This is a genomic window from Serpentinimonas raichei, assembly GCF_000828895.1.
Taxonomy (GTDB): domain Bacteria; phylum Pseudomonadota; class Gammaproteobacteria; order Burkholderiales; family Burkholderiaceae_C; genus Serpentinimonas; species Serpentinimonas raichei.
Map to the genome: position 1 here is coordinate 2,352,669 of NZ_AP014568.1, position 115,343 is coordinate 2,468,011.

92 protein-coding genes (2 of these 92 cut by a window edge) are annotated in these 115,343 nt (G+C 67.5%); 35 read left to right on the top strand and 57 right to left on the bottom strand.

From position 1 onward, the window contains the following. The 6 genes from SRAA_RS10980 to SRAA_RS11005 form a co-directional block, all read right to left on the bottom strand. A protein-coding gene (locus SRAA_RS10980) for an aldehyde dehydrogenase (protein WP_045532725.1) crosses the window boundary here: on the bottom strand, positions 1-177 show its 5' portion. 1,308 nt of this gene lie to the left of the window's left edge; only the first 177 of its 1,485 coding nucleotides appear in the window; the start codon lies at positions 175-177; its stop codon lies beyond the left edge, outside the window. 18 nt (positions 178-195) lie between these two features. Next, entirely contained in the window at positions 196-1,035 is an 840-nt protein-coding gene (locus SRAA_RS10985) for an ABC transporter permease (protein ID WP_045532727.1), read from the bottom strand. A 21-nt stretch (positions 1,036-1,056) separates the two neighbouring features. Further along, on the bottom strand, positions 1,057-1,953 hold the full coding sequence (locus tag SRAA_RS10990) for an ABC transporter permease (protein ID WP_045533805.1): 897 nt from the start codon (positions 1,951-1,953) through the stop codon (positions 1,057-1,059). Positions 1,954-2,001: 48 nt separating this feature from the next. Continuing rightward, the gene (locus SRAA_RS10995; protein ID WP_045532729.1) at positions 2,002-3,105 is read right to left on the bottom strand and encodes an ABC transporter ATP-binding protein; all 1,104 of its coding nucleotides are present in this window, start codon (positions 3,103-3,105) and stop codon (positions 2,002-2,004) included. A 154-nt stretch (positions 3,106-3,259) separates the two neighbouring features. Then, on the bottom strand, positions 3,260-4,390 hold the full coding sequence (locus SRAA_RS11000; protein ID WP_045532731.1) for an extracellular solute-binding protein: 1,131 nt from the start codon (positions 4,388-4,390) through the stop codon (positions 3,260-3,262). 129 nt (positions 4,391-4,519) lie between these two features. Then, positions 4,520-5,923 carry an aspartate aminotransferase family protein gene (locus tag SRAA_RS11005; protein ID WP_045532732.1) on the bottom strand — a complete coding sequence of 468 codons (1,404 nt, stop codon included), beginning with the start codon at positions 5,921-5,923 and terminating at the stop codon, positions 4,520-4,522. Between the two features lie 345 nt (positions 5,924-6,268). Between SRAA_RS11005 and SRAA_RS11010 the strand changes: the two genes are divergently transcribed. Further along, positions 6,269-7,501: an IS110 family RNA-guided transposase gene (locus SRAA_RS11010; protein ID WP_045530664.1), complete on the top strand. Its 1,233-nt coding sequence runs from the start codon at positions 6,269-6,271 to the stop codon at positions 7,499-7,501. 99 nt (positions 7,502-7,600) lie between these two features. Here the strand turns inward: SRAA_RS11010 and SRAA_RS11015 are convergent, their stop codons facing one another. The 8 genes from SRAA_RS11015 to SRAA_RS11050 form a co-directional block, all read right to left on the bottom strand. After that, a complete protein-coding gene (locus SRAA_RS11015) occupies positions 7,601-8,968 on the bottom strand; it encodes a glutamine synthetase family protein (protein WP_045532734.1) in 1,368 nt (455 codons plus the stop codon). After that, positions 8,965-9,747: a gamma-glutamyl-gamma-aminobutyrate hydrolase family protein gene (locus SRAA_RS11020; RefSeq protein WP_052467567.1), complete on the bottom strand. Its 783-nt coding sequence runs from the start codon at positions 9,745-9,747 to the stop codon at positions 8,965-8,967. Before SRAA_RS11020 ends, SRAA_RS11015 begins: the two co-directional genes overlap by 4 nt. A 116-nt stretch (positions 9,748-9,863) precedes the next feature. After that, positions 9,864-10,265, bottom strand: coding sequence for a type II toxin-antitoxin system MqsA family antitoxin (locus SRAA_RS11025; protein ID WP_045532736.1), 402 nt, complete (start codon positions 10,263-10,265; stop codon positions 9,864-9,866). Between the two features lie 2 nt (positions 10,266-10,267). Continuing rightward, entirely contained in the window at positions 10,268-10,564 is a 297-nt protein-coding gene (locus tag SRAA_RS11030) for a type II toxin-antitoxin system MqsR family toxin (protein WP_045532738.1), read from the bottom strand. Positions 10,565-10,624: 60 nt separating this feature from the next. Next, positions 10,625-11,944 (bottom strand): NAD(P)/FAD-dependent oxidoreductase, encoded by a 1,320-nt coding sequence (locus tag SRAA_RS11035; protein ID WP_197538510.1) that lies wholly within the window; start codon positions 11,942-11,944, stop codon positions 10,625-10,627. Between the two features lie 7 nt (positions 11,945-11,951). After that, on the bottom strand, positions 11,952-12,908 hold the full coding sequence (gene speB, locus SRAA_RS11040; RefSeq protein ID WP_045532739.1) for an agmatinase: 957 nt from the start codon (positions 12,906-12,908) through the stop codon (positions 11,952-11,954). Positions 12,909-12,984: 76 nt separating this feature from the next. Beyond that, a complete protein-coding gene (locus tag SRAA_RS11045) occupies positions 12,985-14,235 on the bottom strand; it encodes a YbfB/YjiJ family MFS transporter (RefSeq protein WP_045532741.1) in 1,251 nt (416 codons plus the stop codon). 9 nt (positions 14,236-14,244) lie between these two features. Next, complete coding sequence (locus SRAA_RS11050) at positions 14,245-16,674, bottom strand: heavy metal translocating P-type ATPase (protein ID WP_045532743.1); 2,430 nt, start codon at positions 16,672-16,674, stop codon at positions 14,245-14,247. Between the two features lie 55 nt (positions 16,675-16,729). On the opposite strand from SRAA_RS11050, the gene SRAA_RS11055 reads away from it, so the two are divergent. The 10 genes from SRAA_RS11055 to SRAA_RS11100 all read left to right on the top strand — a co-directional run bounded on the left by SRAA_RS11055 (position 16,730) and on the right by SRAA_RS11100 (position 26,800). Beyond that, entirely contained in the window at positions 16,730-16,957 is a 228-nt protein-coding gene (locus SRAA_RS11055; protein WP_045532745.1) for a heavy-metal-associated domain-containing protein, read from the top strand. A 337-nt stretch (positions 16,958-17,294) separates the two neighbouring features. After that, positions 17,295-18,047 (top strand): septum site-determining protein MinC, encoded by a 753-nt coding sequence (minC, locus tag SRAA_RS11060; protein WP_045532747.1) that lies wholly within the window; start codon positions 17,295-17,297, stop codon positions 18,045-18,047. Positions 18,048-18,079: 32 nt separating this feature from the next. Next, complete coding sequence (minD, locus tag SRAA_RS11065) at positions 18,080-18,892, top strand: septum site-determining protein MinD (RefSeq protein WP_045532748.1); 813 nt, start codon at positions 18,080-18,082, stop codon at positions 18,890-18,892. Positions 18,893-18,897: 5 nt separating this feature from the next. Then, complete coding sequence (gene minE / locus SRAA_RS11070) at positions 18,898-19,161, top strand: cell division topological specificity factor MinE (RefSeq protein WP_045532750.1); 264 nt, start codon at positions 18,898-18,900, stop codon at positions 19,159-19,161. Between the two features lie 83 nt (positions 19,162-19,244). Continuing rightward, positions 19,245-20,471 carry an acetate/propionate family kinase gene (locus tag SRAA_RS11075; RefSeq protein ID WP_045532751.1) on the top strand — a complete coding sequence of 409 codons (1,227 nt, stop codon included), beginning with the start codon at positions 19,245-19,247 and terminating at the stop codon, positions 20,469-20,471. Positions 20,472-20,569: 98 nt separating this feature from the next. Continuing rightward, positions 20,570-21,328, top strand: a complete 759-nt coding sequence (gene fabI / locus SRAA_RS11080; RefSeq protein WP_045533811.1) for an enoyl-ACP reductase FabI — start codon at positions 20,570-20,572, stop codon at positions 21,326-21,328. Between the two features lie 86 nt (positions 21,329-21,414). Then, entirely contained in the window at positions 21,415-23,370 is a 1,956-nt protein-coding gene (locus tag SRAA_RS11085) for a DUF47 domain-containing protein (RefSeq protein WP_045532753.1), read from the top strand. Beyond that, positions 23,367-25,004, top strand: coding sequence for a PEP/pyruvate-binding domain-containing protein (locus SRAA_RS11090; protein WP_045532755.1), 1,638 nt, complete (start codon positions 23,367-23,369; stop codon positions 25,002-25,004). Before SRAA_RS11085 ends, SRAA_RS11090 begins: the two co-directional genes overlap by 4 nt. A 21-nt stretch (positions 25,005-25,025) precedes the next feature. Next, a complete protein-coding gene (locus tag SRAA_RS11095; RefSeq protein WP_082040042.1) occupies positions 25,026-26,516 on the top strand; it encodes a bifunctional enoyl-CoA hydratase/phosphate acetyltransferase in 1,491 nt (496 codons plus the stop codon). A 2-nt stretch (positions 26,517-26,518) separates the two neighbouring features. Continuing rightward, positions 26,519-26,800 carry a SemiSWEET transporter gene (locus SRAA_RS11100; RefSeq protein WP_420834934.1) on the top strand — a complete coding sequence of 94 codons (282 nt, stop codon included), beginning with the start codon at positions 26,519-26,521 and terminating at the stop codon, positions 26,798-26,800. A 13-nt stretch (positions 26,801-26,813) separates the two neighbouring features. Here the strand turns inward: SRAA_RS11100 and SRAA_RS11105 are convergent, their stop codons facing one another. Continuing rightward, complete coding sequence (locus SRAA_RS11105; protein ID WP_144318757.1) at positions 26,814-29,258, bottom strand: putative bifunctional diguanylate cyclase/phosphodiesterase; 2,445 nt, start codon at positions 29,256-29,258, stop codon at positions 26,814-26,816. Positions 29,259-29,307: 49 nt separating this feature from the next. Further along, positions 29,308-29,853: a hypothetical protein gene (locus SRAA_RS11110; protein WP_045532761.1), complete on the bottom strand. Its 546-nt coding sequence runs from the start codon at positions 29,851-29,853 to the stop codon at positions 29,308-29,310. Between the two features lie 169 nt (positions 29,854-30,022). Here SRAA_RS11110 and SRAA_RS12105 point away from each other — a divergent pair, with 169 nt between their 5' ends. The 3 genes from SRAA_RS12105 to SRAA_RS11125 all read left to right on the top strand — a co-directional run bounded on the left by SRAA_RS12105 (position 30,023) and on the right by SRAA_RS11125 (position 33,750). Continuing rightward, the gene (locus SRAA_RS12105) at positions 30,023-30,919 is read left to right on the top strand and encodes a hypothetical protein (protein ID WP_052467569.1); all 897 of its coding nucleotides are present in this window, start codon (positions 30,023-30,025) and stop codon (positions 30,917-30,919) included. A gap of 66 nt (positions 30,920-30,985) precedes the next feature. Then, positions 30,986-32,071: a P-loop NTPase family protein gene (locus tag SRAA_RS11120; protein WP_045532763.1), complete on the top strand. Its 1,086-nt coding sequence runs from the start codon at positions 30,986-30,988 to the stop codon at positions 32,069-32,071. Positions 32,072-32,082: 11 nt separating this feature from the next. Further along, the gene (locus SRAA_RS11125) at positions 32,083-33,750 is read left to right on the top strand and encodes an ATP-binding cassette domain-containing protein (protein WP_045532765.1); all 1,668 of its coding nucleotides are present in this window, start codon (positions 32,083-32,085) and stop codon (positions 33,748-33,750) included. Between the two features lie 23 nt (positions 33,751-33,773). Here the strand turns inward: SRAA_RS11125 and SRAA_RS12110 are convergent, their stop codons facing one another. Continuing rightward, positions 33,774-35,156: a S8 family serine peptidase gene (locus SRAA_RS12110; protein WP_171820244.1), complete on the bottom strand. Its 1,383-nt coding sequence runs from the start codon at positions 35,154-35,156 to the stop codon at positions 33,774-33,776. A 106-nt stretch (positions 35,157-35,262) separates the two neighbouring features. Between SRAA_RS12110 and SRAA_RS11135 the strand changes: the two genes are divergently transcribed. The 4 genes from SRAA_RS11135 to SRAA_RS12885 all read left to right on the top strand — a co-directional run bounded on the left by SRAA_RS11135 (position 35,263) and on the right by SRAA_RS12885 (position 37,248). Then, the gene (locus SRAA_RS11135) at positions 35,263-35,775 is read left to right on the top strand and encodes an RNA polymerase sigma factor (RefSeq protein ID WP_045532767.1); all 513 of its coding nucleotides are present in this window, start codon (positions 35,263-35,265) and stop codon (positions 35,773-35,775) included. Further along, positions 35,775-36,725, top strand: coding sequence for an anti-sigma factor family protein (locus tag SRAA_RS12640; RefSeq protein WP_045532769.1), 951 nt, complete (start codon positions 35,775-35,777; stop codon positions 36,723-36,725). Before SRAA_RS11135 ends, SRAA_RS12640 begins: the two co-directional genes overlap by 1 nt. Before the next feature lie 89 nt (positions 36,726-36,814). Then, positions 36,815-37,024, top strand: coding sequence for a type II toxin-antitoxin system HicB family antitoxin (locus tag SRAA_RS11145; protein WP_045533817.1), 210 nt, complete (start codon positions 36,815-36,817; stop codon positions 37,022-37,024). Further along, on the top strand, positions 37,024-37,248 hold the full coding sequence (locus SRAA_RS12885) for a type II toxin-antitoxin system HicA family toxin (RefSeq protein WP_045532771.1): 225 nt from the start codon (positions 37,024-37,026) through the stop codon (positions 37,246-37,248). Before SRAA_RS11145 ends, SRAA_RS12885 begins: the two co-directional genes overlap by 1 nt. Positions 37,249-37,302: 54 nt before the next feature. Here the strand turns inward: SRAA_RS12885 and SRAA_RS11155 are convergent, their stop codons facing one another. From SRAA_RS11155 to purE, 3 genes are all read right to left on the bottom strand, one after another. After that, positions 37,303-38,331 (bottom strand): L-threonylcarbamoyladenylate synthase, encoded by a 1,029-nt coding sequence (locus tag SRAA_RS11155; protein WP_045533819.1) that lies wholly within the window; start codon positions 38,329-38,331, stop codon positions 37,303-37,305. A 74-nt stretch (positions 38,332-38,405) separates the two neighbouring features. After that, positions 38,406-39,644 carry a 5-(carboxyamino)imidazole ribonucleotide synthase gene (locus SRAA_RS11160; protein WP_045532773.1) on the bottom strand — a complete coding sequence of 413 codons (1,239 nt, stop codon included), beginning with the start codon at positions 39,642-39,644 and terminating at the stop codon, positions 38,406-38,408. Further along, positions 39,641-40,144 (bottom strand): 5-(carboxyamino)imidazole ribonucleotide mutase, encoded by a 504-nt coding sequence (purE, locus tag SRAA_RS11165; protein ID WP_045532774.1) that lies wholly within the window; start codon positions 40,142-40,144, stop codon positions 39,641-39,643. Before purE ends, SRAA_RS11160 begins: the two co-directional genes overlap by 4 nt. Positions 40,145-40,304: 160 nt before the next feature. Between purE and trxA the strand changes: the two genes are divergently transcribed. Next, on the top strand, positions 40,305-41,249 hold the full coding sequence (gene trxA, locus SRAA_RS11170; RefSeq protein WP_045532776.1) for a thioredoxin: 945 nt from the start codon (positions 40,305-40,307) through the stop codon (positions 41,247-41,249). 3 nt (positions 41,250-41,252) lie between these two features. Here trxA and SRAA_RS11175 read toward each other — a convergent pair whose 3' ends face one another. Genes SRAA_RS11175 through SRAA_RS11185 form a run of 3 tightly spaced genes read right to left on the bottom strand, consistent with a single transcriptional unit; the run spans position 41,253 to position 44,328 of the window. Further along, entirely contained in the window at positions 41,253-41,819 is a 567-nt protein-coding gene (locus SRAA_RS11175; RefSeq protein ID WP_082040046.1) for a copper chaperone PCu(A)C, read from the bottom strand. A gap of 10 nt (positions 41,820-41,829) precedes the next feature. Further along, positions 41,830-42,732 carry a phosphoribosylaminoimidazolesuccinocarboxamide synthase gene (locus tag SRAA_RS11180; RefSeq protein ID WP_045532778.1) on the bottom strand — a complete coding sequence of 301 codons (903 nt, stop codon included), beginning with the start codon at positions 42,730-42,732 and terminating at the stop codon, positions 41,830-41,832. Positions 42,733-42,771: 39 nt separating this feature from the next. Continuing rightward, positions 42,772-44,328 (bottom strand): methyl-accepting chemotaxis protein, encoded by a 1,557-nt coding sequence (locus SRAA_RS11185; RefSeq protein WP_045532779.1) that lies wholly within the window; start codon positions 44,326-44,328, stop codon positions 42,772-42,774. Positions 44,329-44,516: 188 nt separating this feature from the next. Here SRAA_RS11185 and SRAA_RS11190 point away from each other — a divergent pair, with 188 nt between their 5' ends. Beyond that, complete coding sequence (locus tag SRAA_RS11190; RefSeq protein ID WP_045532781.1) at positions 44,517-56,750, top strand: retention module-containing protein; 12,234 nt, start codon at positions 44,517-44,519, stop codon at positions 56,748-56,750. Positions 56,751-57,023: 273 nt separating this feature from the next. On the opposite strand, the gene SRAA_RS12360 is transcribed toward SRAA_RS11190, so the two are convergent. From SRAA_RS12360 to SRAA_RS11220, 6 genes are all read right to left on the bottom strand, one after another. After that, complete coding sequence (locus SRAA_RS12360) at positions 57,024-57,338, bottom strand: helix-turn-helix domain-containing protein (RefSeq protein ID WP_045532783.1); 315 nt, start codon at positions 57,336-57,338, stop codon at positions 57,024-57,026. 3 nt (positions 57,339-57,341) lie between these two features. Next, positions 57,342-57,692 carry a hypothetical protein gene (locus tag SRAA_RS11200; protein WP_045532785.1) on the bottom strand — a complete coding sequence of 117 codons (351 nt, stop codon included), beginning with the start codon at positions 57,690-57,692 and terminating at the stop codon, positions 57,342-57,344. A gap of 171 nt (positions 57,693-57,863) precedes the next feature. Further along, on the bottom strand, positions 57,864-59,702 hold the full coding sequence (locus tag SRAA_RS11205) for a patatin-like phospholipase family protein (RefSeq protein ID WP_045532787.1): 1,839 nt from the start codon (positions 59,700-59,702) through the stop codon (positions 57,864-57,866). Between the two features lie 36 nt (positions 59,703-59,738). Then, positions 59,739-60,926, bottom strand: coding sequence for a tRNA 2-thiouridine(34) synthase MnmA (mnmA, locus tag SRAA_RS11210; RefSeq protein ID WP_045532789.1), 1,188 nt, complete (start codon positions 60,924-60,926; stop codon positions 59,739-59,741). A gap of 28 nt (positions 60,927-60,954) precedes the next feature. Beyond that, positions 60,955-62,244, bottom strand: coding sequence for a J domain-containing protein (locus tag SRAA_RS11215; RefSeq protein WP_045532791.1), 1,290 nt, complete (start codon positions 62,242-62,244; stop codon positions 60,955-60,957). Positions 62,245-62,246: 2 nt separating this feature from the next. Continuing rightward, positions 62,247-63,542: a glutamate-5-semialdehyde dehydrogenase gene (locus tag SRAA_RS11220; RefSeq protein ID WP_029462749.1), complete on the bottom strand. Its 1,296-nt coding sequence runs from the start codon at positions 63,540-63,542 to the stop codon at positions 62,247-62,249. Between the two features lie 161 nt (positions 63,543-63,703). Here SRAA_RS11220 and SRAA_RS12815 point away from each other — a divergent pair, with 161 nt between their 5' ends. From SRAA_RS12815 to SRAA_RS11240, 4 genes are all read left to right on the top strand, one after another. After that, complete coding sequence (locus SRAA_RS12815) at positions 63,704-65,551, top strand: methyl-accepting chemotaxis protein (protein WP_029462748.1); 1,848 nt, start codon at positions 63,704-63,706, stop codon at positions 65,549-65,551. 226 nt (positions 65,552-65,777) lie between these two features. Further along, positions 65,778-66,050 (top strand): CopG family ribbon-helix-helix protein, encoded by a 273-nt coding sequence (locus SRAA_RS11230; RefSeq protein ID WP_029462747.1) that lies wholly within the window; start codon positions 65,778-65,780, stop codon positions 66,048-66,050. Continuing rightward, positions 66,038-66,349 (top strand): type II toxin-antitoxin system RelE/ParE family toxin, encoded by a 312-nt coding sequence (locus SRAA_RS11235; RefSeq protein ID WP_029462746.1) that lies wholly within the window; start codon positions 66,038-66,040, stop codon positions 66,347-66,349. Before SRAA_RS11230 ends, SRAA_RS11235 begins: the two co-directional genes overlap by 13 nt. After that, entirely contained in the window at positions 66,346-67,047 is a 702-nt protein-coding gene (locus SRAA_RS11240) for a fumarylacetoacetate hydrolase family protein (RefSeq protein WP_045532792.1), read from the top strand. The genes SRAA_RS11235 and SRAA_RS11240 overlap by 4 nt, the downstream gene beginning before the upstream one ends. Before the next feature lies 1 nt (position 67,048). Here SRAA_RS11240 and dacB read toward each other — a convergent pair whose 3' ends face one another. Continuing rightward, positions 67,049-68,635: a D-alanyl-D-alanine carboxypeptidase/D-alanyl-D-alanine endopeptidase gene (dacB, locus tag SRAA_RS11245; RefSeq protein ID WP_144318758.1), complete on the bottom strand. Its 1,587-nt coding sequence runs from the start codon at positions 68,633-68,635 to the stop codon at positions 67,049-67,051. Between the two features lie 134 nt (positions 68,636-68,769). Further along, positions 68,770-69,027 carry a type II toxin-antitoxin system Phd/YefM family antitoxin gene (locus SRAA_RS11250; protein WP_029462743.1) on the bottom strand — a complete coding sequence of 86 codons (258 nt, stop codon included), beginning with the start codon at positions 69,025-69,027 and terminating at the stop codon, positions 68,770-68,772. Between the two features lie 134 nt (positions 69,028-69,161). Between SRAA_RS11250 and tsaB the strand changes: the two genes are divergently transcribed. The 3 genes from tsaB to SRAA_RS11265 are packed head-to-tail and all read left to right on the top strand — an operon-like array spanning position 69,162 to position 71,499. Then, the gene (tsaB, locus tag SRAA_RS11255) at positions 69,162-70,037 is read left to right on the top strand and encodes a tRNA (adenosine(37)-N6)-threonylcarbamoyltransferase complex dimerization subunit type 1 TsaB (protein ID WP_045476666.1); all 876 of its coding nucleotides are present in this window, start codon (positions 69,162-69,164) and stop codon (positions 70,035-70,037) included. Continuing rightward, a complete protein-coding gene (locus tag SRAA_RS11260; protein WP_029462741.1) occupies positions 70,034-70,594 on the top strand; it encodes a GNAT family N-acetyltransferase in 561 nt (186 codons plus the stop codon). The genes tsaB and SRAA_RS11260 overlap by 4 nt, the downstream gene beginning before the upstream one ends. Beyond that, positions 70,591-71,499 (top strand): uracil-DNA glycosylase, encoded by a 909-nt coding sequence (locus SRAA_RS11265; RefSeq protein WP_082040047.1) that lies wholly within the window; start codon positions 70,591-70,593, stop codon positions 71,497-71,499. The genes SRAA_RS11260 and SRAA_RS11265 overlap by 4 nt, the downstream gene beginning before the upstream one ends. Positions 71,500-71,524: 25 nt before the next feature. Here SRAA_RS11265 and SRAA_RS11270 read toward each other — a convergent pair whose 3' ends face one another. The 11 genes from SRAA_RS11270 to SRAA_RS11320 all read right to left on the bottom strand — a co-directional run bounded on the left by SRAA_RS11270 (position 71,525) and on the right by SRAA_RS11320 (position 87,473). Beyond that, entirely contained in the window at positions 71,525-72,577 is a 1,053-nt protein-coding gene (locus SRAA_RS11270; protein WP_082040048.1) for an ABC transporter ATP-binding protein, read from the bottom strand. After that, positions 72,574-73,578, bottom strand: a complete 1,005-nt coding sequence (locus tag SRAA_RS11275; RefSeq protein WP_029462738.1) for an ABC transporter ATP-binding protein — start codon at positions 73,576-73,578, stop codon at positions 72,574-72,576. Before SRAA_RS11275 ends, SRAA_RS11270 begins: the two co-directional genes overlap by 4 nt. A gap of 13 nt (positions 73,579-73,591) precedes the next feature. Beyond that, complete coding sequence (locus tag SRAA_RS11280) at positions 73,592-74,503, bottom strand: ABC transporter permease (protein WP_029462737.1); 912 nt, start codon at positions 74,501-74,503, stop codon at positions 73,592-73,594. Positions 74,504-74,522: 19 nt separating this feature from the next. Then, positions 74,523-75,503: an ABC transporter permease gene (locus tag SRAA_RS11285; RefSeq protein WP_029462736.1), complete on the bottom strand. Its 981-nt coding sequence runs from the start codon at positions 75,501-75,503 to the stop codon at positions 74,523-74,525. 127 nt (positions 75,504-75,630) lie between these two features. Beyond that, positions 75,631-77,211, bottom strand: coding sequence for an ABC transporter substrate-binding protein (locus SRAA_RS11290; protein WP_045532801.1), 1,581 nt, complete (start codon positions 77,209-77,211; stop codon positions 75,631-75,633). A 98-nt stretch (positions 77,212-77,309) separates the two neighbouring features. After that, positions 77,310-78,425: a 6-phosphofructokinase gene (locus tag SRAA_RS11295; protein WP_082040113.1), complete on the bottom strand. Its 1,116-nt coding sequence runs from the start codon at positions 78,423-78,425 to the stop codon at positions 77,310-77,312. Continuing rightward, positions 78,422-79,750 carry a murein transglycosylase A gene (gene mltA, locus SRAA_RS11300; RefSeq protein ID WP_420834919.1) on the bottom strand — a complete coding sequence of 443 codons (1,329 nt, stop codon included), beginning with the start codon at positions 79,748-79,750 and terminating at the stop codon, positions 78,422-78,424. Before mltA ends, SRAA_RS11295 begins: the two co-directional genes overlap by 4 nt. A gap of 28 nt (positions 79,751-79,778) precedes the next feature. Then, positions 79,779-80,411 carry a response regulator transcription factor gene (locus tag SRAA_RS11305; RefSeq protein WP_045532803.1) on the bottom strand — a complete coding sequence of 211 codons (633 nt, stop codon included), beginning with the start codon at positions 80,409-80,411 and terminating at the stop codon, positions 79,779-79,781. A 40-nt stretch (positions 80,412-80,451) separates the two neighbouring features. Next, positions 80,452-82,473 carry a two-component system sensor histidine kinase NtrB gene (locus SRAA_RS11310; protein WP_231849287.1) on the bottom strand — a complete coding sequence of 674 codons (2,022 nt, stop codon included), beginning with the start codon at positions 82,471-82,473 and terminating at the stop codon, positions 80,452-80,454. Beyond that, on the bottom strand, positions 82,461-83,288 hold the full coding sequence (locus SRAA_RS11315; protein WP_045532804.1) for a carbon-nitrogen hydrolase family protein: 828 nt from the start codon (positions 83,286-83,288) through the stop codon (positions 82,461-82,463). The genes SRAA_RS11310 and SRAA_RS11315 overlap by 13 nt, the downstream gene beginning before the upstream one ends. 3 nt (positions 83,289-83,291) lie before the next feature. Then, positions 83,292-87,473 (bottom strand): YhdP family protein, encoded by a 4,182-nt coding sequence (locus SRAA_RS11320; RefSeq protein WP_082040049.1) that lies wholly within the window; start codon positions 87,471-87,473, stop codon positions 83,292-83,294. Between the two features lie 8 nt (positions 87,474-87,481). On the opposite strand from SRAA_RS11320, the gene glnE reads away from it, so the two are divergent. The 6 genes from glnE (at position 87,482) to SRAA_RS11350 (ending at position 95,119) form a co-directional block, all read left to right on the top strand. Next, a complete protein-coding gene (glnE, locus tag SRAA_RS11325) occupies positions 87,482-90,283 on the top strand; it encodes a bifunctional [glutamate--ammonia ligase]-adenylyl-L-tyrosine phosphorylase/[glutamate--ammonia-ligase] adenylyltransferase (RefSeq protein WP_082040050.1) in 2,802 nt (933 codons plus the stop codon). Between the two features lie 105 nt (positions 90,284-90,388). Then, positions 90,389-91,483 carry a 4-hydroxyphenylpyruvate dioxygenase gene (gene hppD, locus SRAA_RS11330; protein ID WP_045532805.1) on the top strand — a complete coding sequence of 365 codons (1,095 nt, stop codon included), beginning with the start codon at positions 90,389-90,391 and terminating at the stop codon, positions 91,481-91,483. Positions 91,484-91,518: 35 nt separating this feature from the next. Continuing rightward, positions 91,519-91,818 (top strand): 4a-hydroxytetrahydrobiopterin dehydratase, encoded by a 300-nt coding sequence (locus tag SRAA_RS11335; RefSeq protein ID WP_052467571.1) that lies wholly within the window; start codon positions 91,519-91,521, stop codon positions 91,816-91,818. Positions 91,819-91,886: 68 nt separating this feature from the next. Beyond that, positions 91,887-92,381, top strand: coding sequence for a MarR family winged helix-turn-helix transcriptional regulator (locus SRAA_RS11340; protein ID WP_171820245.1), 495 nt, complete (start codon positions 91,887-91,889; stop codon positions 92,379-92,381). Positions 92,382-92,685: 304 nt separating this feature from the next. After that, positions 92,686-93,918: an IS110 family RNA-guided transposase gene (locus SRAA_RS11345; RefSeq protein WP_045530664.1), complete on the top strand. Its 1,233-nt coding sequence runs from the start codon at positions 92,686-92,688 to the stop codon at positions 93,916-93,918. Positions 93,919-94,078: 160 nt separating this feature from the next. Then, the gene (locus tag SRAA_RS11350; protein WP_045532808.1) at positions 94,079-95,119 is read left to right on the top strand and encodes an aromatic ring-hydroxylating dioxygenase subunit alpha; all 1,041 of its coding nucleotides are present in this window, start codon (positions 94,079-94,081) and stop codon (positions 95,117-95,119) included. Between the two features lie 15 nt (positions 95,120-95,134). On the opposite strand, the gene SRAA_RS11355 is transcribed toward SRAA_RS11350, so the two are convergent. The 7 genes from SRAA_RS11355 to SRAA_RS11385 all read right to left on the bottom strand — a co-directional run bounded on the left by SRAA_RS11355 (position 95,135) and on the right by SRAA_RS11385 (position 102,634). Further along, entirely contained in the window at positions 95,135-96,124 is a 990-nt protein-coding gene (locus SRAA_RS11355) for a Bug family tripartite tricarboxylate transporter substrate binding protein (RefSeq protein ID WP_082040051.1), read from the bottom strand. A gap of 220 nt (positions 96,125-96,344) precedes the next feature. Next, positions 96,345-97,799, bottom strand: coding sequence for an aldehyde dehydrogenase (locus tag SRAA_RS11360; protein ID WP_045532810.1), 1,455 nt, complete (start codon positions 97,797-97,799; stop codon positions 96,345-96,347). Positions 97,800-97,868: 69 nt separating this feature from the next. Then, complete coding sequence (locus SRAA_RS11365) at positions 97,869-98,663, bottom strand: ABC transporter ATP-binding protein (RefSeq protein WP_045532811.1); 795 nt, start codon at positions 98,661-98,663, stop codon at positions 97,869-97,871. After that, on the bottom strand, positions 98,660-99,457 hold the full coding sequence (locus SRAA_RS11370; protein WP_045532812.1) for an ABC transporter ATP-binding protein: 798 nt from the start codon (positions 99,455-99,457) through the stop codon (positions 98,660-98,662). The genes SRAA_RS11365 and SRAA_RS11370 overlap by 4 nt, the downstream gene beginning before the upstream one ends. Beyond that, positions 99,450-100,478 (bottom strand): branched-chain amino acid ABC transporter permease, encoded by a 1,029-nt coding sequence (locus tag SRAA_RS11375; RefSeq protein ID WP_045532813.1) that lies wholly within the window; start codon positions 100,476-100,478, stop codon positions 99,450-99,452. Before SRAA_RS11375 ends, SRAA_RS11370 begins: the two co-directional genes overlap by 8 nt. Beyond that, positions 100,475-101,365 carry a branched-chain amino acid ABC transporter permease gene (locus SRAA_RS11380; RefSeq protein ID WP_034111081.1) on the bottom strand — a complete coding sequence of 297 codons (891 nt, stop codon included), beginning with the start codon at positions 101,363-101,365 and terminating at the stop codon, positions 100,475-100,477. Before SRAA_RS11380 ends, SRAA_RS11375 begins: the two co-directional genes overlap by 4 nt. Positions 101,366-101,440: 75 nt before the next feature. After that, positions 101,441-102,634, bottom strand: coding sequence for an amino acid ABC transporter substrate-binding protein (locus SRAA_RS11385; RefSeq protein ID WP_045532814.1), 1,194 nt, complete (start codon positions 102,632-102,634; stop codon positions 101,441-101,443). A 187-nt stretch (positions 102,635-102,821) separates the two neighbouring features. Between SRAA_RS11385 and SRAA_RS11390 the strand changes: the two genes are divergently transcribed. Continuing rightward, complete coding sequence (locus SRAA_RS11390) at positions 102,822-103,793, top strand: AraC-like ligand-binding domain-containing protein (protein WP_045532815.1); 972 nt, start codon at positions 102,822-102,824, stop codon at positions 103,791-103,793. Positions 103,794-103,812: 19 nt separating this feature from the next. On the opposite strand, the gene holA is transcribed toward SRAA_RS11390, so the two are convergent. Both holA and SRAA_RS11400 read right to left on the bottom strand, forming a co-directional pair. Continuing rightward, on the bottom strand, positions 103,813-104,859 hold the full coding sequence (holA, locus tag SRAA_RS11395) for a DNA polymerase III subunit delta (RefSeq protein ID WP_045532816.1): 1,047 nt from the start codon (positions 104,857-104,859) through the stop codon (positions 103,813-103,815). 132 nt (positions 104,860-104,991) lie between these two features. Beyond that, on the bottom strand, positions 104,992-107,139 hold the full coding sequence (locus SRAA_RS11400; protein ID WP_045533832.1) for a CHASE2 domain-containing protein: 2,148 nt from the start codon (positions 107,137-107,139) through the stop codon (positions 104,992-104,994). Between the two features lie 176 nt (positions 107,140-107,315). Between SRAA_RS11400 and SRAA_RS11405 the strand changes: the two genes are divergently transcribed. Continuing rightward, positions 107,316-109,292: a TolC family outer membrane protein gene (locus SRAA_RS11405; RefSeq protein WP_052467572.1), complete on the top strand. Its 1,977-nt coding sequence runs from the start codon at positions 107,316-107,318 to the stop codon at positions 109,290-109,292. Here SRAA_RS11405 and SRAA_RS11410 read toward each other — a convergent pair. The 6 genes from SRAA_RS11410 to SRAA_RS11435 form a co-directional block, all read right to left on the bottom strand. Further along, the gene (locus SRAA_RS11410) at positions 109,279-109,740 is read right to left on the bottom strand and encodes a FecR family protein (RefSeq protein ID WP_045532817.1); all 462 of its coding nucleotides are present in this window, start codon (positions 109,738-109,740) and stop codon (positions 109,279-109,281) included. The genes SRAA_RS11405 and SRAA_RS11410 overlap by 14 nt on opposite strands. Before the next feature lie 73 nt (positions 109,741-109,813). Continuing rightward, positions 109,814-110,593 (bottom strand): MBL fold metallo-hydrolase, encoded by a 780-nt coding sequence (locus tag SRAA_RS11415; RefSeq protein WP_045532818.1) that lies wholly within the window; start codon positions 110,591-110,593, stop codon positions 109,814-109,816. A gap of 8 nt (positions 110,594-110,601) precedes the next feature. Beyond that, positions 110,602-111,150, bottom strand: coding sequence for an LPS-assembly lipoprotein LptE (locus SRAA_RS11420; protein WP_082040053.1), 549 nt, complete (start codon positions 111,148-111,150; stop codon positions 110,602-110,604). A gap of 7 nt (positions 111,151-111,157) precedes the next feature. Next, positions 111,158-113,983 carry a leucine--tRNA ligase gene (locus SRAA_RS11425; RefSeq protein ID WP_045532819.1) on the bottom strand — a complete coding sequence of 942 codons (2,826 nt, stop codon included), beginning with the start codon at positions 113,981-113,983 and terminating at the stop codon, positions 111,158-111,160. Positions 113,984-114,010: 27 nt separating this feature from the next. Continuing rightward, positions 114,011-114,823: a 4-hydroxy-tetrahydrodipicolinate reductase gene (gene dapB / locus SRAA_RS11430; RefSeq protein ID WP_045532820.1), complete on the bottom strand. Its 813-nt coding sequence runs from the start codon at positions 114,821-114,823 to the stop codon at positions 114,011-114,013. Between the two features lie 23 nt (positions 114,824-114,846). Next, positions 114,847-115,343, bottom strand: partial view of an outer membrane protein assembly factor BamE gene (locus SRAA_RS11435; protein WP_034111124.1) — the 3' portion only. Its footprint extends 64 nt past the window's final position; the window shows 497 of its 561 coding nt (coding positions 65-561); its start codon lies beyond the right edge, outside the window — the gene reads right to left on this strand; it ends in the stop codon at positions 114,847-114,849.

The following is a 115,343-nucleotide window of genomic DNA, read 5'->3' on the forward strand; positions in this document are numbered from 1 at the left end:
CCGGGCGGCCGCCACTGCGGCGTCGATGTCGGCCGCCGCACCGCGCGCCACCTCGGGCAGCACGCGGCCGTCGATGGGCGAGGTCTTGCTGAAGGTGGCCCCGTCCAGCGCCGCCACGCGCTGGCCCGCGATGAAGGCGCGCCCGTCCAGGCGCAAGGTGTCGGCAGTCGGGTTCATGGCGGTTCTCCGGGGTCATCAAACACCGCGCAGCGCTTGCGCCATCTCGCGCTGGCGTTTGCGCGTCGAGCGCGCCACCCACAGCGCGTAGCTCACCACGAACAGCGTCACGGTGAGGATGAGCAGCGTGGCGGCGGCGTAGATGGTCGGGTTGATGCCGCGCACGGCGAAGTTGAAAATCACCTGCGGCAGCGTGCTCACCCCAGGACCGGAGAGGAACAGGGTGATCACCACGTCGTCGAACGAGAGCGTGAAGGCCAGCAAAAAAGCCGCCAAAATGGCGGGCGCGATATTGGGCAGCGTGACCAAGAAAAACACCTGGTGCGGGCGCGCCCCGAGGTCCATCGCCGCTTCCTCGATGCTGCGGTCCACCTCTTGCAGGCGCGACTGCACCACCACCATGGCAAAAGCCATGCCCAGCAAAGTGTGGCCGATGATGATGGTGATCAGGCCGCGCTCGGGGCCGCCGAACACGTTTTGCGCCCCCACCATCAGCAGCAGCAGCGACAAGCCGATGATCACCTCGGGCATCACCATGGGGGCCGTGGCCATGCCGGAAAACACGGTGCGGCCCCAAAAACGCTGGTAGCGCACCAGCACGAAAGCGCAAAAGGTGCCCAGCACCGCCGCCAGCAAGCCGGTCACGAAGGCCACCTGCAAGGACACGATGAAGCCCTCGACGATGCGCGTATCGGCCAGCAGCGCCTCGTACCAGCGCAGCGAAAAACCGGTGAACACCGCGTGCTGGCGCGTGCTGTTGAAAGAAAACAGGATCATGAACGCCAGCGGGGCGTACAAAAACAGGAACACCAGCGCCAGCCAGACTTTGCCCAGGTGTTTGTTGAGCCAATTCGTCATGATGGATAGGGCTCCTGGGTGTCAGCGCCCGTCGGCGCTGTCGCGCACGCCGTAGCGGAAGTAGAGCATCATGGGCACGAGGATGAGCACCAGCATCAGCACCGCCAGTGCCGCCGCGCGCGGCCAGTTGTTGGCGATGAACATCTCGTCCCAGACCACGCGCCCGATCATGAGGTTGTCGGCCCCGCCCAGCAGCGAAGGCACCACGAACTCGCCCATCGAGGGAATGAAGACCAGCATCATGCCGGCGATGATGCCGGGCTTGGACAGCGGCACCGTGATCAGCCAAAAGGCCTTGAAGGGCGAGGCCCCGAGGTCGTAGGCCGCTTCCAGCAGTCGGAAATCCATCTTCACCAGATTGGCGTAGAGCGGCAACACCATGAAGGGCAGATAGACATAGACCATGCCGATCAGCATGGAAAAATCGGTGTAGAGCAGGCGCAGCGGCTCCTCGGTCACGCCGACCCAAATCAAAAACTGATTCAGCACGCCAAAATCGCTCAAAATGCCCTTCCAGGCAAAGACGCGCAGCATGAACGAGGTCCAGAACGGCAGCATCAGCATCATCAGCAGAATCAGCCGAATTTCGGGCTTGCTGCGGGCGATGAAGTAAGCGAAGGGGTAACCGATCACCAGGCACAGCAGCGCCGTGATGAGGGCATAGACGATCGAACGCAGGTAGGATTCGACGTACAGGGTCTGGAACAGCGCGCCGTCGGGGCCGGTGCGGAAAATGCTCCAGTAGTTCTCGAACTTGAGCAGCAGCACACCTTGCTCGGCGTCCCAGAGCGGCTGAAACGGGTGAACCTCGTTGCCCATATCGACAAAACTGATGTACAGCAATATCAAAAAAGGCAAAAAGAAAAAGATCAGCAGCCAGGCATAGGGCACGCCGATGACGAAGCGCCGGCCGGGCATGGACAGTTGAAAGGGCTTGGCCACGATGGTTCGCTTCTGAAACGGCGCTCAGTCGCGCAGCACCACGCCGGCGCGGTTGCTCCACCAGAAAAAGACTTCGTCTTCCCAGGTGATGTCGGACAGGTCGTGGCGGGTGGTGTTGGGCTCGGTGATCTTGATTTTCTGGCCGTTGCTGGCTTGCACCAGAAAGCTGTTGTAGGAGCCGAAGTAGGCGATTTCCTTGACCCGGCCGCTAAACAGGTTGCCATCCACGCCGCTCGGGCGGGTTTTGGAGATTTCAATTTTCTCGGGCCGCACCGCCACCGCCACCGGCATGTTCAGCGCACCGCTGACGCCGTGCCCGATCTGGACCTCGCCGATCGCGGTTTGCACCGCGCAGTGGTCGATCTCATCGACGCTCAGGTGGCCGTCGAACAGGTTCACGTTGCCAATGAAGTCGGCCACGAAGCGGTTCACGGGAAACTCGTAAATGTCCTGCGGGGCACCGACTTGCAGCACCCGGCCCTTGCTCATGACGGCAATGCGGCGGGCCATGATCATGGCCTCTTCCTGGTCGTGCGTGACCATGACGCAGGTCACGCCCACTTTTTCGATGATGTTGACGAGCTCGAACTGGGTCTGCTCGCGCAGCTTTTTGTCCAGCGCCCCCAGCGGTTCGTCGAGCAGCAGCAGCTTGGGCCGTTTGGCCAGGCTGCGCGCCAGCGCCACGCGCTGCTGTTGCCCGCCCGAGAGCTGGTGCGGCTTGCGCCGGGCGTAGTCGCCCAACTGCACCAGATCCAGCATTTCGCCGACACGGCGCTTGAGTTCGTCCTTGGGGCAGCCCTCGCGCTTCAAGCCAAAGGCCACGTTTTCCCAGATGTCCAGGTGCGGAAACAGCGCGTAGCTCTGGAACATCATGTTGATCGGGCGCTCGTAGGGCGGCATCTGGGCCACGTCCTGGCCGCCGAGCAAAATGCGCCCCGAAGTGGGCTTCTCGAACCCGGCCAACATGCGCAGCAGGGTCGATTTGCCGCAGCCCGAGCTGCCCAGCAGGGCAAAAATCTCGCCTTGCTCAATCGAGAGCGACACCTCATCGACGGCCAGCGCCTCGTCAAAGCGCTTGACCACTTTTTCGGTGACCAAAAATCCTTCTTTGCCTGCGTCTGGGAGCATGTGCGCGCCTCGGTCTGCCCTGTACAAGATGGAAGGCCGCCGCACCCCAAACGGGGCGCCAGCGGCCTGTGAATGGTGAACGGTGAACCGGGCTCTACCCAGCCAACCCTTGCAGGGGTTGCGTGGGGCTGGATGGGCGCCGGTCAGTCCCCGCTCAGCGGCCTTGCTTGAAGCTATTGTAGGCGGTGGCCATGGCTTCGCGCGCCTCGTTGGTGAGGCTGCCGGGCTGGATCATGCGCGCCATGTGCTCGGGCGGCACCATGATGGTGGGGTTGTTGGCGATCTCGGGCTTTATCTGGGGCACCGCGGCCAGGTTGCCGGTGGGGAAGTTCATCTCGTTGGCCATGCGCGCGGCGTTTTCTGGGCGCAGGAAGAAGTTGATGAAGGCATGCGCGTTGTTGGGGTGGCGCGCGTCGCGGGTGATGGCCATGGTGTCGATGAAGATCAGCCCGCCGGTGCTGGGCAGCAGCGCTTCGAGCACATCGGTATTGCCCATTTCACGGGCCCGGTTGGCGGCGATGTTGATGTCGCCCGACCAACCCAGCACCACGCAGGCCTGGCCGCCGGCGAAGGTGTCGATCATGGTGGAGGTGAAGATGCGGATGTGCGGGCGCACCGTGAGCAGCATCTCCAGCGCGGCCTGGTAGTCGGCGGGGTTGTTGGAGTAGGCGTCGCGGCCGATGAAGTGCAGCGCCGGCGGGATGATCTCGGACGGCGCATCGAGGAAGGCGATGCCGCAGCGCTGCGCCAGCGCGGTGTATTTGGGGTTGAACACCAGCTCCCAGGCGTTGGCGGGCATGGGCGTGTTGCCCAGTGCGCGCTCGAGGCGGGTGCGGTTGATGCCCACGGTGGTAAAGCCCCAGGCCCACGGCACCAGATGGCGGTTTTCCGGATCGGCCTTGGTCAGGGTGGCCATCAGGGCCGGGTCCATATTGGCCAGATTCGGGATTTTGCTTTTGTCCAGCGGCTGGAAGAAATTGGCGGCGATCTGCTGCGCCGCAAACACGCTGCCCGGCACCACGATGTCGTAGCCGGTGTTGCCCGCCACCAGGCGCGCGTGCAGCACCTCGTTGGAGGCGAAGGTGTCGTAGGTGACGTCGATCCCGGTTTCGGCTTCGAAGGCTTCGATCAGGCCGGGGGGGACGTAGTCGGGCCAGTTGTAGATGTTGAGCACCTTGGGCTCGGCTGCTGGTGCCGCCGGGGCCACCGCAGCGGGCTGCTCGCGCGGCCCACAAGCCACCAGAAAAGTGGCCGCAAGGGCGGCCGCCAACAAGGTCTTCAACATGGTTTCACTCCAGCAAGGAAAGAGCAAAAAAGGATGGGGAGGGCGCCGCGCACGGGTGCTTGGCCTTACAGACCAAGCAAACCGCGTACCACTTTGAATTTTAGCCCGAAGCACAGGGTTCGACCCTGCTCAGAACCCGCCTTTGGCACGAAGTTCCGCCAGCGTGGCATCGAGCGCGCGCACGATCAGGCCCATCAGCTCGTCGATCTGCGCCCGCGTGATGACCAGCGGCGGGGCGATGATCATGCGGTCGCCCACGGCGCGCATCACCAGCCCGCCCCCAAAACAGTGCGCGCGGCACACCATGCCCACCGCCTGCTCCTCGGGGAAGGGCAGGCCTTGCGCCTTGTCGCGCAGCAAGGTGAGGGCGGCGACCAGGCCGCAGCTCTCGGCGCGGCCCACCAGCGGGTGCGCCTCCAGTTCGGCCAGGCGCTGGGCCAGATACGGGCCGGTGTCGAGCCGCACCCGGCCCGGCAGGTCTTCGCGCTGCAACAGATCGAGGTTGGCCAGCGCCACCGCGCACGCCACCGGGTGCCCGCTGTAGGTGTAGCCGTGGTTGAACTCGCCGCCGCGCTCGATCAACACCCGCGCCACGCGCTCGCCCACCAAGGTGCCGCCCAGGGGCACGTAGCCGCTGGTCACGCCCTTGGCAAAGGTCACCAGATCGGGGCGCATGCCGAACTTTTCGTAAGCAAACCAGTGCCCGAGGCGGCCAAAGGCGCAGATCACTTCGTCGGAAATCAGCAAGATGCCGTATAGCTCGACGATGCGCTGCACCTCGGGCCAGTAGCTCGCCGGCGGGATGATAACGCCGCCCGCGCCCTGCACCGGCTCGCCGATGAAGGCCGCCACCCGCTCGGGCCCGAGTTCGAGGATTTTGTCCTCCAGCCAACGCGCCGCGCGCAGGCCAAAGTCGTGCGCGGACTCGCCCGGCTGGCCGTGCTGGGCGAAATGTGGCTGGTCTATGTGCACGATGCCGGGTATGGGCAAGTCGCCCTGGGCGTGCATGGCGCCCATGCCACTGAGCGAGGCCGCCGCCACCGTGGAGCCGTGGTAGGCGTTGTGGCGGCTGATCACGGTTTTGCGCTGCGGCTGGCCGAGCAGGTCCCAGTAGCGGCGCACCAGCCGCAGGTTGGTGTCGTTGGCCTCGGAGCCGGAGTTGGCGTAGAACACGTGCTCGAAGCGCCGCCCCTCGACCGGCGGGGCCAGCTCGGCCAAGCGCGCCGCCAGCCGCACCGCCGTCTCGTGCGTGGTCTGGAAAAAGCTGTTGTAGTAGGGCAGCTTGAGCATTTGGGCGTGCGCCGCGTCGGCCAGTTCGCGCCGCCCGTAGCCCGCGTTGACGCACCACAGCCCGCTCATGGCGTCGAGCAGGCGCTGGCCTTCGCTGTCCCAGATGTAAATGCCTTCGGCGTGCGTGATCACGCGCGCGCCCTTGGCCGCCAGCGCCTGGTGGTCGGTGAAGGGGTGCAGGTAGTGCGCGGCGTCGAGTGCTTGCAGCTCGGCGGTGAGGGGCTGGATCGGGGCGGTGCTCATAAAAATTCCTGGGCTCGGACAAAGCGGGGCTCAAGGCCTAACTCTCATGAATCCTGCGCGACACCCCGGACGATGGAAGACACTGAGGGGGTGTGCGGGCGAGCTTGGGTAGAGGTCGGTCAAACCTTTGATGGCACATTGACCGCGATTCCTAACTTGACCCGCCGCCGACCACTCGTACCCTGGATTGCCTGCGGGCGCTGCCCTGACCCAGTCGGATCAGTGCATGCCTGACAGCCCACATTAAATGGAGCCGCCGGGCTTGCCCGGCAGGCCGTTGGTCTGCGGCACCCATGCTTGCCCTGCACGCTTGTGATTATCGTTCAAGCTGCTAGGAGAGATGCAATGGATTTGACCCCGATGCACAAGCGCGTGCTCGCGCTCGATGTTCACCAAGCCAAGATCACCGCGTGTGCCGTCGTCGAGCACGATGACGGCCGCGTGCAGGTGACCAAGCGCGACTTTGGTGCCTTCAAGCGTGATCGGCGCGCCTTGGCGCAGTGGGCGCTGCAAATCGCACCCGAGGTAGTGGTCATGGAGAGCACGGGCGTGTACTGGAAGAGCCCGTTTGCGGCACTGGAGGCGGTGGGCATCATCGCTTGGGTGGTCAACGCAAGGCACGTCAAGGCCGTGCCCGGTCGCAAGACCGACATGGCCGATGCGCAGTGGCTGGCCACGCTGGCGCGTGCGGGGCTGCTGCGCGCCTCGTTCATCCCTCCCCAGCTCATGCGCCAACTGCGCTTGGTTGCACGCCAGCGGCAAAAGCTGGTGGGCATGTGCAGCGCCGAGAAGAACCGGCTGCACAAGGTGCTGGTGGATGCGGGCATTCGCCTCAACGTGCTGGTCTCCGACATCCACGGCAGCAGTGCGCGTGCGATGATCAAGGCGCTGATTGTCGGCCAGCCCATGCACGAGGTGCTCGATCACAAGGGGCGGCTGCGTGCCAGCCGAGACGAGTTGTTCGAGGCCCTATGCACCGAGCAGTTCAGCGCCGCGCACCGCTTCGTAGCCGATGAGATCATGCAGCACATCGAGTCTCTGGAGCGGCGCATAGCGGGCTTTGATCGGTACTTGCTCGAAGGTCTGCGGCCCTGGCGGGCGCAACTGACGCTGCTGCAAACCATTCCCGGCATCGACGAGCAGGGCGCGGCCATGCTGCTGGTAGAGATTGGCGCAGACATGAGCGTCTTTGGCAGCGCTGAGCGCCTGGCTAGCTGGGTCGGCATTTGCCCGGGCAACAACGAGAGCGCGGGCAAGCGCAAGTGCGGGCGCATCCGCAAGGGCAACGCTTGGGTGCGAAGGCTGTTGTGCGAGTTTTCCCAAGCTGCGGCTCGAACGCGCTGTGCGCTCAAGGCCAAGTTCGATGCGCTGACTATCCGCAAGGGGCGCAAGAAGTCCATCATCGCGCTGGCGCACAAGATGCTGCGCACCATCTACGCCATGCTCACCCATGGCACCCACTACCGGGACAAGGAGGTTGATTATGAGGCGCTCAACGTCGAGCGCAACGCCCCACGCTGGATGAAGATGCTGCTCAAACACGGCTTCATCACCAATCCCGCAGCCGCAGCCGCCTGAGGCTGACCTACCCGCTGATCTCGCGGCCCCGGCCAGCCTGAGGTCAGGATGAGTCTCGGCTGCTGGTGGGGTGTCTTCCACATTAACGGGCAAGCTGGCTCAAACGTGCAGCAACAGGTGCTCGCGCTCCCAGGGCGAGATCACTTTCATGAACTCCTCGTACTCGAGCTCCTTGATCTCGGTGTAGATGGTGATGAACTCGCGCCCCAGCACCTCGTGCAGATCGGTTTCGCGGCGCAGCCAGTCCAGCGCCTCGCCCAGCGTGCGCGGCAGCGCATAAGCCGAGAGGTAGGCGTCGGACTTCATTTCGGGCTTGGGGGCGATCTTGTTTTTTAGCCCCAGGTAGCCGCAAGCCAGCGTCATGGCCAGCGCCACGTAGGGGTTGGCGTCGGCGCCGATGACGCGGTTTTCCAGCCGCCGCGACTGCGGCACCGAAATCGGCGAGCGGATGCCGACGGTGCGGTTGTCGTGCCCCCACTCGATGTTGATGGGTGCTGCGGTGTGGCGCGACAGGCGGCGGTAGCTGTTGACGTAGGGCGCCACCAGCGCCATCGCTGGCGGGATGTAGCGCTGCAAGCCACCGATGTAGTGGTAGAAGGCCTCGCTGGGCGTGCCGTCGATCTGGCTAAACAGGTTGCGCCCGCTTTCTTGCTCGACGATGCTCTGGTGCACGTGCATGGCGCTGCCGGGCTCGCCGGCAATGGGTTTGGCCATGAAGGTGGCGTACATATCGTGCCGCAGCGCCGCCTCGCGCACCGTGCGCTTGAAGAAAAACACCTCGTCGGCCAAGTCGAGCGGGGCGCCGTGGAAGAAGTTGATCTCCATCTGCCCGGCCCCGACTTCGTGGATCAGGGTATCGACGTTGAGCTCCATCTGGTCGCAGTAGTCGTAGATTTCCTCGAACAGGGGGTCGAACTCGTTCACGGCGTCGATGCTGTAGGCCTGGCGCGAGGTTTCGGCGCGGCCGCTGCGGCCGATCGGCGGCTTGAGCAGGGTGTTGGGGTCGGTGTTGCGTGCCGTCAGATAGAACTCGAGCTCGGGTGCCACCACGGGTGAGAGGCCCATTTCCTCGTACAGGCTGCACACATGGCGCAACACGCTGCGCGGGGCAAAGGGCACGCGCTTGCCGGCGTGGTCGAAGCAGTCGTGGATGACTTGGGCGGTCGGGTCGGTGGCCCAGGGCACGATGCGCACCGTGGCCGGGTCGGGGCGCAACTGCATGTCGCGATCGGTCGGGTCGATCACGTCGTAGTAGGGGCCGCTTTCGGGGAACTCGCCCGTCACGCCCATGGCCACCACCGCCTGCGGCAAGCGCATGCCACGGTCTTCGGTGAATTTGCCGCGTGGCAAGATTTTGCCGCGCGCCACCCCGGTGAGGTCGGGCACCAGGCATTCGATTTCGGTCACGCGGCGCAGGTTCAGCCACTGTTCCAGTTCGTTGAAGCTCTGCGGTGGGTTGCTTTTCATGTCGTTCTCCGGTGCGGCTGGCGGCGTTGCTGGCGCCGCCGCAGCGCCTCGCCAAAGGCCGCAAAGGTGGCGGCGTAAAAGGGGTTATCCGTGCAGCGCCACTCGGGGTGCCACTGCACCGCGTAAGCAAACTCGGCCGCGCCTTGCACCTCGAAGGCCTCGACCAGCCCGTCTTCGGCCCAGGCCAGCGGCTGCAAAGTGGGTGCCAGGCGGCCGATGCCCTGCCCGTGCAGCGAGTTGACTAGGGCCTGCTCGGCACCCGCCCACTGCGCCAGCACCGAGCCTGCGGCCAGCCGCACCGGGTGGCTGGGGCCGTACTGCTGCTCAACGGGCAAACCATCGGCCTCGCGGTGATCCATCAGCCCCGGCACCGCGTGCACGGTCTGGTGCAAGCTGCCGCCCAAGGCCACGTTGATTTCTTGAAAACCGCGGCAAATGCCCAGCAGCGGCACCGCTTGCGCCAGGCAGGCACGCACCAGCGCCAGCGTGAGCGCGTCGCGCGCCGGGTCCAGCGGCAGCGCGGGGTCGTGCACTTCTTCGTCGAAATGCGCCGGGTGTACGTTGGAGGGCGAGCCGGTGAGCAGCACGCCATCGACTTGCGCCAGCAAGCTCTCGATCTGCGCGGGTTCGGCCAGCGGGAACAGCACCGGCTGCGCCTGCGCGCCCACCTTGACGGCACGCGCGTACTTGTCGCCCAACAGCAAATAGGGCATGTCGTAGCGGCCCAGCAGGCGGTGGTCGGCTGGTAGCCAGACCAAGGGTAAGGGGGAGGTTTGCATCGTATGAGCTGAACCGGCGGGTTGCAAGGCGCGCCCGACTTGAACCGCAGTGTAAGCGCTGCGCCACTGGCTCCGTTTTGCGCAATCGCCTTGGCTGGGGCAACAAGAATTGCGCTTCAGGCGGTTTTCACTTCGTTCAGCAGATCGGGGTGACGATCCAACAGCTTGAACAGCTTGACCAGTGCCAGTGGTGGCTTGGTCTTGCCGGTCTCGTAGCGCGAGAAGGCATTGATGCCACCGCCAAAAATTTCGGCGGCTTCGCGCTGCCCGAGGTCGAGCTTCTTGCGCACGTTGAGGATGAAACCGGGGTCAACAATGGCCGCGTTCACCTGCTTGTTGAACGCCTGCATCTCCCGCATGACACGCTCGGTTTCTGGCATGTCGGTAATGGACTCATCACAGGCAGGGCAAAAATCGGCCGTCACCGCCGGGATGGTGGTGGCTTCACCCTTGTAGGTATAGGGCAGGTCGCGGGTGTCATGGATCAGTTCCGCCGCGCCGCAAACCGGGCATTTCATGGTCATAGCTCCTTAAAGGACACGATCAGCACGTCATCAATGACCGTCAGTTTCAGGTACACATCGCCCGTCTGCGTGCTTGGGCGGTACACGTCCTGCCATACCGTGTGGTCGGCATGGGTAGTCATGCTCTTGTAAAAATCTGCAGGGGTGAGCTCCATCACCACGGCCAACACGGCGGAGAGATCCAACCCCAATGCAGCGGCCCCAAGCCTGGCTGAATGGGTCGCACGCACCTTGCCAGCCTCTACCAAGGCTTTGACGACTGACAGCTTGCTGTGTGGGCTTCGTTTCTCCACTGGCAGATTTTAACCTGGTTGGTTTATTTTGGCAAGATTGGCTCAATCCTTGACCCGCGCTCAACCCAACGCCTCGCGCAGCCGCTGCCACGCCATGCCCAGCGCCAGCAGCGGGGTGCGCAGGCGCGGGCCGCCGGGAAAGGGGTGGTGGCGCAGCCGCGTGTACACATCGAAGCGCCCGGCTTGGCCGCTGATGGCCTCGGCCACCAGCCGCCCGGCCAAGCCGGCCAGCACCACGCCGTGCCCGCTAAAGCCTTGCAAATAATAGACCTGCGGCGACAGGCGGCCAAAATCCGGGGCCCGGTTCATGCTGATATCGACAAAGCCGCCCCAGAGGTATTCCACCGGCACCTGCGCCAGATCGGGGAACACGGCCAGCATGCGCTGGCGCATGAGCGCTTGCAGGTGCTGCGGGGTGCGGGTGCTGTAGCTAACACGGCCGCCAAACAGCAAGCGCTGCTCGGCGCTGAAGCGAAAGTAGTCCAGCACCAGGTTGTTGTCGCTCACGGCGGCGGCGCTGGGGATCAGGCGCCGGCTCAAGGCCGCAGCCACCGGGGCGGTGGCGATCAGATAGGTGCCGACCGGCATGATGCGCCGCCCCAAGGCCGGGGCCAGCGCCGGGGCGTATTCGGGCAGCAGGCAATTGCCGGCCAGCAGCGCGTGCTGCGCCGTCACTTGACCGCTGGCCGTGTGCGCCGTCACGCCGGCGGCGTGGTGGCTCAGGCGCAGCACGGCGCTGTGCTCGTGCAGGGCCACACCGGCCTGCTGCGCCGCCTGCGCCAGCCCCAGGGTGTATTTGAGCGGGTGCAGGTGCCCGCTTAGCTTTTCAAAGGCGGCGGCGTGGTAGAGCGGGCTGTCGATGTAGCGGCGCACCTCGGCCCCGGTGGCCAGCTCGCACGCCAGGCCGTAGTCGCGCTGCTGCTGCGCCGTATCGGCCAGCAGGCGCTGGGCTTGGCGCGGCGTATCGGCCACATACAAGTAGCCGCGCTGCCAGTCGCAGTCGATGCGGTGCTGGGCGATGCGCTGCCCAATCAGCTCGATGCCCTCCAGCGTCCAGTCCCACAACCGGCGCGCATCGGCGCGGCCCAGTTGCTGCTCCAGCGGCTCCTGGCCGCAGGCGTAGCCGACCAAGGCCTGGCCGCCGTTGCGCCCGCTGGCCCCCCAGCCGATGCGCTGCGCCTCCAGCAGGCAAACCTGCAGACCGCGCTCGGCCAACTCCAGCGCCGCGCTCAAACCGGCCAAGCCAGCGCCGACGATCAGCACATCGGCGCGCTGCTCGCCTTGCAGCGGTGGATGCGGCGGCGCGCGCTGCACCGAGGCCTCGTAGTAGCTGCGCTGGTTCAGCAGGGTGTCGCTGTGCAGCAAATCGGGCTTGAACACGGTGGCCTCACTTGAGCGCGGTGGGTGGGTGCGCCCGAGTGCGTCCCAATGCGACTTGGCCCGCCAGCCAGGTCCAGACCAGGGTGGCGGCGGCGCTGCTGCTGAGTTCGGCGTGGTCGTAGGCCGGGGCCACTTCCACGCAGTCCATCCCGACCCAGTTCAGGTCGGCCAGCTCCTCGACGAAGGTCAGCAGCTGCGAGCTGCTCAGGCCGCCGGGCTCGGGGGTGCCGGTGCCGGGGGCAAAGGCGGGGTCGAGGCAGTCGATGTCGATCGTCAGGTAGCAGGGACGCGCGCCGATGCGCTGGCGGATTTCGCGCAGCAGCGGTTGCAGCGCCGCGCCGTCGAGGCCGCGCAAGGCGCGTGCGGTGACAATGAGCCCGCCTTGATCGCGCACGTACTCGCGCGCGGCGCGCGCCCCGCTGGAGCGCAGCCCCACCTGCACCGTATGCGCCGGGCTGGCCAGCCCCTGCTGCAGCGCCTCGTAGGTCCAAGTGCCGTGGCCGGAAGGCTCGCCGCAGTGGTCGGTCCAGGTGTCGCAGTGGGCGTCGAAGTGCAGCAGCGCCAGCGGCTCGCCCTGGCCATAGACGCGCTGGGCGGCGCGCAGCAGCGGCAGGGTGATGGAGTGGTCGCCGCCCAAAAAGGCGCAGCGGTGCCGCCGCATCAGAGCCTGCGCCTGCTGCTCGATGCAGGCCTGCAGATCCAGCAGCGGCGCGGTGTTGGGCAGGCGCATATCCAGCGCGTCGCCCAAATAGGCCGTGGGGCTGAGGTTGAAGTGCGGGTGCTCGCCGTCGCACAGCATCAGGCTGGCGGCGCGGATGGCTTGCGGGCCAAAGCGCGCCCCAGGCCGGTTGCTGACCGCCCCATCGAAAGGCACGCCGACCAGCGCAAAGGGCTGCTCGGCCAGCGGCGCGCAGCCCAGAAAGCGGTTGCTGTTGTTGGCGTAGGCAAAGTCTCCAATGGCCATGGGGGGCTCCTGCGATGGGCTGAGTTTAGTGCTTTGAGAGCGGCTTGGGCGCGGGTTGAGCGCGGGTTGGGGCGCATCAGCGCGCCAGCGCACGCTGCCTCCAAGCCAGCGCGCTGCCCAGCCAGAGCGCCAGCGCCGAGTAGAACAGGCCGCGCTCCAGCCCGCCGGGGCCGTCGGCAATCCAGCCCACCGCCGTCGGCCCGACGATCTGCCCGGCCGCAAACACGATGGTGAAGGCGCTGATGCCGCTGGCCCACTGCGCCGCCGGCAAATTGTGGCGCACCAAGGCCGTGGTAGAGGCCACCACCGACAAAAAGACCGCCCCAAACAACAGCCCCGAGGCCAGCAAGGCCGGCCAGGCCGCCGTGAGTGCAGGCACCAGCGTGGCCAGGCCGAGCAGGGCGTTCAGGCGCGCCAGCGCCTGGCCCCCGCGAAAACGGTCCAGCCAGCCCGCCCACAGCCGCGCCGAGGCCACCACCCCCAGCCCCAACAAGGTGTAAAAGAGCGTGATCGCCCCGCTGGCGTGCCCCTGCTCGTGCAGCAGCGCAATCACAAACGTCATGTAGCCGATGTAGCCCAGGCCAAACAGGGTGTAGGCGGCCAGCGCCCAACCAAATTTTTGCACCATCGCGCCCCAACCCAGGGTATGGCCGTGCACCGCGCCTGCACCGCTGCCAGGCGCAGCGGCATCGACTTCCAAGCCGAGCCCACGCAGCGCCCGCAGCAGCCCCCAGAGCGAGGCCGTGGTGAGCAGGCAGACCAGCGCCAGCAGCCACCAAGCCCAAGCCCAGCCGTGCGCCACGTTGGCGGCCCATGCGAGCGCAGGCGGCACCGCCAGCGCCGACAACACGATGCCCCAGCCCACCCCGCCGTAGTACAGGCCGAGCAACCAGCCGCTGTGTGCCGGCCAGACCGTGCCTAGGCGCGCGGCCAGCAGGCCCCCCGCCACAAAGACCCAGGCGCTGAACACGCCCGCCGCCAGCCGCTGCGCCAGCAACGGCGCGCTGGCGCTAAAAAAACCGCTGCTGGCCATGAACACGCTGGCCAGCAGCGCCCCAGCCAGCAGCAGCGGCCCGGCCCCATAGCGCCGCAGCAGCCAGGGGGCGCTCAGGGCACCGATGAGGTAGCCGATGGCGTTGAAGGTGTTCATGGCGCCGGCCAGCGCAAAGGTCCAACCGAGGTCGGCGCGCATGGGCGGCAGCAGCAGCCCGTAGGCAAAGCGCGTGATGCCCAGCGCCACCGCCGCCGCCAGCGAGAGCCACAGCGCCAGCAGCACGCCGTGCCACCAAGGCGGCAGGGTCGAGCGGGGGCCGCTGGATTCAACCATGGGGGCCTATCAACGCCGCCCTGGTGGCCGCCAGCGTTTGAGCAGCAAGGCGTTGCCCACCACGCTCACCGAACTCAGCGCCATCGCCGCCCCGGCCAGCACCGGGCTGAGCAGGCCCAGCGCCGCCAGCGGAATGCCGACGGTGTTGTAAATAAAGGCCCAAAACAGGTTTTGCCGGATTTTGCGCACCGTGCGGCGCGAAATGTCGAGCGCTGCCGCCACCAGCAGCGGCTCGCCGCGCATCAGGGTGATGCCGGCGGCGTGCAGCGCCACGTCGGAGCCACCTTGGGCGTGGCTCATCGCCAGCCCCACATCGGCAGCGGCCAGCGCCGGGGCGTCGTTGACGCCGTCGCCCACCATCGCCACCACCCGGCCTTGCGCTTTGAGTTCGCCCACCAGCCGCGCCTTGTCGCCCGGCAGCACCTGGGCGCGCACCTCGCCCGCTGCGGGATCAAGGCCTAGGCGGCGCGCCATGGCTTCGGCGGCGCGCTGGTTGTCGCCCGAAATCATCAGCACCTGCAAACCCAGGGCGCGCAACTCGGTGATGGCCTGGGCGGAACCGGGCTTGGGTTGATCGGCAAAAGCCAGCAGGGCCAGCGGCTGCCATGTGCCCTGCCTTGGCCCCGGCTCCGGCCCTTCCAGCCCCGGCTCCTCTGGTGCACTGGGATCTAGCGCATCCAAAGCCTCATCCGCAGCACCTATCCCCACGCGCAAGGCCAGCACCGAGACGCTGCAACCTTGGCCCGCCCAATCTTCGGCCTGCGTCTGCCAGCGCTGCAAGTCCACCCCGAGCCCATGCAGCCAATCCCAACTGCCTAGGTACAGTTGCGCGCCCTGCACCACCCCGTGGCAGCCGCGCCCCGGCACCGCCTGCACCGCGCTGGCTTGCAAGGTAGCCGATGCCGCGGCTTGGACCAGCCGCTCGCCCTGCGTTTTTTCCGCCTGCAGCACCGCGCGCGCCAGCGGGTGCTCGCTGTGGCGCTGCAAGGCCGCCGCCGCCTGCAAGGCCGCCGCCGCATCCACTCCATCGGCTGGCAACAGGTGCGCCAACACCGGCTGGCCCAGGGTGAGGGTGCCGGTCTTGTCGAAGGCCACCGTGTCCACGCGGCGCGCGCCCTCCAGCGCCTCCGGGTCCTTGATCAAAATTCCGTGCTGCGCCGCCACCCCGGTGCCGGCCATGATCGCTGTCGGCGTGGCCAAGCCGAGCGCGCACGGGCAGGCGATCACCAGCACCGCCACCGCCGCCAGCAGCGCCTGCTCAAACGGCGCTTGCTGCCAGCCCCACCAAAGCGCAAAAGTGGCCAGCGCGATCAGCAGCACCACCGGCACGAACACCGCCGCCACCCGGTCCACCTGGCGCTGCACCGGCGGCTTAACCGCCTGCGCGTCTTGCACCAGCGCAATGATGCGCTGCAGCACCGACTGCGTGCCCACCGCCGTCACGCGCAGCTCGATGGCGCCGTCGCCGTTCAGGCTGCCGCCGGTGACCGTATCGCCCACTAGGCGCAGCACCGGCAGCGGCTCGCCGGTGAGCATGGCTTCGTCGATCTGCGTCTGCCCTTGCACGATCACGCCGTCGGCGGGCAGGCGCTCGCCCGGGCGCACCAGCAGCCGATCGCCGGGCAAGAGCTCGGAGACCGGCACATCTTGCATCTGCTCGCGCAGCACCCCGTCGGGCAGCAGGTGCGCGACTTCGGGGCGCAGCGCCTGCAAGGCGCGGATGGCGCTCGTGGTTTGGCGCTTGGCACGCGCCTCCAGCCACTTGCCCAGCAGCACCAGGGTGATGATCACTGCCGCCGCCTCGTAGTACAGCGGCACCAAGGTGCCCGGCTCGGCGCGCCACCACAGCCAGGTGCTCATGCCCCAGGCCGCCGTGGTGCCGATGGCCACCAACAACTCCATATTGCCGCTGCCGGCGCGCAGCGCGTACCAGCCGGCGCGGTAAAAACGCGCCCCCAGAACGAATTGCACCGGTGTGGCGAGCAAAAACTGCCACAGCGGCCCCAGCATCCAGTGCTCGCCCCAGAGCTTGCCCACCATCGGCAGCGCCAGCGGCAGCGTGAGCAAAATGGCCAGCAACACCGGCCAGAAATCGCGCCGCACGCCCCAGAGCCGATCCAGTGCCGGGTCTGCATCTGGCGTCTGGGCCAGCGGCACGGGTTCATAACCGGCGTCGCGCACCGCACGGTGCAGCCGCGCTTGCCAGAGCGCGGCCTCATCCGCTCCGCTTGCCACTGCCGCTGCCAATCCGGCTTGGGTCGGCTCGCTTTGGTCGGGCGCGGCCGCACGCACGCGCACCGTTTCGGTGGCCAGATTCACGCTCACTTGCTGCACCCCGGGCACCTTGGCCAAGGCGCGTTCGACCCGCGCCACGCAAGAGGCGCAAGTCATGCCCTGGATTTTGAAGTCGCTCTCGAGTGGCGTTGCAGCAGGGTTCACTCAAGGTTCCAGCAAAGGTTTCATACTACCGACTTTAACCAAAAAGGAATTTTAGATGGACACACAACACTTCACCGTGCAGGGCATGACTTGCGGCCACTGCGAAGGGGCCGTGCGCCAGGCCATCCGACGCCTCGATGCGCAGGCCGAGGTGCAGATCGAGCGCAGCAGCGGCCGCGTGAGCGTGCGCAGCGCCAGCAGCCGCCCCGCATTGGCCGCCGCGCTGACCGAAGCGGGCTACCCCGAACTTGTTTCCAACGCAAGCGATGCCGATGCGGCTTAAATCCATGGCACAAGGGTGTGGATAGTTCGGGCACAAGTTGAGGGTTGTCCACAGGCCCCGCCGCACATGGGCACTTGTTCCGCGCCGCAAGGTTTACACCAGCCCCACTGTGCACAGCCAAAAAACCCCACAAGGCATTGAAAATAAAGAAAACAATGGGTTGTTCAGCGAAATTCCAGACACCTACTACTACGACTATGTTTTAAAAATACATTTAGACAGATAGGGGAGAACGCAGGCCGAGCCCTGGGCCATAAGCGACGCCACCCGCGCCATCGCCCTGCTTTGGGCGGCGGCTGGGCTGTTAAGATTTGCCTTTGACCACCTCCCACCGTCCATGCCAGCGGCTTCTGACCCCTCCACGAGTTTCGAACTCAAAAGCACCCAATGGCCCTTGCTGGCTTTGGCGCTGCGCAGTGCCGACACGCAACAACTGGCGCACGACTGGCAACAGCGCTACGGCGACGCAGAGGGGTTTTTTGAACAAGACGCGCTGCTGCTCGACTTCAGCGCCATCGAAACCGTTGATCAGGCATGCGATTTGCCGGCGCTGCTCAAACTCTTGCGCAACGCCAATTTGCAACCCTTGGCGTATCGGGGCGGATCGAATGCGCTGCGCCTACAAGCTGCCGCTGCCGGATTGGCACGCGCCGACGACGCCATTGACACCGTGCAAAATCGGGTGCCCAGCAAGGCACAGCCGCCAGCGGCCAGCCCAGTGTCTGCTCCAGCAGACTTATCCCATGCTGGTGCACTGCTGATCGACCGGCCTTTGCGCTCGGGCCAGCAGGTCTATGCGCGCGGGCGCGACCTGATCCTCATGGCCATGGTCAACCCCGGTGCCGAGGTGGTGGCCGATGGCCACATCCACGTCTATGCGCCGCTGCGTGGCAAAGCGATTGCGGGAGCGCGCGGCGATGAAAACGCCCGTATTTTTACCAGTTGCCTCGAAGCCGAGTTGCTGTCCATTGCCGGCACCTACCGCACCAGCGAAGTGCCGCTGCCGCAATCCGTGCAGGGCAAGCCCGCCATGGTGCGGCTGCAACGCAACGGGCAAGGTGAGCGGCTGCTGATCGAACCCATTGCCTAAAAATAGAATACGGCCAAGAAAGATACACAAACATGAGCAAAATCGTCGTGGTGACTTCAGGCAAGGGCGGGGTGGGCAAGACCACCACCAGCGCCAGCTTTGCCGCCGGGCTGGCCCTCAAAGGGCTCAAAACCGTGGTGATCGACTTTGACGTGGGCTTGCGCAACCTCGACCTGATCATGGGTTGCGAGCGGCGCGTGGTGTACGATTTCATCAACGTCATCCACCAAGAGGCCAACCTGAACCAGGCCCTGATCAAAGACAAGCAGTGCGACAACCTGTACGTGCTGGCGGCCAGCCAGACGCGCGACAAAGACGCCCTGTCGCAAGAGGGGGTGGCGCGCGTGCTCAACGATCTGGCGGGCATGGGTTTCGATTACATCGTCTGCGACTCGCCAGCCGGCATCGAGACTGGCGCCCTAATGGCGATGCACTACGCCGACGAGGCGCTGGTGGTGACCAACCCCGAAGTCTCGAGCGTGCGCGACTCGGACCGCATCTTGGGCATGCTCAGCAGCAAAACCCAGCGCGCCATCGACGGCCGCGAGCCGATCAAAGAGCATTTGCTGATCACGCGCTACAACCCGAATCGGGTGCAAGAGGGGCAGATGCTTTCCTTGCAAGACATTCAAGACATTTTGCGCATTCCGCTGATCGGTGTCATTCCCGAGAGCGAAACCGTGCTGCAAGCCTCCAACCAGGGCCTGCCGGCGGTGCACATGCAAGGCAGCGAGGTTTCGGAAGCCTACAAAGACGTGATCGAGCGCTTTTTGGGCCATGAGCGGCCGCTGCGTTTCGTCGACGCGCAAAAGCCCAGCCTGCTCAAACGCCTGTTCGGGAGGTGAGCACGATGTCGTTCCTGTCCTTTTTGTTGGGCGAGAAAAAGAAGACTGCTTCGATCGCCAAAGACCGGCTGCAGATCATCCTGGCGCACGAGCGCAGCGGCCGCAACGTCAGCGAGCCCAACTACCTGCCGCAGTTGCAGCGCGAGCTGATCGCCGTCATCAGCAAGTACGTGCACGTGAATCCGGGCGACATCCGCGTCCACTTGGAGCGCCAAGACAACCTCGACGTGCTGGAAGTCAAGATCGAGTTGCCCGACACGCAGCGCTGAGGGGGTGCACCGCATGACGGTGCCGCCGCGTTGTCAAAATCCCTGCCTATACTGGGCCGGTTCCATTGTTACCGCTGCCCACCATGCCTTTGCTGCTCACACTCAACGCCGGATCGTCGTCGATCAAGTTTTCGCTCACCCCACTGCCCGGGGCCAAGGGCACGCCCTTGCCTGCGCCGCTGGCGCACGGGCAGGTGTCGGGCATAGGCGGTGCGGCGGCGCGCTTGAGCCTGCGCTCCAGCCTGCACGGCAAACAAGAGCAGGCCCTGCCGACTGTGGCCAGCGGGCGCAGCGGCCACGAGCAGGCGCTGGACGCCGTGCTGCACTGGCTGGAACAGCACCTGCCCGAGGAAAAAGTGGCGCTGGTGAGCCACCGCGTGGTGCACGGCGGGGTGCATTTTGCCCAGCCCATGCGGCTCGATGCGCAGGTGCTGGCGCAGCTTGATGCGCTGGCCCCCCTGGCCCCGCTGCACCAGCCGCACAACCTGGCCGGCATCCGCTCGGCCATGGCGGCCTTTGGGCAGGCGCTGCAAGTGGCGTGTTTTGACACCGCCTTTCACCGCCAGCACCCCTTCGTGGCCGACACCTTTGCCCTGCCACGGCGTTTTTACGACGAAGGCGTGCGCCGTTACGGCTTTCATGGCTTGTCCTACGAATACATCGCACGCACCCTGCAGGCGCACTGGCCGGCGCTGCACCAGGGGCGCGTGATCGTGGCGCACCTGGGCAACGGGGCCTCGATGTGCGCGCTGCGCCAAGGGGTGTCGATCGATTCCAGCATGGGCTTTACCGCCCTCGACGGCTTGCCCATGGGCACCCGTTGCGGCCAGATCGATCCCGGCGTGCTGCTCTACCTGCTGACCGAAAAAGGCTACAGCCCGGAGCAGTTGACCGAGCTGCTGTACCAGCAATCGGGCCTCAAGGGCCTGTCGGGCCTGAGCAACGATGTGCGCGAGCTGCTGCAATCTGAGCAGCCGCAGGCCGGGCAGGCGCTGGATTATTTTGTGGCGCGCTGCCAGCGCGAGATCGGCGCCCTGAGCGCCAGCCTAGGCGGGCTAGATGCGCTGGTGTTCACCGGCGGCATCGGCGAAAACGCCGTGCCCATCCGCCAGCGCATTTTGCAAGACCTGGGCTGGATCGGGATCGATTTTGACCCAGCCGCCAATGCCACCCACGGATCCTCCCATGCCGGTGCGCAGCCCCAAGGCCAGATCAGCCAGCCCGGCTCGCGCGTGAGCGTGCTGGTGCTGCCCACCGACGAAGAGCGCATGCTGGCCGAACACGCGCTGGCGCTGTGGCAAGCGGTTTGAAATTTTTTCAGCAACTTTGGAGCAGAGCCATGTTCATCGACCCCCACTCGCGCGACCCGCTGCCCAAGGTCTGGGACGAAAACACCCGCATCGGCGACATGCTGCAAGGCAAACGCGGCCTGGTGGTGGGTGTGGCCAACGCCGACAGCATCGCTTTCGGTTGCGCCGCCAAGCTGCGCGCCTTCGGCGCCGAGATCGCCCTCACCTACCACAACGAGAAAACCAAAAAATACGTCGAACCGCTGGCCGAGCAGATCGAGGCCGCGCTGCTGCTGCCGCTCGATGTGAGCCAGCCGGGGCAGATGGCGCAGGTGTTCGAGCAGATCAAGCAACACTGGGGCAGCCTGGACTTCGTTATCCACTCGATCGCCTACGCGCCACGCGACGACCTGCACGGGCGCATCGTCGATTGCTCGCAAGCCGGGTTTTTGCAGGCGATGCAGGTGTCCTGCCACTCCTTCATCGAAATGGCGCACCACGCCGAACCGCTGCTGCGCCCCGGCGGCGCGCTGGTGACGATGAGCTACTACGGCGCCGACAAGGTGGTCAACAACTACAACCTGATGGGCCCGGTGAAGGCGGCGCTGGAGTCATCGGTGCGCTACCTCGCCAAAGAGCTGGGCGAGCAGGACATCCGCGTCTATGCCGTTTCGCCCGGCCCGCTGAAAACGCGCGCCTCCTCAGGCATCGCGCATTTCGACGAGCTCATCGACATGGCGGTGACGCGCTCGCCCGGCCGGCGGCTGGTGGACATCGCCGAAGTCGGGCGCGCGGTGGCGTTTTTGGTTGGCGGGGCGGCCTCGGGCATCACGGGCGACGTGATCTACGTCGATGCCGGCCTGCACCACATGGCTTGAGCGGCTGCCGTGCATGAGGGCGCCGGCCTGAAATACGCCTGACACGCTAACAAGGCAAGCTCGGCTTTTGGAGTTGGAGCCACACCATGGAAAAACACAAAGCCGTTGCCTCGATGGGCCAGAATTCGCTGTTGCTGCCGGCCTGGATCACCGCCGCCTTGCTGGCCAACGACCGCCTCAAGCTGTATCTGTCGGTGCTGCAGTCGGCGGCGGCGCACGCGGCCGATGCGCAAGCCCCGCTGCCCGACTGGTCGGCCGAGTTGCGCCAGCACGGCCAAGCCGATCTGCTCTGGCTGGGGGAACTGGCCGCCAACGCCTACATGCAAGACTCGCTGCTGGTGCTGCCGCAGATCGAGACCCTGACCCAAGCCATGGCCGATGACCTCGAAACCATGGCCAAACCGGTGTGCGAGTTTGCGGATCAGCCCGAGTCGGATTTTTGCAGCCGGCGCGGGCACTGGATCGCGGTGCTCGAGCGGCTGCAGGAGCAAAGCGGCTTGCGCCCGGGCGACTTGGGCAGCCTGACCCACGGCGAGCCCTCGCGCGGCGACAGCCTGCACCTGCTGGTGATGGACCTGCACAAGCGGCTCAATGCCTTGGCGGCCCAGATTGCCACCGAAAACATCGACGGCGCCCATGTGTGGCAGATCGAGCCCGACGACCGGCCCCTGATCGAGGCCTTCATGCGCGGTTTGCAGCGCACCGCACCGCTCAAGTTTGGCCACCCCGGGCTGGCCACGGCGGTTACGCGCCACGGCAAGAAGCTGCTGATCCAAAACGACATCGGCACCAACGACGCGCACGTGCTGGTGCTCGAGGTGCAAGGCAAAACGGTGCGCCTGACCTACTCCGACTTGCACCAGGTGCGCTTCGATTTCTTTCGCCTGCAACTGGAGGCGCTGGGTTTTACCTGGGAGTTGCTGGCCCCGCAAACCGTAGACGGACTCAACCAAGGCAAGCCCTACGTGCTCGGCCATGCCACGCTGCAGGTGCGCCAGCCGGCGGCGCTGTTGCAGGGGCTGGAGGCGGCGGCTTCGCGCATCGTATTCCTGATCGACTGGAACCGGGCCCGCAAGCGGCTGCAGCTGTTCGTCTCCAAACCGCTGGCGCTCGAGGTGCTGACCCACTGCGCCCAAACCGACGTCGGCCACATGGGCTGGTTGCTGGCCGGTGGCGAGCAACTGGTCTATGGGGCCATGCAGGCGGTCGACAGCCACGCCTTTAGGGTCGGTGAACGGCTGGATCAGGTGCTCGGCGAAACCGCGGCGCGCCAGTTTTTGCAAGCCCTGCTGACGGAGGCCAGCCTGAAACTGCGCCAGCAACTGCCCACCGCCATGGTGCAAGACGAAGCGCGCCTGCTGCTGGCGCGCGCCATGCGCCAGCGCAGCTTTGAGTTTGATTTGCTGGCCGAGCACGCGGCGCTGCAGCATGCCATCGCCACCGAAGTCTGCCGCGCCTTGGCCGGGGACACCGGGGCCGACCCGGCGCAGTGGCTGCAAACGCTCAGCCGCGCCAAAGCCTGGGAGCACCAAGCCGACCAGATTTTGTCCACCGCACGCGAGCGCACGCGGCGCCACGAACGCTGGCTGCCGCTGCTGGAGTTGCTTGGCGCCATGGACGACGTGGCCGACACGCTAGAAGAGTCGGTGTACCTGCTGCATTTGCTGCACACCGAACCCTTGCGCGGCTTGCCGCCGGCCATCGTGCAAGTGTTGCAGCGGCTGGCCGACACCACGCTGGCGGCCATTCAAGACCAGATCAAGGCGATCGAGATTGCGCGCCACCTGAGCCAACAGGCCAACCGGACCGACGAAGAGGCTTTTTTGCAAGCGCTCTGGCGCACCCTGCGCGGCGAGCGCCTGTGCGATGACCTGTACCGCGAAGCGCGGGTGCAGGTGGTGCGCGAGCTGGCCACGCAGCCGGTTTTGTTCGGGCTGGCCAACGAGGTGGCGGCCGCGCTCGAAGACGCCACCGACCACTTGTTGCGCGCGGGTTACGTGCTGCGCCGCATCGTGCTCAACCCGGGTGGGGTGGTGGCATGAAAAAACCCGCCAACCACGCCTCGGCTTGGCCGCGCCACCTGTTTTTGATCGGCACCTCGGAGCCCATGCCCAAGGCCGGCAAGGCCAGCAAGGACAGCCTCGAGGCCATGGGGTCCAAGGCATGGCATTTGCTGCGCATGGCGCGGCTCGGTTTGCCGGTGCCGCCGGCGCTGGTGCTGGGCACGCACTACACCCGCGAACCGGCCGAGAGCCTGTTGCCCTTGTTTGGGGGTGGCCTGACGGCGTTCGAGGCGGTGTGCGGACAACAGCTGGGCGACGCCCACGCGCCCCTGATCGTCTCGGTGCGCTCCGGGGCTCCGGTGTCGATGCCCGGCATGATGGAGACCTTGCTCAACGTCGGCCTGTGCGACGCCACCCTGCCGGGGCTGTTGCGCCAAAGTGGCAACCCCCGCATGGTCTGGGACGCCTACCGGCGCCTGATCGCCAGCTACGCCGTGGTGGTGGGCGGGCTGGCGGCACAACCCTTCGAGGCCGAGCGCTTGCTGGCCTGCGCCGGAGCCGACGAGCGCACGCTCGACTACGCGCAACTGCGCACCCTGTGCCGGCGCTACCTGGAGCTGTATCAAAGCCTGGCGGGGCAACCCTTTCCCCAAGACCCGCGGGAGCAGTTGGCGGCGGCGGTGCAGGCGGTGTATGGCTCGTGGTTTAGCCCCAAGGCCGACAGCTACCGCAAGCTGCACGGCATCGACGAAGGGCTGGGCACGGCGGTGATCGTGCAGCGCATGGTGTTTGGCAACACCGGACACCGCAGCGGCGCCGGGGTGGGCTTCACGCGCGACCCCAGCAGCGGCGAGCCGACGCTGTGGGTGGATTTTTTGGCCAACGCCCAAGGGGAAGACGTGGTCAGCGGGCAGCGCAACGCGCACGGCCACGCCACCCTGGCGCAGACCTTGCCGCAGGCTTGGGAGGCGCTGCAACAGGTGGCGCGCACGCTCGAGCACGAGCTGGGCGATATGCAAGACTTCGAGTTCACGGTGCAAGACGGCCACCTGTATCTGCTGCAAACCCGCAGCGGCAAGCGCACCCCGCGCGCGGCGGCGCGCATCGCGCTGGACCTGTACGAGGCCGGCCAGATCGAGCGCCAGACGGCGCGCGAGCGCACCGCCCACCTCAAGGCCAAAGACCTGGTGCGGCAACAACTGGCCCCCAGCGCCGGGGACAGCGCTGCCGACGCGGCCGCACCGCTGGAGCTGGCGCGCGCCAGCAGCGCCTGCAGCGGCATTGCCAGCGGCGAGATCGCGCTCGACCCGGAGCGCGCCATCGAGCGCACCCGCGCCGGGGTGCCGGTGATTTTGGTGCGCCAGGACGCGCAAACCGAGGACATCGAGGCGTTGCAGCGGGTGCAGGGGCTGCTGACCCAGCGCGGCGCGCGCACCGCGCACGCGGCGGTGGTGGCGCGCCAATTGGGCAAGGTGTGCCTGGTCGGCTGCGAAGGGTTGCGCATCGACGCGCAACGCCAAACGGTGGCTTTTGGCCCGCACGAGTTTGCGGTGGGGCAGACCCTCACCTTGGACGGCAACCAAGGCATCGTTTATGCTGGCGCCTTGGCCGTCGTTGACGTGCCCGACACCCCCTTGCAGCGCCGCCTGCAGGCCTTGCGCTCCAATGCCTGACCTTTCATTACCGGAAACCCCATGATCCAGCCCACAAATTCCAGCGAATGGAGTGAAAACCTCACCTTCGACGAGCTGTCGATCGGCCAGAGCGCGCGCCTGCTGCGCACCCTGACGCTGCAAGACATCCAGGCCTTCGCCGCCGTCTCGGGCGACACCAACCCAGCGCACCTGAATCCGGCCTACGCCAACGACACCCTGTTTCATGGCGTGATCGGACACGGCATGTGGAGCGGCGCGCTGATCTCGGCGCTGCTCGGCACCCAGTTCCCGGGGCCGGGCACCATCTATTTGGAGCAGGCGCTGCGCTTCGTGCGCCCGGTGCGCATCGGCGACACGCTCACCGTCACCGCCACCGTGCTGAGCAAAGACGAGGTCAAGAAAGCGGTCGAGCTCGACTGCCTGGTAGTCAACCAAAAAAACGAGAAGGTGCTGCAAGGCATGGCCAAGGTGCTGGCGCCCACCGTAAAGGTGCGCCTGCCCAAGATCAACGCCCCCACCATTCAACTGTTCGATCCGCAAGCGCGTTTCCGCGAGCTGCTCTCGCTGGCCGACGGCATGGCGCCGATGCGCTGCGCCGTGGTGCACCCGTGCGACGTCGGCTCGCTGTCGGGCGCGCTCGACGCCGCCCGGCATGGGCTGATGATCCCGCTGCTGATTGGTCCCAAGGAAAAAATCTTGGCGGTGGCGCGCGAGGCCGGGCTGGATTTGGGTGAAAGCGAAATCCTGCACGTGCCGTACAGCCACGCCGCCGCCGAACGGGCGGCCGAGCTGGCCGCCACCGGCCAGGTCGATGCCTTGATGAAAGGCAGCCTGCACACCGACGAGCTGATCGCCGCCGTGTTGCAGCGCAAAGAGCTGCGCACCGGGCGGCGCATGTCGCACGTGTTTCGCTTCGACGTGCCGCTCTACAGCAAGCCGCTGCTCATCACCGACGCCGCGCTCAACATCCGCCCCAGCCTGGGCGAGAAGGTCGATATCGTGCAAAACGCGATCGACTTTGCGCGCATCATGGGTGTGGAGCAGCCGCGGGTAGCGATTTTGTCGGCGGTCGAGACCGTCAACCCCAACATCCCCTCCACCATCGACGCCGCCGCCTTGTGCAAAATGGCCGACCGGGGCCAGATCAAGGGTGGCGTGCTCGACGGCCCGCTGGCCTTCGACAACGCCATTTCGGCCCAGGCCGCGGCCATCAAGCACATCGAATCGCCGGTCTCGGGGCAGGCCGATATTTTGCTGGTGCCCGACTTGGAGAGCGGCAACATGCTGGCCAAGCAGCTCGAATACCTGGCCGGGGCCAGCGGTTCCGGCATCGTGCTCGGGGCGCGCATTCCGATTGCGCTGACCAGCCGCGCCGACGGGCCGCAGGCGCGCGTGGCTTCGGCGCTGCTGGCGCTGCTGATCGTGCAGCACAACCGCACCCTGCACGCAGCCGCCCCAAGGTCGATTCCCGCCGCCTCTCCCGCTGGCACGGCGCCAGTCCCAACCGACACCACTCGGCAACGGGCATGAGCATGCCCGCTTGGGGCGAGCTGATCGGCAGCATGGCCGCCTTGCTCACCACCATCAGCTTCATTCCGCAGGCGTGGCACACCTGGCGCACGCGCGATGTGAGCGGCATTTCGTTGCTGATGTACAGCGCCTTCACGCTCGGCGTGGCGCTGTGGCTGGTGTATGGCTGGCTGCTGGGTGCGTGGCCCATCATCATTGCCAACGCGGTCACGCTCAGCCTGGCGCTGGGCATTTTGGGCATGAAGCTGCGCTTCGGGCGCGCACCCGGCAGCGCGCGCGGCTGAACGGTCAGCGCGGTCAGCTCGGCTGGTGCTGCCACGCCCACCAAGGCGCGAACTGCTCCCACGGCATCGGTTTGGCGATGTGGTAGCCCTGCGCCCAGTCGCAGCCCCAAGCGCGCAGCCGCTGCAGCGTGGCGGCGTCTTCCACCCCCTCGGCCACCACCCGCAGCCCCAGTTGGTGCGCCAGGTCGAGCGAGGATTGCACGATCGCGGCGTCGCGGCTGTCGCTGGCCATCTGGCCAATAAAGGTTTGGTCGATCTTGAGCGTTTGCACCGGCAGTTGCTTGAGGTAGGTCAGGGACGAATAGCCGGTGCCGTAGTCGTCGATCGCCAGGTCGAGCCCGAGGGCGGCGAGCTGGTGCAGGGTGGCCAAGGCGCGCTCGGGGTCCTCCATCAGGGCGCTTTCGGTGATCTCGAGGCTGATCTGGCTGGCATCGACCCGGTGCCGCGCCAGGCAGGCCGCCACCCGGTCGGCAAAAGTGGGATCGAGCAGGTCGCGCGTCGAGACATTGACCGCAACCGGGCACACAAATCCCTGCTGCGCCCATTGCGCGCTGGCCTGGGCGGCGGCGTCGATGACCCAAGTCGTGAGTTCCGAGATAAATCCAGTCTGCTCGGCAAAGGGGATGAAGCGCGCCGGTGCAATCAGCCCCTCGGTCGGGTGCTGCCAGCGCAGCAGCGCTTCGGCGGCCACCGCCCGCGTGGGCAGCAGCGGCAGCTTGGGTTGCAGATAAAGCCGCAGTTCGCCGCGCGCAATGCCGTCGCGCATGGCGCCCAGCAGCGACAAATCGGCCACCTGGCTGCGGTCGTGCTCGGGCACGAAACACAGCACGCCGGCGGTGCGGCGTTTGGCCTGGCGCATGGCCATTTCGGCGCGGTTGACGAGGCCGCCCGCCTCGTTGGCGTCGCGCGGACCTTCGGCCAAGCCGGCGCTGGCGCGCACGTCCACCCGCTGCCCGCTGATCACCACCCCGGCCCCCAGTTGCGCCAAAATCAGGCGCGCCTGCTCCAGCGCCTGCGGGGCCGACAAGCCGCTGAGCAAGACGCCGAACTCATCGCCCCCAAGCCGCGCCAGCAGGTGCGTCGGGCCGACCGCCTCCAGCAGCCGTTGCGAGACGGCGCGCAACAACTCGTCGCCAAAGGCGTAGCCCATGACCTCGTTGACGTGCTTGAAGCGGTCGAGGTTGAGTGTGAGCACCGACAGCGGGGGCTGGCCCGGTGTTTGTTGACCCAGCGCCAGTTCCACCGCCTCCACAAAGCGCTGCCGGTTGGGCAGGCCGGTGAGGCGGTCGCGGTAGGCCAGGCGGCGAATCTCGGTTTGTTGTTCGGCCAGGCTCTGGCGCATGGCCTCAAAGCCGCGGCTGAGCTGCGACACCTCGTCGTGGCCGCTGCTGGGTGGCAAGGGGGCGTCAAAGCGGCCTTGCTCGAGCGAGCGGGCGGCGCGCTGCAACACCGCCAGCGGGCCGGTGATGCGGCGCATGCTGCGTGAGCTGGCCCAGCCAAACAAGATCAGACCGCCCAGGCTGAGCAGCGCCCACCCCACTTGCAACTGCACGAACGGCGCCATGGCTTGGGTGTGCGAGCGCAGCAACACGGTGTGCAACTCGCCGCCCCAGGCCGGCAAGGCCACGGGGTGGCGGGCGTAGCGGTCGCCGTCAATCCAGACGTAGCCATTCAAGACTTCCAGCCCGGGCGGGGGCTGGTCCAAGGTGCTAAAGACCAGGCTGGTGGGTTGCTGGCTGGGCGCGGCCAGCAGCGCCACGTGCACTTCCAGGTCGGTGTGCAATTGGGTGGCCAGCGCGGGAGCCAGTGCAAAACCCATCAACACCCAGCCCTGAACCCGATTCAGGTTTTGGTCCACGATGGGGGCCGCGACGAACTGGTACGGCGCGCCACCCAGCAGCGCCAGCACCGAGCGCTGGCGGTCGCGCGTGGTGTGCTCGGCCAGCGCCTGCAGCAAGCGGGCCAGCGAGTCGGCGTCTTGCAGCCAAGCGGGCGGCTGGTTGCCGACCGCCGGGCCGGATGAGCGGGCCATCTGTGGGTAGGCGTTGTGCTTGAGCCAGAGCAGGAACAGCGAGTCGAGCGGGTTGGTGACTTGCAGCCGCAGGTCGGGGTCGAGCACGGCCGTGATCTGGGCCCCGATGCGCTTGCCCTCGAGCGCCAGCGCCGCCTCCATCTGAGCCATGTCTTTGCGCCCGAGGGCGCGCCGCAGTTCGTGGTTGGAGGCCAGCAAGCTGGCGCCATCGAGCAAGCGGTTCGATTCTTGCTGCAGCAGGCTGCGCCAGACCCGCTCGGCGGCTTGCAGCTCGTGCGTCAACTGCTGCTTGGCTTGCTGCGTGATGAGTGCCTGCACAAAGCCAAACAGCAGCAGCAGCATGAGCATCACCAAGGCCACCGAGGCCCACATCAAGCGGGTGGCTAGGCGCTGGCGTTGCCACCACGACAAAAGGGCTGAGCTCACTGGGTGGGGCAAGAATAAGCGTCAAGGAGCGCTAGGGGTAAGTATGAACTCAGGCTGGGAGCCAGCGGCGCGCTGAAGCACCGTTGCGCTGCAGCAGCGAGTGGCCAGCAGTGCGGGGCAAGGATTGCATGTGGGCATCATAGCGCTGCGTGAAACAGCGTGCCAGCGCCCGGGTTTTGTCGCTGCTCAAGAGGGTCGGAGGGGCCGACCCCACCAGCCCGTCGTCGCGCAGGCGTTGCAACAGCAATTGCAGCGCCACCTCGGGCGGAAGGCCTGCTTGCTGCAGTTGTTCAGCCTGCCAAAGCGGCAGCACCACCGGGTGCCCCGGATGGGCGGCAGCCAGTTGGCGCGCCAGCTCGCGCGGTGATTCGCTGTCATCGGGGTCGGTCAGCACCAGCACGGCGCTGGCTGCAGGCGAGCAGGTGGTGCGCTGCGGGCCCGTCTCAGCCACCCAAGCCGCCAAACCCAGCTCGGTATGGATCAGGCGCCAACTGATGCGCACGTCGGCGCTGGCTGCGGCTTGAGCGGGTTCTGCAACCGCTGCGTGCAGCAGGCGCGCAAAGTGGCGCTTCAGGGTGGTCAGGTGGGCGTACATGATGGGGCGGCTCGCAAAAACAATCGGGTGTTGCAGCGACAACGCGGCTGCATCCGATTTATTCCGCCCCAGCGGTTCAACGCCTGGCGGCGGTAAAAATTTGTAAGTGCGGAATTAAGCGGCGCCCTTGTGCGTTGTGCATTCAGAGTCCACAAACTGGAGTGCATACATGCAGATTTATCCCTTTCCCGCCCATGCCGATGCATCGGCAAGCCCAGGCCCTGAGCGCGACCCTGGGCAAATCGTGGCCCTGCCAGCGGCCTTGCACCATGGGCTGGGGGCGTGGGTGGGGGTGCCGGCGCGCCTCGACCCAACCTTGCCGGTGCTGGTGGCGGTGCATGGCATTGGGCGCGCGGCGCGCAGCCAGGTGCAGGCTTTCATAGGGCGCGCCAACCAGCAGGGCCGCTTGGTGGTGGCCCCGCGTTTTGATTCCACCCATTGGCCGGGCTACCAGAGGCTGGGGCCACGAGGGCGGCGCGCCGATGCGGCGTTGCTGATGCTGCTCGAATCGATTGGCTTTCGGTGGCGCGTCAACACCCGGCGCATTGCGCTGTTTGGCTATTCCGGTGGGGCCCAGTTTGCGCACCGTTTTGCACTCTTGCACCCGCATCGGATTGAAAATTTGTGTGTCTGCGCCAGCGGTTGGTACACCTGGCCGGACGAACAGGCCTTCCCGCACGGCTTGGGGCTGCCGCTGCACAAGTCCGTGGGGAATGGCCAAGCCGCTGGGGGCGGGGTTCTGAGCGCGCAGCGCCTGGCGCGGTTTTTGCAGATTCCCATTGAGGTGGCCGTTGGCAGCGAGGATTGCCATGTGGACGAAAACACCCGTTCGTCGCCACCACTCGATGCCCTGCAAGGCCGTGACCGGCTAACCAGGGCCCGGCGCTGGGTCGCGCAGTTGCGCCATATCGGGCAGATGCGCGGTTTGAGCAGCCAGGTGCGGCTGACGGTGCTGCCCCAAGCCGGCCACGATTTCAAGCAGTGCATGGCCAGCGGTCAGTTGGCTGAACTCGCCTTGCCAGAGCCCAAGCCACACGGCAATTTGCGCAACTTGGTTTTTGCCTGAGCCATGAGGCCGAGGCTACCGAGGAATTTCTCTCCCCTTTGTCATCCCTCTATCTAGGAATCCATCATGCAAGACTCGACCCTCAACCGTTGGTTGCAGCACACGCTGCAGAGCGCCAAATGGGCCTTTTCCACCCGCCGCGTGCCGGCTGAGCAGGCGCAGGGCCTGCAGGAAGCGGTGGCGCAAGCCCGCTCGGGCGACTTGGTGCTGGCGCGGGTGCTGCAAGTGGCAGCCCACCCGCGCTTGCAGCTTGCCGATGGTCGCCACAGCGACCTCTACGAGGGCGATCTGATCGTGGCCGCTTGCGGTGCGCGCTATGCCAGCGACCAGTTTGAGGGGGTGGCGCAGCTCGACCCCGAAGGGGCCGATTTGCTGGCTGGCGGGGGCTGCATCGGCACCATGCGCCAGCGCCACGCACGCATGAAAACGCCCACCCGTCTGCAGCCGCTCGGGTTGCTGTGCGATGGGGCTGGGGCGGTGATCAACCTGCAACGCTACGCCCTTGCTCCGGCAACACCGAGCGGGGGGCTGTGCGTGATCGGTGTGGTGGGGGCGAGCATGAACGCCGGCAAAACCTCGGCCGTGGCGGCGCTGGTGCACGGCCTGGAGCGGGCCGGCTACCGCACGGCGGCCATCAAGGCCACCGGCACCGGGGCCTTTGGCGACTGGTGGCAGTACCACGACGCCGGTGCCAGCTTTGTGAGCGATTTCACCGACGCGGGCATGGTCTCGACCTATCAGCAACCCCATGCGCGGCTGGCGCAGGCGCTCGACACCTTGCTGGCCAGCGCCGAGGCTGCGGCCTGCGAAGTGGCGGTGGTGGAGTTTGCCGATGGCGTGCTGCAACAGGAAACGCGTGCGCTGCTGGGCGATCCGCAGGTGTGTGAGCGCTTCAACGCCTGGCTGTTTGCCGCCGCCGACTCGCTTTCGGCGGTAGGCGGACTGGCGAGCATGCGGGCGCTGGGTCAAGCGCCGGCCGCCATCACCGGGCTGATCACCGCCGCACCGCTGAGCGCGCAAGAGGCCGCTGCCGCCACCGGGCTCGAAGTGCTCTCGCGCGAGGCTTTGCGCGACCCCGCGGTGGCGGCCGCTTTGCTGCAGCGCTTTGCTGCCGCAGCAGGCCGCCCCGAGCTGGCGCAGGCCGTGCATTGAGCGGCGCAGCGATGGCGCCCAATCAGCCCAGTCTGGCCCTGCCGCCCTTGTGGTGCAGCGGGCGCAAAGCGGCCGTGCTCAAGGTGTTGGTGCTGGCGCTGGCGCAGGCAGCCTGTGCTGCGCTGGTGGCGCTGGGGGTGCGGTTGGCTTTTGTGGAACTGGGTGCGCGCCAGCCCTTGCCGTGGGAGGCCTTGCTGTGGGTGGCCGTGGGTGGAGTGGGTTTGGCGCTGGCGCGCTGGCACGAGCGCCAGCAGTCTGAGCGGCTCGGTCAGCGCTACGCCAACGAGCTGCGTCTGGCCCTGTTCAAAGCCATGGCGCGCAGCCGACCGCTCTGGGGGGGCGGACTCAACCCGGGTGTGCTGCACCAGCGTTTGGTGGGCGACATGGGGGCGGTGCGCCAGTGGATAGGGCAAGGGTTGCTGCGCTTGCTGGCGACCGGAATCAGCCTGTCGGCCTTGCTGGTTTTTTTGGCCCTCTGGATGCCGCCGGTGCTGGCTTTGGGCGTTGCGGTGGCCATCGGCGTGGGGATGGCTGCCCAGTTTTATTTGGCTGCTGGCCTGCAGCCGGTGCATGGGCGTTTGCGCCGAGCCCGTTCGCGCTTGAATCTGTTTGTCTCTGAGCGGCTGGCGCATGCCCAGTCGTTGCGGCTGGCGGGGCGCTTGCAGCAAGAGTGCGACGACATGGAGAGCCGCTTTGAGCGCGTTGAAGTGGCCGCGGTGGCGCGCCAAGGCCAGCATGGGCTGATGCGTGCGGCGGCCGATTTGGTGCGCGCCGCGGCCATAGTCTGGGTGTTGGCAGCGGCTTTTTTGCTGGGTTTGGCGGCGGCCGACGCCGCCGCCACCTTGGCTGCGGTGGGCTTGATGGTGCAGGGTTTGCGCGATCTGGCCGGTGTGGGCGACCGGCGAGCTGCGTGGCTGGCCGCCAAGCCACGCCTGTTGCAGGGTCTGGCGGGGGGCAACGGGCCGCTGCCCGTCAATACAGGCTCGGCCCGGGCGCCGACAGAGCGGGCGGAGTCCGACGCATGGGCTGAGGCCGCGCTGATCAAACTGGTGGACGTGCGGGCCGGGCCGCTGCACCACAGCGGCGCATTCCAACTGCACGCCGGCGACAGGGTTTGGCTGGCCGGTCCAGCCGGGTCTGGCAAGAGCACGCTGCTGCGCTTGCTGGCAGGCCTGGTGCGGCCCGAGGCCGGGCAGGTGCGGCGGCGCGCCCCATCGGGCAGCAAAGGGCTGCAGTGGGTGGCCCTGATCGACCCCGAGGCCCCCCTGCTTTCGGGCAGCCTGCGCCGTGCCCTGACGCTCAACTGCCGACCGCGACCCAGCGATGCGCGGGTGCTGGAGGTGGCGCACGCCGTCGGGCTGCAAGACACGCTGCGGCGCCTCGGCGGGCTGGAGGGTCGGCTGCTTTGGGCGGGGCGCAACTTGTCAGACTACGAGCGCCGCCGGGTGCTGCTGGCGCGCGCGCTGCTCAGCACCATGCCGGTGGTGCTGCTAGACGATCTGGGGCTGGATCGCGACCCGCTGCTGATCCGTGCGGTGCGGCACTGGTTGCAGACCAGCCCGGCGGCGGTGGTGTGGGTCGGCTTTGAGGCACTGGGCCGTGAGGGGTTGCCAACCCAGCGCTGGTTGCTCAATCCAGGTCAAACGGCTGCTGTGCTGGGACCTGCGGAGCCCAATTAGGCCGCTTGCAGTGGGCCCCCAACTCAGCGGCAACGCGGCGTCAGGCGTGGCAGGCCCCAGCCAAAAACCGGGTCGCGTCCGGGGGCACCGAGGTCTTGCAGCGCCATGCCTTGGCCACTGAACCACTGCGCGGCACTGAGCTGGCGCTCGTGCAGCGACTGCGACACCAGGGCCACCATGAAAGGCACCGCAAACGAGGTGCCGCTGCGCCGTTGCAAGGCGCCGTCGCGCCCCAGGGTGGGCAGATCGGCGCCGGGCAGGGCAAAGCGGATGTGCTCGCCCTGGCTGGCGCGCCGGTACACCGCTTGGGCCGGGGTCAGGGCCGTGACGGCCAAGGCAGACGGGTGGGCGGCGGGAAAAGCCGGTGCGGCAGCGCGCCCGCCGTTGCCGGCTGCGGCCACCACCACCACGCCCCGGGCGCGGGCGCGCTCCAGCGCGGCGTCGAGCACCGCATTGCGCGGGCCCGCCAGGCTCATGCCGATCACCTGCGCGCCCTGCCCCACCAGCCAGTCCAGGCTGAGGGCCAAGCCCAAGGCGTCGGCGCGCGTTTGGCCTGAAGGCAGGCGGTAAAAGGGGGCCGCTGCCAGCAGGCGCGCACGCGGCATGAGGCCGGTGTAGCCCCCGGCGGGTTGGCCCACCAGCAGCGCCGCAATGGCGGTGCCGTGGTCGTCGGCCACCGCGCTTTGCTCTGGGTTGAGTTTGCGCTGGCTGCGAATTTGCGCGCCGCGCAGCGCCGGGTGGCCGGCTTGTACCTCGGTGTCCACAATGCCGACAATCTGATTGCGCCCACAGGCCGCGCTTGCGGCTGGCCAGCCGATGGCCAGTTTGGAGGGAGCCATCGGTTCTGCGCCGCGCTCCCCTGCCAAGGCAGGCGCGCGCGGCGTTTGCGCCAGCGCGTACAGGTGCTGCAAATGAAAGGTGCCGGCGTCAAAGGCGCGCAAGCGCTCCAGCGTGGCTCGGGCGGGCACACCGTGCAAGCGCAGGCGCACCACCTGCAGGCCCAAACCGCGCAGGTTGCGCGTCTCCAGCACCTCGACACCCATTTGCAACCTGGCATAGGCCAGCGCCGCCGAACTGGGGTTGAGGGCCAGCAGTTCGTTGGGCAGGTGTTCGTCGGCGCGCTGGGCTGCAGCGAACCAGCCCCATGCGGGTGCGGGGTCGGCGCCAGAGCCGCCGCCATCGGCCGCGCTGCCGCTGCTGCCGGCAGCAGAACCGCCATCATCACCGCTATCATCGCCACCGCCATCATCGCCACCGCCGTCGTCAGCCCACACCAAAGCGGAGCCCGGGCCTGGGGCGGTGCCCAAGGGGGGCAGCCAGAGCAGCGGGCCCAAAAAACCCAGCCCGGCCAGCAGCCCCGCGCGGACCAGCCCAAGGGGGCGGGCGGCGCGCGCGGGGGGGCACAAGGGGGTGGAGTGCAGCATCACAGAGGTAGACTCTATCGCAAAGCGCCGCGCTGCGCCAACGCGGAATAAAGCGCGCCCCCGATCGTTGTCCCTTGCAACACCCGACATGAATCCCATCGACCCGCGCGCCGAACTCATCAGCCTCTTGCCCCGCTTGCGCCGCTTTGCCTACGGGCTCACGGGCGACGGGCATCAGGCCGACGATCTGGTGCAAACCGGCTGCCTGAAGGCGATCGAGCGCTGGCAGCAGTTTCAGCCCGGCACCAGTCTGGCCAGTTGGATGTTTCGCATTTTGCAAACCACTTGGCTCGACGAGTACCGCACCCGCCAGCGCCAGCAGACCGATTCGTGGGACGAGGGTTTCGATGAGTTGATGGGCGACGACGGGCGCACGCAACTGGAGTCGCGCAGCGAGGCGCGCCAGGTGCGGCGGCTGGTGGCCGAGCTGCCCGAAGAGCAGCGCGCGGTGCTGCTGCTGGTGGCGGTCGAGGGTTTGTCGTACAAGGAAGCGGCCAGCACGCTGGAGCTGCCGATCGGCACCGTGATGAGCCGCCTGGCACGCGCGCGCAGCAAGTTGGCCGAGGGGCTGGGACAAGCAGAACGAGGCAAAGGAAGATGATGAACACGGCGATCGACGACAGCACCCTGCTGGCCTACTTGGATGGGCAGCTGGAAGCGGATGCAGACTACCTGCGCGTGGAGCAGGCACTGGAGCAGGACGCTGCGCTGCGCCAGCGCTTGCAGGCGCTGGTGGGGCAAGGCGAGGCGATCCGCTCGGCCTTTCAGGCCAAATTGCAAGAACCGGTGCCGCCGCACCTGGTGGCAGCGATCATGAGCGCGCCGTGGCCGCCGCTGGCGCAGACGGCGCAGCGCACCGCGCCCGATCCAAGCCCGCCCAGCCCGTGGCGGCGGCTGCTGCGCCATTGGGCCGGGGCTTGGCTGGGCCGGCGGGGCGGGCCCATGGCTGGCGGTGCGGGGGGGGTGGGCGCTGCGGGTGGCGCGGGTGGCGCGGGTGGCGCGGGTGGCGCGGGTGGACCGGCTGGCGCCGGGGCGGCGCCGTGGCTCTGGCAGGGGGTGGCGCTGGCCTCCTTGGCCGGGCTGGCGCTGCTGCTGCTGCTGGGGCGCGCCGGGCCCGGGGTGCAGGCCCCAACGATGCAGCCGCACTGGGCCCAAGTGCAAGCGCCGCTGCAAGACGAGCGCGTGCGGGTGGCGCTGCAGGCGCTGCCCAGCGGCCAGGTGCTGCGCATCGGGGCCGACACGCTGGAACTGATGGGCAGTTTCGAGCGCGCCCCGGGGCAGCATTGCCGCGAGCTGCAAGAAAGCCGCGCAGTGGCCGGCGCGGTGACGCAGACGCTGGCGGTGCTGTGCCAAACCCCGGACAGCGGCTGGGCGGTGGCCTTTGCCGCCAGCGAAACGCTGCCCGAGGGCAGCTTTGTGACCGCCAGCGGGGCCCAGCAGGCGGCTTTGCAAGATTTTTATGATCGCTTGGGCGCGGTTGAGTTTTTGGACGCAGCCGACGAGCAGGCGCGCCTGGCAGCGGGCTGGCAAGGGCCGGCGCCACGCCCCTGAGCCGGGGCTACGCAGCTTGCTTTCCAGCACTGACCCGTTCATAATCTCAAGCAAGCCCGCTGCGTTCCATGGCCGCCACAACCCTGATCATGAAAACCTTTACCGCCATAGTAGAAAAGTGTACCGAAACAGGGCTTTACGTCGGTTACGTGCCCGGGTTCCCGGGTGCGCATACCCAAGGCACCTCACTGGATGAGTTGCAGCAGAACCTCCAAGAGGTTGTCTCCATGCTCTTGGAAGATGGCGAGCCCGTGTTGGATGCACAGTTTGTGGGTACCCAGCAGCTTGCCATCGCCTAATGGGCAGTCTGCCCGTTTTGAAGCCGCAGGAAGTGGTTCGCCATCTCGAACGCTTGGGTTTCGCTGAGTCTAGGCAGAAGGGCTCGCACAAGCAGTTCCGCCATCCCGACGGTCGTGCAACAACCGTCCCGTTTCACAAGGGCCAAGATGTTTCACCCGTCTTGCTGCGCAAAATTGCGCAAGACATCAACGTATTGGTCGAAGAGTTGCTGGGTCGGCTATAGAGCGCCCAACAGGTCGTTCAACCCCAGTGGCACGATCAACCACACGAAGTATCCCTAACCTGCGGCTCTACTCGGAGGCGTGTTGCAGCCAGCCGCGGCCGCGCGCTGCAGCCGGTCGCGCACGCCGTCCCAGGCCGCATCGTCGGGCGGGGTTTCAACCCAGATCAGCCGGGTTTCGGGGCGGTCGAGGGCGCGCAGCACGGCAAACAATTCGTGTGCACAGGCGCTGGCCTGCTCGGGCATGCGCTCGACGCGCACATGGCGGCTGGCGCTGCGCAGCAGGCTGCGGCTGTACAGCGCCAGGTGGCGCGCGTCGGGGCCGAGCAGGTCGAGCGCGGCTTGCATCTCGGCCGCAGGCATCAGGCGCAACCGGGCCCGTGGCGCGTAGTGGGCGCTCAGGGTGCCGGAGGCGCGCGGGGCGGCGGCGTCGCGCTCGGCCAGCCGCTGGCCGGCGGCGGCTTCCAGCGTGCTCAGGGGCAGCACGCCGGGGCGCAGCAGCACCGGCTGGCCGCGGCTGCAGTCGATGATGGTGGACTCGATCCCCACCGGGCAGGGGCCGCCATCCAAGATCAGCAGTTCTTCGTCGCTGAGCAGCCCGGCAAATTCGTCGGCCACGTGCTCGGCGTGGGTCGGGCTCAGGCGGCCGAAGCGGTTGGCGCTCGGGGCCGCCAAGCCGCGTAGGCCCACTTGCTGGGCCGCCAGCAACACGGCTTGCGCCACCGGGTGCGCCGGGCAGCGCAGCCCGATGCTGCCTTGCCCACCGGCGGCGGCGCTGGCCACACCGGGGCGGCGCGGCAGGATCAGCGTCAGCGGGCCGGGCCAGCAAGCGGCCATCAGGCGCCGGGCAAAGTCGGGGCAGGCGCTGGCGTAGTGCGCCACCGCCGCTTGCCACTGCGCGGGCTGGCGGCCCCCCACGTGCACGATCAACGGGTGGTCGGCCGGTCGGCCCTTGGCGGCAAAGATGCGCGCCACCGCCTCGGGCGCATCGGCGTCGGCGGCCAGGCCATAGACGGTTTCGGTGGGCAAGGCGAGCAAGCGGCCGGCTTGCAACTGGGCGCAGGCGCGCTGCAGCAGCGGCTCCAGCCCGGCTGCGGTTGCGCCGCCCGGGTCGCCCAAGGCTGTGCCCAAGGTGCTACCCAAGGCGCGCAAGTCGAGTATCAGGGCCACGGCGCGATGCCCAAGATGGCCGCCGCCGCGCGCGCCGTGGCATGCACTTGCTCCGGGGTGGGGCCGGTCAGGGTCAGGTGCCCCATTTTGCGCCCGGGCCGGGCTTCGTGCTTGCCGTACAGGTGCAGGTGCGCGCCGGGCAGCGCCAGCACGGCGGCCCAGTCGGGGCTGCGCGGCTGGCCTTGGGCATCGAACCAGAGCTCGCCCAGCAGGTTGAGCATCAGCGCTGGGCTGTGCTGGCGTGGGGCCACCAGCGGCAGCCCGGCCAGGGTGCGCACTTGCAGATCGAACTGCGATACATCGCAGGCGTCGAGCGTGTAGTGGCCGCTGTTGTGCGGGCGCGGGGCCATCTCGTTGAGCACCAGCGCGCCCTCGGCGCTGCCGTCGTCGATCACAAAAAACTCGATGCACAGCACGCCCACGTAGCCCAGCTGGGCGGCGATCAAGCGGCTGGCGGCCACGGCGCGCTCTGCCAGACCTGCCGCCAGCCGGCCGGGGCAGGCTTGGGTGAGCGCCAAAATGCCGTCGCGGTGCAGGTTGCGCTGAGGGGGGTAGTGCACCATTTGGCCGTCGCGGCCGCGCGCCACCAGCACCGACAGCTCCTCTTGGAGCGTCAGCAGGCGTTCCAGCACGCAAGGCACCTGGCCCAGCTGCTGCCACGCGGCTTGCAGTTCGGCGGGCGTGTGCACCCGCTGCTGGCCTTTGCCGTCGTAGCCCAGGCGCGCGGTTTTGAGGATGCCAGGCAGCAGCGTGACAGGCACGGCGTGCAGATCGGCCTCGGTCTCGATCACCGCATAAGGGGCTGGGCCGACGCCGCTCAAGGGGGCGCAGGCGCTGAAGTGGGCTTTTTCGGCGATCCGGTCTTGCGCCAGCGCCACCGCAGCGGCGGATGGGGCCACCGGGCGCTGCTGCGCCAGCCAGTGCAGCGCCTCGGCCGGCACGTTTTCAAACTCGGTGGTGATGGCGTCGCAGCGCTGCGCCAGTTGCGCCAGCCCCTGCGGGTCGGCGTAGTCGGTCTGGATGTGCTGCGGGCAGGCCAGTGCCGCTGGGCTGTGGCTTTCGGGCTCCAGCACCGCGCAGGCATAGCCCAGCCGCTGCGCCGCCTGCACGAACATGCGCCCGAGCTGCCCGCCGCCCAGCACACCCAAGGTGCAGGGTTGGCCCGCGTGGCCCAGGGTGCCGGGCAGCAGCGGCGGCAGCGGCTGGGCTAGGTTGCCCGGGCCGCTCATGGCTGGGGCTGCGGTGGCAGCGTCATGGCGCGGGCGGCCTCGGTTTGGGCGCTGCGAAAGGCTTGCAGGCGCTGCAGCAGCGCCGCGTCGTGCAGCGCCAGCATGGCCACGGCAAACAGCGCCGCGTTGGCGGCCCCGGCGGCCCCAATGGCAAAGGTGGCCACCGGTATGCCCTTGGGCATCTGCACAATGCTGTGCAGCGAATCCACCCCGCCCAGCGCCTTGCCCGCCACCGGCACCCCGAGCACCGGCAGCGTGGTCTTGGCCGCCAGCATGCCCGGCAGGTGTGCGGCACCCCCGGCCCCGGCGATGATGGCTTGCAGGCCGCGCCCGGCCGCGCTGTCGGCGTAGGCAAACATATCGTCGGGCATGCGGTGCGCCGAGAGCACGCGCGCCTCGTGCGGCACACCCAATTGCTGCAAAATTTCGACCGCATGGCGCATCGTGTCCCAGTCGGAGCTGGAACCCATCACCACGCCGATTTGCACTGTCGCATTCATAAACTAGCCCATCGCAGCCATAGCCCAAGGTGGCCGGAGCCGCGCGCATTGGGCGGTCCGGGTCAAGGCGAGGATTTTAAGGCTTGGCTTTGGGCGACAATGGCGCCTGCCACGGCCCGCCGCTTGGGGCCGCACCTCCCATACCCTGTAGCACCACGCCATGATCGACGTCACCTTAGCCAATTTTGAAACCGAAGTCATCGCCGCCTCGGCGCAAGTGCCGGTGCTGGTGGACTTCTGGGCCCCCTGGTGCGGGCCTTGCCGCACCCTCGGCCCGCTGCTGGAAAAGCTGGAGGTCGCCTACCAGGGCCGCTTCAAACTGGTCAAGATCGACTCCGACCAGCAGCAGCAACTGGCGGCGGCCTTTGGCATCCGCAGCATCCCCACCTGTGTGCTGCTGATCGACGGCCAGCCGGTCGATGGCTTTGCCGGCGCGTTGCCCGAGAGCCAGTTGCGCGCCTTCCTCGACAAACACCTGCCCGACCAAGCCCCCGACGCGGCGCAGGACGCAGAGCCCGAGCCGGAAGATTTGAGCGACGAAGAGCACCTAGCGCGGCTGCTGCAGCGCCTGCACGCCGAGCCCGGCAACGACGATCTGCGCTTCGATTGCGTGCGGCACCTGATCGGGGCGGGCCAGTTCGAGCAGGCCGAGCTGGCGCTGGCCCCGGCGCTGGCGCAAATCCCGCTGCAACTGCGCTTCGAGGCGCTGTCGCACTGGCTCAATGCGCTGCTCTTTACCGCCACCGACGCGCGCGGCCAGTGGCCGCTGGAGCGTTTCGATGAGCTCATTGCCAAAGACAAGCGCGATTTCGAGACCCGCATGGCCAAGACCCGGCTGCTGATTGCGCTGGGCGAGTGGCCGGCGGCGCTCGATGAGCTGCTAGAAATCATAGCCCGCGACCGGCGCTGGGCCGACGAGCTGGCGCGCAAAACCTACATCGGGCTGCTGGAGCTGATGACACCGCCCGCGCCCAAAGCCGACCCGGCGCTGGCGGGCAAGAGCGCCGGCGGCATCGAGTTGTCCGGCAAGAGCAGCGCCCCCACCGACCCGCAGCGCGAGTTGGTGGCGCGCTACCGGCGCCGGCTCAGCATGGCGTTGAACTAAAGCTCAGGGGCGCTGCGGCCCGCCGTGCCCACCGGCCCCGGGCATGCCATGGCCGCCATGGCCAGCGGGTGGCGTGTGCGCGCCCATGCCGCCCGCACCGTGCGGCCCGCCATGCCCATGCCCGGCCCCCATGCCCAGCGCCCGCACGGGTGCCTCGACCTGCTGCGTGAAGCGCCGCTGGGCCCGGTCTTCAAACACCAGCGTGATGGCCACGCGCTCGCCCGCGTTCAGCGGCTGGCGCAAGTCCATCAACATCACGTGGTAGCCACCGGGTCGCAGCTCCACCGTGCGCCCAGCAGGCAAGTCCAGGCCGGCCACGGCGCGCATGCGCATGACATCGTTGACCACGGTCATTTCGTGGATTTCGGTGATGCCGGCCACGGGGGAGCTGGCTTCCACCAGCCGCACATCTTGGGCCGCGCTCAGGCGCATGAAGGCCCCGGTCGCGCCCTGTTGCGCCACGGTGGCGCGCACCCAAGGCTCGCTCACCGTGACCACCGGGCTTTGCGCGGCGGCGGTACCCACCAAGCTGCAGCAAACCAAGGCGAGGGAAAAAATAAAAGCACGCATGAATATTTCCTTAGTCCAGCAGCCGCTGCAGCGCTTCGCGGTACTTGGCGGCGGTTTGCGCGATCACTTCGGGCGGCAGCGACGGCGGCGGGGCGGCCTTATTCCAGGGTTGGCCGGCCACGCTGGCGGTTTCTAGCCAATCGCGCAGATACTGCTTGTCAAAGCTGGGTGGGTTGGCCCCGGCGCGGTACTGCTCCAGCGGCCAGTAGCGCGAGCTGTCGGGGGTGAGCACCTCGTCCATCAGCACCAGTTGGCCGGCTGGGTCGAGCCCGAACTCGAACTTGGTGTCGGCGATGATGATGCCCTTGCCCAGCGCATAGGCCGCCGCCGCCTGGTACAGGCCGATCGAGACGCGGCGGATCTGCCCGGCCAGCTCGGGGCCGATCAGTTGCACCGTTTGCTCGAACGTGATGTTTTCGTCGTGCTCGCCCTGCGCCGCCTTGGCCGCCGGGGTGTAAATGGGCTCGGGCAACTGCGCCGCGTTCACCAAACCCGGTGGCAAGGGCACGCCGCAGACGCAGCCATTGGCCTGGTATTCCTTCCAGCCGCTGCCGGCCAAGTAGCCGCGCACCACCGCCTCCACCGGAATCGGGCGCAGGCGCTGCACCAGCATCGAGCGGCCGCGCACCAGCGGCTGTTCGGCTGCGCTGACCACGCTCTCGGGCTCGGCGCCGGTGAGGTGGTTCGGGCACAGCCCAAGGCGGCCCAGGTAATCGAACCAAAACAGGCTCAGGCGCGTGAGCAGCTCGCCCTTGCCGGGTATGGCTTGGCTCATCACCACATCGAAGGCGCTGATGCGGTCCGAAGCCAGCATCAGGATGCGGTCGTCGCCCACGGCGTAGTTGTCGCGCACCTTGCCGCGCGCCAGCAGCGGCAAAGATCGGAGGGTGGAGGTGTGCAGGGCGGGGCTCATGCCGGAAGTGTAGCGGCTGACCAAGCGTTGCAGCCGCGTTCAAGCCGCGCGGAAGGCCCCCATGGTCTCATCCAGATCCTGGGCCTGCTCGCGCAGCCGGGCGGCGGTGTCTTGCGAGCGCTGCACCACGTCGGCGCTCTGCTGCGCCGACTCGTGCAGCGAACCCACGGCGTGGTCCAGCTCCTGCGCGCTGGAGCGCTGCTGCGCCGTGGCTTGGGCGATGGAGCCCATCAGGCGCGAGAGCTCATCGACCGACTCCACCACCCGCTGCATGGTCTGGCCCGCATTGTGCGCCGCCGCCGAGCCGGTCTGCACGCGCTGGGTCGAGGTTTCGATGAGTTGCTTGACCTCGCGCGCCGCCTGCGTGCTGCGCTGCGCCAGCGAGCGCACCTCACCGGCCACCACGGCAAAGCCGCGCCCTTGCTCACCGGCGCGGGCCGCTTCCACGGCGGCATTGAGCGCCAAGATGTTGGTCTGGAAGGCGATGCCGTCGATCACGCTGACGATCTCGGAAATGCGGCGCGAGGCCTCGTCGATGCGCTGCATTTCTTGCACCACCTCGGTCACGGCCTGCCCGCCTTGCGAGGCAATCTCGGAGGCCTTGCCGGCTAGGCGGCTGACGTTGTCGGCGCTGCGGGCGCTCGTTTCGATGGCGCCGGTCATGCTGCGCGCGTGCTCGGCGGTGGCTTCGATGGCTTCGCTTTGCTGCCCGGTGACGTGGCTCAGGTCGTGGTTGGTGTGGTCCAGTTCCGAGGCCGCCCTGACCACGTGCGCAGAAGTCTGGCGCACCCGCGAAACCACCTCGTTCAGGCGCTGTTGCATGCCGGAGATGGAATCGAACAGCTTGCCAAACTCATCCCCGGGCCGGACCCAGACTTGGGTGTTCAACTCGCCACCGGCAATTTGGCGCGTCACCGACTGGGCCCGGGCAAAGGCCCCTTCCATCATGCGCAGCACCGACCACACCATCCAAGCGGCGATCAGCAGCACCAAGGTGGACAAGGCAGCCAGCGTCATTTTGGCGATGAAGGCCACGCGGTCGGCCTCGGCGATGGCCTCGGCCATGAGCTGCTGCTGCCACTGGCGCAGCTCGACGATATGGCCCACCATGCGGTCGCGTGCCGGCACCAGGTCGGTGCTGAGCAGCCTGAAGGCGCCCGGCACATCGCCGGCCTGCACCATGCCCACGGCTTGCTGCCCTAGGCGCCAGAACTCCACGTCGGCGGCGCGAATCTGGGCCGCGATCTCGCGCCCGCGCTCGGTGGTGATGTTGGCCTCGAATTCCTCGAACAGCTTCATCTTCTGCTCGCGAAAAGCCACGATGCGCGCCACCGTGGCGGCCCCGTCTTCCGGGCTGGTTACCAGCATGGCATGGCGCGCCTCGAGCGAGATGCGAAACATCAGCACCTGGATGTCGGAAATGCGCTCGATCTGCGGTGCATAGCGCTGCGCCATGCGGTCGGCTTGCTGGTCGATGCGGTCAAAGGTCCACCATGTGCCGGCCATCGTGCCCATCAGCGCGACAAACAGCAAAAAGAAGGCGGCAATCAGCTTTTGGCGCAGCGAGAGGTGCGCCCGTGCGGGGTGGTTTTGCATACCCCCATCATACCGAATGCCCTTGCGCCCTGCCCGGTCAACTTTTGACCCACATCAAAAGCCGGCACCGGCGAATAGTGGAAAACCCTCAACACGAAAACCCGCAAAACTGTACCAAAGTCCAATAGCCAAAGGCCGCCGCCAGCCCTTAAGCTGCGCCCATCGTCATACCCCACTGGAGCGCCACCATGAGCCAAGCCACCGTCACCTCCATCACCGGCAACGCCGTCATCGTCAAGGCCGACGGCACCACCCGTGCCCTGCAAGTAGGCGAGGTCGTGCAGCGCGGCGACGTCATCCGCACCCAAGCCGGCGCCCGAGTCGAGCTGCTGCTGCCCGACGGCCAGATCATGGCCATGGGCCCCAACCAGGCGCTGCGGGTCGATGAAACCATCGCCCTCACCGACGCCACCCCGCAAGCCGCCGACGCCGCCGTGCAGCCCACCACCGTGGCCGAAATCGTCCAGATTCTGGAGCAAGGCCTCGACCTGCTCGAGCAAGTGGACCCCGCCGCCGCCGGTGCCGTGGCCGCCGGAGCCGGCGAGGGCAGCGACTTCGTGCGCCTGCTGCGTGTGGTCGAGCCGGTTGATCCGCTGGCGTTCCAGTTCAGTGCCGCTGCCGCCGACGTGGACGACGTGATCGAAGGCGCTCCGGCCCCCGTCACCGTCGATCTGGCCTTTACGCTCGAAGAAGAATCTGTCCCCCTGCTCGAAGGCAACGACGAAGCCGAAGACGGCCTGCCCTTCACCCTGAGCGGCAACTTCCTCACCGGCATCGGCGGCTTTCTCAGCAGCTTCAGCGTGCCCGGCCTAGGCTTCATCACCATCGCAGACGGCGGCAGCACCTTGGCTTTCGATGCCGACGGCCAAGTCATCCCCCCCGGTTCCACCACGGCGCCTGCGGTGCTGCTCTTCGTGCAGCCCAATGGTAGCTACACCCTGACCGTGGTCGGCGCGCTCAACCACCCCACCCCCGGCACCGTCGAAGAGCTGCTGGCCCTGAGCCCCATCGCCCTCGTCGGCACCGCAGGCAGCGGCGGCTACCTCACCATTAACCTGCAACTCAATGTGCAAGACGACGTGCCGGTGGCCTTGCAGGATGAAGGCGAAGGCGGGCTGGTGCCGCGTGCGGACTTGATCGAGCTCGACGAAGACGCGCTTGAAGGTGGAAACACCGACAACGCCCGTCCGGGCGAGACGGCCGGCAGCGGCTCAGCCAGCTCCAGCGGCACCATCGTAGACAACGTCAACTGGGGCGCCGACGGCTTTGGCCGCGTCACCGGCGTGAGCTGGAGCGGCGGCAGCGCGGCGGTGCAGCCCAATTCCAGCGCCACCTTGTTCATCAACGCCGACGGCACGCTTGGCACGGCCGACAGCGCCGCCATTCGCCTCACGCTGGGCGCTGACGGCGCATACCAATTCGAGCTGCTGCGCGCCCAAACGCACGGCGCCCAAGGCGAAGACCTGCAAGCGTTGCTGCAAGGCGGCTTCACCATCAGCGCCGTTGATGGCGACGGCGACCCGATCGTGGGCGGCGTGCGTGTCAACGTCGATGTGCTCGATGACATGCCGGTGATCGAGTTGGTCGGTCCGATCCCCGACGATGACAACGGTTACGGTGATGACTTCCCGTCCAATGGCGATGGGCCGTTTCCATTGCCCCAATTGACGGTTGATGAGACCAACTTCGCACTCGATGACACCTCCGACCCCGGCACGGTGCACTTCAGCGTCAGATTTGGTGCCGATGGGCCCGCAGTGGACGGCAGCAAGCTGTACGCGCTGGAAGCCGTGGCGGACACCGACACCGGCCTGACCGACACCGCCACTGACCAAGCAGTGCTCATCCGTCTTGGCACCGGGGCCGATGCAGGCAAAGTCTTTGGTGTGACCGAGACCGATGGCGACACCGTCTTCATCATGAGCGTCAACGCCACCACCGGCGAAATCACCTTCGACCAGCAGCGCGCCGTGGTGCATGGCGATGCCACCAACCCCGACGACATCGTGAGCATCAGGGAAGGCGTCATCAGCCTGCGCCTGACCGCCACCGACGCCGACGGCGACACCGCCACCGCCACGGTCGATGTGGGCAGCTTGGTGAGCATCCTTGACGACGGCCCGAGCCTCAAAGTGGGCGTCACCGACGCCCACACCTTGGACGAAGACGGCCTCCCCGGCGGCAATGCCGACGCTGGCCGCGACGGCGAAAGCACCGGCAGCGGCTCCACCAGCGCCAGCGGCACCATCGTGGACAACGTCAACTGGGGCGCCGACGGCTTTGGCCGCGTTACGGGCGTCATGGTTGGCGGCACCGCCGCCACCTTCAACGCTGATGCCGGCACCTACACCATCAGTAACGACGACTACACCCTCGTGGTGCAAGAAAACGGCGACTACACCATCACCCTCAACCGGGCGCAGGCGCACGGCGTCCAAGGCGAAGACTTCAAAGCCCTGCTGGCCAGCGGCTTCACCGTCAACGCCGTTGACCGCGACGGCGACGCCGTGCCCGACGGCGTGACTGTTAACGTCGGCGTGCTCGACGACATCCCGGTGATCGACGTCATCGACCTCAGCGGCTCATTCACCCTCACCGTCACCCTCAAGGGCTCTGACGCCGGCTACGACAACAGCTTTGGCTATTACATCAAAGATGCCAACGGCAACCCCACCACTGGCGTGGTGATCTGGGACAACGTCAAAGACTTCGACGTAACCCAAATCACCCTCACCGGCCACACCCCGGTTCAGGTTGGCTTCTTCATCATCCCCAACGGCGATCGCCTCAACCCCAACCTTGGTCCCAACACCGCCGTCACCTTCCAGCAAGTCAATGGCAACTGGCAGGCGGTGCCGGTTGGCGGCACGGCCCCCTTGGTCGGCGCAGGGGCCAGCGTCCTGTTCGATGCAGTGGCGCTCAACCCCGAGGGATCGGCCCAAGTGGATGACAACGCCGACCCCGGCAACCTCAACTGGGAAGACATTCTGGGCGGTGGCGACGGCGACTTCAACGACGTCAACATCAGCTACGCTTGGACCTCCAACCTGCCCGTGCTCACCACGCAAGACGCCGACACGATCGACACCGTCACCAACAGCACAACCACGCCGGTTTCCGACACCGCCAGCGCCAGCTTTGCCAGTGCCTTTGGCCGCACCTACTCCTACGGTGCCGACGGCGCCGGGACAGTGGAGTCCAACTACGTGCTGTCGATCGGCAGCAACGGTGCCACCGGCTTGACCAGCAACGGCCAGCCCATCACCTTGACGATGGAGGGCGGTGTGGTGTTTGGCCGCACTGGCAGCGGCAGCACAGCGATCGACATCTTCAGCATCGCGGTTAATCCCGGCACCGGCCAAGTCACCCTTACCCAGTTCGCCGAACTCGACCACGTAGGCGAAGACGCCGACAGCGACGCCTTCAACAACAGCGCCGCCCTGCTCGGCCTGCCCGCCGACGTGCTGTTCCTGACCCGCACCGACACCATCACCGACCGCGATGGCGATGTGGCCCGCGACAGCCAAACGCTCGACATCGGTGCGGCCGTGCGCTTCGAGGACGACGTGCCACGGCTGGATGCCAACAACGGCACCGACACCGTGCGGCTAGACGAAGACGACCTGCGCGCAGTGCGCGGCACGGGCGAGAGCCAAGGCAACGATGCCGCGCCGCCCGAGCCACTCAGCGCCAGCGGCAGCATCGTGGACAACGTCAACTGGGGCGCCGACGGCTTTGGCCGCGTCACGGGCGTGAGCTGGAACGGCGGCACGGCTACGGTGCCGACCGGTGGTTCAACCACGGTCTTCCTTGGTGCCAACGGCCAAGTGCAGGAAGGCGCAACCGGCGCCGCCGTCAGCCTGCTGGTCAACGCCAACGGCAGCTACACCGTCACCTTGCTCGACAACCTGCTCATCGGCGGCGCGGGCGAGAACGTGGTGAGCCTGCTGCAAAACGGCTTCACCTTCCAAGCCGTTGACGGCGACGGCGACGCCGTCGAGGGCGGCGTGCCGGTGCGCATCCAGATCACCGACGACGTGCCCGTGGCCGTGGCCGGTGCCGCAGTGAGTGCCACCGTGGCCGAAAACGACATCAACACGCCCCTCTCCAGCGGCACCTCGCCCAACGACGGCAACGCCGACGGCTCCTTTACGGGCGACCCGGGCCAGAGCCGAGGCCCCGCCCAAGTCAGCGGCTCGCTGGCCACCTTGGTCAGCTTCGGTGCCGATAGTGCGGGTGCCAACGGCTTTGGCTTGGCCACCGATTTCACGGCCCTTGCAAACCAAGACCTCAGCTCCAAGGGTGTGGACCTGAGCTACGCCGTCAGCGGCAACACGCTCACCGCAACGGCAGGCATCGGGCAGGCGGCGCGCACCGTCTTCACGCTCGAACTCCAGCCCAACGGCAACTACACCTTCCGCCTGTTCGACCAGCTCGACCACGCAACCGGCCAGGGCGCGAACAGCTTGGCGCTCGACCTCTCCTCCGTCATCCGCGCCACCGACGCCGACGGCGACGCTCTCACGCTCAGCCGAGGCTTCACCCTCAACGTGACCGACGACGTGCCCAAGCTCGACGGCTGGAAGCCCGCAGGGGGCGTGGTAGAAGAAGAAGCGCTGCCGCGCGGCAACCGAGAGTGGCCAAACCTTGGCTTGGTGGAAAGTGGCAGCGTCTCCAGCCAAGTCGAGGCAGGTGCCGACGAGGGCCTCAGATTCACCCTCAATCCCCTCACCGGCGGGCTGCCAACTCTGACTTCCGGTGGTGTGGCCGTCACCTACGCCGTCAGCGGCACCACCCTCACCGCCAGCGCAGGCAACACTTCCGTCTTTACGCTGGTGCTGCAAGCCAATGGCCAATACACCTTCACCTTGCGCGCCCCGATCGACCATGCCTCGGGCAACGGCGAGAACTCGCGCACCTTGGACCTGTCCTCGGCCATCGTGGCCACCGACTTCGACGGCGACGCGCTCACGCTGAGCAACGCCTTGAGCATCACCGTCATCGACGACATTCCGCGTGACCCGGATATCGAAGGACCGACATGGGTGCGTGAGGATGCTGCCAGCCCAATCACCGGCACTTGGAGCAACGCCGTAGGTGCCGACCAAGCGGGTTCGTCGATCGTGGTGCGCGTAGGTAGCCAAGACCACGCCCTCGACAGCCCCATCGCCGTGACGGTGGGCAACCAAAACATCGGCACCCTGACCGTCATCAGCGGCGGCACTTGGAGCTTCGACCCGAACCCTAACCTGAACAATTCCAGCGGCGTTGACTTCAACTTCACCATCCGCGTCACCGACGCCGATGGCGATACGCAGTCCGACAGCCACCGCATTACGGTAAAAGACGGCACCGACCCGAGAGCAGGCGGCTCGGTCACGCTGGCGCTGGACGAAGAAGCGCTGGGCAATGCCAACGCCAGCGGCAGCAACCCGACCAGCACCCTCGAACAAGTCCAAGCGAGCGTGAGCTTCACCGCCGGCTCGGACGACCTGCTGGGCTTTGCCTTCTCCAACAGCTTGGCGCAACTGGTGCGCAACACCAACGCTGTCACCGGCGACGAACTCGTTTGGACGCGCAGCACAGATGGCCAAACCATCACCGCCACCTTTGTCAACACCACGCAAGTTGCCCTCACCCTCACCCTGACCGCCCCGACGAGCATCGCGCACGGCCAAACCGGCAACGTCACCGTCACCGCCACCCTGTCGGACAACCTGCGCCACGCCATCGGCAACGGCGAGCAGGTGCTCAACCTCGGCTCCATCCAGGTCGTGGCCACCGACCGCGACGGTGACACGGCCGCGGCCACCTTTAACCTCTCGGTCAAAGACGATGTGCCGAGCATCACCACCTCCCCGACCCAAGCCCTGCGCGAATCCTTCGAGGGCTTCGTCACCGACGAACCCAACCAAGGCGGCTGGTTCGTCGTTGGCGAAGGCGGTCGCACCCTCACCGGCAACGACGGCATCGTCTGGACCCTCAACGCAGCCGGCATCGAAATCCAGCGCGGCGACGTCGGCGGTGCGCTGCCCTCCGATGGCAACAACAAAGCCGAGCTCGAAGCGCACAACCTCGCGGGCGGCAGCCCCAGCACCCTGAGCGTGCTCTCGACCCGGATCGACGTGCCCGGCACCACCTTTGGCATGTCCTTCGACTACCAGCCGCGCCCGGCCGACCGCGCCGACAGCGCCATGACCGTCAGCCTCAACGGCGTGCAAGTCACCATCAGCGCCGATGCCAACGGCGTTGTCACCGTCAATGCACCCTCTGGCGTAACCGTCACCCAGACCCCGGGCAGCAACGGCTGGACCGGCATCGCCTTGGTCTTTAGCGGCCTCACCCCCGGCCTGCAGACCCTGAGCTTTGCGGGTTTGTCCGACAACCTCGACGGCGACACCTTGGGCGCCTTCCTCGACAACATCCGCCTGTCGGCCAACAACCCCTTGCTGGTGGATGAAACCCTGATGGGCACCGATGCCAGCGGCGGCGGCGCAGCGCAGCGCTTCACGGTCAGCTTCGGTGCCGACGGTGCGGCTGCGAGCAACGGCGGCAAGGCCTACGACTTGGTAGCCACGAATGGCGCCGCCACCGGCCTGACCGATACCCTCAGCGAAGAGCGCGTAGTGATCCGGCTCGGCACCGGCACCAATGAAGTCTTGGGCGTGACCGAGTTTGGCGGACGGACCGTCTTCGTCATGAGCGTCAACCCCACCACCGGCGTAGTCACTTTCGACCAACAGCGCGCCGTGGTGCATGGCAACCCCAACAACCCCAACGACAGCGTCAGCCTCAATCCGAACGTCATCAGCCTGCGTCTGACCGCCACCGACGGCGACGGCGACACCGCCACCGCCACGGTCGATGTGGGGCGTTTGGTGAGCATCCTCGACGACGGCCCGAGCATCGACGTTGCCTTGTCGACCAACGGCCCAGCGTTGCCCGTGCTCACCACGCAAGACGCACAGACGATCGATACCGTCAGCGGCATCGTCACCACAGCGGTTTCCGATACCGCCAGCGGCAATTTCGCCAACCGGTTCACGGTTACACCTACCCCCAGCGCCGATGGCACCAGCGGCGCCGGCACCCATATCACCACCTACGCCCTCGGCGTCGGCCAAGCAGTTACCGGCCTCACAGCCGGCGGGCTAGCCATTACGCTGTACTTGGGCAGCAACGGCAAGCTGCTCGGCTCCACCGCCACCTCGGCCGGCGGCATCACGCCAGCCAACACCGTGTTCGACATCAGCGTCACGGCCGCAGGCCAAGTCACCCTGACCCAGCACAGCGAGATCGACCACGCCATCAGTGGCAGCCTGCTGGGCTTGAACGCGGGCACCGTGCGGCTCACCGCCAGCGCCAGCATCACCGACGGCGACGGCGACACGGCCCGCGACAGCGAAACGCTCGACATCAGCGCCTCCTTCAAGTTCGAAGACGGCACCCCGCCCGTGGTCTCGATCAGCGCCAACCCGGACACAGTGAATGAGGACGGCACCACCAACGTCACCTTCACCGTCAGCCAAGACCGGCCATCGACGACCGACACCGTGGTGACCATCGGCCTCACCGGTACGGCCACCGAGGGCACCGACTATGCGGTGACTGGCCTGACCGGCACCGTCACCCGCACCGTGACCATCCCGGCCGGTCAGACCAGCGTCACCTTCAGCGCCGACCCGACACCCGACATCCTCGACGAAGTCAACGAAACCGTCGTTGCCACCATCACCGCAGCCACCGGTGCCACGGTCAGCACGACTGCAAGCAGCGCCACGGCCACCATTTTGGACAACGACACAGCGCCCACCATCGAAGGCGCGTCGGCCAGGGTATCCGAAGAAGGCCTGCCCAACGGCATCCCTGACACCAGCGGCACCCCAGCAGACAGCACCAACAGCGCCAGCGCCAGCGGCACCATCGCCCTCACCGGCAACGGCGCGGCTCCCTTGACCGTGGCCTTGGCGCTCACCGGCTTGCCCACATCGATCGGCGGCACGGCACTCACCTGGAGCCATGGCGCCAACCCAACGGTGCTCATCGGCAGCTCGGGCACGACGACGCCGGTCCCGGTCATCCAGATCACGCTCAACGGCGGCAACACCGCCGTGGCTGCGGGTGCCACGTCCGTGGGCTATGCAGTCACACTGCTGCAACCCATCCAGCACCCCAGCAACAGCGTAGAAGACGTGCTCCCGTTGAGCGTGGGCCTGAGCATCACCGATGGGGTCAACACCGCCGACGCGGGCCTCATCCACATCACCATCGAAGACGACATGCCCGTCATCACCAGCGCGGACAACCTGACGCTGGCCAACCAGGTGACGAGCCAAACCGGCAACATCAACGGCTTGCTCTTCGGAGCCGACGGCCCCGCAACCGCGCAGGCCCTGCGCTTGTCGGGCTGGCCCGATCTGCCTGGCATCTCCGAGACCCTCTCGAACGACGGCAAGACCCTCACCGCCACCATCGATGGCAGCGGCTCGTCGCCCACGGTGTTCTACACCTTGGTGTTGAACGACAGCGGCGGCTACACCTTCACCCTCGTCACGCCGCAGCCGACGCAGACCATTGCCATCGGCGATCAGTTTGGCGCTGGTGGGCGCCAGGAGACCATTGCCGTCACCGCAGGGACCAATGTCGTGACCTTCGACGGCCTGCTGTTTAACAACGCAGCCGGTGTGGGGGCACCGCAGAACCACCCTGAGCAAGGCAATAACAGCGATGACCTGAACCCGAATGACAACGGCTTTGGCATCCAGAACGGCAACCTCGACCACAACGAGGGCTTCCGGGCCAGCATGACCAGCCCTGCAGACGGCTTGTCCTTCACCGTTGAGGGTTTTGGGGGCAACGTCGACCAAGTGACCGTCGAATGGCGCGCTTACGCGACCGACGGCACGACCGTGGTCGATGCCGGCACCTTGGCCCTGTCGGGCTTGCGCACGGCAGGCCAGTTGGCATCGATCCAATCCGATGCCGAGTTCTCGCGTGTGGACGTGCGTTTTGTCATGGACAGCAACGAGTCGGTGCGGATTCAGAATTTCAACGTCATCGACCGCATCACCCCGCCGGATTTGGCGCTCGGCTTCCAAGTCACCGCCACCGACCGCGATGGGGACGCGGTAACCGCCAACTTCACGGTCAACGTCAACCCCAGCAACGTGCCCACGGTGCAAGTGGGCGCGCCCGGCACCGCAACGGGCGACATCACCGTGCCCGAAGGCGATCCGGCCGTGTTTGAGGTGCTGGTCAACCACGCCGCCGCCGGCTCGACGCTGGTGCTCACGCTGGCCGACGGCACGGCTGTCAACCCGGCCATCAGCCCGGCCGACTACAGCCGCCAAGTGTTCGAGTTCAGCCTGAACGGCGGCACTTGGACCGCCTACACCGTAGCCATCGTCCTGCCAGCGGGCAGCAGCAGCGTGCTGGTGCGCACCAACACCGTGGGCGACGCGCTCGTCGAAGCCAACGAGACCTTCACCTTGGGTGCCACGCTCAGCAGCTCGAGCACGGTCGTGAGCGACAGCGCCACGGCCACCATTTTGGACAACGACACAGCGCCCACCATCGAAGGCGCGTCGGCCAGGGTATCCGAAGAAGGCCTGCCCAACGGCATCCCTGACACCAGCGGCACCCCAGCAGACACCACCAACAGCGCCAGCGCCAGCGGCACCATCGCCCTCACCGGCAACGGCGCGGCTCCCTTGACCGTGGCCTTGACGCTCACCGGCTTGCCCACATTGATCGGCGGCACGGCACTCACCTGGAGCCATGGCGCCAACCCAACGGTGCTCATCGGCAGCTCGGGCACGACGCCGGTCATCGAGATCACGCTCAACGGCGGCAACACCGCCGTGGCTGCGGGTGCCACGTCCGTGGGCTATGCAGTCACACTGCTGCAACCCATCCAGCACCCCACCAACAGCGTGGAAGATGTGCTCTCGTTGAGCGTGGGCCTGAGCATCACCGATGGGGTCAACACCGCCGACGCGGGCCTCATCCACATCACCATCGAAGACGACATGCCCGCCGTGCCGCCGGCCATCAACGTCAGCATTAACGAAAGCGGGCAATCCAACCACAACGTCATGTTTATCCTCGACTTGTCGGGCAGCATGGACGACGACGCCCTACCTGCCGCCGGCATCCAGTCCCGTCTGTCGGTGGCCAAGGATGCGATGGAGCGGCTCATCAGCACCTACGACAGCATGGGCGAGGTGAAGGTGCGCATCGTCATCTTCAACGACACGGCGTCTGCCGTGGGCGCCGAATGGATGACTGCCACCGCAGCCAGAACTTGGATCAACGCCCTGGCCAACGACGCCGGCAATGGCTTCACCAACTTCGATGCCGCCCTCAACTCCGCCATGACTGCCTTTGGGTCAGCGGGCAAAATCCCGGCTGGCGTTAACGTGTCGTACTTCCTCTCGGACGGCGAGCCAAACCGGGGCAGCGCACCATTCATTGAGAACGGCCCCACCGCCGCCACCGCCGACGACAGCGGCATCGGCACCCAAGAGCAGGCCCAGTGGGAGGCCTTCTTGCGCACCAACGACATCAAATCCTTTGCCTTGGGCATGGGCGCTGGGCTGGTGGTCAATCCGGGTGCGCTCGACGACGAACTCGACCCGATTGCCTACGACGGCGTTGTCGAACAAAACCTCAACCCGATTGCGGTCACCGACCTGTCGCAACTGAGTCAGGTGCTCAGCGGCACCGTGAGCAGCGCCAGCACCGTGAGCGGCAACCTGCTCACCGATGGCAACCCCGATGCACGCTTTGGCGCCGATGGGGCCGGCACGCGCCCGATCCACTCGGTCACCTTCAACACTGTGGAGTACACCAGCGCATCCGCCCCCCAGTTCAATGCAGACACGCAGACCCTCACGCTGCAAGCCAATGGTGGCACGCTCAGTGTCAACTTTGCCACCGGGGCCTACAGCTTTACTACCAGCGCCAATCCCAACGACTCGACGAACGCGTTTACCTACAAAATCGTGGACCGCGACGGCGACACCGCCATCGGCGTGCTCAACATCAACGTGATTGATCACAACCCGGTAGCCAACCACGACAGCGCCACCGCCCGCGAGGGGAACTGGAGTCTTGGCACTGAAACCAACCGGACGGTGAAGGTGCTGCAACCCGAGAGCTGGAGCGCCAGCACCACAACAGAGGTGGATGGGAAATGGGAAATCGATCCGGCCCATCCCGGTTCCGTAGTGACTGTGCAAACCCCCACCTTCACCTTCGATGCCAACGCCTCCAACCCGGCCACGGTGCGCTTCGATATCGACGTCGATGGGTATCGCAGCAGTGACGACGTGGTGCGGGTGGAGCTGGTGAACACCGCCGCCACCGGCACCCCGGTCCAAACCCGCACGTTCAGCGGCAACGCCAGCGACCAAACCTTCAGCGTCACCACCGGCGGCACCTACTTCTTGCGCCTCGTGGGGGATGACAACACGAGCAGCGGCAACCTGAAGGCCTATCTGGATGACTTGCAAGTCACCAGCCGCACCTTCACCCCGGCCCGGTGGGTGACGCAATCCGTTGCCACGCCCAATATGCTATGGGTGGCGGGTTTGGTGGCGGTGGGCAATGTGTTGGCCAACGACGACGTCGGCATCGAGGGGGCGGTGGTGTCACAGGTCACGGTGGCCAGCACGGTGGCCACCGTGGAGGCCACCGGAAACACGCTGATCGTGGGCCAGTTTGGTACCCTGAGCATCAACGCCCAAGGCGCCTACACCTACACCCCGAACCAGCGCGACAACCCGAACGGCGCGCAAGACGTGTTCAGCTACACCATCCGCCAGCCCGACGGCGACACCGCTACCGCCAACCTGACGGTCAACCTGACCAACTTCACCTACAGCGCAGCGGCTACCGATGGCGCCCAATTGGTAGGCGGCGGCGACGGCAACGACACCTTGGGCGGCCTGGGTGGCAACGACGTGGTGTATGGCGGCGCTGGCAACGACGCGCTCGATGGCGGCGCCGGCAACGACCTGCTGCTGGGCGGTATCGGCAACGACACCCTGACCGGCGGTTTGGGCGCCGACGTGTTCGCATGGCGCTTGGGCGACCAAGGCAGCACCGGCACCCCGGCGCGCGATGTGATCACCGACTTCACCCCCGGCCAAGGCGACGCACTCGACCTGCGCGACCTGCTGCAAGGCGAGAGCGCGACCAACCTCGGCAACTACCTGCGTTTTGACACCGAAGGCACGAAGCTGGTGTTGCTGGTCGATCACGACGGTGGCACCGGCACCTTCGAGGCCACGCAGCACATCGTGTTTGACAACTTTGCCGATCGGGCGGCACTGGCGCAGGCGCTGGGCATGTCGGGCACTCCGAATGATGCCGATATCCTCACCAGACTGCGCGAAGGTGGCCACTTGCGCACCGACTGATCGGCCCGCGGTGCAATAGCAAAGGGGGGCGCAATGCGCCCCCCTTTTTTGCTGGGTGTGTTCGCGTGTGCTTCAGGCTGGCGGTGCCGCCGCCCCCGCAGCCTACTGCTCCAACACCTCGCGCGCGTGCTGCTCGCCTTGGCGCACGATGGTGTCAAACCGGTTCCACTGCAGCCGCAGCTCTTGCCTGCGCGAGTAGTTGCTGGCGATGCAAAAAAAAACCTTTCCGCAGATCGACCACGTCGGCCTGGCCGCCGGTGAATGTGTGGTGGCTCAAACCGTTTCCAAGCGTTGCACCGTATCTGGGAATTGCGAAACCATCCGAATCAGCAGCACCGCTTGAGCGTTCGGCTTTGCTCGACCCTGCTCCCAGTTCTCCAAGGTTCGCGGGTTGGTGCGTAAGTAGCGTGCAAATAAGGCTCGCGAGAGGTGAAGTTTCTCGCGCACTTGGATCAATTCCTGAGGCGCCAATGTGGGAACGGGTTTGTCCTGTACCTTGATTTGCCGTAAAGTCAGCTTGCCTTCACGTTCAGACTTCAGGGCGTCAAAGCCTTCCAGCAATTCAGCAAAAACATCACGTTTTTTCATGGTTCAGCACTCCTTGGGTTGACGGTGTTGGCGTTCGGCATCCAGCAGTTTCTTGATGGCACTGCGTTGTTCGGCCGTCAGATCATCGGCTTGGTCTTTGTCGTAGAGGGTGAACAGCCAGAACTGGCTACCCCCAAGCCACCAGTAATAAATCACACGCAACCCGCCACGCTTGCCTTTGCCGCGTAGAGGGTCTGGTTGACGAAGCTTGCGCAGACCCCCCGTGCCTTTAATCACATCACCGGCCAGAGGGTTGCGCATCAAATCCAGCTGCAAAGCCCGATAGCCTTCATCGTCAAGGTAGTTGGCGCGCTGCCGCTCGAACGGCGGGAGCTCGATAAACAAAGCATGCACGGGACGAATTATACGCAAGTTACGTACAAACATCAAGTCTCCGTTCAGGGGGAGGTTACAGGGGGAAAATGGGGCAGACCACGTTTTTATCGTGCGCCCAGCACGGGCTGGGGCCGCTTAGGCCACAAGGTAAAAGCGAAGGACCGAACGAGTGTGAGTGAGCCGAGGGCTTCAGGCCGGCGGTACCGCCGCCCCCGCAGCCTGCTGCTCCAGCACCTCGCGCGCGTGCTGCTCGCCTTGGCGCACGATGGTGTCGAACTGGTTCCACTGCAGCAGCCCGATCTTGAGCAGCGGCGGGTTGAGGTAGAGGTCGCACTGGCGGCGCGATTCGGCCTGGCGCGACACGCTGTAGAGGATCGAGACGTTGAGCAAATACGACACCAGCGAGGGCAGGCGGTAGCGCTGGCGTGCGCGCGGGCGCAGGCGGTCGAGCAGCAGCGCCCACGGGCCGGGTATTTCGTCAAAAGTGAGCCGGCGCGTGCTGCGTGCACTCAAATCGACGCCGATTACGCGCCGCACGCCGCGCTGCAAGCGCATCACGTTGACGGGGAAGTTGTTGAAGGTGCCGCCGTCGCACAGCAGCTCGCCGTCGCGCACCACCGGCGGCAGCGCGCCGGGAATAGCCAAGCTGGCGCGCAGGGCCTGGCTGAGGTCGCCTTGCTGCAGCCGCAGCTCCTGCCCGCGCGAGTAGTTGCTGGCGATGCAAAAAAAGCCTTTCCACAGATCGACCGCGTCGGCCTGGCCGCCGGTGAGCTCGTGAAAGGTGCGGTCGATCAATTTGCGCACCCGGCCACCGCGGATGAGCGAGACCAGCGGCAGCCAGTTGTAGTCGCCGGTGGGGTTGATGCGAAAGGCGCGCCGGGCGCGCTCGATGGTGGGCTCGACCCCGGCGTCGGCGGCGATCAGGGCGGCCATGACGGCGCCGATGCTGGTGCCGCCCACGCAGTCGATTTCGATGCCGCGCCGTTGCAGCTCTTTCCAGACGCCCAGATGCGCCAGCCCGCGCGCGCCGCCCCCGGCCAGCACCAACCCGGTGGCGTTGTGGCTGAGGATGCGCGCCAGCCGCTGCATGTCGCGCTCCAGCGCCGGGCGCAGGTTCAGGTGCGCGCCCACCGGGCGCCGATCGATCCAGCGCCGCATGCCGAGCGGCGATTTGAGCTCGGCCGGGTGCAGCAGCAGCAGGGTTTGGTTGGGTTCGCTGGTCTGTTGCAGGGCGCTCAGGCAGGCGTGCTCGATGGGGTGGATTTGCGCCGGCTCGCTGGCCTGGGCCAGCAGCAGGATTTCGTCGGCGTGGCGCGCACACAGGCGGCTCCAGCCTTCGTCGGCGCTGTCGCCGAGCATGAGCACGAAGTCGTGCTGGGTTTCGAGTGCGTCGAGCACCTGCGCGCAGGCGGTGTCAGAGGCCAGGCCGTGCTGTTGCTGCGCTTGGGCGCGCACCTGGGCGGCCCCGACACAGCAGGCGCGGCCGTAGGGTGACAGGGCAAGGCGCAGCTTTTCGGCCAGTTCGGTGGCCTGCACGTGGGCGGTGATGGGCAGCAGGCAGAGCATGACCGGGGCCGTTTCGGGCCGGCTGCTGTGCTGCGTTTGCAAGCGCTCGATGATCTGGCGCGTGAGCGCAAACGAGGCTTGCGGGTAGCGCTGCACCAGCTCGTGGAAGTGCGCTTTTTCAAGCCGGGCCAGCACGCTGTGGCGCAGCGCGACCACGGTGGCCGAGCGCGGGGCCTCGCTGTAGAGGCCGATTTCGCCCAAAATCTCGCCGCGCCCCAACTCGCGCACCGCGCGCCGCGCGCCCTCGGGGCCTTCGACGTACACGCGCAGGCGCCCGCTCAGGCTCAGGTAGGCGGCATCGGCCACCTGCCCTTGCTGCATCAGCACCTCCCCGGCTTCGAGCTCGACCCATGTGAAGTGCGCGCACACGGCGGCCAGCACCTCGGGGTCCATCTCGCCAAAATAGGCTTGCAGGTAGTGGCCTAGGCGCTCGCGCCGCTGTGGGTGTTCGTCAGGTGGCATGGGGGGTCTCCGCTGGGCCGAAAACTGCAAGTTTAATCAAATTTGCGAATCCCCGTCGACTTTCCAGGTGGCAGCGCCGGAGCCGTAAATCACCCCGCCGCCCAGGCACACCTCACCGTCGTACAGCACCGCGCTCTGGCCGGGAGTGACGGCCCATTGGGGCTGCTCGAAGTGCAGGGCGAAGCGCTCGTCGGGGGCGCCCTTGGTTGCGGGGGCGGGCTCGAAGCGGCACGCGGCATCGGCCTGGCGGTAGCGGGTTTTGGCGCCGTAGGCACCGGCGGGCGGGGGTTGGCCGGCTACCCAACTGGGGTCGCTGGCTTGCAGACTGGGCGCGAGCAGCCAAGGATGATCGTGCCCCTGCACCGCCCACAGGGTGTTGTGGGCCATGTCTTTGCGCGCCACGAACCAGGGCGCGTGGTCGGCGCCGCCTTGGGTGGCCCCGCTTGGCTTGAGGCCGCCGATGCCCAGCCCCTGGCGCTGGCCCAGGGTGTAAAAGCTCAGGCCCACGTGCTGGCCGATGGTGCGCCCGTCGGGGGCGCGGATGGGGCCGGGGGCGTGTTGCAGGTAGCGGCCCAAAAACTCGCGAAAGGGGCGCTCGCCGATGAAGCAAATGCCGGTCGAATCTTTCTTTTTGGCGTTGGGCAGCCCGATTTCGGCGGCGATGCGGCGCACCTCGGTTTTGCGCAGCTCGCCCACCGGAAAGCGCGTGCGCGCCAGTTGCGCTTGCGTCAGGCGGTGCAGGAAGTAGCTCTGGTCTTTGAGCGGGTCCAGGCCCTTGAGCAGTTGGTAGCGGGCGCTGGCGGCATCGAAGCGCACGCGCGCGTAGTGCCCGGTGGCGATCTGCTCGGCCCCCAGGCGCAGGGCATGGTCGAGGAAGGCCTTGAACTTGATCTCGGCGTTGCACAAGATGTCGGGGTTGGGGGTGCGGCCGGCCTGGTATTCGCGCAGAAAGTGGGCAAAGACGCGGTCTTTGTATTCGGCGGCAAAGTTGACGTATTCGATCTCGATGCCGAGTACGTCGGCCACGCTGGCGGCGTCGAGCCAGTCCTGGCGGCTGGAGCAGTGCGCGCTGCTGCCGTCGGGGCCTACGTCGCCGTCATCATCTTCCCAGTTTTTCATGAAGATGCCGATCACTTCGAAGCCCTGCTGCTTGAGCAGCCAAGCGCTGACGGCGGAATCGACTCCGCCCGAGAGCCCGACGACGACACGGGGTTTGGGGTTCATGGGCTGATGCTCCGGCAAGCCAAAGGCCTCAGCCCCAGGGGTCCAAGGCGGCCAAGCGCTGATCCAAGCGCTCGGCTTCGCGCACTAGGCGGCGCTGCTCGTTCAGCCAAGGTTTGAGGGTGGGCAGGGCCTCGACCTGTTGCAGGTCGTGCTGCATGGCGTCGATGGCGGCTTCCAAGTCTTCCAGTTGGTCTTGGAGCATGTCGTGCAAGCTGGTGGGGCTGAAAGCGATGTAGGGCGGCAGGCCAAATTCGGCGCACCAGCGCTGCTGGCTGGCCTGGCGATCGCGCTCGAGCGCGGCGGCCTGCTGTTTGAGCAGCAGCGTGAGGCTCTTTAGGCGCTGCTCGCCCACGCGCTCGAGGTGTTCCGGGTCCACCAGCTCGGCGCGCCATTGCAGCTCCAGCAGGGCCACCAGGTCGCGCTGGGCGTAGGCGGCATTGACGGCGCTCATGAGCGCGTGCTTTTGTGCCACCTCGGCGGCGTCGCTGGCGCGGTCGGGGTGCAGCGCGCTGGCCAACTGGCGGTAGAGCAGGCGCAGCGTGGCGTCGGCGTCGGCCAGGTGGGCGGCGGCGGTTTCTTGGGCGGCGCTGGGTTTGCGGCGCGCCTGGCGCTGGGCGCGCTTGGCCTTTTTGAGCTCGTCTTGCTCGCTCAGGCGCTGGCGCAGGTGGTCGATGGTGGCGTGCAGCGAGGCGTCGGGGTTGTCGGGGTCGAAGGCGGGCAGCTCGGTGTCGAGCGCGTCGGCAAAGTCTTGCTGCAGCTCCTGGTGCATGGCTTGGGCCCGCTCGCGCCGCTGCTCAGCCAGGGTTTGCGGGCTGCGCCGGTCGTGCAGGGCGGCCATGTCGGCATCGCCTGCGAGCGCAAGGCTGTGGCTTTGGGCAATCACGATCTGGCGCAGCAGCGCCAACTGAGTCGGGCTTAGGCCCTTGCGCGCGCCATCAAACCAGGCATCGAGCGCGTGCACCATGCGGCGGCGCAGCTCGGTTTCTTGCTGCTGCAGCGGGGCCAGGCGCTGGGCGCACTGGGCGCGGTGCGCCAGGCCCACGGCGTCCAGCGTTTGCAACTGCTGGCGCAGGCGCTCGATGCGCTCGCGCTCGCGCTCAAAGGCCTTGCCCGCCGGGGAGCGCAGGCGCTGCCCCGGCGCTTGCACGCGCAGGCCGGTGGCGGCACTGGGGGCGCCAGCGGGGTGGGCGGCCGCAGCGGCTTGGGCCGGTGGGGCGGCGGCGGCTTCGTCGAACAGGCTGGGCTGCTCGGCAAAGCGCGGGTCGGGTGCGCTGGTGGCTGCGCTGGCTTGGGCGCGGGAGGGCTTGCGGGGTGGCATGGTCAGACGCGCACCTGGCCTTCGCCCAGCACCACGTACTTGAGCGAGGTCAGGCCCTCGACCCCGACCGGGCCGCGAGCGTGGAATTTGTCGGTAGAAATGCCGATTTCGGCCCCCAGCCCGTACTCGAAGCCGTCGGCAAAGCGGGTGCTGGTGTTGACCATCACGCTGCTGGAATCGACCTCGCGCAAAAAGCGCTGCGCATGGCCGTGGTCGGTGGTGAGGATGGCGTCGGTGTGGTGGCTGGAGTAGCGGTTGATGTGCGCAATGGCTTCGTCCAGCCCCGCCACCAGCTTGATGCTGATGATGGGGGCGAGGTATTCGGTGCTCCAGTCGGCCTCGGTGGCGGGGCTGAGCAGGGGGGCGGGGCTGAGTTGGGTGGAGGACTGGAGAATCTGCAAAGACTCGGGGCAGCAGCGCATTTCCACGCCCTTGGCGGCAAACACGGCGCCGATCTGCGGCAAAAACTCGGCTGCAACGGCGCGCGCCACCAGCAGGCTTTCGGTGGCGTTGCAGGGGCTGTATTTTTGCGTTTTGGCGTTGTCGGTCACTTTTAAGGCCAGCGCCAGGTCGCAGGGGTGATCGACGTAGGTGTGGCAGTTGCCGTCGAGGTGCTTGATCACCGGCACCTTGGCTTCGGCGCTGATGCGCTCGATCAGGCCCTTGCCGCCGCGCGGGATGATCACATCCACATACTGCGGCATGGCGATGAGCTGGCCCACGGCGGCGCGGTCGGTGCAGGGAACGAGCTGCACCGCGTCGGGCGGCAGACCGGCTGCGCCCAGCGCCTGCTGCACCAGCGCGGCCAGGGCGCGGTTGCTGGCTATGGCCTCGGAGCCGCCGCGCAATATGGCCGCGTTGCCGCTCTTGATGGCCAGCGACGCGGCTTCGATGGTGACGTTGGGGCGGCTCTCGTAGATCATGCCAAAGACGCCGATGGGCACGCGCATCTGCCCCACGCGGATGCCGCTGGGCTGCTGCTGCAAACCGCTCACGGTGCCGATGAGCTCGGGCATGGCGGCCAGTTGCTCGCAGCCCAGGGCGCAGGTTTCGAGCGCGGCCGGGCTTAGGCGCAAGCGGTCGAGCAGCGGCTCGGCCAGTCCGGCGCTGCGCGCGCGCTCCAGGTCGAGCGCGTTGGCGGCTTGCAGCGGCTCGGTGTGGCTGCGCAGCAAAGCGGCTAGGCCGCGCAGCGCGGCGGCCTTGCGTGCGGCGCTGGCGCAGGCCATTTGGGCGGCGGCGGCGCGCGCCTGCTGGCCCATGCGGTGCAGGAGTTCGGGGGTGTAGGCGGGTGCATCCATGGGGGGATTTTCGCATCAAGGCGGGGGCGGGGGTGCGTGACCTTGGGAATGGGGGAAATGTCGTTTTTTTCATGCAAAATGCCAGCGGTGGCATCCAGCCGATGCTTGGCCTTGGCGCCGACCGTTTTTCACCTCATTGCCCCACAACCACGAGACTGCGCATGAACCTGCTGCAAGACCTAAAAATTGGCCCGCGCTTGGGCTTGCTTAGCGCCGTTTTGCTGGCGCTCATGTTGGCGCTGGCGGTGGTGGGCTTTGTAGCCACCGATCGGATGTACGTGCAGGCCGAGTCGCTTTACCAAGAGAGCGTGCTTTCGCAGGCCAAGCTCAAAGACATGACCTACATGGTGCAGCGCAACCGGGTGCTGGTGATGGATGCGCTGCTCGACCCTGCGCCCGAGAACGTGCAGGCGCGCAACACCGAGCTGCGCGCCAACCTTCAAAAAATCAACCAGATCTGGGAGGAGCATCTGGTGGGCGAAAAATCTGCCGCTGAACAGCAGGCCGATGCCGCCTTTGCCACGGCGCGCCAAGCCTATGTGGCGCAGGGGCTGCTGCCGATCATGGATGCCATATTGGCCGGGCAGCCCGAGCAAGCCAAGGCGCTGTACCAGGCCCGCATGAGCGATCTGCAGCGCGCGTTCACCCCCACCCTAGACGGGCTCAAAGATGTGGAAAACAGCTTGGTGCAAGAAAAGTACCAAGCCATCAACGCCACCAACCAAGCCGTCAACGTGATCATGATCGCGGGCACCCTGCTCGGGCTGCTGCTGGGTGGTCTGTTGGCTTGGGCCATTGCGCGCTCGATCACACGGCCGCTGGAGCAGGCGCTGCTCGTGGCGCAAACCGTGGCGGCGGGCGATTTGAGCGCGCACTTCGAGCCCAGCGGGCACGATCAGGTGGCTGAATTGCTGCGCGCCCTGGCCGCCATGAACGCCAGCTTGGCGCGGGTGGTGGGCGAGGTGCGCACCAGCGCCGACTCGATCAGCACCGGGGCGAGCGAAATTGCCAGCGGCAACGCCGATTTGTCGCAGCGCACCGAGCAGCAAGCGTCTAGCCTAGAGCAAACCGCGGCCAGCATGGAGCAGCTCACCGCCACCGTCAAGCAAAACGCCGAAACCGCGCGCGCCGCCAGCCAGATCGCCGCCGGGGCCAGCGCCGCTGCCGAGCAAGGTGGGGCGGTGGTGGGCCGGGTGGTGGGAACCATGCAAGAGATCAGCGCCAGCAGCCAAAAAATCGCCGACATCATCGGCGTGATCGACGGCATCGCTTTCCAGACCAACATCCTGGCCCTGAACGCCGCCGTGGAAGCGGCGCGCGCGGGCGAGCAAGGGCGCGGCTTTGCCGTGGTGGCCTCCGAGGTGCGCAGCCTGGCCGGGCGCAGCGCCGCCGCAGCCAAAGAGATCAAGGAGCTGATCGGGGCCAGCGTGCAGCGCGTCGAGCAAGGCTCGCAACTGGTGGCGCAGGCCGGCCAGAGCGTGGGCGAGATCGTCTCCCAGGTCAAGCGCGTGACCGATTTGATCGCCGAAATCAGCGCCGCCAGCAACGAGCAGTCCGAAGGCATCGGGCAGATCGGGCAAGCGGTGCAGCAGCTCGATCACGCCACGCAGCAAAACGCCGCGCTGGTCGAGCAAAGCGCGGCCGCATCCGAGAGCCTCAAGGGCCAGGCGGCGCATTTGATCGCGCTGGTGGGCCAGTTCAAGCTGGACCAGGGCGATGTGGGGCGTGGGGCAGGTGGTGCAGCGGCCCCGGCGCGCACGGCGCCAGCACCCAGGGCCGCTGTGCCCGCTGCATACAGAGCCGCACCGCCCGCTGCATCGGCTGCCCGTGGCGCGGGTGCCGCATCAGCGTCTCGCGCTGCACCCGCGGGCCAATCAGGTTCCGCATCGGCGCGCATGTCCGCCCCGCGCCCCGCTGCGGCCCAAAGCCGCCTCGCGCCCCCTGCGCGTGCGCTGCCTCCCACCGCCAAACCCAAGGCCGAAGCCGAAGGGGACTGGACTTCGTTTTGAGGGGTGGTTTTGTTGGGCGGGGAAGCGCCCCGGCTCCCACTCGAGCGCATTGGTTGGGCTGTGGTTGTTGGGCACGCAGACCAGCAAGGCGCGGCGCTTGGTGGTGGTGTCGCGCTAGGCCTAACTTGCGCGACAAGCCGGGGCAGCTTCAACGCAAAGGGCTGGACTCGGCGAAAGGAAAGAGTTACATTAGTACTTGGTGTTACTACGTGATAAGAGGCCCGCTATGGCAACGTCTCTCAAGATTGACGACACACTGAAAAGTCGTGTCCACCATCTGGCCGGCCAGCGCCGCCGTTCGCCGCACTGGATCATGCTCGAAGCCATCCAACAATACGTCGAGCGCGAGGAAGCAAGCGAGCGTTTCAAGCAGGAAGCCTTGACCTCTTGGGCGGCCTACAAAGAAACCGGCCGGCATCTCACCGGCCAAGAAATGCGCACCTGGTTGAACACCTGGGGCACCGAAGCCGAAAGGGCGGTGCCTGAGTGCCACAAGTAATTGTTACCGAGGGCGCAGCCGAAGGCTTGGAGCGATGCCGGAAGTTCCTCGCCGCCAAGGCCCCGGATGCCGCCAGGCGGGCCGGACAAGCCATAGAGCGGCAATTCCTGCTGTTGGAAACCTTCCCCGACATCGGTCGGCCGTTCCCTGACATGCCCGAGCTGCGCGAGTTGGTGATTGCCTTCGGGGACTCCGGCTATGTGGCGCTGTATCGCCATGAGTCCGCCGACGATACGGTGTATGTCTTGGCATTCCGGCACCAGAAAGAGGCGGGCTACTTAAACCAACCCAAACCATGAGTAACTACCTTTTCGCCCCCCCGCCCGTCACCGCGCTGCCGATTTTGGGCAGCCCGCAGCACTTTCCCGTGAACCGGCTGTTTTTTGTCGGTCGCAACTACGCCGCGCACGCCGCTGAAATGGGTTTTACGGTGGACAAGGCGCGCGAGACGCCGTTTTATTTCACCAAGTCGGCCAGCGCGCTGACCCCGAGCGGCAGCACCCTGCCCTACCCGCCCGGCACGGCCAACTTCCACTACGAAGTCGAGCTGGTGGTGGCGCTGCACCGGCCCGGTTTTCGGGTGGCACCCGAGCAGGCGCACGAGCTGATTTACGGCTACGCGGTTGGGCTCGACATGACGCGGCGCGACCTGCAACAGGCAGCGCGCGAGCTGGGCCGCCCGTGGGACTTGGGCAAGGACGTGGAGCACGGCGCGGTTTGCTCCGAGCTGCTGCCGCTGCCGGGGCAGGTGCTGGCACCTGCGGCGATCGGGCTGCAAGTGAATGGCCAGACGCGGCAATCGGCCCGCACCAATCAACTGATCTGGAGCATCCCCGAGCTGATCGCCGACTTGTCGCGCTTTTACCACTTGCAACCCGGCGACCTGATCTACACCGGCACCCCCGAGGGCGTGGGGCCGGTGCAGCCGGGCGACCAGTTGCGCGGCTGGGTCGAGGGGGTGGGCGAGCTGAGCGTGGCGATTGGGCCGGTGGCTTGAATCAGCGCTGCCGCGGGGCCGTTGCGCTGGCGGCCCACTGCACCAGCGCATCGAGCGCCGGGCGGGTGGCGTGGGCGTTGGTGTGGTTGACCAGCGCCACCAGCACCAGCCGCGAGCCGTCGGGGCGGTGTACGTAGCCGGCCAGGGCTTGCACGTCGCGCAGGCTGCCGGTTTTGAGGTGCGCCAGCCCCGCACCCATGCGGCTGCGCCGCAGCGTGCCGTCGAGCCCGCTGGCCGGCAACGAGGCCATCAGGTCGGGCATGGCGTGTGAGGCGTAGGCGTGTTGCAGCAGCCGCCCCAGCGCCAGCGCGGTGGCGCGGCCGTCGCGGCTCAGGCCCGAGCCGTTGCCCACTTGGGGCAGGGGCAGATCGGGGCCGAAGCGCGCCAGCCACCAGGGCTGCAGGCGCTGGCGCGAGCGCTCGAAAGTGGCGGCACCGTCGCCCTGGCTGAGCGCGAGCAGCAGGTGCTGGGCCATGACGTTGTTGCTGAACTTGTTGGCATCGCGCACCACTTCGGCCAGCGGGGGCGACTCGAACACCAGGCGTTCGGTGGCGCCGGCGGGCACGCTGCCTTCGCGCACGCGGCCATCGAGCCGGCCGCCACTGGCCAGCCACAGCGCCTGCACGGCGCGCTCGGCCATGCGGCGCGGCTCGGGGTGCGCCAGCGGCCAGTGGCGTACGCCGCAAGCGGCCGGGAAACCACCGCCAAAACGCGGCTGCAAGGGGTGGGTGAAATCGGCACGCAGGGCTGCGCGCCAGTCGCCGCAGGCGGCTGCGGCCTCTGTTGCATGGGCTGCGCTTGCACGATGGGCCGCTGGTGTAGCCTGTGCCGGTGTGGCGGGTAGGAGCGGCACCGTGGCCGGCATCTGCACCCCGGCCAGCGGTGGCTCGGCGCTGATGCGCGCCACGCCCGCCGCCACATCGGGGCTGAAGCGCAACACCTGAGCGCGAAAGTTGACCAGCAGCGCGTCTGGCCCGGCGTTGTAGGCGCGCAGCGGCTCGTCGTTGAAGGCGGCGGGATCGACTTCGGGCTCGGCAAAGGCGCTGCGGTCGAGCACGATGTCGCCCGCAATGCGCTCGATGCCCAGCGCCTGCACCCGGTGCAGCAGCAGCCAGAGTTTTTCGGTTACCAAGGTTGGGTCGCCGCCGCCGCGCAGGTAGAGGTTGCCGTGCAGCACGCCGTCGCGCAGGGTGCCGCTGCTATAGACCTCGGTGCGCCAGACGTGGCCGGGGCCGAGCAGCTCCAGCGCCGCCAGGCTGGTGACCAATTTAAGGGCGGAAGCGGGGTTGAAGGGCTCGGTGTGCTGCTGCGCCAGCCAGGGCGCGGCACCGGGCTGCGCCGGGGCCACAAACAGCGCCAGCGCCTCGGGCGGCACGGCGGCGGCGCGCAGCGCGTTGGCCACGGTGGGGGGCAGGGTGGTGGTGGCGCTGCTGAGGGTGGTGCTGGCGTTGGGTGGGCTGGTGGAGGCTGCTGGGTGGGCTGATGTGGGCGCCGCCCACGCTAGGCTGCTGCACAGCAGCAGGCCCAGACCCAGGGCCAGCGGGTGCTGCTGGGGCCAAACGGTGCGGGGGGTGGTCAAGGGTGGCATGGTGCATTCTTCCCGGATCGTGCATTGAGAACGCCCGCATTTCGCGTCCTAGGGTGCCGATGCGAGACGGAAGTCGGTGCGCGAGTCTGGGGGCAAATTAGGGTGGCTTTGGCAATCCCATGCACATGGCTGAATCAGACTTGATCCAGCACGACCCGACGGCGCGACCGACCTCGGTTCGGCAACACCATATCCGCGCGGGCGTGATCGGAAAGCAGCAGCTGCTTGAGAGTGGGGCGGGCCGTGGCCTGCAAGCGCTGCCACTGCCCAATGGGTACCAAAACGGCCGCTTGCGCACCCCTTTGGGTCACGATTTGCGGCCCCTCGTCCAAGCAGGCCTGGAGTAAATCGTTGAATCGCGCTTGGGCATCCTGAACCGGCCACGTATGCATAGGGCACCTCTTGGTAACAGCACACTGCCAGTTTAGCAGCTACCCCGTTGAATCGGCACCATGGCACCATGGCACCCGCACAAGGCCAGCGCCGCCCAAGCGGCAGGGCCGATCAGGCAGGATAATCGAAAGCCATGAACCCGCCTAGCTACACTTCGCCCGCCTGCCCGCCCAGACCGGCGGCGCGGCGCGTGCTGGCGATCGAGACCAGCACCGAGCGCCTGAGCGTGGCGCTGGGCCCGGCCGGTGGCGCGGCGCTGGCGGCCTACGAGGGCGAAGGCGGTGCACAGGCTTCGGCCACGCTGCTGCCGCGCCTGCTGGAGCTGCTGCAGGGCTTGGGTTGGCGTTTGGCGGAGCTCGATGCGATCGCTTTTGGCCAGGGGCCGGGGGCTTTTACCGGCTTGCGCAGCGCCTGCGCGGTGGTGCAGGGGCTGGCGCTGGCGGCGCGCCCGGGCGGGGTGCCGGTGCTGCCCATCAGCACCTTGCTGGCGCTGGGCGACGAGGGCTGGCACACTGGATGCGCCCGGGGGCTGTGGAGCGGGGCTGTGCCAAGGGCTTTGCTAGGGCAAGGGCAGGCCCGGCCTACCCGCTTGGTGGCGGCGCTGGATGCGCGCATGGGCGAGCTCTACGTGGCCGAGCTGCGTTGGCGCGGTGGGTCGGCGGGCGACGCAGGCTGGCGCCTAGAGGGGGCACCGCGCCTGTGCGCGCCCGAAGCGCTGCCGCTGGAGTGGCTGCAAGACGAAGCCGGCGCAGCCACCTGGCTGGTGAGCAACGCGCTTGAAACCTATGCCGAGCGCTTGCCGCTGCCGTGGCGCACGGCGCCGCAGGTGCCGGCCTGGCCGAGCGCGGCGGCGCTGCTGCGGCTGGCGGGCTGGCATTGGGCGGCGGGGCTGGCGGTGGCGGCCGAGCAGGCGCAGCCGCTGTATGTGCGCGACCAAGTCGCGCTCACCACCGCCGAGCGCGCGGCCTTGCAGGCGCAGCGCCTGGCTGCGCAGCCGGGGCCGCCATGAGCCACGCTGCGCCGCCGGGCTGGCACTGGGCCCCCATGCAAGCCGAGCACCTAGAGGCCGTGTGCGCACTCGAGCGCCGCGCCCATGCGCACCCGTGGAGCGAGCGCCAGTTTGCCGAGGCCCTGCAAGCCGGGCACAGTGCGCAACTGCTGCTTCGGACTGCGGCGAGCCCACCAGATAATCTGCCCGACCCGGAGGATTTCACCCTGCCCGACGGCCGCCTGCTGCTGGGCTACTGGGTGGCGCAAGCGGTGCTCGACGAGGTGCATCTGCACAACCTGGCCACGGCGCGCCCGCGCCAGGGTTGGGGCCGTTTGCTGCTGCAGCGGCTGATTGAAAGCGCCGAGGCCCAAGGGGCGCAAACGCTGTGGCTGGAAGTGCGTGCCAGCAACCAGCCCGCGCGGGCGCTCTACCAGCAGGCCGGTTTTGCAACCGTGGCGACGCGAAGCGGCTACTACCCGGCCGAGGGCGGCGGCCGCGAAGACGCGCTGCTGCTGCGCCGCTGCCTGCATGCGCTGCCCGTGGCCACACCGCCCGCACAGTCGGAGCCCGCATGAGCGCCCCCGCACCCGACCCTGCCCCCGCACTGGCCGCCACCCTGGTTGCCCCGGCGCGGCCCCGGCTGAGCCCGCGCCAGAGCGCCATGCTGGCCGAGATGGGCGTGCGGCCGTGGTGGCAAACCGCAGCCAAAGCCGCACCCGGACCCACTGCAGCGGCGCCAGCGCCCGCACGCCGCGCCGAGCCTGCAGCGCGTGCTGCTGCGGCGCCAGCCCTCCCGGTGGCCGCCACCTCCAGCGCCCCGGCAACCGCCGCCCTTGCCCCCCACACGAGGCCCGCGTTCCCTGCAACCGCCCCCGCCCCCGACTGGGACGCACTGGAGCAGCAAATCCGCGACTGCCAGCGCTGCCCCTTGGGCGCGCAGCGCCAGTGCGCCGTGCCCGGCATGGGCGACCGGCGGCCGGACTGGCTGCTGGTGGGCGAAGCGCCGGGCGAGGAAGAAGACCGCCAGGGCTTGCCTTTTGTGGGCCGCGCCGGGCAGTTGCTCGACCGCATGCTGGCGGCGCTGCAGCTGCAGCGCGAGCAGCGCGTCTATATCGCCAACGTGATCAAATGCCGACCGCCACAGAACCGCAACCCGGCCGCGGACGAAATCGCCCACTGCACGCCCTATCTGCTGCGCCAGGTGGATCTGCTGCAGCCCAAAATCGTGCTGGCGCTGGGGCGTTTTGCGGCCCAGACCCTGCTGGCCGAGGGCGGCTGCCTGAGCGCCGAGGCGCTGCGCGAGCTGCCGCTGGGCAAGCTGCGCGGGCGCGTCTATCAGGCCAGGCTGGCGGGGCGGGTGCTGCCGCTGGTCGTCACCTACCACCCGGCCTATCTGCTGCGCAGCCCGGCCGACAAGGCGCGCGCCTGGGCCGACTTGTGCCTAGCGGCCGAGGCGCTGGAGCAAAGCCCCAGCCCCTGAGCCGCTGCCCGCCGCCAAGCCGGATTCAAAGCCGCCCTTCCTCCACCGCATGGCAGGCCACGCGGATGCCGTCTAGGCTTTGCAGCACCGGGCGTTCGCTGCTGCAGCGGCTGTTGGCCGCCGGGCAGCGCGGGTGAAAGGCGCAGCCGCTGGGCGGGTTGAGCGGGTTGGGCACCTCGCCCTGCACCGGGGTGCGCGCGCGCCCGGTGTGGTGCAGCTTGGGGATGGCCTCCAGCAGCATGCGCGTGTAGGGGTGGCGCGGCTGGGCAAACAAAGCCTGCTTGGGGGCCAGCTCCACCAGCCGCCCGAGGTACATCACGCCCACGTGGTCGCTCACATGGCGCACCACCGCCAGGTTGTGGCTGATGAAGAGGTAGGTCAGGCCCTGCTGGCGTTGCAGGTCTTTCATGATGTTGAGCACCTGCGCCTGCACGCTCACATCGAGCGCCGAGGTGGGCTCGTCGCAGACCAGAAACTCGGGCTGCGTGGCCAGCGCGCGCGCAATTGAGATGCGCTGGCGCTGCCCGCCCGAGAACTGGTGCGGAAACTTGACCCGGTCCAGCGGGCTCAGGCCCACCGACTGCAGCAACTCGGCCACGCGCGCCTGCAGCGCCTGCGCATCGCTGAGCAGGCCGTGTTCGCGCAAGGGCTCGGCCACGATGTCGGCCACGCGCCAGCGCGGGTTCAGGCTGGCGTAGGGGTCTTGGAAGATCATCTGGATGTGGCGCCGGATGCCCCGGCCGCTGCGGCTGCGGTAGGCGGCGTGCGCGTCTTGGCCGGCGAACTCGAAGCGCCCGCGCGAGGGCGGGTACAGCCCCACCAGCAGGCGCGCCACGGTGCTTTTGCCGCAACCCGATTCGCCCACCAGCGCCAGCGTCTGGCCGCGCTCGATCTCGAAGCTCACGCCATCGACGGCGTGCAGCAACTGCCTCGGTTTGCGCTCCAGCACGCGGTTCAGCCAAGGGGCGGACACGTCGAAGGTGCGCGCCAGATCGACGGCGCGCACCAGCGGCGGCGTGGCAGCGGGTGTGGGGCCCAAGGCAGCAGAAGCCGGGGCACTGGCAGCGAGGGCGCTCATGACTGTGCCTCCGGCAGGGCGGCGGCGAGAGGGGCGCTGGTGGAACTGGGCAGGAGCCAGCAGGCGGCTTGGGTAGTGGCAGCGGGCATGAGTTCGGGGCGCTCTTGGTGGCAGCGCGCAAAAACCTGGCGGCAGCGCGGGTTGAAGGCGCAACCGGGTGGGATGGCGTTTAGGCGCGGCATGGCACCGTCGATCTGGTGCAGGCGCGCGCGCTCGATCTCGATGTCGGGGATGCAGCTCATCAGGCCCTGGGTGTAGGGGTGCGCGGCGGCGTGGATGACCTCGCGCACCGGCCCGATTTCGGCGATGCGCCCGGCGTACATCACGGCCACGCGGTCGCAGGTTTCGGCGATCACGCCCATGTCGTGCGTGATCAGCATCACGGCGGCCCCGTGCTTTTTGCAGACCGACTTGAGCAGGTTGATGATCTGCGCCTGGATCGAGACGTCGAGCGCGGTGGTGGGCTCGTCGGCCACGATCAGCTTGGGCTCGGCCGCCAGCGCCAGCGCGATCACCACGCGCTGGCGCATACCGCCCGAGAACTGGTGCGGGTAGTGGTCGATGCGCTCTTGCGCCGCCGGAATGCCGGTTTCTTGCAGCAGCTCGATGGCGCGCCGGCGCGCCTGCGCGTGCGACAGCGGCAGGTGCGTGGTGATGGTTTCGATCAACTGGCGCCCGATCGAGTAGAGCGGGTTGAGCGAGGTCAGCGGGTCTTGAAAAATGGCGCCGATGCGGCGCCCGCGTATGCGCCGCATTTGCGCCGGTGGCAGGTTGTCGATGCGCTCGCCTTCGAGCAGAATCTGGCCGCTGGCGATGCGCCCGGGCGGCTCCAGCAAGCCGATGATGGCGGCCCCAGTGAGCGATTTGCCGGCCCCCGATTCGCCCACCACACCCAGGATTTCGCCGGGTGCGATCTCGAACGAGAGCTGGTCGAGGGCGCGCAGGGTGCCGTGGCGGCCGGGAAACTCGACCACCAGATTTTGGACTTGTAACAGGCTCATGGCAGACCTCGATTCAGCGCAGGCGCGGGTTGAGCGCGTCGCGCAACCAGTCGCCCAGCAGGTTCACGCTCAGGGCGATCAGCACCAGCAGCAGGCCGGGGAAGATGGTGATCCACCACTCGCCCGAAAACAGGTAGTCGTTGCCGATGCGGATCAGGGTGCCCAGCGAGGGCGAAGTGGGCGGCGCACCCACGCCCAGGAACGACAAGGTGGCCTCGGTGATGATGGCGGTAGCCACCTGGATGGTGGCCAGCACCAGCACCGGCCCGAGCACGTTGGGCAGCACATGGCGGCGCATGATGGCCAGCGACGAGACGCCGATCACGCGCGCGGCCTGCACGTATTCCTTCTGCCGCTCGACCATGGTGGAGCCGCGCACGGTGCGCGCGTACTGCACCCAGCCGGTGAGGGTGATGGCGGCGATCAGCACCCCAAAGGCCAGCGCCTCGGGCGCGTTGGGGAAGAGCGCGTGGCCGATGCCGGCGATCAAGAGCGCGATCAAAATGGCGGGAAACGAGAGCATCACGTCGCACAGCCGCATCAGCAGGGCATCGACCCAGCCGCCCAGGTAGCCCGCCAGCAGGCCGAGCGTGACGCCCAGCAGCACCGACAGCAGCACCGAAACCAGCCCCACAAAGAGCGAGATGCGGGCGCCGTAGATCAGCGCCGAGAGGATGTCGCGCCCCTGGTCGTCGGTGCCGAGCAGGAAAGTCCACTGCCCGTCGGGGTACCAGGCCGGCGGCAGGCGCGCGTTGCTCAAGTCCAGCGTGGCCAGATCGAAGGGGTTGTGCGGCGCAACCCAGGGCGCAAACAGCGCCGCCAGGCCGCACACCAGCGCAATGGCGGCGGCCACCAGCGCCGCCGGTGAGGTGCGAAAGCTGTGCCCGACGTCGCTGTCGAGCCACTTGAAAAGGGTGGATTTCATGGGGGGGCTGCAATCGGGTTCAGTGGCCGCTGGATTGATCCAGCCGCAGGCGCGGATCGACGACGAAATACAGCAGATCGACGACCAGGTTGATGACGACGAAGATGAGCGCAATCAGGCACAGGTAGGCGGCCATGACCGGGATGTCGGCAAAGGTGACGGCCTGGATGAACAGCAGGCCCATGCCGGGCCACTGGAACACGGTTTCGGTGATGATGGCGAAGGCGATCAGGCCGCCGAGCTGCAAGCCGGTGATGGTCATGACCGGCACCAGCGTGTTTTTGAGCGCGTGGCCAAAGTGCACCGCGCGGTCGCTCAAGCCCCTGGCCCGGGCAAACTTGATGTAGTCGGTGCGCAGCACCTCGAGCATTTCGGCGCGCACCAGGCGCATGATCAGCGTGAGCTGAAAAATCGCCAGCGTGATGGCCGGCAGCACCAGGTGGTGCCAGCCCTGGGCCGTCAGCAGTCCGGTGCTCCAGCCGCCGATCTGCACCACTTCGCCCCGGCCAAAGCTGGGAAACCAGCCCAGTTGCACCGAAAAGATCAGGATCAGCACGATGCCGATCAAAAAGGTGGGCAGCGAGACGCCCAGCAGCGACAGCGTCATGAACATTTGCGCCAGCGCCGAACCCCGGCGCAAGGCGGTGTAGACGCCCAGCGGAATGCCGATCAGCAAGGCCAGCAGGGCGGCCACCAGGGCCAGCTCCAGTGTGGCCGGAAAGCGCTCGGCGATCAGCGTGGCCACCGGGGTGCCCTGGCGCAGGCTCATGCCAAATTCGCCTTGCACCGCGTTGTAGAGGAAGTGCCCGAACTGCACCCACACGGGTTGGTCCAGCCCAAGCGCGGCGCGCACTTCGGCAACTTGTTCGGTGGTGGCGTCCTGGCCCAGAATCTGGCTCACTGGGTCACCGACAAACTGGAACAGCATGAAGGCGATCAGGGCCACGGTCACCATGACCAACGCCGCCTGAAGCAAGCGGCGCAAGATGAAGGCTAGCATGTGCGGGTTCTCCGAGGGCCAAGCGCGCGCGGCGCCAAGTGGCCGAAAAGCAGGATGGGGCCGCGGCTGGGTGCAGGCGCGGCCCGGTTCGAGCGCTCCAGCCGGGCTGGGGCAGCCCGGCCGCGCTTTAGTTGCCGACGGTCAGGATGCGCCAGTCGATGCGGTTGTCGGGCCGGTGCACGATTTGCACGTTGGCGCGCATGGCCCACGGGATGACCTGGTTGTGCAGCGGAATGTGGGCCACGTACTCGTTGTGCAGTTGCAGCGCTTGGGTGAGCAGGCGCGGCCGGATGTGCGGGTCGGTCTCGGTTTTGATGCGGTCGATCAGGGCGTCGAGCCGTGGGCTGCTAAAGCGCCCGGCGTTGAAATTGCCGTCGCCGCCAGGGCCGACGGTGCGCGCCAGCGACTGCAAGCTGTAGAGCGCATCGAAGGTGGGCACGCCCCAGCCGAGCATGTAGATGCTGGCTTCAAAGCGCTGGATCATGGGGAAGTAGGTGGTCAGGGGCAGGGTGCGCAGGCGCGCCTGCACGCCGATGCGCGCCCACATGGCGGTGATGGCTTGGCAGATCTGCTCGTCGTTGATGTAGCGGTTGTTGGGGCAGGCGAAATCGACTTCGAAGCCGTTCGGGTAGCCCGCTTCAGCCAGCAGGCGCCGCGCGGCGGCTTGGTCGAAGGGCAGGCGCTGATGCACCGCTTCGCTCCAGCCGCTCACCATCGGGGCCACCAAGGCGCCGGTGTTCTGGCTCAGGCCGCGCATGGTGACGCGGTGAATGGCGTTGATGTCGATCGCTTGGTAAAGGGCGCGGCGCACGCGCACGTCTTTGAGCGGGTTGGCGCCGCGCACGTTGGAGCCCACGAGTTCGTCGCGGTGCTGGTCCATGCCGAGGAAGATGGTGCGGTTTTCCACGCCGTCGAGCACGCGCAGGGCGGTGTTGGCGCGCACCCGGGGCAGGTCTTGCGGGGTCGGGTCGAGCACAAAATCGACTTCACCCGAGAGCAAGGCGGCCATGCGGGTGGCGTCGGAGCTGATCGGGGTGTAGATGATTTCGGTCACGTTCGACGTCACGCCGCCCCAGTGGTTGGGGTTGCGCTCGAGCACCATGCGCTGATCGGGCTGCCACGAGCGCAGCCGGAACGGCCCGGTGCCCATGGCGTTGCGGTGCGCGAAGTTTTCTTCGCGGGTGCGGATGTTCATCGGCTCCAGCGAGCGGTTGCGCTCGGCCCAGGCGCGGCTCATGATGCGCAGCTCGGTGAGCTGGTTGAGCAGCACCGGGTTGGGGCCACGGGTGAAGATGTCGATGGTGCGGGCATCGACGCGCACCACGCGCTCGATGCCTTGGGTGAAGATAGAGAAGTTGGAAGTGGGCGCCATGGCGCGCTGCAGCGAAAACACGGCGTCTTCGGCGGTGAAGGGCGTGCCGTCGTGGAACTGCACCCCTTGGCGCAGGGTGAGGCGCAACTGGTTCGGGCTGACCTGTGTCCAAGCGGTGGCCAGCTTGGGCTCGATGCGGAAGGTGCGGCTGTTGTAGTACACCAGCGACTCATAGACTGCGGCGTGGACGCCGTTGCCGAGCGCGTTGTTTTGGGCGTGGATGTCCCAAGTGGGGATGTCGCTGGCGCTGGACCAGCGGAAGGTGGTGCTGTGGGCGGCACTGGCCAAGCCCAAGGCCAAGGCGACGGACAGCGTCAGCAGCTTCAGTTTAAACATGGGGTTTCCTAAAGAATGGGAAAACGCCATTATCTGAGCAGACTGCTTGGCTTTTAATCGCCTTGAAATATTTCGAGGGTAAACACTGTGACCCGCTTTCAATCCGGCTGCCCCAGGCAGACCCCAATCTGTTGCGCCGCTTGCAACAGCGGGTGCCCGGGCGGCACCGTGCGCTGCTGCTGCGCCACCTCGGCCAGCGCGATGTGCCCCAATTGGCCGCCGCTGAGCGTGACCATGCGGCCAAAGTGGCCCTGCAGCAGCAGTTGCGCGGCTTGGTTGCCGTACAGGGTGGCGAGCACGCGGTCGAACGGGGTCGGGCTGCCGCCGCGCTGCACGTGGCCGAGCACGGTGGCGCGCACCTCGGCCTGCAGCAGCGGCTGCAAAGCTTGGTTCAAGCGGTGCGCCACGCCGCCCAGGCGCAGGGGCGCGATGGCCCCGGCGGCGGGGTCGGTCATGGGCCAGGTGGTGGCTTGCAGCGTGGCCGTGCCGCCCAGCGCTTTGGCCCCTTCGCCGATGCAGATCACGCTGTAGCGCTCGCGCAGCAAGCGCGCCTGGCAGTGGCGCGCCAGGGCGGGCAGGTCGTAATCGAGTTCGGGCAGCAAAATCGCGTCGGCGGCGGCGGCCAGACCGGCTTCGAGCGCGATCCAGCCGGCCCAGCGGCCCATGGTTTCCACGATCATGACGCGCCGGTGGCTGTGCGCGGTGGTCTGGATGCGCTCCAGCGCCTCGGTCACGGTGGCCACGGCGGTGTCGAAGCCAAAGCTGCGCTCGCAGCCATAGAGGTCGTTGTCGATGGTTTTGGGCACCCCGACGATGGCCAGCCCCTGCTGCGCCAGCGCGTGCGCGATCGTCATGCTGCCGTCGCCGCCGATCACCACCAGCGCATCGAGCCCGAGGCGGCGCACGTTGGCCAGTGTGAGCGCCGTGGCTTGCGCCGAGTCCAGCGGGTTGGCGCGGTTGCTGGAGCCCAAAATGGTGCCGCCCAGCAGCAGGATGCCGCTCACGGCGTCCCAGTCGAGGCGGCGCGCGCGCGGTGGCTCGCACAGCAGGCCGGCAAAGCCGTCTTCGATGCCGATCACCTCGGCGCCGCACTGGCGCAGCAGCGACTGGGTGACGGCGCGAATGACGGCATTCAGGCCCGGGCAGTCGCCGCCGCCGGTGAGGATGCCGACGCGCCGGGGGCAGGTGGGGGCGCTCATGGGCAACAGGCTCATGGGGCCGGGCGTGGCCACAGCGCCCACAGGTGCACGGTCTGCTTGATGCCGGCCGCCTGGAAAAACGCCTGCTCGCCCCAGCCAGTGAAGAAATCGGCCCGCGCCGCGCCGACGATGGCCGCTCCCGTGTCTTGCGCCAGCACCAAGCGGCGCAGCTCGATGAAGGGGCCGCTGGAGTGCAGCCAGACCGGGGTGCCGTAGGGGATGCTGCGCGGATCGACGGCGATCGAGCGCGCTGGCGTGAGCGCCACGCCCTGGGCGCCGCGCGGGCCGAACTGGGCATCGAGTTCGTTGAGGGCTTCTTCGCGAAAGAATATGGTGCGCGGGTTGCTCCAGAGCATGTCGTTGAGCTGCTGCGGATTCGCGGCGGCCCATGCGCGGATGGCCTCCCAAGTGCCGGCGCGGATGGCACCGCGATCGAGCAGCCAGCGCCCGACGCTGCGGTAGGGGTGGCCGTTGTGGCCGGCAAAGGCCAGCCGCACCAATTGCTGGCGGCCGTCGGGTTCTTGCACCAGCATCCGGCCCGAGCCTTGGATTTGCAGCAGCAGCGCATCGAGCGGGTCGGCCAGCCAGACGATCTCGCGCCCTTGCAGTTGCGCTTGCGCCTGCGGGTCGGAGTCGATCTGCTGGCGGCTAAACCAAGGCCGGTCCCGGCTGAGTCCGGGTGGCAGCGCGTGCAGCGGCGTCTGGTAGGGGCCGTGGCGCAGCCGGCTGGCGGGCAGCAGTGGCTCGTAGTAGCCGGTGAGCAGGCCGCGCGGGTTGCCGTCGAGCGCCTGCACGCGGTAGGGTTGCAACTGCCGCATCATCCATTCGTGCTGCGCGCTGGCGCTGGCGATGCTCAGGCGGCGCACCTCTTGGCACAGCGCGCCAATGGCCGGGGCCGGGCGCTCGCAGCTGCGCAGCCAGGCGTTCCAGGCCTGGGGCAAGGCGTCGCGGCCCCAGCCGGGCAGCTCGCTCCAGCGCACCGGCTGCCACAGGCTGTTGGGGCGGGTGATGGGGGGTGGCAGCGGCTGCGCCTCGGCCCACTGCCAGACCGCAGCCTCGGGGCCGAGCACGGCTTCGGGCCAGATCTCGTCGAAGCCGGTGGCCGTGCGTGCGGCTGCGGCGGCAGGGGGCGACAGGGCGGGTGGGGCATCGGCGGCGGCCACTGCCGGGGGCGGTGTGCCGATGGGTGTGGGCGCAGCGGGGGGTGCACCCACAAGCGCGGGCTGGGTGGCGCAGCCCGCCAGCAGCAGGCCGGCCAGCAGCAGGCCAGCCCAAGCGTGCGGGCGGGCAAGGGTTGGCCAATGGGGCAGCGAAAGGGGCTTGGAAAGCGCGTGCGACACGTTCAGGCAGAGTGGGTCGGGGTTGGGGTTAAAAATCGCGCAGCAGGTGCACCAGGTCCACGGCCGAGCGCACGCCGAGTTTGTCGAACACGTGGGCGCGGTGCACCTCGACCGTGCGCACGCTGATCTGCAGTTGCTCGGCCACCAGCTTGTTGGGCAAGCCGGCGGCGATCAGGCGCATCACCGCTTGTTCGCGCTCGGTCAGGGCGTCGATGCGGCTCTGGCGCTTTTGCAACTGGCGCCGCTGCACCAGCAACTCCGCCGAATGCTGCAGCGCCTGCTCCACGCGGTCCACCAAGGCGTTGTCGGAAAAGGGTTTTTCGCAAAAGTCGAAGGCGCCGCGCTTGACCGCTTCGACGGCGGTGGCGACATCCGCGTGGCCACTCAGAAAAATGACTGGCATGGCGGTGCAGCCCATGAGGGCCGGCAGGCGCTCGTACAACTCCAGCCCGCTCATGCCCGGCATGCGCAAATCCAGCAGCAGGCAGGCCGAGTCGGTGGGTTCGGGCCACGCTTGGGCGCAGTCCCAGAACGCCTCGGCGCTGGGGTAGGCGCTGCTGAGCAGGCGCCGCGTGCGCAGCAGCCAGCCCAGCGCGTCGCGCACGTCGGCGTCGTCGTCCACGATGTGGACGCAGCCTTGCAGGGCGGCGGTGGCATTCATGGGGCTCGATGATAGGGCTTTGGGCCGTGGTGGGGGGTGTTCAGCCAGGTGCCACCGGCAGCGTGAAGCGAAACACCGTGCCACGGGGCGCGTGGGCGCTGTACTGCAGCGCGCCGCCGTGTTGCTCCACCACGGTGCGGCACAGCCTCAGACCCAGCCCCATGCCCTCGGGCTTGGTGGTGAAAAAGGGCGTGAACAGCTGCTCGGCCTGCTCTTGGCTGATGCCTTGGCCGTGGTCGGCCACGGCAAATTCGACCCCCTCGCCCCGGCCTTGCACGGCCCGGCGCGCGCTCAGGCGCAGGCGGCGCAGCCCCGATGGGCCGGGTGGGTCGCCCGCCGGCATGGCCTGCATGCCGTTGCGCGCCAGGTTGAGCAGCACCTGTTCGATCATGGTGCGCTGGCACCAGACCGGCGGGCAGTCGGGGCTGACATCGCGTTCGAGCTCGATGTTTTGCTGGCGCGCCTGCAGTTGCAGCAGCGGCCAGATGGCCTGCAGCAAATCGGTTGGCGCCACCGCCGCGCGCTCGCGGTCGCGCTGGCGCACCAGGTCGGCCACGCTCTTGATGACCTTGCCGGCGCGCTCGGCCTGCTCGGCGATGCGTTGCAAGGCGCTGCGCAGCGGGCCCAGTTCGCTGGCCGTGGGGGCGGCCCCATCGGGCGTGCTGGGCAGCAGGTTGAGCGAGCCGCTGGCGTAGCTGGCGATGGCGGCCAAGGGCTGGTTGAGCTCGTGGCTGATGAGGGAGGCCATCTCGCCCGCCATGGCCAGCCGCGCCGTGGCTTGCAGGCGCTCTTGCGAGACGCGCAGCAGCTCCTCGTTGCGGCGCTGCGCACTCAGGTCCAGGATGGCGCTCATCCAGCCGGTCTGGCGGCCTTGGGCGTCGACCAGCGGCGCTTCGATCACGCGCACCGGCAGCCGGCTGCCGTCGGCGCGCATGAAGACCGACTCGAAGCCCTCACGCGGCGAGCGCTGGCCAGCCAGCCGCGCTTGCAGGCGCTGGCGGTATTCCTCGATCTGTTCCGTGGGCCAGTAGGGGGCCGGAATGCTGGTGCCCAGCAGTTGCTCGGCGCTCAGTCCCACCATCTGGCAAAAGGCCGGGTTGACGTAGGTCAGGCGGCCTTCGAGGTCGAGCGCGCGCAGCCCAGTCAGGAGCGAGTCTTCCATGGCCTGGCGAAAGGCCAGCGCCTCGGCCAGTTGGCGTTCGGCGCGCTGGCGCCGGCGCAGGTCGCGTGCCAGCAGCGCCAGCAAGGCCAGCAGCCCCAGCGCCAGCGCACCCACCGCCAGCGGCAGCGCCGCTGCGACAGGGTGTTCGGCGCCGCCGCTCTGCTCGAGGCGCAGCAGCCAGGTGGCCCCCCCGGGCAGGGCCACCAATTGGCTCGCGTGGTGCAGCGGCTGCCCGGCTTGGGCCAGCTCGCCGACCATGACGAGGCGGGTGCCATCGGCTTCGGTCCACGACAGCCGCCGCCCGCGTCGCGCCTCGGCCGGGATGAGCTCGGCCAGCAGACCGGCCATGGAATAGGTGGCCACCAGGTAGCCGTCGGCGCGGCCGTCGCGGTTCAGGGGCAGGCACAGCTCCATCAGCTCGATGCCCCGACCTTGCCCGAGCGGCAAGAAATAGCTGCCCGAGTAGGCCGCCCCGTCGAGGCGGCGCGCCAGTTCGCAAACCGGGCGCAGGTCGATCAGGGGCTCGTGGCGCGAGCGCGCCGCATGCAGCCCAGGCAAGAAGGGTGAGTGCCGCTGGACCCGGGTGGCGTGGGCGTTGTCGCGCCATTCGAGGTGCACCAGTTTGCGTTGCGTGTTCAGCAGCTCGGCCGCGACCACGGGCCAGTAGGCCGGGCTGGGCGCCACGCTTTGCAGGGCGTGCAAATCCTGCACGCTGCGCGCCAAGCCGCTGCGCACGTCCTGCCCCATGCGGGCTGCCTCGTGCTGCAAGGCCGCTTGCTGCTGCCCGTGCTGGTACTCGCGCAGCAGAAACACCAGCAGGGCAAACAGGGCCACCAGCAGCAAGCCGGCCAGCAGCCACAGCAGCCGGCGCAGCCCAGCCGCTGCGCTCAGGGTTGACACGGTGCGCTGGGCAAGCGCCGGTGTTGCAGCGCCGGCAACTGCTGGCGCAGCTGCTGCAGCCGCGCCCAGTCCAGATCCGCCAGCACCACCCCGGGCCCGCTGGCGCGCTGGGCCAGCACCACGCCCCAGGGGTCGATCAGCAGGCTCTGGCCCCAGGTCTGGCGGCCGTTGTCGTGCTGTCCGCCTTGGGCGCTGGCGGCCACAAAGGCCAGGTTTTCGATGGCGCGGGCGCGCAGCAGCAGCTCCCAGTGCGCCTGCCCGGTGCCGTGGGTGAAGGCGGCCGGCACGAGCAGCAAATCGGCCGCCAGCTGCCGGTACAGCTCGGGGAAGCGCAGGTCGTAGCAGACGCTCAGGCCCACGCGCCAGCGCTGGCCGCTGCGGTCGGACAGGTCGAAGGCGACCGGCTCGCTGCCGGGCAGCAGCACGGCGGCTTCGTCGTAGCGCTCGCGCCCGTTGTCGTAGCAAAACAGGTGGATCTTGTCGTAGCGCGCCACCGGCTGGCCGCTGGGGTCGAACACCAGGCAGGCGTTGGCCACGCGCCCCGGCACCGGGCTTTGCAGTGGCAGCGTGCCGCCGACGATCCAGAGTCCGAACTGGCGCGCCGCACGGGCCAGAAAGTCTTGGATTGGGCCGCTGCCGTGCGCCTCGGCCAGCCCCAGCTTGTCGGTCTCGCGCTGGCCCATGAGGCAGAAGTATTCGGGCAGCACGGCCAGTTCGGCCCCGGCTTGGCTGGCTTGCTGCAGCAGCGCCCGGGCTTGATCGAGGTTGGCCTGGAGCTGGCTGCCCGAGACCATTTGCAAGGCGGCGACTTTCATGGATTAGTGGGCTCCGGTGGCTGGGTTGGGGTTGGGCTGGGCGGCGGCGGGCTGGCGCTGCACCGGCGTGACCACGGGGTCGGCCCAAGGGCCAGTGATGTGAAACTCGCGCGTGGCAGCCTGCTGCAGCGGCTGGCGCAGCAGAAACTGGGCCAGAAACGCGCCCAGCCCGGTAATCGGGTTGATGAGGGTGGCCACCAAGGATACCGTGTCGGCGTTGAGCTCGGGCACCACCACCACGCGCAGGTCTTGGGTTTCGCGCACGATGTCGGCGCTGCCCTCCATCAGCACGGCGGCGTTGACGCCCTTCATTTGCAGGTTGTTGCTGCGCGCCACGCCTTGGGCGATGGTCACGTTGCCGCGCACGAAGTCGAACGCAAAGCCTTCGCTGAACACATCACGAAAATCCAGCATCAGCCGCCGTGGCAGCGCCTGCAGGCTCAGCACGCCGAGCAGCTTGGCGGCGCCTGGCTCGGCGCGCAAAAACTGGCCGCGCCCCATGTCGAGCTGCAGCTCGCCGCTCAGGCTGGGGGCGTCGAAAACCAAGGGCGAACCCAGCCAGCCCAAGTGGCCTTCGATGCGGCCCTGGCCGCCGCGGATGGTCTGCGCTTGGCCCAGCCGCGTGAGCAAGGCGCCGGCATCGCGGATATCGAGTTCGAGGCGCAGCGCGGTTCGGCGCAGCGCCTGGCCATTGCCGCTGGCGACCCAGTTGCCGCTGGCCTCCAGGGTGGCTTCGGGCGTGCTCAGGCGCAGCGCATTGAGGCGCCACTCGTTGACGCGCTCGCGTGCCGCCTGCTCGGCCTGGCGGTTGACCGCTTGCAGTTCGAGCCGGCCCAGATCGCGTCCGCCCAAGCGAAAGCGCTCCACCACCAGATCGATGGCTGGCACCACGGCGGGTTGCGGCAGCGCCTGCTCGACCCGGCCCGCGGCGGGCATCGACAAATCCAGTCGACTCAGCCGCGCATGCACCTGGCCCCCCGTCTGGGCGCTGCCGGCGCGGTAACTGACTTGACCAGCCAGTTCGCGCGCCTGCACCGCCATGCGCCAGGTGTCGCGCTCGTGGCTGCCGCTCAGGCTCAGTTCGTGGAAGGTGCGCCCGCCTTGGGTGAGGCGCGCGGCCTGCAGCCGCCCTTGGGTGGGCCAGTAGATGCGGCTGTCGTCCAAGGTCGGTGCGCCGGGGCGTGCCGGGGCGGTGGTGGGCACCGGTGTGGCCACCGGTGTGGCCACCGGTGCGGCGTACAGGTGTGCCCAGGCGTCGGCGTCGAATTCGCCCAGGTCGAGCGCGGCCAGCACGCCTGATGCGGGCAGTGCCGGTGGCGCGCTGCGCAGGGCCACGCTGCCGCGCAACACCCGGGTGGCCCCGCCACGGTGTTCGCGCTGGTAATGCAGGTGCAACAAGGGGGCGGGGCCAGCACCAAGCGCGAAGTGCAATTCGTCGCGCGTGGCACCACGCGCGGCCCCGGCCAGCGGCTCGATGCGCAGCCGCAGCGGCAAAACCGCATCGGCGCGCTTGTCCAGCGGCGCGGGCAGTTGCAGCGCCAGGCCTTGCAGATCGGAGGTGACCTGCACCGTGGTGCCTTCGGGTCCGATGCGCAGCTCGGCCTGGTAGGCGGCGCTGCCGCTGCCCGCACGCCCCAGCGGGGCCAGCCAGGGCCACGGATCGCCTTGGGCCAGGCCGAGTGCCGTTGCCTGGCCCTGGCCGCGCAGGTGCAGCACCGGGGCGCCTTGCTCGTGTGCCATGCGGCCCGAAAAACGCAGCGGCCCACCCAGCATCTGGGCGCGGCCGGCCGGGATGTCAAAGCCGCGCTCAGTGAAATCGAGCGTGGCATGCAGCGCTTGCAAAGGCGGAATCTCTGGCGCTAGCCGCAGCTCGTTGCCCGCCAGCCGCAACTGCCCCTGCACGCGGGTGGCGTCGGTGTCGTGCAGCGGCATTTGGAGCCCGAGGTCGAGCTCGATGGGTCCGCTGGCCACGGCCTGGGCCAAGGCGGCACCGGTGAGCTGGCGCAGCGGCGAGCGCTCGACAAAGGCCAGCGCGTCGGCGGCGGGGCCGCGCAGCCGGGCCTGCAAATCAAATTGGGGCTGGCGGGCCATCAGGTCGCCGATTTCGGCCTGCGCTTGCACCAGCTCCAGTTGGGGCCACTGGCGCACATGGGCCTGCACCTGATCGAGTTGCAACCGGGTGCGATCGATCTGCAGCCGCGCTTGCGCCACCTGCAAGCCCGGCCACGGCGGGCTGCCGGGCGGCAACACGTGGGCGGGTGCGTAGTCCAGCACCACGTCGCGCAACTGCGCCGTGACGCCAAACTGCCCGCTGCCCGGGCGCGCGTAGGGGAACTCCCACAGGTCGCCGCTGGTGTGCAGTTGCGCCTCGCTGATGCGCCCCGAGACGATGGCGTGGCGCAGGTAGCGGCGCGCATCGACCCCGACGTTGAGCGGCAGGTAGCGGTAGACGCGCGCGGCGTCGGCGCGCAGCAGCCGCCCTTGGAGCTCGAGCAGGCCCGGAAAGCGCGAGCGCGCCGGGCTGAGGGTGGGGTCGGCGCTGCGCCAAACCAGTTGCAGTTCGGCTTCGAGGTCGGCGTTGCGCAGCCGCACCCGGGGCGCTTCGACGCGGATTCCCTCGGCGTTCACCTGCCATTGGAAACCGGCTTGCAGCAAGTCCAAGTCCACCTGCGCTTGCTCAAACACGCCGGGCAAGTCGAGCTGCCCGTTTTCAAGGCGCAGCTCGGCCTGGCCGCCGCTGGGGCTGAGACTGAAGTCGAGCTGGGCCCCGCGCACGCCGGGGCGCCCGGGTGTGTGCACGTCCCAGCCGCCGGCGTGGCGGTACACCGGCGGCGCGGCCCCGGCGCGCAGGCTGGCGTTGCGCAAGCGCCCGCTGGCGCTCCAGGTGGCAGCGGGCGCGCCCGCGCCTGTGCCTGCGCCCGCATCGGCCTTGGCTGGGGCTGCGCTCCATTGCAGGGCAATCTGCTCCACCAAGCCGCTGGGCGCGGTCTCGCGCAACCAATGGTGCACCGGCTCGGGCAGGGGCAGTTGCAGCGCCAGCTGGCTCAGCACCTGCGCATCGAGTTGCTGGCCTTGGAGCGCAAACCCCGCCGGAGCCGTGCCGTCGCTGCGGGTGTGCTGGTAGCGCACGTTGCCCCCCGGCCAGACCAACCCGGCGGCGGTGCGAAAGCCCAGCCCGTGGGTGCTCAGGGTGGTTTGCAGGCCCTCGTGCTGCAGTTCGAGCCGGGTTTGCAGCTGCTGCAATTCAAACGGCTGTGCCACTTGCGGCCATTGCAGCTGCACCCGCTGCAGGCCAAGGTCGGCGCTGGCCTGCTGCAGCGCACCCTGCTGCCAATCCAGCCAAAGCCGGACCGCCCCCTGCCCTTGTTGCACCTGCACCCCCAGCCAGCCGGGCGCATCGGCGTAATGCTCCAGGTGCTGCAAATCCATCCAAGGCAGATCGGCGTAGAGCGTGCCGCTCCATTGGCGCCATGGGCTGGCCCCGGTCTGCCACCAGGGTCGGGTGAATTGGGCTTGCACGCTAAAGCGTTGCCCCCAAGCCGGGGGCGGAGAAGCGTCGAGCCGGAATTGGTGCGCGCGGCCGCTGTGGCGCGCCACCCAATCGATGCCCGTGAGCACCAACGGCCCCGTGCCGGGTCGGGTGTCGTCGTGCCAGCGCAAAGTGCCTTGCAAAATCGCCAATTCGGTTTGGGCCAGCAACCAGTCGGCCAAGGGGCTGCCCGCGCCCTGGTGCTGCAGGTCGCCCAAGTCGATGCCGCCCAGCAGCAGGCGGCCGTCGGCGCGGCGGCGCAGATCGAGTACGGGGCGCTCCACGATGAGCTGATCGAAACCCAGCCGCCAGAGCGAATGCAAAGAGATCGCCGCACGCACGCTGGGCAGGCGCAGCGCCTCGCCGCCGTAGGCGTCGCGCAGCACCACATCGCTCAGGTGCAGGCTGGGCACCGGGCCGCTGGAGTTGGCCTGCAGCGAACCGATCTCGACCTTCACCCCCAGCCTGTCGCTGGCTATGCGCTCCAGCGCCGGACGCCATTCGTCAACTCTTGGCACAATGACCCAATGCAATGCGGCCCAACTGAGCCCCAGCAGCAGCCACGCAACCGCCAGCAGCCACAACAGCGCACGCAGCAAACCGGCTTGCCAGTGCAGCCAGCGGGGCGATGTGGGGGGGTTGGGTTTATCGAGCACACCAAATTATGATGGTCAGCGCCTCTTTGGCCCCTGCCGGCCCCGATCGATTTGTATCAAAACCTCTCGAAGCGGCGGCCCACTCCCGTTTTGTGCAGCGCATCCGGCGCCGCTACCCGGCCGAATTGGCGCTGTTGCCGCCCGGTCCGCCCAGTGCCGCCTTGATGCGCCAAACGCTGGCCGCGCTGCAGCAGATGGGTTTGGATGCCGCTGCGGCGCTGCGGGTGTTGCGCCACTTGGTGCTGGAGCGGCTGGCGGTGCTCGATGTCGAGCACGAGGCCCCCTTGGCCGAGGTCACCGGGGCCATGACCGATCTGGCCGAGCTGGCGCTCAACACCGCCCTGCAGCAGGCGCTGCTCGAACTCGACGAGCAGCACGGCGCGCCCACCTGTCCCGCTCGGTCGGATGCGTCGGCCGCCGCGCCGCCGTGCCGGGCCCAGTTGTGGATCGTGGGCATGGGCAAACTGGGTGCGCGGGAGCTCAATGTGTCGAGCGACATCGACCTGATCTACATCTACGACCAGGATGGAGAAACGCTGGGCAACGCACTGGGCCGCGGGCGCATCAGCAACCACGAGTATTTTGCCAAGGCGGTCAAGCGCATTTTTGGCCTGATCGGCGACAGCACCGAGCACGGCCAGGTGTTTCGGGTCGATCTGGCGCTGCGGCCCAATGGCAATTCGGGCCCGCCCGCGCTCTCGCTCGACGCGCTGGAAGAGTATTTTTTGGTGCAGGGGCGCGAGTGGGAGCGCTTTGCCTGGCTCAAAAGCCGCGTGGTGGCGCCGCAGCAAGCCATCGAGGCCGACACCCCGCACGCCCTGCGGGCCTTGGTGCAGCCCTTTGTGTTCAGGCGCTACCTCGACTACAACGTGTTTGAGGCGCTGCGCAGCCTGCACCAGCAAATTCGGAACCACGCCGCCAAACGGGCCGCCGGCCATCCGGGCCGCTTGCACGATGTCAAGCTCTCGCGCGGGGGCATCCGCGAGATCGAGTTCACGGTGCAGTTGTTGCAGGTGGTGCGGGCCGGCCAATTCCCCGAGCTGCGCACCCGCGCCACGCTGGAGGCGCTGACGCGGCTGGTGCGCGCCGGCCTGATGACCGAAGCCAAGGCCACCGCGCTGGGGCAGGCCTACGAGCTGCTGCGCAAGGTGGAGCACCGCATCCAGTACCTGGACGACCAGCAAACCCACCTGCTGCCCACCCGCGACGACGACTTGCTCTGGATTGCCCAGACGCTGGGTTTTGCCGACACCGCCGGCTTTTTGTGCGTGCTCGACGCTCAGCGCGAGCTGGTGGCACAAGAATTCGACACCCTGCTCGGTGCCGGTGCGCTGCCCTGCAACGGCAAGGGCTGCAACGGCCATGCGCCGGCGAGCGCCGACGACTTGCAAGCCGTGCTGGGGCAACTGCCGCCCGGACTGGCGCTGCGGGTGGCGCAATGGACCGAATCGCCGCGCGTGCAAGGCCTGCGCGAGGGCGCGCGCCAGCGCCTGCTGCGGCTGCTGCAACGCACCGGGGCGTGGCTCGAAGCCGGGCGGGTCAGCGAGAGCGCCGCGCTGCGCCTGTGCGACTGGATGGAGCCGCTGCTGCGCCGCGAGAGCTACCTGGCGCTGTTGCAGGAGCGCCCGGCGGTGCATGAGCGGCTGCTGCGCATGCTGGGGGCGGCGCAGTGGCCGGCGCGCTATCTGCTGCGCCACCCGGGCGTGATCGACGACTTGGCCGGGCAGCAGCTCTACCAGGAGCGCTTCGAGGCGCCGCAGTTCGAGGCCGACCTCGAGGCACGCCGGCAGGCGCTGGCCGCCAGCGGCGAAGACGATGAAGAAGGGCTGCTGGACCTGCTGCGCCGCGCCCACCACGCCGAGGTTTTTCGCACGCTGGCGCGCGACGTCGAAGGCGTGCTGACGGTCGAGCAGGTGGCCGACGACCTGAGCGCCCTGGCCGACGCGGTGCTGCGCGTGAGCGGGCGCTGGTGCTGGCAGCGCCTCAAGCAGCGCCACCGCGATGAGCCGCGTTGCGCCATCATCGGCTACGGCAAGCTCGGTGGCAAAGAGCTCGGCTACGGCAGCGACCTCGACATCGTGTTCGTCTACGACGACCCGGACGAGCGCGCCAGCGAAGTCTATGCGGCGCTGGTGCGCAAGCTCATCAACTGGCTCACCGTCAAGACCGGCGAAGGCGACCTGTACGAAATCGACACCGCGCTGCGTCCCAATGGCAGCTCGGGCCTGTTGGTGACGAGCTTCGAGGCGTTCCAGAACTACCAGCAAAACCGCGGCAGCAACACCGCCTGGACCTGGGAGCACCAAGCCATCACACGGGCCCGTTGCGTGCTCGGGCCGCCCGACCTGGTGCAGCGCTTCGAGGCGGTGCGCCAGGCGGTGCTGACGGCGCCGCGCGAGCGCACCGCGTTGGCGGCCGAAATCTGCGCCATGCGCGAGCGCCTGCGCCAGGCGCACCCGGTGCGTGCGGGGCGGTTTGACATCAAGCACAGCCCGGGTGGCATGGTCGATGTGGAGTTCGTGGTGCAGCACCTGGTGCTGGCACACGCCGCTGCGCACCCGGCGCTGTGCCACAACAGCGGCAACATCGCTTTGCTGCACGCCGCCGAGCAAGCGGCCCTGCTGCCACCCGGCATGGGGCAGGCGGCGGCGCACGCCTACCGCGCCCTGCGCCAGCGCCAGCACCGGGCGCGGCTGGACGAAGCCAGCACGCAGATCGACCCGGCGCTGGTGGCCGAGCACAGCGCGGCCGTGCGTGCGCTGTGGGCGCAGGTGTTTGGCGCTTGCGGCGGTGGGCAAGCGGCGGCCTGATCCGCGGCTGCACCCATGAGGGTTTTCAGGGGGGAGCCCACGCCCCCGGATGCACCCTTGTTGGCATATAGTCCCAAATCTAATCGTTGCACTTGGAGCCACGCCATGGCCGACACTTTTCCCAACCCGATGGGTTTATGCGGTTTCGAGTTTGTCGAATTCGCCTCCCCCGCGCCCCAGGTGCTGGAACCCTTGTTCGAGCAGATGGGTTTTAGCCTGGTGGCGCGGCACCGCTCCAAAGACGTGCTGCTGTACCGCCAGGGCGGCATCAACTTCATCGTCAACCGCGAGCCCAAAAGCCTGGCGGGCTACTTCGCCGCCGAGCACGGCCCGAGCGCCTGCGGCTTGGCGTTTCGGGTCAAGGATGCGCACCGGGCCTACGCGCGGGCGCTCGAGCTGGGCGCGCAACCGGTTGAAATCCCCACCGGCCCGATGGAGCTGCGCCTGCCGGCCATCAAGGGCATCGGCGGCGCGCCGCTGTACCTGATCGACCGCTATGAAGAGGGCAAAAGCATTTACGACATCGATTTCGAATTCTTGCCCGGCTTTGCCGACCCCGCCAGCCGCCACCCCGTGGGCCACGGCTTCAAGCTGATCGACCACCTGACGCACAACGTCTATCGCGGCCGCATGGCCTACTGGAGCGGCTTCTACGAAAAGCTGTTCAACTTCCGCGAAATCCGCTATTTCGACATCCAGGGCCAGCACACCGGCCTGACCAGCCGCGCCATGACCGCCCCCGACGGCCTGATCCGCATTCCGCTCAACGAGGAGTCGGGCCGCAACGGTGGCCAGATCGAAGAGTTCCTGATGCAGTTCAACGGCGAAGGCATCCAGCACATCGCCTTGCTCACCGACGACATTCTGGCCAGCGTCGATGCGCTGCAACTGGCCGGCATTCCCCTGCTGAGCGCGCCCAACGACATCTACTACGAGATGCTGCAGCAGCGCCTGCCCGGCCACGGCGAGCCCACCGCCGAGCTGCAGGCGCGCGGCATCTTGCTCGACGGCAGCACCGCCAATGGCGAAAAGCGTTTGTTGCTGCAAATTTTCAGCCAGACCCTGCTGGGCCCGGTGTTCTTCGAGTTCATCCAGCGCAAGGCCGACGAGGGCTTTGGCGAGGGCAACTTCAAGGCCCTGTTCGAAAGCCTGGAGCGCGACCAGATGCGCCGGGGCGCGCTCCAAGTGGCCACTGCCTGATGCCGCACCCAACACCCGAACCGGAGCCAACGTCCATGCACAAGCTCGAAGGCGCAGCCTTGCAAACCCAGCTCGACCGGCTGCCGCGCTGGCACTTCAACCCGGAGCGCCATGCGGTGGAGCGGCGTTTGGTATTCAGCGATTTCAACGCCGCCTTTGGCTTCATGAGCCGGGTCGCCTTGGCCGCCGAGCAACGCAACCACCACCCCGAGTGGGCCAACGTCTACAACCGGGTCGAGATCGCCTTCACCACCCACGAGGCGGGCGGGCTGAGCCTGCGCGACATCGAATTCGCGCTCTGGGTGGACGGGGTGGCGTCCCACATGGGTGCCTGACAGACCCCGGTCTGGCCGATCTTCACCATGCCCATTGCCAGTCAGGACGACCCGTCCGCAGCGCTTCCATGTCTAAAACTGTGATGCAAGCGCCTGCCAACGGCCCATCATCCGGCGGGCTGCCGGATTTGTATGCCGAACCGGGGCACCTGATCCGGCGCGCGCACCAGACCGCCGTGGCGGTGTTTTACGAGGTGCAGGGCCGACAAGTCACGCCGGTTCAGTACGCCATCCTGCGGGCTTTGTTTGAGCACCCCGGCATCGATCAGGTGACTTTGGCCGGGCTGGTCGATCTGGACACCTCAACCGCGGCCGACATTGCGGTTCGGCTGGAGCAAAAAGGCTGGATCGTGCGCGAGCGTTTGCCACGGAGGCAGCGCAGCCTGTTCTTGACCGAAGACGGCCGGGGCGTATTGCTCGCCATGCTGCAGCGGGCCGATGCCATGAGCCGGCAATTGCTGCAGCCGCTGGAAGCGGATGAACAGGCCGAGTTGATGCGCCTGTTGCGCAAATTTCTGCGTTGGCCCAGCCAGACAGAGGCCGCGCTTCGGGATAACCCCTAACTCTCATGAATCCTGCGCGACACCCCGGACGATGGAAGACACTGAGGGGGTGTGCGGGCGAGCTTGGGTAGAGGTCGGTCAAACCTTTGATGGCACATTGACCGCGATTCCTAACTTGACCCGCCGCCGACCACTCGTACCCTGGATTGCCTGCGGGCGCTGCCCTGACCCAGTCGGATCAGTGCATGCCTGACAGCCCACATTAAATGGAGCCGCCGGGCTTGCCCGGCAGGCCGTTGGTCTGCGGCACCCATGCTTGCCCTGCACGCTTGTGATTATCGTTCAAGCTGCTAGGAGAGATGCAATGGATTTGACCCCGATGCACAAGCGCGTGCTCGCGCTCGATGTTCACCAAGCCAAGATCACCGCGTGTGCCGTCGTCGAGCACGATGACGGCCGCGTGCAGGTGACCAAGCGCGACTTTGGTGCCTTCAAGCGTGATCGGCGCGCCTTGGCGCAGTGGGCGCTGCAAATCGCACCCGAGGTAGTGGTCATGGAGAGCACGGGCGTGTACTGGAAGAGCCCGTTTGCGGCACTGGAGGCGGTGGGCATCATCGCTTGGGTGGTCAACGCAAGGCACGTCAAGGCCGTGCCCGGTCGCAAGACCGACATGGCCGATGCGCAGTGGCTGGCCACGCTGGCGCGTGCGGGGCTGCTGCGCGCCTCGTTCATCCCTCCCCAGCTCATGCGCCAACTGCGCTTGGTTGCACGCCAGCGGCAAAAGCTGGTGGGCATGTGCAGCGCCGAGAAGAACCGGCTGCACAAGGTGCTGGTGGATGCGGGCATTCGCCTCAACGTGCTGGTCTCCGACATCCACGGCAGCAGTGCGCGTGCGATGATCAAGGCGCTGATTGTCGGCCAGCCCATGCACGAGGTGCTCGATCACAAGGGGCGGCTGCGTGCCAGCCGAGACGAGTTGTTCGAGGCCCTATGCACCGAGCAGTTCAGCGCCGCGCACCGCTTCGTAGCCGATGAGATCATGCAGCACATCGAGTCTCTGGAGCGGCGCATAGCGGGCTTTGATCGGTACTTGCTCGAAGGTCTGCGGCCCTGGCGGGCGCAACTGACGCTGCTGCAAACCATTCCCGGCATCGACGAGCAGGGCGCGGCCATGCTGCTGGTAGAGATTGGCGCAGACATGAGCGTCTTTGGCAGCGCTGAGCGCCTGGCTAGCTGGGTCGGCATTTGCCCGGGCAACAACGAGAGCGCGGGCAAGCGCAAGTGCGGGCGCATCCGCAAGGGCAACGCTTGGGTGCGAAGGCTGTTGTGCGAGTTTTCCCAAGCTGCGGCTCGAACGCGCTGTGCGCTCAAGGCCAAGTTCGATGCGCTGACTATCCGCAAGGGGCGCAAGAAGTCCATCATCGCGCTGGCGCACAAGATGCTGCGCACCATCTACGCCATGCTCACCCATGGCACCCACTACCGGGACAAGGAGGTTGATTATGAGGCGCTCAACGTCGAGCGCAACGCCCCACGCTGGATGAAGATGCTGCTCAAACACGGCTTCATCACCAATCCCGCAGCCGCAGCCGCCTGAGGCTGACCTACCCGCTGATCTCGCGGCCCCGGCCAGCCTGAGGTCAGGATGAGTCTCGGCTGCTGGTGGGGTGTCTTCCACATTAACGCAAGGCCCTTGATCTGGGGCCTTGGATTCGCTACAGTGGCATTCATTCAGTATGCTGAATAAAGGAGTTTTCATGTTCCTCAAAAATACTTGGTACGTGGCCTGCAACGCCCACGAGATCGATGAGCGCCTGCTCGGGCGCACCATCTGCAACCAAAAAATCGTGTTCTACCGCGACGAGCACGGGCAGGTGGCGGCGCTGGAGGACTTTTGTCCGCACCGGGGCGCGCCGCTCTCGTTGGGCAAGCTGTGCCAGGGCAAGCTGACGTGCGGCTACCACGGGCTGGAAATGGGCCGCGACGGCCACACGGTGGCCATGCCGGGGCAGCGCGTGCAAAAATTTCCCGCCATCAAAAGCTACCCGGTGCAGGAGCGCTATGGCTTCATCTGGGTCTGGCCCGGCGACGCCAGCCTGGCCGATCCGTCCCAGATTCCCCACATGGCTTGGTATGACAACCCGCAGTGGGCCTACGGCGGTGGGACCTACCACGTGCGCGCCGACTACCGCCTGATGATCGACAACCTGATGGACCTCACGCACGAGACCTACGTGCACTCGACCAGCATCGGGCAGCCGGAGATCGACGAAACCCCGTGCGAAACCACGGTCGAGGGGGAAGCGGTGGTGACCAGCCGCTTCATGCAGCGCATACCCGCGCCGCCGTTTTGGCGCGCCGCCCTGCGCGCCAAGGGGCTGGCCGACGAGGTGCCAGTGGACCGCTGGCAGATTTGCCGCTTCACCCCGCCCAGCCACGTGATGATCGAGGTCGGGGTGGCGCACGCCGGCCATGGCGGCTACGATGCGCCGGACGCGCACAAGGTGTATGCCGTGGTGGTGGATTTCATCACCCCCGAGACCGAGCATACGATGTGGTACCACTGGGGCATGGCGCGCCAGTTCAACCCAAACGATGCCGTCCTGACCGCACAAATTCGCGACGGCCAAGGCAAAATCTTTGCCGAAGATCTAGAAATGCTGGAGCGCCAGCAGCTCAACCTGAGCGCCCATCCGGCGCGCAAATTGCTCACCCTCAACATCGACGCCGGCGGGGCGCACGCGCGCCGCATCCTCGACCGTTTGCTGTCGGCCGAGCAGGCGGCGCTGCGCGCCTGAAACGGTGCGCGGTCCTTAGTCTGCGGTGATGTTGCGCTCGCGCACGACGCGCCCGTAGCGCTCGCTGTCTGAGCGCGACAGCGCGAGGAACTGTGCCGGCGTCAAGGGCGTGGGTTCGGCGCCGAAGCCGCGGATCGGGTCGATCACGCCCTGCACCAGCAGCGCGCTGTTGATCGCGCGGTTGAGGCGCTCGACGATCGGTGCCGGCGTGCCAGGCGGAGCCCAGAAGCCATGCGAGGTGCCGACATCAAAATCGGCCAGCCCCAGTTCGCGCAAGGTCGAGACGTTGGAGAACTGCTCGACGCGGCGCTGCCCGGTCACGGCCAGCATGTTCAGTCGACCGGCGGCGCGCACATGCTGGAACGACACGCCCGGATCGAAGGCCCAGTCGACCGTGTTGGACAGCAGGGCTTGCACGACGTCGGCTGAGCCACGGTACGGGATGTGCGTGGCTTGGGTGTTGGTCGCGGCCAGCAGCATTTCGGCGGCGATGTGGGGCGAGCTGCCGTTGCCGGGCGAGCCGAAATTGAGGCGGCCCGGGTTGGCGCGCAGGTGGCGCAAGAAACCGGCGTAGTCGTCGAAGGGCAGGCCGGCGCGGGTGACCAAGAACAGCTCGAAACGCGCCGCCGCCGCCACCGGAACCATCTCGCGCAGCGGGTCGTAGGCCAAGCGCACCAGGTGCGGGCCGATGGCCATGGTGCTGCCAGCGATGAGCCCGAACGTATAGCCGTCGGGTGTGGCGGTGTGCAAGGCGTTGAGGCCAATCATGCCGGCACCGCCCGAGCGGTTTTCCACGACCACGGGCTGGCCCAGCGACTGCGAAATTTGTTGCCCTACCGACCGTGCCACGATGTCGGGTGTGCTGCCAGGAGCGAAGTTGACGAGCAGGCGCAGCGGCCGAGTCGGAAAAGATTGCGCCCACGCAGGCAGCAGCGGCGCGCTCAAGGCAAGCCCCGCGCCCAGAGCGAGCATGTGGCGGCGGGAATGGCGAATGGGTGGGTTCATGTTTGTCTCCGTGCGCCAGTCAGAGCTGGCGCGTTGTGGTGAAAGAAAGGGTCACACATTGAAGGATCAGCCAGCCGGGCCGGTCTTGATCTGCCTCAATTCAAGTCAACCTACCATGAAAACCGACCCAGTCCGCTCGCTTTGGACGGCAACAGATGAAGGGTGGCCTGCTAGGCGGTCGGGTGTGGGGTGGATTCATGGTCAACCGGGCAACGGCTGGTCAAAACGGGTAGTGGCGCGGCGTGGTTTGCAGGGTGATCCAGCGCAGTTCGGTGAACTCGGCCACCCCGGCCTTGCCGCCAAAGCGACCCAGCCCCGAGCCCTTGACGCCGCCAAAGGGCATCTGCGCCTCGTCGTGCACCGTGGGGCCGTTGACGTGGCAAATGCCGGAATCGATCTGGCGCGCCACGTTGAAGGCGCGCGCGAGGTCGGCGCCGAAAACGGCGGCCGAGAGGCCGTATTCGTTGTCGTTGGCGCAGGCCACGGCCTGCTGCGTGTCTTTGACGCGCACGATGCACTTGACCGGGCCGAAGGTCTCTTCGTGGTAGATGCGCATGGCCGGCGTCACGTGGTCGAGCAAGGTGGCCGGCATCAGGGTGCTGTCGGCCTTGCCGCCGCAGAGCAGCTTGGCGCCTTTGGCCAGGGCGTCGTCGATCAACTCGTTGCAGTGGTGCACGGTGTGCATGCCGATCACCGAGCCCAGCACCACCGGCTCGGGCTTGCGCGGGTCGCCCAGTGGCAGCGCCTTGGCCTTGTCGGCAAAGCGGCGCACGAACTCGTCGGCCACTTTCTGATCGACGATCACGCGCTCGGTGCTCATGCAGATCTGGCCGCTGTTGGCAAAGCAGCCAAAGGCAGCGGCGTTGACGGCGTCTTCAAGGTCGGCGTCGTCGAGCACGATCAGCGGCGCCTTGCCGCCGAGTTCGAGCACCACCGGCTTGAGATGGCGCGCGCAGGTGACGGCGATGATTTTGCCAACCCGGGTGCTGCCGGTGAAATTGACGCGCCGCACCGCCGGGTGCGCGATCATGGCATCGACCACCTCGGCGGCATCGGCCGGGGCATTGGTGAGGTAGTTGACGACGCCGGGCGCAAAGCCCGCTTCCTGGAAGGCTTCGACGATCAGGGCGTGGGTGCGCGGGCAGTTTTCGCTGCCCTTGAGCACCACCGTGTTGCCGCACGCCAGCGGGGTGGCGATGGCGCGCACGCCCAGAATGACGGGCGCATTCCACGGCGCGATGCCCAGCACCACCCCGGCCGGCTGGCGCATGCCCATGGCCAAGCTGCCGGGTACGTCGGACGGAATCACCTCGCCGGCCACTTGGGTGGTGAGCGAAGCGGCTTCGCGGATCATGCCCGCAGCCAGCATCACGTTGAAGCCCCCCCACGGGCCCGTGGCGCCGGTTTCGGCGGCCATGGCCTCGATGAAGGCCGGGGTTTTGGCTTGCAGGGCATCGGCGGCCTTGAGCAGCAGCGCACGGCGTGCGTTGGGCCCGACTTGGCTCCAGCTTTTGAAGGCTTCGGCGGCGGCTTCCACGGCCAGCACCGCGTCGGCGGGCGAGGCCGCCGGGGCCCGTGTGGCCACGGTGCCGTCGAGCGGGTTGCGGCGCTCGAAGGTGGCGCCGCGCTCGGCGCTCACTTTGAGGCCGTTGATCAACATAGATAAATCAGACATTTTGGGCTCCAGATAAAACAGCGATAAAAAATGACGATGGGGTGGGGCAGATCGAATTCGGGCCTGCGTCTACGCAGCGGCCTTGGCGGCCGCTGCTGCCCGAGGTGTGGCGGGGGCCGCAGCGGCACCGAGGTAGGCCTCACGGATCACGCTCGAGCGCGCCAGCAATTTGGCCGCTCCGCTGGCGACCAGCGTGCCGCGCTCCATCACATAGCCGCGGTCGGCCACCGCCAGCGCCTTTTTTACGTTTTGCTCCACCATCAGCACGGTGGTGCCGTTGTCGGCGATGCGGCGTGCAATGTGCAGCAATTCATCGACCATGCGCGGCGCTAGGCCGAGCGAGGGTTCATCGAGCATCAACAGCCGGGGCGCACTCATCATGGCGCGCGCCACCGCCACCATCTGCTGCTCGCCACCGCTCATGGTGCCGGCCAGTTGGCTGGCGCGCTCCTTGAGTTTGGGGAAGTCGATGAAGGCCTGATCTAGGCGCTGGGCGCGCAGGCCCTTGGGCACCAGCCAGCCGCCCAGCTCCAAGTTCTCGCGCACCGTCAACTGCGGGAACAGTTGGCGGCCTTCGGGCACCAGCACGACCCCGGAGCGGACGATTTCATGCGTTTTGCTGGGCAGCTCGGCATCATCGAGCCAGACGTGGCCGCTGCGCCCGATCAGGCCGTTGAGGGCCTTGAGCAGGGTCGATTTGCCCGCTCCGTTGGGGCCCAGGATCACGGTCAGGCCGGGCAGCACCTCGAGCGACAGGTTGCGCAGCACCAGAAAATTCCCATAGCCGGCGCTCAAATCCTCGACCCACAGGCGGGCGGCGGCCTGCTCGTTCAGGTTGAAGGGGGTGTTGCGGTACCACATCATGTGGCGTTCTCCATCTCGTCGCCCAGGTAAGCCTCGATCACGTCCGGGTTGCGCACCACCTCGGCCGGGGTGGCGTCGGCAATCTTGCGCCCTTGGTGCAGCACGATCACGCGCTCGACGTGGCGCAGCAGCGTGGTGACGGCGTGTTCGATCCAGATCACGCTCAGGTCGAGTTCGTCGCGGATGCGCCGGATCAGTTGCGCCATGTTTTCGAGTTCGGACTCGGTCAGGCCGGCGGCCACTTCATCGAGCAGCAGCAGCCGTGGCCGCGTCGCCAGCGCCATGGCGATTTCGAGCAGGCGCTGCTGTGAGGGCGTGATGGCTGCCGCCGGGATTTCGCTCAGGTGCAGCAGACCGATCAGCTCCAGAATGCTCTCGGGCGTGCGCAAGGCCCATGGCACGCGTGCCTCGGGGCCCCAAAAAACCCATTTGCGGGACCGGCGACCGGCAAACTTGAGGCCAAACTCGACGTTGTCGCGCACCGACATTTCAGAGAACACGCGCGGCGTCTGAAAGGTGCGGGCAATGCCGTGCGCGGCAAAGCGGTGTGGGTTTTGGCCGATCAAATCGTGTCCATCAGCCAACAGTTGGCCACTGGTGGGGCGCAGCACGCCTGAGATGGCGTTGAAAAAGGTGGTTTTGCCGGCCCCGTTGGGGCCGATGATGCCGACCAGTTCGCCGGCACGAAACACCGCATCGACCCCGTCGACGGCGGTCAGGCCGCCAAAGCGCACCGTGACTTCACGCGCCTCCAGCAGGGGCGGTAGGTGGTTTTGTGGGTGCAGCTCAGACATGGCGGCGCTCCCGGGCGCGCTGGCGTGCCCGCGCCTCGTCGCGCGCCTGCTGGCCGCTCCATCGGTAGCGGCGCTCGCGCCAGCCGGCTTGCAGGGTGCACCAGGCGTCGCGCAGCATGAACCAGCGCACCGAGGCCAGCCCGCCGGGCAGGTAGAGCACGAACAGGATCAGCAACAGGCCGAGCGACATCATGTACAGCTCGGGCACCTGCAGCCGCAGCGTTTCTGCCAGGATGCTGAACAGAATTGCAGCCAGCAGCGGCCCCCAGAGCGTCATGGCGCCGCCTATGAGCGCGATCAGCACGGTCTGAAAACCAATGAAGGGGTTGAACACGGTGGTCGGGTCGATGTAGGTCCAGCGCACCGCCATCGCCGCCCCAACGGCCCCGGCAAAGGCGGCGGTGATGGCAAAGCCGCCGATCTTGACGAGACGGGTGTTCACCCCCAAGGTCTGGGCGCGTTGCTCATCGGAGCCAATGCCCAGCATGGCCAGCCCAAAGCGGGTGCGCCGCACCGCGATCGAGGTCGCCATCGCCGCCACGGCCAGCAGCAGCACGGTGTAATAGACCGTGCTGCTGTCGGGCGCCACCAAGATCATGCGCCCGACGGTGCCCGTGACCGTGCTTTCGTAGAAGGTGATCGAGTGGCGGATCAGCTCGGTCATGCCAAAGGTCAGGATGGCAAAGTAGGTGCCGCGCAAATGCAGCACCAGTGCGCCCATGAACACCGCCAGCAGCGCCGCCACCAAGGCCCCCAGCGCCACCACCTGCCACCAAGGGAAGGTCTCGACCAGCAGCGCACTGGTGTAGGCCCCGACACCGAAAAAGGCCGCCGTGGCCAGCGAGAGGTAGCGCGTGGTGCCGCAAAACAGCGCCCAACTGGTCGAGAGCGCCACGTACATCAGGCAGGTCAGGGCCATCGACAACACGAATTCGCTGGCAAAGCCGGGCAAGGCCACGGCCCAGCCGGCCAGCCCGAATAGGATCAGCACATCACGCAGCAGCGTTTGTTTAGAGTTCATGCCTTGCGCCCCTTGCGAGTAAACAAACCTTCAGGGCGCAACACCAATACGCCGATGAAAACCAGATAAGAAAGCAGCGCCTTGAGCGAGGGGCTGGTGTAATGCATGGCGATGGCTTCGATCACCCCCAGCAGCAGGCCACCCACCAGCGCCCCGCCCATGCTGCCAAAGCCGCCCAAGGCAATGACGATCAAGGCCGTGATGGTGAAGGCCTGCCCCATGTCGGGGCTGATGGTGTAGGCCATCGAGAGCAGCACGCCGGCCACACCCGAGAGCGCTAGGCCGATGCCGAACATCAGCGGATGCAGCCGCTTGGTGTCGATGCCCACCAGTTGCGCCCCCACGGGCGATTGCATCAGGGCACGCACGCCCTTGCCCAGCAGGGTCAGGCGCAGCAGCACGATCAGGGCCACGCAAAACAGCAGCGACAGCACGAAGATCAGCAGCTTGTTGAGCGCAAACTGGCCAAAACCCAAGTGCACCGGCTGCGACAGGTAGTCGTAGCCGCGGATGTCGCCACCCCAAACAAAGGTGACGAAGCTCTTGACCAGGAACATCATCCCAAAAGCAACCATCAGGCCGCGCGCCTCGAACACGTCCAGGTTGGGCGAGGTCTGCGTCAGGGGCCGGAAGCACAGCCAGTGCACCACCCAGCCCAGCAACAGCATCAAGCCAAAGGTCAGGGGCAGCATCAGCAGCGGCGAGACACCAAAATAGGTGTGCACCATCCAGGTCAGGAAGGCGCCCACCAATAAAAACTCGCCGTGGGCGATGTTGAGGATGCGCATCAGCCCGTACTGGAGGTTGAGCCCCAGGGCAATGAGCGCATAGATGCCGCCGGTGATGAGGCCGGAGGCGATCAGCTCGATCCAGGCAGAAATGGACATGGGTGTGCGAGTGTGCAGGCCAAGGTGCGGCACGGCCCAGGGGAGGGCCGCCGCGCCAGGCGGGTGCCGGCGAAATTACCAGGCGGGTTTGTTCGGGTTGAGTGCCGCCGTGGCCACGGCGCGCGGCCAGACCACCTCGAACTCGCCCCGCTGCCATTGGCCCACCGTGCCTGGTGTGCCCACGTTTTCGCTGCCGCTAAAGCGGATGTCACCGACGATGGTGCGGTGCGTGTTGCCGGCCACGAAATCGCGGATGGCCCGCCGATCCAGCCCGACCCGGGCCACGGCAGCGCTCAGAATCTCCAGCGCCGCCCAGGTGTGTCCGCTGGCCCAGCGGTCGGGCTCGCGGTTGTGGCGCGCCACATGGGCCTCAAAATAGGCCTGTGCCCCGGGGCTGCTGCGGCGGTTCCACGAGCCCATGCCCATCACGCCTTCGGCGCCGGTCGGGGTCATGACTTCGCGAAACATCGGAAACGCGGTCCCGACCGAGGCATAGAAAAAGCGCGGGTTGAAGGCGATCTCGCGCGACTGGCGGCTGGCCAGCACGGTGTCGGGCGGGTAGGTGAAGCCGACGAAGGCGTCTGGGTTGCGGGCTTTCATGGAGCGCAGCACCGGGGCCAGATCGCGCACGCCCAGCGGGTAGCTGCGGTGGTCCACCATCTCGATGCCGCTGCCCTGCAAGGCCACGCGCAAGGCGGCAAAGTTCTCCAGCCCGAACAGGTCATCGACGTAAATGCAGGTTAGGCTGCGCACGCCGTTGGCGCGCAACATGTCAACCAGCGCACCCACCATGGCAGCGGGCTGTTGCAGCGTCAGAAAGAAAAAGGGCAGGCGCAGCTCGACCAAGCGTCTGGAGAGTGCGGTCGGGGCCAGGAAGGGGTAGCCGTGGCGGTTGGCCAGCGGAGCGACGGCAAAGTTGGCGCTGCTGCCCCAAGGCGGCAGCACCAGATCGACGCGCTCGCTGCCCATCAGGCGCTCGTAGGTGCGGATCACGGTTTCCATGTCGCTGCGGTCATCGACGCCGATCAGTTCGATCGGGCGCCGCACACCCTGCACGTTGAGGCCCCCGGCGGCATTTTGCTGCTCGGCCCACAGGATGTAGTTGGGCTCTTGGCTGGTCTGGGCACCCACCGTCCACGGGCCGGTGCGCGACATGGAGTAGCCGATGCGCACGGGGGCCGCTTGGGCCAGCAGGGGGGGCGCGACGGCCAAGGCGCCTAGGGCGGCTGCGCTGCCTTGGATGACGGTGCGACGCGTGGGGTGGTTCATGTTTGTCTCCTAGTGGGGATGCGGGGGTGTATGAATCGTAGAAGTTTGCCGCATTGAGCGCTTGCACCACGGTGCACGGCGATTTGACGATGCGTGCAGCCAAGCTCGGGATTACCCTAGCCCAAAAGGCTGGTTAAAACCGAACGCGAGCCCGATAATTTGGCGCACACCCAACCCGGAGCGTGTAATGACCCCGTCCCAGTCTATGAGCACCGATATGTTCCCGTCCAGGGAGCGGCCGTTGGTTTGGGCTGACTGGATTTCGTGCCATTTTGGGGGTCTGGATTCGGATCTGTACGGCGACAGCGGCTTTGACGGCCGGGTGCTGTCGAACCGGGCCGGCGAGGTGGTGCTGACCAAGCTGGAGGCCAACCGGCACCGGGTCATGCGCAGCAGCAAGATGGCGCGCACGGCCGAAAACTGTTACCTCAAGATCGTGGCGCCGTGGCAAGGCAGCGCTGCCGTCGAGCAACACGGTCGCCAAGCTTGGGTGCGGCCGGGTGGGTGGGCCATTTACGACACCACCGGCAGCTACGAGGTGGCCAACCCGGAGCAGGTCGAGCACCTGATCGTCATGTTGCCCAAGGCGCACTTGCTGGAGCGCGGTCTCAGGCTCGAACCGCTGATGGCGCGCCACGTGGGAGGCTCAAAGGGCATTTCACGGGTGGCGCTGGAGGCCATGCGCAGCACGTGGCAGGAGCTGCCGGCCATGGGCGAGCAGGCTGCGCGCGGGGCCGGGGAGGCGATCGTGGATCTGGTGCGTCTCTCTTTGCTGGAGCTGGCGGGGCGCTCAACGGGTACCACGCAGATGGAGGCTTTTCGGGATCGCATCCGGAGTTACATCGGCCACCATCTGCGTGATCCGGCGCTTAGCATCGAGCGCATCGCGGTGGCGCTCAACTGCAGCAAGCGCCACTTGCACAATGCCTTCACCGAGGAAGAGGGGACCTTGGCCCTGTACATTCTGCGGCGGCGACTGCAGGCGTGCATGCGCGATTTGAGCAACCCGGAATTGACCGCGCGCACCATCACCGAAATTGCCTTGTCGTGGGGCTTCAACCAGAGCGCGCACTTCAGCCGGGTGTTCCGCGAGCACACCGGTTTGTCGCCCAGCGATTACCGCCGGCTGCAGCGCCGCAACCCGGCGCAGGCACACTGAAGCGCGGCGTGTTTGGCAGCTAACGCACGGCCGCACACCCCCGCACCACCTGCTGCGCCAGCCGCCCCAACGCCAGCCACGGGTCGGCGGGCCAGTCGGGGTGGCGCAGCCCCTTGACGATGCCATCGACGGTGTGGGCGGCCAGCAGCCAGCGTTCGAGCTGCGCCAGCGCCAGCCGGGGCAGCACGCGCTCGAAACGCTTTTCGCGCGCGCCCCAGACGCGCTGCTCGCGCAGCGCCAGCGGCAGTGGCTTGCCTTGCGCCTGCTCGGATTTCACGCGCCACAGGGCGCGGATGTCTTCGGCCAGTGCCCAGTGCACCAGCACGGCGGCGCTGCCATCGGCTTGCAGGCCGTCGAGCATGCGCTGCACGCGCAGCGGCTGCGCATCCAGCACCGCTTCGGCGAGCTTGAAGGGGTCGTGGCGCGCCACGTCGAGCACGGCGCGTTCGATCTGCTCAAAGCCCAGCTCACCGGCCGGGTAGAGCAGCGCCAGCTTTTGGATTTCCTGGTGCGCCGCCAGCAGATTGCCCTCGACCCGATCCGCCAGAAAATCCAGGCTGCGCTGGCCCTCGGCCCCGCTGGGCACGCGTTGGCCTTGCAGTTGCAGCCGCTGTGCGATCCAGACCGGCAGTTGGGCGCGCTCGACTGCGTCGATGCGCAGCGCCGGGCCGTGCTGCGCCAAGGCCGCAAACCAGGGGCTTTTGAGCGTGGTCGCATCCAGCCGCGGCAGCAGCACCAGCGTGAGCAGGTCGGGGTTGGCGGGGGCGGCTTCGGCCAGTTGCTGCAGCGCCGCTGCGCCGTCCTTGCCCGGTTTGCCTGAGGGCAGGCGCAGCTCCAGCAACTGGCGCTCGGCAAACAGGCTCTGGCTAAGGGCCGCGGCCCGCACCGCGCTCCAGTCGAAATGCGCGCCGCTGGCCACGAACACGCTGCGCTCCAGAAAACCCTGGGCGCGCGCGGCGGCGCGAATGGCGTCGGCCGCCTCTTGCACCAGCAGCGCTTCGTCGCCGTACACGGTGTAGAGGGGTTTGAGGCCGCGCTGCAACTGGGCGGTCAACTGGGCGGTCATGGGGGGTTCGGCTGGGCGTTCAAAGGGGAGGTGGGGCTTTGCATGGCGGCTTGCAGTGTAGCGGCTCGAGGCGCCAGGTCACGTGCCAAGACATGCGCCAAGACACGCACAAGGGCAGGCCAAGGCGCCGCCTCACTTGCTCTCCAGCACCAGGCGCTCCCCGCTTTCGCCCTGACTGAGCCGCTGGTGGTGCAGCCGCACCAGCGGATCGCTGGGGTAGCGCTGCGCCAAGTCGGCAAAGCGCGCCAGCGCCTCCTCATGCTGTTGCGCCAGCGCCTCATAGGCGGCCTGGTATTCGTCCGGTGGGGCGTAGGCGCTGGGTACCTCGGCGCACAGCGGCTCGAACACCGCCAGGTCTTGGCTCTTGCCCTTGAGCAGCAGGCGCCCGATCGGCCGCGCCGGCAGATCGCCACAGTCGGCCAAGGTGTGGCCCGAGACGCAAATGCGGGTGCCCAACTGCTTGTTGGCGCTCTCCAGCCGGGCGGCGGTGTTGACCGGATCGCCCAAGGCGCGGTAATCAAAAATGGCTTTGCCGCCAAAGTTGCCCACGATCACCTCGCCCGAGTGCACCCCGAGCCGGGTGTGGCCAAAGGGGATGCCGCGCGCCTGCAGCTCGCTGGCGTAGCGGCTGGCAAAAGCGTGCATCTCAAGCGCGCACAGCAGCGCGCGGCGCGGGTGATCGGGTTGCGGCACCGGGGCCGAAAACATGATCGCCACCGCATCGCCGACGATTCGGTCCAGCGTGCCCTGGTGCTTGAAGGCGATCTCGATCATCTGCTCCAGGTAGCTATTCAGCAGCCCGAGCGCCTCGCCGGGGTCGATTTTTTCCATCAGGGTGGTGAAGCCCGCCAGATCGGTGAATATGAAGCTGCAAGTCTGGCGCTGCCCGCCCAGGTTGAGGTCCTGCGGGTGCTCGACCAGGTATTCGACACGATTCGGCGAGACGTAGCGCGCAAACGCCTGTTTGATGAAGCGCTGCTGCTGCTCGCTGCGAAAGTGGTGCGCCAGACTGGCGACCACGAAGGCGGCGCTCCAGACCAGCACCGGGATCACGCTGTTGAACAGCAGGCCGTGGCTGCTAAAGGCCCACCAACTGCCCCATAGCGCGGCGCCGACCAGCAAAGCGCCGGCAGCAGCCGCCCAGAGCGCGCGGGCATAGATGGCCAACACCACCAGCAGCACCGTGCCGATGGCCTGCAGCAGCGCCTCCAGCCCCAGCGCCCAGGCCGGGCGAACCAGGAAATGCCCGCCCAGCGCCTGCTCCAGCGCCTGCGCGTGCGCTTCGACGCCAGGCATGATGCGGCCCAGCGAGTTGAAGCGCAAGTCCATCAGGCCCTGCGCCGAACTGCCCACCAGCACCAAGTGGCCTTGCAGCAGCGCCGGATCGACGCGGCCTTCGAGCAGCTTCCAGGCCGGGATGTAGCGCTCGGGCACCGGTTCGGTGTAGTGCAGCCAGAGCTCGCCCGTGGCCGTGGTGGGCAGGGTGAGGTCACCGATGCGCACTTCCTCCACGGCCGCACGGCCTTGCTCGGCGCTGCGCAGCAGCACGTTGCGCGCATCCAGCCCCACGCGCAGCGTTTCGGTGACCAGCGAGGGCACGAGCTGATCGCCCACACGCAACACCAGCGGCACCCGGCGCACCACGCCGTCGGCGTCGGGGACGAAGGTCAGGGCGCCGTTGCCAGCCGCTTGGCGCTCCAGCACCTCCAGCGCCGCCACGGCCGACTCGAAGCCGTGCAGGGCCTGGGGCTGCGCACCGCCCCCGACCCAGACGAAGCGCGCCGTCAGCGCGGGCTTGCGTTCCTCGGGGCGCGCGGGTCGCTCGCGCTGCAGCGAAAAACCCAGCACCACATGCCGGTCGGCCAGCGCCTGGCCCAGCAGCGCATCGTGGTCGGGCAGTTGCAGCAGGGTTTGGCGGGTCTGCGGGTCCAGCGGCCAGCGTTGCGCCACCGCCTGCGGCGAGGTGCGGTCGGGTTCGACGAACAAGATGTCGAGGCCGATTGCGGCCGCCCCGGCCTCGTTGAGCCGCTGCACCATTTCAGCCACCTGGGTGCGCGGCCACGGCCACTGCCCGATGCGCTGCAAGCTGGCCTCGTCGATGTCGATGATGCGCACCGGCTGCGCCTGATAGACCCGCGGCGACCAGCGCTGGTACTGGTCAAAAACCTGGTAGCGCAGGGCTTGCAGCAGCAGCGGATCGCTCACCAGCAGCAGCAGGCCCAAGCTTAAGCCCAACAGCGACAACCAAAAAGCCATGGCGCGCTGGTAGAGGTGTTTCATGGCAGTGGACTCGTTGGTGGAAGGGTTGCCAGCGCAAGCGCCGTCGTTCATGTATCATTATGAGCACAGTATGGTGCCCGCGTGCGAATGTTGCTTGGATTGGTGCTTTTCGCGTGGGTGCTGACGCTGCGGCTGCGCTTTATTTGGGCGCACATTTACCTATCCAGGAGCTGAGCGTGAAGCCACCCTTTCAACCCATTTGGTTTGTCCTGTGCCTAGCGGCCGCGTCGGCCCACGCCCAGTCCCAGTCCCAGCCGCAACCCTTGCCCGCGCCGTTGGTGCAGGCTGCGCAGGCGGCGGTGTTGCAAAGCCCAGAGGTGCAAGAGCGTTGGCGGGCTTTGCAGGCCACGCGCCAACAGGCCCCGCTGGCGGCGGCGGGTTGGCGGCCCCAAGTCGATCTGCAGGCCAACGTGGGCCGCCAAGAGCGGCGCACGCCCACCCAGAGCGCAGCCTGGATGGGGACGAGCGGGGTGCAGGTCAATCTGAGCCAGTTGTTGTTTGACGGCGGGCAGGTCGCGGCCGCGATGCGCCAGGCCAGCCAGGCCGAGCTGGCGGCTTATTTTGATTTGCGCCAGGGCAGCGAGGCGGTGGCGCTGCAGGTGGTGCTGGCCTATCTGGAGCTGCTGCGCATGCAGCAGCGGGTGGCGCTGGCGACCGATAATTACGTCGAGCACCGCAAGGTGTTCGATGCCATAGGCGAGCGCACCCGCGCTGGCGTTGGGCGGCGGGTGGACGCCGAGCAGGCGCAGGCGCGCTTGGCGGTGGCCGAATCGACGCTGGTGGGCGAGACCCGGGCCTTTAACGAGGCGGGGCTGAACTACCAGCGCTTTGTGGGCCTGCTGCCGCCGGCTCAGCTCCCGGCGTGGCCCAGCGGACGCAGCTTGGCGCCGCTGCCAGACTCGGCCTCGGCGGCGTTGCGCCAGGGGCTGGAGGCCAATCCGCAGTTGCGCGCCGCCTACCACCGCTGGCTGCAGGCGCAGCAGGCGGTCGAGGGCCGGCAGGCGGCTTTCATGCCGCGCGTCGAGGCGCGCTTGTCGGCCAGCGAAAGCCGCAACCGCGACGGGGTGCGCGGCGAGTTCCGCGATCAGGTGGCCGAGCTGGCGCTGACGCACAACCTGTACCGCGGTGGCGCCGATTCCGCCGCCTTGCAGCGCGCCACCGAGTTGCAGTCGCGCTCACGCGCCGAAATGGACGTGGTCTGCCGCCAGGTGCAGCAAAACCTCTCGATTGCCTTCAACGAGACGCAGACCTTGCGCATCCGCCAGCGCTTGGCCGACGCGCAGCGGCTGGCGGTGGAAAAATCCGTCACCGCCTTGCGCCAGCAGTTTGACATCGGCCAGCGCAGCCTGCTCGATGTGCTCGATACCCAGTCCGAGTTTTTTGATGCCACGCGCACCTACGTCGATTCGCAGCACGAGCAACTGCGCGCCGAGGCGCGCACGCTGGCTTCGATGGGCCAGTTGGTGGCCCTGTTTGGTGCCGCACCCGCAGGGCAGGCCGATCTCGAGGCGCTGGGAGCGCAGCCCAGCGGCTTCGATGCCGCCGCGTTGTGCCCGGCGCAGGTCACGCACATGGAATCGCTGGAGCGCATCAAGGCCGGCTTGGTGCTGCCAGCGCCCGCAGCACGCGCCGACCGGGTGGTGTTGTTGCCCAACCCCGATGGCAGCGTGGGCCAGGTGGTGGTCACAGGCCGCGCCGGGCAGCAGGTGCTGGGTGCGGCTTTCACCGGAACGGCGTTGACCGGTGCCGCCCCGCCTGTGGCAGTGCCCGAGGAGCAGGTGCGGCGCGTCTTTGGCGAGGCCCTCGATGCCCAGCCGCAACGGCCAGAGCGCTTCACCCTGTTTTTCCAAGACGGCAGCGTCAACCTGACCCGGGCCAGCGCCGCCGAATGGCCGCAGGTGCTGCAGCGGCTGCGTGCGCGCACAGCGCTCGACCTGACGGTGGCGGGGCACACCGACACCATTGGATCGACGCGACTCAACGAGGCACTGGCGCTGCGCCGGGCACAAGCGATCGCACAGCGCTTGCGCGCCAGCGGCCTGCAAGACACTGAGATTGCCATCGAAGGCTTTGGCGAGCGCCTGCTGGAAGTGCCCACCCCCGACGGCGTGCGCGAAGCGCGCAACCGCCGCGTGGTGATCAGCGCGCGCTGATTTGACCGGTGACCTCATCCACTTCGACCACGAAGTGGGTGCCGCGAATGCCGATGGTGCCGGTGGGGGTGCGCACCTGCACGTTTTCGGGCTGGTGGCGCGCAATCGCCCCCGAGACGTAGTTGAGCGTGCCGCGGGCCAAGCGGGTGCTCAGGCGGCCTTCGCGCTGGGCTGGCGCATAGACGAACTCATCGACCGTGAGTTCGGTGTTGGGGCCAAAGGACATCACGGTTTCGTCGCGCAAGGTCACGCCCAAGCTGCTGCGTGCACCGGTGCGCAGCACGCTGCCCAAGTGCACCGGCGTGCCGACCACCGCCGCTTGCACCTGCGGGCCGGTGATGACTTGGGCTTGGCCCGAGACGGTTTTGACGAATCCGATGGGGGTGCCCGTGGCTTGGGCAGCCGCCACGGCCGAGAGCAACAGCAACAATACAGCAGGCTTGAGCATGGCGAGATCTCCTTGTTGGAGGTATCAGTATAAGCGTTTTTTGCCGGGTGCGCTTATTCCTGACGGCCCTGCCTCAAAAATCAAAACGCTGTCCGGCTTCGAGCCAGACCAGGGGGTAGCGTTGCGCCAGGCCCAGCGCGGATACATCGGCCTCGATCTGGGGCCGCTCGGCCGGTTTGGTGTGGGTGATGCCGATGCGCAGCCCGGGGTGGCGGCGCATATCGAGCTGGGCCAGCTCCTGCGCCAGCAGACTGGGACACAGGTGCTTGCTGCGCAGCGCCAGCCGGTGTTCGCGCTCGCTGAAGGCGGTTTCGATCACCAGCATGGCCAAGGGCAGCTCGTTGATGCAGCGCCAGAAGGCCGGGTTGGAACAGGTGTCACCGGTAAAGGCCCAGTGCCCGCTGGGGGTTTCGACCGCGTACCCGACCGCGGGCACGTTGTGCTGGGCCGGCAGCACCCGCAGGCGCTGGCCGCACACTTCGTGCACTTCGCCGACTTGCAGCGGCTCGAAGCGCAGGAAGGGCTTATCGGGCGAGGGAATGACCGAAAAATCGGGCCAGATCACGTGGTTGAAAATGTGCTGGCGCAAGGCCGCGATGGTCTGCGCCAAGGCGTGCACCACCAGCGGGCGGCGCAGGCCGGCGGCCATGGAGTCGATCATCAGCGGCAGCGCAGCGATGTGATCGAGGTGCGAGTGGGTCAGGAATACGTGCTCGATGCACAGCATTTCTTCGAGCGTGAGGTCGCCCACGCCGGTGCCGGCGTCGATCAGGATGCGCTCGTCGAGCAAAAACGAGGTGGTGCGGGCATCGCGGGCGATGGCCCCAGAGCAGCCCAGTACGCGCACTTGCATGGGTCTGATCAGATGGAGCGCAGCGCCGCCAGCCGCGCCATCAACTGGCGCACCAAGGCTTGCTGCATGTCCTGGAACAGCAGCGCTTCTTCAGCTTCCTTGCCCAGCGCCTGGGCTTCGGTGAAGCTGAGCTCGCGCTGCTGCAGCAGTTCGGTGTCGGGGATGAGCTCGCGCCCGGCCAAGGTGCGCAAGCGAAAGCGCAGACGCTGGCGCAGTTGCAGCTCGCGCACCTGGCCAGCGGCGGTGGTGCCGGCGACGGCGCGCTCGCTTTGATCCAGCGCGATGTCGAGCTGCACCTCGGGCGGTGCGCTGCCGGGCGGCAGCGGGTCGTCGGGCAGCAGAGACACGCCGCTGGCCTGCAAGTGGGTGCGCAGCAGGCGCGCCACCGGGCTGTGCGCGGGCGCGCTCAGGCGCAGTCGGCTAAAGGCCAACGGCGCGGCGGCACCGCGCAGCCGGAAGCCGCAGGCGCTCAGCAGCAGCGGTGCGCCGGCCAGCGCCAAGCCTGCCAGCCAGCGGCGCCGATGGATTGGGGCTGGGACGCAAAAGGGAGTGAGCATGGCCGGATTAGAGTACCACGTTGACCAATCGCCCCGGTACCCACACCACTTTTTTGGGTGCGGCGCCTTGGGCCAACTTTTGCACCGCCTCGTGCGCCACGGCGGCGGCTTCGATGGCGGCGCGCTCGGCCTGGGCGCTCACACGCAGCGCGCCGCGCAGCTTGCCGTTGACTTGCAGCACCAGCTCGATTTCGTCTTGCTCCAGCGCCTGCGGGTCCACCTGCGGCCAAGGGGCGTCGAGCAAAGGCCCCAAGCGGCCGGCATAGCCCAGTTGCTGCCAGAGCGCGTGCGTCAGGTGCGGGGTGGCGGGGTAGAGACAACGCAGCAAAATGCCCATGCCTTCGGCCAGCGCCAGCCCGAGGCTGGGATCGGTGCCGGTCTGGCTTGGGGCGGCGCGGCGTTGCTCGGCCAGGGCGGCTTCGAGCGCGTTGCTCAGCTTCATGCAGCCAGAAACCACGGTGTTGTACTGCAGGCGCTGGTAGTCGTAGTCGATCTGCTTGAGCAGGCTGTGGATTTCGTGCCGCAAGGCCTTGGCCGCCGGCCCGAAGGCGACATCCGCCAGGTGCTGCGCGCCGCTGGCTGGGCTGGCGGTAGCCCAATCGGCCCAATCCAGCTGCGCCAGCTGCTGCCCGAGCGCCCAGACGCGCTTGAGGAAGCGGTGGCTGCCCTCCACCGCGGCGTCGTTCCACTCCAGCGTGGCCTCGGGCGGGGCGGTGAACATGGTGTAGAGGCGTGCCGTGTCGGCGCCGTATTTTTCGATCAGGTCTTGCGGATCGACGCCGTTGTTTTTGGACTTGGACATCGTGCCCACGCCCTCGTAGTCGATCGGCGTGCCGGGCGGCAGGCGGCCGTCGCCGCTGTCGGCGGCATGGATCAGCCGCGCCCCGACGATTTTGCCGCTGGCATCCTGCACGTGTTCGATGTCGTGCGGCCAGAAGTAGTCTTTGCCACCGCGCTGGTTGCGGCGCGAGTAGATGTGGTTGAGCACCATGCCCTGGGTGAGCAGGCGCTGGAAGGGCTCATCGACCTGCACCAGCCCGAGGTCGCGCATGACCTTGGTCCAGAAGCGGGCGTAGAGCAGGTGCAAAATGGCGTGCTCGACGCCGCCGATGTACTGGTCCATCGGCATCCAGTAGCGCGTGCCTTCGCCGACCATGGCCTCGGTGTTGCCGGGGTCGCAGTAGCGCATGTAGTACCAGGACGAATCGACGAAGGTGTCCATGGTGTCGGTTTCGCGCCGCGCCGGTGCGCCGCAGACCGGGCAGGTGACGCCGGCATGGAAGCCTTCGTGGCGCAGCAGCGGGTTGCCGCTGCCGTCGGGGACGCAGTCTTCGGGCAGCACCACGGGCAGATCGCGCTCGGGCACCGGCACCGCGCCGTGCTGGGCGCAGTGGATGATGGGGATCGGGGTGCCCCAGTAGCGCTGCCGGCTGATGCCCCAGTCGCGCAGCCGCCAGGTGGTTTTTTTCTCGCCCAGGCCCTGCGCGGCCAGCAGCTCGGCCACTTTGTTGACGGCCTCTTGGTATGCCAGGCCGTCGAGCACGCCGGAATTCATGCACGCCAGCCCGTGCTTGTCGGCGTACCAGTCTTGCCAGCGGGTGGGGTCGAAGGCGTCGGGGTTGGGCTGCCCCCCTGGTGAGGAATCGGAGCCTGCGACTGACGAACCGGGGGGGCGGCCCAGCCCCGACGCAGCCGCGCCAACGCCAAGTCCAACCACCTGCCGAATCTCCAACCCATACTTGAGCGCAAACGCAAAGTCGCGCTCGTCGTGCGCCGGCACCCCCATCACCGCGCCGTCCCCATAGCTCATCAGCACGTAATTGCCCACCCACAGCGGCAGCTGCGCGCCGGTGAGCGGGTGCTGCACCAACAAACCGGTGGCCATGCCGCGCTTTTCCTGCGTCGCCAGCTCGGCCTCGGTGTGGCTGCCCGTGAGGCATTCCTCGATGAACGCCGCCAGCGCCGGCTGGCCCTCGGCCGCGTGGCGCGCCAGCGGGTGCTCGGGTGCCACGGCGCAAAACGTCACGCCCATGAGGGTGTCGGCGCGGGTGGTGAACACGTACAGGCGGCCGTCCTGGATCGGGTTGCCGTCGTGGCCACGAATCGTGTGCCTAAAGGCAAAACGCAGCCCCTCGCTCTTGCCGATCCAGTTCTCCTGCATCAGCCGCACCTTGTCGGGCCAGCCCTGCAGCGTCGCTTTGGGGTTATCGAGCTGCACCTGCTGCAACAACTCCTCGGCGTAGGCCGTAATGTTGAGGTAGTAGCCCGGAATCTCGCGCCGCTCCACCGGCGCCCCGGTGCGCCAGCCACGGCCGTCGATCACCTGCTCGTTGGCCAGCACGGTTTGGTCCACCGGGTCCCAGTTCACCACCTGCGTCTTGCGGTAGGCGATGCCGCGCTCGAGCATGCGCAAAAACAGCCACTGGTTCCACTTGTAGTAGTCGGACGAGCAGGTGGCAACTTCGCGGCTCCAGTCGATCGCCAGGCCCAGCGCCTGCATCTGGCGCTTCATGTAGGCGATGTTGTCGTAGGTCCAGCGCGCCGGGGCCACTTGGTTCTTGATCGCCGCGTTTTCGGCCGGCAGCCCGAAGGCGTCCCAGCCCATCGGCATCAACACGTTGTAGCCCTTCATGCGCAACTGGCGCGTGAGCATGTCGTTGATGGTGTAGTTGCGCACGTGGCCCATGTGCAGCTTGCCGCTGGGGTAGGGCAGCATCGAGCAGGCGTAGTATTTGGGCTTGCTGGCGTCTTCGTAAACGCGGTAGGCGTCGGTGGCGCTCCAGTCGGCCTGGGCCGCTTGCTCCACGGCCTGGGGAAGGTATTTTTCTTGCATGGCTAAAACAGGGTAGGCGCGGCCGGATCAGCGCAAGCCAAGCACGTCAAACATATCGTACAGGCCGCTGGGGCGAGCGGCCAGAAAGCGCAGCGCGCTCAGGCTGCCCTGGGCGTAGGTGGCGCGGCTGCTCGATTTGTGGCTGATCTCGATGCGCTCGCCGATGCCGGCAAAGAGCACGGTGTGGTCGCCCACGATGTCGCCGCCGCGCACGGTGGCAAAGCCGATGCGGGAGGGGTCGCGCGCGCCGGTGTGGCCCACGCGCTCATAGACCGCGCAGTCGGCCAGCGTGCGGCCTTGCGCCGCGGCGATCACCTCGCCCATTTGCAGCGCCGTGCCGCTGGGCGCATCGACCTTGTGGCGGTGGTGCGCTTCGATGATCTCGATGTCGTAGCCGCTGGCCAGCGAGCGCGCGGCCAGCTCCAGCAGCTTGAGGGTGACGTTGACGCCCACGCTCATATTGGGCGCCATGACGATGCCGATGCGCTGCGCGGCGGCAGCGATCTCGGCCTTTTGTGCGGCGTCAAAACCGGTGGTGCCGATCACCATCTGCACCCCGTGCTGCACGCAGGCGCGCAGGTGCGCCATCGTGCCCTCGGGGCGGGTGAAGTCGATCAGCACCTGGCAGCCCGCCAGCGCGGCCAGATCGGCGCCGATGGCCACGCCGCTGGTCTGGCCCAGAAAGGCGGCGGCGTCATGGCCCAAGGCCGGGCTATTGGCTTGATCCAGCGCCACACTCAGGCGGCAGTCGGGGGCGGCTTGCAGCGCCTCGATCAACATGCGGCCCATGCGGCCGCTGGCACCGGCCACGCCGACGCGGTAAGGCGAGTCAGAATTCATGGGCTGATGAACTGATGGGTGGCTTAGCGCGCTTCGAGCGGCGGGAAGGTGCCGGCCGGCACGGGTGCCGGTTCTGGCCGGGCTTCGGGCAAGGGGTGGCGCTCGCGGAAGGCGCGCAACTGCTCGTCGCTGGCTTGCAGCGCCGGAATGCGGCCGGCGGCGCGCTGGGCTTGCAGCGCGGCCACGAATTCTTGCTCGGTGGGCAGCTCGTCGGCTTCGACGCGCTGCAAGGCATCGCCCGCAAAAAACACCGACACGCGGCGCTGCTGCGGCTCCTGGTTCTGGCGCACCAAGGTGAAAACGTAATCCCAGCGGTCGGCGTGGAAGGCGCTGGCCAGCAGCGGCGTGCCGAGGATGGCTTGCACCTGCGCGCGCGGCATGCCGGGTTGCAGCGCCTGCACCTGCTCGCGCACCACCACATTGCCCTGCTGGACGTCGATGCGGTGCGGGGTAAGCAGGCCGCCCAGGGTGCTCATTTGGGTACCGGCGTTCTGGAAACTGGCGCAGCCCGACAGCGTCA

Coding starts and splice junctions, on each gene's coding strand:
- dacB (WP_144318758.1), bottom strand. CDS start 68,635: ATGCCACCCTTGACCACCCCCCGCACCGTTTGGCCCCAGCAGCACCCG.
- SRAA_RS12105 (WP_052467569.1), top strand. CDS start 30,023: ATGCAGATTTATCCCTTTCCCGCCCATGCCGATGCATCGGCAAGCCCA.
- SRAA_RS11285 (WP_029462736.1), bottom strand. CDS start 75,503: ATGCTAGCCTTCATCTTGCGCCGCTTGCTTCAGGCGGCGTTGGTCATG.
- minD (WP_045532748.1), top strand. CDS start 18,080: ATGAGCAAAATCGTCGTGGTGACTTCAGGCAAGGGCGGGGTGGGCAAG.
- glnE (WP_082040050.1), top strand. CDS start 87,482: ATGATGGTCAGCGCCTCTTTGGCCCCTGCCGGCCCCGATCGATTTGTA.
- SRAA_RS11340 (WP_171820245.1), top strand. CDS start 91,887: ATGTCTAAAACTGTGATGCAAGCGCCTGCCAACGGCCCATCATCCGGC.
- minC (WP_045532747.1), top strand. CDS start 17,295: ATGCCAGCGGCTTCTGACCCCTCCACGAGTTTCGAACTCAAAAGCACC.
- SRAA_RS11355 (WP_082040051.1), bottom strand. CDS start 96,124: ATGAACCCACCCATTCGCCATTCCCGCCGCCACATGCTCGCTCTGGGC.
- SRAA_RS11375 (WP_045532813.1), bottom strand. CDS start 100,478: ATGAACTCTAAACAAACGCTGCTGCGTGATGTGCTGATCCTATTCGGG.
- SRAA_RS11020 (WP_052467567.1), bottom strand. CDS start 9,747: ATGCAAACCTCCCCCTTACCCTTGGTCTGGCTACCAGCCGACCACCGC.
- SRAA_RS11240 (WP_045532792.1), top strand. CDS start 66,346: ATGAGTAACTACCTTTTCGCCCCCCCGCCCGTCACCGCGCTGCCGATT.
- SRAA_RS11055 (WP_045532745.1), top strand. CDS start 16,730: ATGGACACACAACACTTCACCGTGCAGGGCATGACTTGCGGCCACTGC.
- SRAA_RS11090 (WP_045532755.1), top strand. CDS start 23,367: ATGAAAAAACCCGCCAACCACGCCTCGGCTTGGCCGCGCCACCTGTTT.
- SRAA_RS11370 (WP_045532812.1), bottom strand. CDS start 99,457: ATGTCTGAGCTGCACCCACAAAACCACCTACCGCCCCTGCTGGAGGCG.
- SRAA_RS11190 (WP_045532781.1), top strand. CDS start 44,517: ATGAGCCAAGCCACCGTCACCTCCATCACCGGCAACGCCGTCATCGTC.
- SRAA_RS11425 (WP_045532819.1), bottom strand. CDS start 113,983: ATGCAAGAAAAATACCTTCCCCAGGCCGTGGAGCAAGCGGCCCAGGCC.
- speB (WP_045532739.1), bottom strand. CDS start 12,908: ATGGCCATTGGAGACTTTGCCTACGCCAACAACAGCAACCGCTTTCTG.
- SRAA_RS11110 (WP_045532761.1), bottom strand. CDS start 29,853: ATGTACGCCCACCTGACCACCCTGAAGCGCCACTTTGCGCGCCTGCTG.
- SRAA_RS11175 (WP_082040046.1), bottom strand. CDS start 41,819: ATGCGTGCTTTTATTTTTTCCCTCGCCTTGGTTTGCTGCAGCTTGGTG.
- SRAA_RS11250 (WP_029462743.1), bottom strand. CDS start 69,027: ATGCATACGTGGCCGGTTCAGGATGCCCAAGCGCGATTCAACGATTTA.
- SRAA_RS11160 (WP_045532773.1), bottom strand. CDS start 39,644: ATGAGCGGCCCGGGCAACCTAGCCCAGCCGCTGCCGCCGCTGCTGCCC.
- trxA (WP_045532776.1), top strand. CDS start 40,305: ATGATCGACGTCACCTTAGCCAATTTTGAAACCGAAGTCATCGCCGCC.
- SRAA_RS10990 (WP_045533805.1), bottom strand. CDS start 1,953: ATGCCCGGCCGGCGCTTCGTCATCGGCGTGCCCTATGCCTGGCTGCTG.
- SRAA_RS11005 (WP_045532732.1), bottom strand. CDS start 5,923: ATGAGCACCGCCCCGATCCAGCCCCTCACCGCCGAGCTGCAAGCACTC.
- dapB (WP_045532820.1), bottom strand. CDS start 114,823: ATGAATTCTGACTCGCCTTACCGCGTCGGCGTGGCCGGTGCCAGCGGC.
- SRAA_RS11335 (WP_052467571.1), top strand. CDS start 91,519: ATGCACAAGCTCGAAGGCGCAGCCTTGCAAACCCAGCTCGACCGGCTG.
- mnmA (WP_045532789.1), bottom strand. CDS start 60,926: ATGAACCCCAAACCCCGTGTCGTCGTCGGGCTCTCGGGCGGAGTCGAT.
- SRAA_RS11360 (WP_045532810.1), bottom strand. CDS start 97,799: ATGTCTGATTTATCTATGTTGATCAACGGCCTCAAAGTGAGCGCCGAG.
- SRAA_RS11400 (WP_045533832.1), bottom strand. CDS start 107,139: ATGAAACACCTCTACCAGCGCGCCATGGCTTTTTGGTTGTCGCTGTTG.
- holA (WP_045532816.1), bottom strand. CDS start 104,859: ATGACCGCCCAGTTGACCGCCCAGTTGCAGCGCGGCCTCAAACCCCTC.
- SRAA_RS11220 (WP_029462749.1), bottom strand. CDS start 63,542: ATGGATGCACCCGCCTACACCCCCGAACTCCTGCACCGCATGGGCCAG.
- SRAA_RS12360 (WP_045532783.1), bottom strand. CDS start 57,338: ATGAAAAAACGTGATGTTTTTGCTGAATTGCTGGAAGGCTTTGACGCC.
- SRAA_RS11075 (WP_045532751.1), top strand. CDS start 19,245: ATGCCTTTGCTGCTCACACTCAACGCCGGATCGTCGTCGATCAAGTTT.
- SRAA_RS11280 (WP_029462737.1), bottom strand. CDS start 74,503: ATGAAATCCACCCTTTTCAAGTGGCTCGACAGCGACGTCGGGCACAGC.
- SRAA_RS11415 (WP_045532818.1), bottom strand. CDS start 110,593: ATGCAAGTGCGCGTACTGGGCTGCTCTGGGGCCATCGCCCGCGATGCC.
- SRAA_RS11010 (WP_045530664.1), top strand. CDS start 6,269: ATGGATTTGACCCCGATGCACAAGCGCGTGCTCGCGCTCGATGTTCAC.
- SRAA_RS11230 (WP_029462747.1), top strand. CDS start 65,778: ATGGCAACGTCTCTCAAGATTGACGACACACTGAAAAGTCGTGTCCAC.
- SRAA_RS11350 (WP_045532808.1), top strand. CDS start 94,079: ATGTTCCTCAAAAATACTTGGTACGTGGCCTGCAACGCCCACGAGATC.
- SRAA_RS11345 (WP_045530664.1), top strand. CDS start 92,686: ATGGATTTGACCCCGATGCACAAGCGCGTGCTCGCGCTCGATGTTCAC.
- SRAA_RS12640 (WP_045532769.1), top strand. CDS start 35,775: ATGAACACGGCGATCGACGACAGCACCCTGCTGGCCTACTTGGATGGG.
- SRAA_RS11145 (WP_045533817.1), top strand. CDS start 36,815: ATGAAAACCTTTACCGCCATAGTAGAAAAGTGTACCGAAACAGGGCTT.
- SRAA_RS11135 (WP_045532767.1), top strand. CDS start 35,263: ATGAATCCCATCGACCCGCGCGCCGAACTCATCAGCCTCTTGCCCCGC.
- SRAA_RS11315 (WP_045532804.1), bottom strand. CDS start 83,288: ATGAAAGTCGCCGCCTTGCAAATGGTCTCGGGCAGCCAGCTCCAGGCC.
- hppD (WP_045532805.1), top strand. CDS start 90,389: ATGGCCGACACTTTTCCCAACCCGATGGGTTTATGCGGTTTCGAGTTT.
- SRAA_RS11420 (WP_082040053.1), bottom strand. CDS start 111,150: ATGCTCACTCCCTTTTGCGTCCCAGCCCCAATCCATCGGCGCCGCTGG.
- SRAA_RS11025 (WP_045532736.1), bottom strand. CDS start 10,265: ATGAAATGCCCGGTTTGCGGCGCGGCGGAACTGATCCATGACACCCGC.
- tsaB (WP_045476666.1), top strand. CDS start 69,162: ATGAACCCGCCTAGCTACACTTCGCCCGCCTGCCCGCCCAGACCGGCG.
- fabI (WP_045533811.1), top strand. CDS start 20,570: ATGCTGCAAGGCAAACGCGGCCTGGTGGTGGGTGTGGCCAACGCCGAC.
- SRAA_RS11000 (WP_045532731.1), bottom strand. CDS start 4,390: ATGTTGAAGACCTTGTTGGCGGCCGCCCTTGCGGCCACTTTTCTGGTG.
- SRAA_RS11260 (WP_029462741.1), top strand. CDS start 70,034: ATGAGCCACGCTGCGCCGCCGGGCTGGCACTGGGCCCCCATGCAAGCC.
- SRAA_RS12815 (WP_029462748.1), top strand. CDS start 63,704: ATGAACCTGCTGCAAGACCTAAAAATTGGCCCGCGCTTGGGCTTGCTT.
- SRAA_RS11380 (WP_034111081.1), bottom strand. CDS start 101,365: ATGTCCATTTCTGCCTGGATCGAGCTGATCGCCTCCGGCCTCATCACC.
- SRAA_RS11385 (WP_045532814.1), bottom strand. CDS start 102,634: ATGAACCACCCCACGCGTCGCACCGTCATCCAAGGCAGCGCAGCCGCC.
- SRAA_RS11410 (WP_045532817.1), bottom strand. CDS start 109,740: ATGCTCAAGCCTGCTGTATTGTTGCTGTTGCTCTCGGCCGTGGCGGCT.
- SRAA_RS11295 (WP_082040113.1), bottom strand. CDS start 78,425: ATGAGCCTGTTGCCCATGAGCGCCCCCACCTGCCCCCGGCGCGTCGGC.
- SRAA_RS11045 (WP_045532741.1), bottom strand. CDS start 14,235: ATGGTTGAATCCAGCGGCCCCCGCTCGACCCTGCCGCCTTGGTGGCAC.
- SRAA_RS11185 (WP_045532779.1), bottom strand. CDS start 44,328: ATGCAAAACCACCCCGCACGGGCGCACCTCTCGCTGCGCCAAAAGCTG.
- SRAA_RS11180 (WP_045532778.1), bottom strand. CDS start 42,732: ATGAGCCCCGCCCTGCACACCTCCACCCTCCGATCTTTGCCGCTGCTG.
- SRAA_RS11100 (WP_420834934.1), top strand. CDS start 26,519: ATGCCCGCTTGGGGCGAGCTGATCGGCAGCATGGCCGCCTTGCTCACC.
- purE (WP_045532774.1), bottom strand. CDS start 40,144: ATGAATGCGACAGTGCAAATCGGCGTGGTGATGGGTTCCAGCTCCGAC.
- SRAA_RS11290 (WP_045532801.1), bottom strand. CDS start 77,211: ATGTTTAAACTGAAGCTGCTGACGCTGTCCGTCGCCTTGGCCTTGGGC.
- SRAA_RS10985 (WP_045532727.1), bottom strand. CDS start 1,035: ATGACGAATTGGCTCAACAAACACCTGGGCAAAGTCTGGCTGGCGCTG.
- SRAA_RS11085 (WP_045532753.1), top strand. CDS start 21,415: ATGGAAAAACACAAAGCCGTTGCCTCGATGGGCCAGAATTCGCTGTTG.
- SRAA_RS11275 (WP_029462738.1), bottom strand. CDS start 73,578: ATGAGCCTGTTACAAGTCCAAAATCTGGTGGTCGAGTTTCCCGGCCGC.
- SRAA_RS11125 (WP_045532765.1), top strand. CDS start 32,083: ATGGCGCCCAATCAGCCCAGTCTGGCCCTGCCGCCCTTGTGGTGCAGC.
- SRAA_RS11365 (WP_045532811.1), bottom strand. CDS start 98,663: ATGATGTGGTACCGCAACACCCCCTTCAACCTGAACGAGCAGGCCGCC.
- SRAA_RS11095 (WP_082040042.1), top strand. CDS start 25,026: ATGATCCAGCCCACAAATTCCAGCGAATGGAGTGAAAACCTCACCTTC.
- SRAA_RS11215 (WP_045532791.1), bottom strand. CDS start 62,244: ATGCCACCCCGCAAGCCCTCCCGCGCCCAAGCCAGCGCAGCCACCAGC.
- SRAA_RS11265 (WP_082040047.1), top strand. CDS start 70,591: ATGAGCGCCCCCGCACCCGACCCTGCCCCCGCACTGGCCGCCACCCTG.
- SRAA_RS11120 (WP_045532763.1), top strand. CDS start 30,986: ATGCAAGACTCGACCCTCAACCGTTGGTTGCAGCACACGCTGCAGAGC.
- SRAA_RS11305 (WP_045532803.1), bottom strand. CDS start 80,411: ATGAATGCCACCGCCGCCCTGCAAGGCTGCGTCCACATCGTGGACGAC.
- SRAA_RS11015 (WP_045532734.1), bottom strand. CDS start 8,968: ATGAAAAGCAACCCACCGCAGAGCTTCAACGAACTGGAACAGTGGCTG.
- SRAA_RS11270 (WP_082040048.1), bottom strand. CDS start 72,577: ATGAGCGCCCTCGCTGCCAGTGCCCCGGCTTCTGCTGCCTTGGGCCCC.
- SRAA_RS11390 (WP_045532815.1), top strand. CDS start 102,822: ATGACCCCGTCCCAGTCTATGAGCACCGATATGTTCCCGTCCAGGGAG.
- SRAA_RS12885 (WP_045532771.1), top strand. CDS start 37,024: ATGGGCAGTCTGCCCGTTTTGAAGCCGCAGGAAGTGGTTCGCCATCTC.
- SRAA_RS11205 (WP_045532787.1), bottom strand. CDS start 59,702: ATGCCACCTGACGAACACCCACAGCGGCGCGAGCGCCTAGGCCACTAC.
- SRAA_RS10995 (WP_045532729.1), bottom strand. CDS start 3,105: ATGCTCCCAGACGCAGGCAAAGAAGGATTTTTGGTCACCGAAAAAGTG.
- minE (WP_045532750.1), top strand. CDS start 18,898: ATGTCGTTCCTGTCCTTTTTGTTGGGCGAGAAAAAGAAGACTGCTTCG.